At 58.6% G+C, this 84237-nt stretch carries 73 protein-coding genes and 1 pseudogene (1 of these 74 cut by a window edge); 26 read left to right on the top strand and 48 right to left on the bottom strand.

What is annotated here, in order from left to right; translation table 11 throughout:
• Positions 1-380: 380 nt before the first annotated feature.
• The gene (locus AB1724_13650) at positions 381-1619 is read left to right on the top strand and encodes an integron integrase (protein ID MEW6078855.1); all 1239 of its coding nucleotides are present in this window, start codon (positions 381-383) and stop codon (positions 1617-1619) included.
• 6 nt (positions 1620-1625) lie between these two features.
• Here AB1724_13650 and radC read toward each other — a convergent pair whose 3' ends face one another.
• The 7 genes from radC to hisS form a co-directional block, all read right to left on the bottom strand.
• Positions 1626-2363, bottom strand: a complete 738-nt coding sequence (radC, locus tag AB1724_13645) for a DNA repair protein RadC (GenBank protein MEW6078854.1) — start codon at positions 2361-2363, stop codon at positions 1626-1628.
• Between the two features lie 125 nt (positions 2364-2488).
• A complete protein-coding gene (locus AB1724_13640; protein ID MEW6078853.1) occupies positions 2489-3547 on the bottom strand; it encodes an NAD(P)H-dependent glycerol-3-phosphate dehydrogenase in 1059 nt (352 codons plus the stop codon).
• Positions 3540-6053 carry a DNA gyrase subunit A gene (gyrA, locus tag AB1724_13635; protein ID MEW6078852.1) on the bottom strand — a complete coding sequence of 838 codons (2514 nt, stop codon included), beginning with the start codon at positions 6051-6053 and terminating at the stop codon, positions 3540-3542. The genes AB1724_13640 and gyrA overlap by 8 nt, the downstream gene beginning before the upstream one ends.
• A gap of 108 nt (positions 6054-6161) precedes the next feature.
• The gene (locus tag AB1724_13630) at positions 6162-6317 is read right to left on the bottom strand and encodes a hypothetical protein (GenBank protein MEW6078851.1); all 156 of its coding nucleotides are present in this window, start codon (positions 6315-6317) and stop codon (positions 6162-6164) included.
• Between the two features lie 59 nt (positions 6318-6376).
• Positions 6377-7660 (bottom strand): acetyl-CoA C-acetyltransferase, encoded by a 1284-nt coding sequence (locus AB1724_13625; GenBank protein MEW6078850.1) that lies wholly within the window; start codon positions 7658-7660, stop codon positions 6377-6379.
• 10 nt (positions 7661-7670) lie between these two features.
• Positions 7671-9461, bottom strand: coding sequence for an aspartate--tRNA ligase (gene aspS / locus AB1724_13620; GenBank protein MEW6078849.1), 1791 nt, complete (start codon positions 9459-9461; stop codon positions 7671-7673).
• Positions 9458-10744 carry a histidine--tRNA ligase gene (gene hisS, locus AB1724_13615; GenBank protein ID MEW6078848.1) on the bottom strand — a complete coding sequence of 429 codons (1287 nt, stop codon included), beginning with the start codon at positions 10742-10744 and terminating at the stop codon, positions 9458-9460. Before hisS ends, aspS begins: the two co-directional genes overlap by 4 nt.
• Positions 10745-10920: 176 nt before the next feature.
• On the opposite strand from hisS, the gene AB1724_13610 reads away from it, so the two are divergent.
• Entirely contained in the window at positions 10921-11601 is a 681-nt protein-coding gene (locus AB1724_13610) for a response regulator (protein MEW6078847.1), read from the top strand.
• An 81-nt stretch (positions 11602-11682) separates the two neighbouring features.
• On the opposite strand, the gene AB1724_13605 is transcribed toward AB1724_13610, so the two are convergent.
• Both AB1724_13605 and mtnA read right to left on the bottom strand, forming a co-directional pair.
• Entirely contained in the window at positions 11683-11940 is a 258-nt protein-coding gene (locus AB1724_13605; GenBank protein ID MEW6078846.1) for a hypothetical protein, read from the bottom strand.
• 82 nt (positions 11941-12022) lie between these two features.
• Complete coding sequence (mtnA, locus tag AB1724_13600) at positions 12023-13138, bottom strand: S-methyl-5-thioribose-1-phosphate isomerase (protein MEW6078845.1); 1116 nt, start codon at positions 13136-13138, stop codon at positions 12023-12025.
• Positions 13139-13355: 217 nt separating this feature from the next.
• Between mtnA and AB1724_13595 the strand changes: the two genes are divergently transcribed.
• Together AB1724_13595 and AB1724_13590 are read left to right on the top strand one after the other, a co-directional pair.
• Positions 13356-13637: a hypothetical protein gene (locus tag AB1724_13595; GenBank protein ID MEW6078844.1), complete on the top strand. Its 282-nt coding sequence runs from the start codon at positions 13356-13358 to the stop codon at positions 13635-13637.
• Positions 13638-13640: 3 nt separating this feature from the next.
• Positions 13641-15848, top strand: a complete 2208-nt coding sequence (locus AB1724_13590) for an ATP-dependent RecD-like DNA helicase (GenBank protein MEW6078843.1) — start codon at positions 13641-13643, stop codon at positions 15846-15848.
• A gap of 10 nt (positions 15849-15858) precedes the next feature.
• Here the strand turns inward: AB1724_13590 and AB1724_13585 are convergent, their stop codons facing one another.
• Genes AB1724_13585 through panP form a run of 4 tightly spaced genes read right to left on the bottom strand, consistent with a single transcriptional unit; the run spans position 15859 to position 19189 of the window.
• Positions 15859-16800 carry a hypothetical protein gene (locus AB1724_13585; protein MEW6078842.1) on the bottom strand — a complete coding sequence of 314 codons (942 nt, stop codon included), beginning with the start codon at positions 16798-16800 and terminating at the stop codon, positions 15859-15861.
• A gap of 26 nt (positions 16801-16826) precedes the next feature.
• Entirely contained in the window at positions 16827-17297 is a 471-nt protein-coding gene (locus tag AB1724_13580; GenBank protein MEW6078841.1) for a hypothetical protein, read from the bottom strand.
• A 2-nt stretch (positions 17298-17299) separates the two neighbouring features.
• Entirely contained in the window at positions 17300-17488 is a 189-nt protein-coding gene (locus AB1724_13575; protein MEW6078840.1) for a hypothetical protein, read from the bottom strand.
• Between the two features lie 36 nt (positions 17489-17524).
• The gene (gene panP, locus AB1724_13570) at positions 17525-19189 is read right to left on the bottom strand and encodes a pyridoxal-dependent aspartate 1-decarboxylase PanP (protein MEW6078839.1); all 1665 of its coding nucleotides are present in this window, start codon (positions 19187-19189) and stop codon (positions 17525-17527) included.
• Between the two features lie 305 nt (positions 19190-19494).
• On the opposite strand from panP, the gene fdhF reads away from it, so the two are divergent.
• The 4 genes from fdhF (at position 19495) to tkt (ending at position 25554) form a co-directional block, all read left to right on the top strand.
• Positions 19495-22260 carry a formate dehydrogenase subunit alpha gene (gene fdhF / locus AB1724_13565; GenBank protein MEW6078838.1) on the top strand — a complete coding sequence of 922 codons (2766 nt, stop codon included), beginning with the start codon at positions 19495-19497 and terminating at the stop codon, positions 22258-22260.
• A 148-nt stretch (positions 22261-22408) separates the two neighbouring features.
• Positions 22409-22600, top strand: coding sequence for a carbon storage regulator CsrA (gene csrA, locus AB1724_13560; protein MEW6078837.1), 192 nt, complete (start codon positions 22409-22411; stop codon positions 22598-22600).
• 32 nt (positions 22601-22632) lie between these two features.
• Positions 22633-23502 (top strand): radical SAM protein, encoded by an 870-nt coding sequence (locus AB1724_13555; GenBank protein ID MEW6078836.1) that lies wholly within the window; start codon positions 22633-22635, stop codon positions 23500-23502.
• Positions 23503-23532: 30 nt separating this feature from the next.
• A complete protein-coding gene (gene tkt / locus AB1724_13550) occupies positions 23533-25554 on the top strand; it encodes a transketolase (protein MEW6078835.1) in 2022 nt (673 codons plus the stop codon).
• Positions 25555-25558: 4 nt separating this feature from the next.
• Here tkt and AB1724_13545 read toward each other — a convergent pair whose 3' ends face one another.
• The 8 genes from AB1724_13545 to AB1724_13510 form a co-directional block, all read right to left on the bottom strand.
• Positions 25559-25906: a hypothetical protein gene (locus AB1724_13545; protein ID MEW6078834.1), complete on the bottom strand. Its 348-nt coding sequence runs from the start codon at positions 25904-25906 to the stop codon at positions 25559-25561.
• Between the two features lie 96 nt (positions 25907-26002).
• Positions 26003-27256, bottom strand: coding sequence for an ABC transporter permease (locus tag AB1724_13540; protein ID MEW6078833.1), 1254 nt, complete (start codon positions 27254-27256; stop codon positions 26003-26005).
• The gene (locus AB1724_13535; protein MEW6078832.1) at positions 27249-27935 is read right to left on the bottom strand and encodes an ABC transporter ATP-binding protein; all 687 of its coding nucleotides are present in this window, start codon (positions 27933-27935) and stop codon (positions 27249-27251) included. The genes AB1724_13540 and AB1724_13535 overlap by 8 nt, the downstream gene beginning before the upstream one ends.
• A gap of 65 nt (positions 27936-28000) precedes the next feature.
• On the bottom strand, positions 28001-29464 hold the full coding sequence (locus tag AB1724_13530; GenBank protein MEW6078831.1) for an efflux RND transporter periplasmic adaptor subunit: 1464 nt from the start codon (positions 29462-29464) through the stop codon (positions 28001-28003).
• Positions 29465-29490: 26 nt separating this feature from the next.
• Positions 29491-30924, bottom strand: a complete 1434-nt coding sequence (locus tag AB1724_13525; GenBank protein ID MEW6078830.1) for a TolC family protein — start codon at positions 30922-30924, stop codon at positions 29491-29493.
• Positions 30925-31078: 154 nt separating this feature from the next.
• The gene (locus tag AB1724_13520) at positions 31079-32437 is read right to left on the bottom strand and encodes a radical SAM protein (protein MEW6078829.1); all 1359 of its coding nucleotides are present in this window, start codon (positions 32435-32437) and stop codon (positions 31079-31081) included.
• Positions 32434-32913 carry an Lrp/AsnC family transcriptional regulator gene (locus AB1724_13515; GenBank protein ID MEW6078828.1) on the bottom strand — a complete coding sequence of 160 codons (480 nt, stop codon included), beginning with the start codon at positions 32911-32913 and terminating at the stop codon, positions 32434-32436. Before AB1724_13515 ends, AB1724_13520 begins: the two co-directional genes overlap by 4 nt.
• A gap of 45 nt (positions 32914-32958) precedes the next feature.
• On the bottom strand, positions 32959-33528 hold the full coding sequence (locus tag AB1724_13510; GenBank protein ID MEW6078827.1) for a 3D domain-containing protein: 570 nt from the start codon (positions 33526-33528) through the stop codon (positions 32959-32961).
• Between the two features lie 166 nt (positions 33529-33694).
• On the opposite strand from AB1724_13510, the gene AB1724_13505 reads away from it, so the two are divergent.
• The 4 genes from AB1724_13505 to AB1724_13490 all read left to right on the top strand — a co-directional run bounded on the left by AB1724_13505 (position 33695) and on the right by AB1724_13490 (position 36932).
• Complete coding sequence (locus AB1724_13505; GenBank protein MEW6078826.1) at positions 33695-34039, top strand: hypothetical protein; 345 nt, start codon at positions 33695-33697, stop codon at positions 34037-34039.
• 8 nt (positions 34040-34047) lie between these two features.
• Positions 34048-34950, top strand: coding sequence for a DUF1848 domain-containing protein (locus AB1724_13500; protein MEW6078825.1), 903 nt, complete (start codon positions 34048-34050; stop codon positions 34948-34950).
• Entirely contained in the window at positions 34947-35942 is a 996-nt protein-coding gene (gene dusB / locus AB1724_13495) for a tRNA dihydrouridine synthase DusB (GenBank protein ID MEW6078824.1), read from the top strand. Before AB1724_13500 ends, dusB begins: the two co-directional genes overlap by 4 nt.
• Before the next feature lie 462 nt (positions 35943-36404).
• Positions 36405-36932 carry a hypothetical protein gene (locus AB1724_13490; GenBank protein ID MEW6078823.1) on the top strand — a complete coding sequence of 176 codons (528 nt, stop codon included), beginning with the start codon at positions 36405-36407 and terminating at the stop codon, positions 36930-36932.
• A gap of 328 nt (positions 36933-37260) precedes the next feature.
• Here AB1724_13490 and AB1724_13485 read toward each other — a convergent pair whose 3' ends face one another.
• The 3 genes from AB1724_13485 to nadE are packed head-to-tail and all read right to left on the bottom strand — an operon-like array spanning position 37261 to position 39673.
• On the bottom strand, positions 37261-38064 hold the full coding sequence (locus tag AB1724_13485; GenBank protein MEW6078822.1) for a sulfotransferase domain-containing protein: 804 nt from the start codon (positions 38062-38064) through the stop codon (positions 37261-37263).
• 6 nt (positions 38065-38070) lie between these two features.
• Positions 38071-38877: an enoyl-CoA hydratase-related protein gene (locus AB1724_13480; GenBank protein MEW6078821.1), complete on the bottom strand. Its 807-nt coding sequence runs from the start codon at positions 38875-38877 to the stop codon at positions 38071-38073.
• A gap of 13 nt (positions 38878-38890) precedes the next feature.
• Complete coding sequence (nadE, locus tag AB1724_13475) at positions 38891-39673, bottom strand: NAD(+) synthase (protein MEW6078820.1); 783 nt, start codon at positions 39671-39673, stop codon at positions 38891-38893.
• Between the two features lie 120 nt (positions 39674-39793).
• Between nadE and AB1724_13470 the strand changes: the two genes are divergently transcribed.
• Complete coding sequence (locus AB1724_13470; GenBank protein ID MEW6078819.1) at positions 39794-40414, top strand: HAD family phosphatase; 621 nt, start codon at positions 39794-39796, stop codon at positions 40412-40414.
• An 11-nt stretch (positions 40415-40425) separates the two neighbouring features.
• On the opposite strand, the pseudogene AB1724_13465 reads toward AB1724_13470, so the two are convergent.
• Positions 40426-40731: pseudogene (locus tag AB1724_13465) on the bottom strand (ArsC/Spx/MgsR family protein).
• A gap of 233 nt (positions 40732-40964) precedes the next feature.
• On the opposite strand from AB1724_13465, the gene AB1724_13460 reads away from it, so the two are divergent.
• The gene (locus tag AB1724_13460) at positions 40965-41582 is read left to right on the top strand and encodes a lysophospholipid acyltransferase family protein (protein MEW6078818.1); all 618 of its coding nucleotides are present in this window, start codon (positions 40965-40967) and stop codon (positions 41580-41582) included.
• A 134-nt stretch (positions 41583-41716) separates the two neighbouring features.
• Here AB1724_13460 and AB1724_13455 read toward each other — a convergent pair whose 3' ends face one another.
• The 7 genes from AB1724_13455 to AB1724_13425 all read right to left on the bottom strand — a co-directional run bounded on the left by AB1724_13455 (position 41717) and on the right by AB1724_13425 (position 51972).
• Complete coding sequence (locus AB1724_13455) at positions 41717-43210, bottom strand: hypothetical protein (protein MEW6078817.1); 1494 nt, start codon at positions 43208-43210, stop codon at positions 41717-41719.
• Between the two features lie 402 nt (positions 43211-43612).
• Entirely contained in the window at positions 43613-46144 is a 2532-nt protein-coding gene (locus AB1724_13450) for a penicillin acylase family protein (protein MEW6078816.1), read from the bottom strand.
• A 29-nt stretch (positions 46145-46173) separates the two neighbouring features.
• Entirely contained in the window at positions 46174-46833 is a 660-nt protein-coding gene (locus AB1724_13445; GenBank protein MEW6078815.1) for a TetR/AcrR family transcriptional regulator, read from the bottom strand.
• A gap of 364 nt (positions 46834-47197) precedes the next feature.
• A complete protein-coding gene (locus tag AB1724_13440; GenBank protein ID MEW6078814.1) occupies positions 47198-48907 on the bottom strand; it encodes an NAD(P)/FAD-dependent oxidoreductase in 1710 nt (569 codons plus the stop codon).
• 65 nt (positions 48908-48972) lie between these two features.
• Positions 48973-49944, bottom strand: a complete 972-nt coding sequence (locus AB1724_13435) for a hypothetical protein (protein ID MEW6078813.1) — start codon at positions 49942-49944, stop codon at positions 48973-48975.
• 38 nt (positions 49945-49982) lie between these two features.
• Entirely contained in the window at positions 49983-51587 is a 1605-nt protein-coding gene (locus tag AB1724_13430) for an NAD(P)/FAD-dependent oxidoreductase (GenBank protein ID MEW6078812.1), read from the bottom strand.
• Between the two features lie 19 nt (positions 51588-51606).
• The gene (locus AB1724_13425; GenBank protein ID MEW6078811.1) at positions 51607-51972 is read right to left on the bottom strand and encodes a hypothetical protein; all 366 of its coding nucleotides are present in this window, start codon (positions 51970-51972) and stop codon (positions 51607-51609) included.
• A gap of 441 nt (positions 51973-52413) precedes the next feature.
• Here AB1724_13425 and recC point away from each other — a divergent pair, with 441 nt between their 5' ends.
• Positions 52414-55683, top strand: coding sequence for an exodeoxyribonuclease V subunit gamma (gene recC / locus AB1724_13420; protein MEW6078810.1), 3270 nt, complete (start codon positions 52414-52416; stop codon positions 55681-55683).
• Positions 55684-55704: 21 nt separating this feature from the next.
• On the opposite strand, the gene AB1724_13415 is transcribed toward recC, so the two are convergent.
• From AB1724_13415 to AB1724_13385, 7 genes are all read right to left on the bottom strand, one after another.
• The gene (locus tag AB1724_13415) at positions 55705-56460 is read right to left on the bottom strand and encodes a cyclase family protein (protein ID MEW6078809.1); all 756 of its coding nucleotides are present in this window, start codon (positions 56458-56460) and stop codon (positions 55705-55707) included.
• 63 nt (positions 56461-56523) lie between these two features.
• Positions 56524-56721 (bottom strand): hypothetical protein, encoded by a 198-nt coding sequence (locus AB1724_13410; protein MEW6078808.1) that lies wholly within the window; start codon positions 56719-56721, stop codon positions 56524-56526.
• A 16-nt stretch (positions 56722-56737) separates the two neighbouring features.
• The gene (locus tag AB1724_13405; protein MEW6078807.1) at positions 56738-57928 is read right to left on the bottom strand and encodes an acyl-CoA dehydrogenase family protein; all 1191 of its coding nucleotides are present in this window, start codon (positions 57926-57928) and stop codon (positions 56738-56740) included.
• Positions 57929-57961: 33 nt separating this feature from the next.
• A complete protein-coding gene (locus AB1724_13400) occupies positions 57962-59053 on the bottom strand; it encodes an acyl-CoA dehydrogenase family protein (protein MEW6078806.1) in 1092 nt (363 codons plus the stop codon).
• 233 nt (positions 59054-59286) lie between these two features.
• Positions 59287-60357, bottom strand: a complete 1071-nt coding sequence (locus AB1724_13395; protein ID MEW6078805.1) for a calcium/sodium antiporter — start codon at positions 60355-60357, stop codon at positions 59287-59289.
• 151 nt (positions 60358-60508) lie between these two features.
• Entirely contained in the window at positions 60509-61243 is a 735-nt protein-coding gene (locus AB1724_13390; protein MEW6078804.1) for a hypothetical protein, read from the bottom strand.
• The gene (locus AB1724_13385; protein ID MEW6078803.1) at positions 61240-61743 is read right to left on the bottom strand and encodes a hypothetical protein; all 504 of its coding nucleotides are present in this window, start codon (positions 61741-61743) and stop codon (positions 61240-61242) included. The genes AB1724_13390 and AB1724_13385 overlap by 4 nt, the downstream gene beginning before the upstream one ends.
• A gap of 144 nt (positions 61744-61887) precedes the next feature.
• Between AB1724_13385 and AB1724_13380 the strand changes: the two genes are divergently transcribed.
• The 8 genes from AB1724_13380 to AB1724_13345 all read left to right on the top strand — a co-directional run bounded on the left by AB1724_13380 (position 61888) and on the right by AB1724_13345 (position 71066).
• Positions 61888-62040 carry a hypothetical protein gene (locus AB1724_13380; GenBank protein MEW6078802.1) on the top strand — a complete coding sequence of 51 codons (153 nt, stop codon included), beginning with the start codon at positions 61888-61890 and terminating at the stop codon, positions 62038-62040.
• A gap of 131 nt (positions 62041-62171) precedes the next feature.
• Positions 62172-62738, top strand: coding sequence for a LemA family protein (locus AB1724_13375; protein ID MEW6078801.1), 567 nt, complete (start codon positions 62172-62174; stop codon positions 62736-62738).
• Positions 62739-62784: 46 nt separating this feature from the next.
• Positions 62785-64251, top strand: coding sequence for a hypothetical protein (locus AB1724_13370; GenBank protein ID MEW6078800.1), 1467 nt, complete (start codon positions 62785-62787; stop codon positions 64249-64251).
• A 40-nt stretch (positions 64252-64291) separates the two neighbouring features.
• On the top strand, positions 64292-64846 hold the full coding sequence (locus tag AB1724_13365; GenBank protein MEW6078799.1) for a LemA family protein: 555 nt from the start codon (positions 64292-64294) through the stop codon (positions 64844-64846).
• A 159-nt stretch (positions 64847-65005) separates the two neighbouring features.
• The gene (locus AB1724_13360) at positions 65006-66154 is read left to right on the top strand and encodes an efflux RND transporter periplasmic adaptor subunit (GenBank protein ID MEW6078798.1); all 1149 of its coding nucleotides are present in this window, start codon (positions 65006-65008) and stop codon (positions 66152-66154) included.
• A gap of 40 nt (positions 66155-66194) precedes the next feature.
• Positions 66195-69404, top strand: coding sequence for a multidrug efflux RND transporter permease subunit (locus AB1724_13355; GenBank protein MEW6078797.1), 3210 nt, complete (start codon positions 66195-66197; stop codon positions 69402-69404).
• A 1-nt stretch (position 69405) separates the two neighbouring features.
• Positions 69406-70830, top strand: coding sequence for an efflux transporter outer membrane subunit (locus AB1724_13350; protein MEW6078796.1), 1425 nt, complete (start codon positions 69406-69408; stop codon positions 70828-70830).
• Positions 70831-70958: 128 nt separating this feature from the next.
• On the top strand, positions 70959-71066 hold the full coding sequence (locus tag AB1724_13345; protein MEW6078795.1) for a dual CXXC motif small (seleno)protein: 108 nt from the start codon (positions 70959-70961) through the stop codon (positions 71064-71066).
• Between the two features lie 7 nt (positions 71067-71073).
• Here AB1724_13345 and AB1724_13340 read toward each other — a convergent pair whose 3' ends face one another.
• Positions 71074-71862: an exodeoxyribonuclease III gene (locus tag AB1724_13340; protein MEW6078794.1), complete on the bottom strand. Its 789-nt coding sequence runs from the start codon at positions 71860-71862 to the stop codon at positions 71074-71076.
• Between the two features lie 223 nt (positions 71863-72085).
• Between AB1724_13340 and cysC the strand changes: the two genes are divergently transcribed.
• The 3 genes from cysC to AB1724_13325 all read left to right on the top strand — a co-directional run bounded on the left by cysC (position 72086) and on the right by AB1724_13325 (position 75689).
• The gene (cysC, locus tag AB1724_13335; GenBank protein MEW6078793.1) at positions 72086-72679 is read left to right on the top strand and encodes an adenylyl-sulfate kinase; all 594 of its coding nucleotides are present in this window, start codon (positions 72086-72088) and stop codon (positions 72677-72679) included.
• 34 nt (positions 72680-72713) lie between these two features.
• Positions 72714-73271: a dual specificity protein phosphatase family protein gene (locus AB1724_13330; protein ID MEW6078792.1), complete on the top strand. Its 558-nt coding sequence runs from the start codon at positions 72714-72716 to the stop codon at positions 73269-73271.
• A gap of 297 nt (positions 73272-73568) precedes the next feature.
• Positions 73569-75689 carry an EAL domain-containing protein gene (locus tag AB1724_13325; protein ID MEW6078791.1) on the top strand — a complete coding sequence of 707 codons (2121 nt, stop codon included), beginning with the start codon at positions 73569-73571 and terminating at the stop codon, positions 75687-75689.
• A gap of 33 nt (positions 75690-75722) precedes the next feature.
• Here the strand turns inward: AB1724_13325 and AB1724_13320 are convergent, their stop codons facing one another.
• The 8 genes from AB1724_13320 to AB1724_13285 form a co-directional block, all read right to left on the bottom strand.
• A complete protein-coding gene (locus AB1724_13320; GenBank protein MEW6078790.1) occupies positions 75723-77147 on the bottom strand; it encodes an amidase in 1425 nt (474 codons plus the stop codon).
• Between the two features lie 23 nt (positions 77148-77170).
• Entirely contained in the window at positions 77171-77884 is a 714-nt protein-coding gene (locus tag AB1724_13315) for an ABC transporter ATP-binding protein (protein MEW6078789.1), read from the bottom strand.
• Complete coding sequence (locus AB1724_13310) at positions 77884-79074, bottom strand: FtsX-like permease family protein (GenBank protein MEW6078788.1); 1191 nt, start codon at positions 79072-79074, stop codon at positions 77884-77886. The genes AB1724_13315 and AB1724_13310 overlap by 1 nt, the downstream gene beginning before the upstream one ends.
• Positions 79075-79114: 40 nt before the next feature.
• On the bottom strand, positions 79115-79759 hold the full coding sequence (locus AB1724_13305) for a hypothetical protein (protein ID MEW6078787.1): 645 nt from the start codon (positions 79757-79759) through the stop codon (positions 79115-79117).
• A gap of 115 nt (positions 79760-79874) precedes the next feature.
• Positions 79875-80900 (bottom strand): hypothetical protein, encoded by a 1026-nt coding sequence (locus AB1724_13300; GenBank protein ID MEW6078786.1) that lies wholly within the window; start codon positions 80898-80900, stop codon positions 79875-79877.
• Complete coding sequence (locus AB1724_13295; GenBank protein ID MEW6078785.1) at positions 80890-81327, bottom strand: hypothetical protein; 438 nt, start codon at positions 81325-81327, stop codon at positions 80890-80892. Before AB1724_13295 ends, AB1724_13300 begins: the two co-directional genes overlap by 11 nt.
• A 30-nt stretch (positions 81328-81357) precedes the next feature.
• Positions 81358-81990 carry a class I SAM-dependent methyltransferase gene (locus tag AB1724_13290; GenBank protein ID MEW6078784.1) on the bottom strand — a complete coding sequence of 211 codons (633 nt, stop codon included), beginning with the start codon at positions 81988-81990 and terminating at the stop codon, positions 81358-81360.
• Between the two features lie 64 nt (positions 81991-82054).
• Positions 82055-84237 carry the 3' portion of a molybdopterin-dependent oxidoreductase gene (locus tag AB1724_13285; GenBank protein MEW6078783.1) on the bottom strand. It continues 325 nt past the right edge of the window, so the window shows 2183 of its 2508 coding nt (coding positions 326-2508); its start codon lies off the right edge, out of view; it ends in the stop codon at positions 82055-82057.

The raw sequence follows: 84237 nt of genomic DNA, 5'->3' as shown, positions 1-84237 counted from the left end.
ATGTACCAGTTGGTCCGTGCTTCTGAAGTTGGAAACGTAAAGCCCTTTTTACGACTGTGCTTGCCCCCAAAATCTATCTTGTTGCCACTTATTATCGCATCCAATCCTGCGGCCGCTTACTTGAACAATGTTATTATGTGGAATTTCTCGATTAAATCCTCCCCTAATATATTTAGCAATAACATTGGTTAATTACAAACGATTTTAATAAACTGCCAATAAAAATAAAAATTCATATAAATTCAGTTTGTTAAAAATATATTGCCAAAATTCGTTGTTTTTGAGATTCTCCTTTTCGTGCCGTATTGGCATATTATGCGGAATTTCTCGATAATTTTCATTTTTATTATTAATTCATTTCTCAGGTTCAGGGAGGAACCATGGAAAAGTTCACCACCTATCTAATTTCAAAATCAATCATTCCGGAAGCACAGGTTCGGTACTATGTCGGATGGGTGAAGGCCTTTTTTCGGTCCCTTGGAAGGGACCCAGCCCAGAAAGTGACTTCCGAAGAAATTGACCGGTACCTGAGAGGCCTGGCTAAAATTCATGAGGAGTGGCAGGTCAAACAGGCGGAACAGGCCATTCGGATATATCGTTTTTTCCAGAATAGAATACAAAGTCCCTCTGTTCCAGATGGTAATTCAAATCAGCAGTGGAAGATCGCCACGGAAGAAATGAGAAACATGATCCGGTTAAAACAACTGTCCTTAAATACAGAAAAAACATACTTTTCCTGGTTAAGACAGTTTTACCGGTTCCTCAATGGCGCTTCCCCTTATGCGCTTGATGACACGCATATTACGAATTTTCTGACGCATCTGGCCGTGGACAGGAATATCGCCGCCTCCACCCAGAATCAGGCCTTTAACGCACTGTTGTTTTTCTATCGGCATGTTCTGGAAAAAGAGGTGAGCCGGTTGGGTGACGTGGTGCGTTCTAAAAAGAGACGATGGCTGCCGGTTGTTTTGACCCGGCCTGAAGTAGGGCGCGTTTTTGATCAAATGAGTGGCGGTAACCGTTTGATGGCGCAATTGATTTACGGCGGCGGCTTGCGCTTGAGGGAGTGCGTCAAGTTAAGAGTCAAGGACGTGGATTTTGAACGGGGCGTTCTGGTGATCAAGTTCGGAAAGGGAGGCAAAGACAGGGAAACGCTTCTTCCGGAATTCATAAAAGAGGAACTGAAGCGCCATCTTGAGAATATCCGGCCGCTTTACGATCTGGATAGAAAGAATAACACGCCGGGCGTGGAAATGCCGTCCGCCCTGGACCGCAAATACCCGAACGCCGGACAGGAGTGGATCTGGCAGTGGGTGTTCCCTTCACAAGCGCTGTCAACTGATCCGCGTTCAAAGATTATCAGGCGACATCATGTGCACCCAACAAATTTACAGAAACACATCAAAACCGCCGCCCTCAAGGCCGGCATCACCAAGCGGATAACCACCCACACCTTGCGGCACAGTTTTGCCACGCATTTGCTGGAAGACGGTTACGATATCCGGACCATTCAGGAGTTGCTGGGCCATTCCAGCATCAAGACGACCATGATCTATACCCATGTAGCGCAAAAGAACCGGCTGGGCGTCAGAAGCCCGCTGGATTCGTTTACCCCTTGAATGTCGTTAAAACAATCGCTGGTCGGCCGACTCGATCTCCCGGCCGATCTGCTCGATGTAGCCGTTATCGGCGAAGCTGTAATTGCCCCTGTCGCCGATGATGACATGGTCCAGCACGGAAACGCCCACCACCCGGCAGGCGGCCGCCAGCCGGCGGGTGATGCGGATGTCCTCGGGCGACGGCTCCGGCTCGCCGGAAGGGTGATTGTGGCAGAAAATCATGGCCGCCGCGTGCAGTTCCAGGGCCCGTTTGACCACTTCCCGGGGATAGACGGCGCTCTGGGACAGGGTGCCTTCAAACAGGGTTTCCGTGGCCAGGACCCGGTTCTTGGCGTTTAAAAAGATGCCGACGAACACCTCGCGGGTCTTGTCCCGAATGGAATGGTTGAGGTAATCAAACAACTGCCGGGGGTTGCCGATCAGGGGCTGGCAGGTCAGTTTCTCCTTGAGACAGCGGTCGGAAACCGCTCTGACCAGCTTGAGACCGAAGATGTTACTGGGTCCCAAGCCATGAATGCGGGCAAGTTCGTCGGCCGAGGCTTCCAGCACGGCCGCCAGGGATTTGAATTCGGCCAGGGCCGCCTTGGCCATGTCCTTGCAGTCCTTGACCGGCGTACCCAGGGTGAGCAGCAGCTCGATGATTTCGTAATCGTGAAAACCGTCCAGCCCGGCGGTCAGAAAGCGCTCGCGCAGGCGTTTTCTGTGCCCGGCGCCTTTGTGGTGTTTTGGTCTGATTGCCGTCATCCCTGACCTCGAATCAGCGTATGGTTTTTTAATAAGAAGTAAGCGTTTTATTCTGGATTGCCCGGTCAAGCCGCGCATTTCCCGCGCCACCCCGGCTGTTCACTTGAACCCTGAACCTTTTTTGTTTATCCCCCGTTGCCGCCGTTGTATCCTTTTACTTCATCATCGATCTCATGCTTCAGCGAGCGGCCCATAAGCCGGAACACGGCTTCGCCCGGGGCCAGGTCTTCGTAAAGAATGCTGTACATGACCTCGCAGATGGGCATCTCTACCTTGATTTTCCGGGCGAGGTTGTAGATCGACTTGGCGGTCTTGACCCCTTCGGCCACCATGCGCATGTCGGCCAGGATGTCGGCGATCTTCATGCCCTGGCCGAGTTTGGTACCGACGGTGTAGTTCCGGCTCAGGGCGCCGGTGCAGGTGAGGATCAGGTCGCCCACGCCGGTCAGGCCGGCGAAGGTGTGGGGATCGGCGCCCATGGCAATGCCCAGGCGTCGCATTTCCGTCAGGCCCCGGGTGACGATGGCCGCCCGGGAGTTGAGGCCAAGACCCAGGCCGTCGCTGACCCCGGAAGCCACGGCGATGACGTTCTTGACCGCGCCGCCCAGTTCCACGCCGATGACGTCGTTGTTGGTGTAGACGCGGAAGAGGGGGGCGGAGAAGGCCTGCTGCAGGAACAGGGCCGTCTCCTGATTTTCGGCGGCCACGGCCACCACCGCCGGATACCCGGCCGCTACTTCGCGGGCGAAGGTCGGCCCGGACAGCACTGCCAGCCGGTCCCGGGGAGTTCTTTTCAGGGTTTCGCCCAGGACGCCGGTCATGGTCAGGAGCGACTCGTTTTCGATCCCCTTGGAAGCGGTCACCACGAACGTCCTGTCGCTGATAATGTCGGCTATTTTGGACGAAACGGAGCGCATCAGGTGAGACGGCACCACCATCAGGACGATGTCCTTATCGGCGACCACTTCAGCCAGATCGTTGGAAACCGATATGCCGCCGGCCAGTTTGATGCCCGGCAGAAAGAGTTTGTTCTCGTGCTCTTTTTCGATCTGGTCCTTCAGTTCCGGCTCATAGGCCCAGAGCATGGGTGCCATTCCCTTGGCCGCCAGCAGGTTGGTCAGGGCCGTTCCCCAGCTGCCGGCGCCCACCACGCCGATGCGGATGTCGGTTGACGTGCTATTCATCGCTGTCACTCCGGGAATCGTCGTTTTCAGGCTCATCGGTACCGGCGTCATCGGCTCCGGCGGTGTCACCGCTTTCCTTTTCCGCCAGCCGGGCCGCGCCGGTGACGCTGTCGCCTTCATCCAGGCCGATCAGTTTAACGCCCTGGGTGTTGCGGCTGATGGTGGAAACACCGCTGACCGGAATCCGGATGAGCTTGCCCGAATCGGTCATGATCATGACGTCGTCCTCGTCCTCCACCAGGATGATGGCCACCACCCGTCCGTTCCGGGCGCTGGTTTTGATGGTGATGACGCCTTTGCCGCCCCGCTTGTTGATGGGGTATTCATCAATGGAGGTGCGTTTGCCGTAGCCGTTTTCAGTGATGGTGAACAGTGTTTTGCCATGACTCAACACTTCCATGCTGACCAGGCGGTCGTCGTCCTCCAGGTTCATGCCGCGCACCCCCCGGGATACGCGGCCCATGGGCCGGGCATCGGACTCCAGGAAGCGGACGGATTTCCCCTGGGCGGAACCCAGGAAAACGTTCCAGGAACCGTCGGTGATCCGGGCGGAAATAAGCTCGTCGCCGGGTACCAGGTCGATTCCCTTGATGCCGCCGGCCCGGGGACGGCTGTATTCCATCAGGTCGGTTTTTTTAACCATGCCGTTGCGGGTGGCCATGAGCACATAGTACCCGGCCTCGAATTCCGGCACGTTCAGAACCGTGGCCAGCGACTCTCCCTCCGCGAAGTTGAGCAGGTTGACGATGGCCGTGCCCCGGCTGGCCCGGCCGGCCTGGGGAACTTCGAAAACCTTTCGCCAGTAAACACTGCCTCTGTTGGTGAAGAAGAGCAGGGTATGATGGGTGGAGGCGATGAACAGCCGGTCCACGAAATCGTCTTCCTTGATCCCCATGGCGGTCTTGCCCTTGCCGCCGCGCTGCTGCTTGCGGTAAAGGCTGATGGGGTTGCGCTTGATGTATCCGGACCGGGACACCGTCACCACCATGTCCTCTTCGGCGATCATGTCCTCGATCTTGATTTCCCGGGTGGCGTCTTTGAGAACCACCGTCCGCCGCTCATCACCGAACTCCTGTTTGATCTCGGCCAGCTCTTCCTTGATCAGGGTCAGGACGATTTTTTCGCTGCCCAGGATCTCCTTGAACCAGGCGATCTGCTTTAAGGTTTCTTCGTATTCGGCGATGATCTTTTCCCGTTCCAGGCCGGTCAGGCGCTGCAGGCGCATTTCCAGGATAGCCTGGGCCTGGATGGCGGTCAGGGCGAAGGTTTCCATCAGGCCGGTTTTGGCTTCCGGCGGAGAGGGCGACCGCCGGATCAGGGCCACCACCTCGTCCAGGTGATCCAGGGCGATTTTCAAGCCTTCCAAGATATGGGCCCGCTCCTCGGCTTTGGTCAGGTCATAGCGGGTCCGCCGGATGATGATCTCCTTGCGGTGCAGGATAAAATAAGAGAGGATTTCCTTTAAGCAGAGCAGGGCCGGCCGGTTGTTGACCACCGCCAGCAGGTTGATGCCGAAGGTGGTCTCCAGCCGGGTGTGCTTGTAAAGCTGGTTGATGACCACTTCGGCAAAATGGTTCTTCTTCAGGCCGATGGCGATGCGCATGCCGTCCTTGTCGGATTCGTCCCGGACATAGCGGATGCCGTCGATGACTTTTTCCTTGACCAGATCGGCGATTTTTTCGATCAGCACCGCCTTGTTGACCTGGTAGGGCAGTTCATCGATGACGATGGTCTCGTCGTTGCCCTTGTTGTCTTTCTCCACCGACACCCGGCCGCGGATCTTGATGCTGCCCCGGCCGGTGGCGTATGCCTCGCGGATACCCACGTCGCCGTGAATGATGCCGTAGGTGGGGAAATCCGGTCCTGGGATGTGACGCATCAGCCCTTCGACGGTAATGTCCGGATGGTCGATCAGGGCCGTGATGGCGTCGCATACCTCGGCCAGGTTGTGGGGCGGGATGTTGGTGGCCATGCCCACGGCGATGCCGGACGAACCGTTGATCAGCAGCGCCGGGATCTTGGACGGCATGACGGTAGGCTCGGACAGGCTTTCATCGTAGTTGGGCGTGAAATTGACGGTTTCCTTGTCGATGTCCTGGAGCATCTGGTGCGACAGTTTGGCCATGCGCACTTCGGTATACCGCATGGCCGCCGGAGAGTCGCCGTCGATGGAGCCGAAGTTGCCCTGGCCGTCTACCAGCGGATAGCGCATGGAAAAGTCCTGGGCCATGCGCACGATGGCGTCGTAGACGGCCGCGTCGCCATGGGGATGGTATTTACCGATGACATCGCCGACGACACGGGCCGATTTCTTGTAGGGCTTGTTCCAGTCATTTTTCAACTCGTGCATGGCGAAGAGAATGCGCCGGTGGACGGGTTTCAGCCCGTCGCGCACGTCCGGCAAGGCCCTGCCGATGATGACGCTCATGGCGTAATCCAGATATGACCGCTGCATCTCTTTTTTGATGCTGATCTCTTCTTCGAGGCGTACTTCGTTTTCTTCCATTGGTATCAACCTGTCGTATTAAACAAAATCTTTATCTCTGCCGCCGGCCGGAAAGGGCGCTGCGGAAGTCGGTCCGTTGCCATTACCGCTTCATAAAGGCCCGGGCCATCAGCGGCTCACAAAACCGCCGGCCGTAATCAGCAGCATGAATTCATAAGTAAAGACCGCGGTGTAATTTTGCATGAAGTGGAATACGATTCCGCCGCCGATTATGGCCGGAACGCCGAAGAAGATCAGGATGCCGATAATTCTCGGAATGGTCATTTTTCTCTCCTCACTGTAATACGGTTGATGCGCTGGCCATTGCCACGGTCGTGCTCCGGTTATCGTTCAATAGCCATGGCCATGCCCATGCCGCCGCCGATGCACATGCTGATCAGCCCGGTATGATGGCCTTTCCGTTTCATTTCATGAATGGCCGTGACCATCTGTCGGGCGCCGGTACAGCCGATGGGATGACCCAGGGAAATCCCGCTGCCCAGGGGGTTGGGCTTGTCGTTGGGAAGGCCCAGTTCGCGCAGGCAGCCGATGGCCTGGGAGGCAAAGGCTTCGTTGAGTTCGATCAGGTCAAAGTCGGTGACGGCCATGTTGAGGGAACGGAGCAGCTTGCGAACGGCGGGAACAGGGCCCAGGCCCATATAAGCCGGGTCCAGGCCGCCGGAAGCGAACCCCTTGATGGCGGCCATGGGCTCAAGGCCCATTTCTTTTGCCTTGTCCGCGCTCATCAGCAGAACGGCCGCGGCGGCGTCGTTGATGCCGGAGGCGTTGCCGGCGGTAACCGTGCCGTTCTTGTCGAAAGCCGGTTTCAGCCTGCCCATTTTTTCCAGGCTGGTTTCCATGGGCCGCTCGTCGGTGTCGAAAACAATATCGGTTTTGCCTTTGATGACCACCGGCGTGATTTCTTCCTTAAACAGCCCGTTGCGGATGGCCGCCAGCGCCCGGGTGTGGCTCAACACCCCCAGTTCATCCTGTTCCTGCCGGCTGATGTTGTACTTTTTGGCGATGTTCTCGGCGGTCACGCCCATTTGATAGCCGTAAAAAATTTCATACAGGCCGTCAAAGACCATGAGGTCGTAAATGTCGCCGGTGCCGGTCAGCTCCATGCGGTGGCCCCATCTGGCCTTGGGCAGGGCCATGGGCGCCAGGCTCATGCTTTCCTGGCCGCCGGCGACGATGACATCGGCCTGGCCGGCCATGATGGCGGCGGCCCCCACGGCGATGGCCTTGAGGCCCGAGCCGCAGATCTTGTTGACGGTCATGGCCGGGGTCTCCTTGGGCAGGCCGGCCCGGATCATGGCCTGGCGGGTGGTGTTCTGGCCCTGGCCGGCCTGGAGAACGTTGCCCATGATGACCTCGTCGACGGCCACCGGGACGGCGGAAGCGTCCCAGTCACCGGCCGCTTTTTCGAGCTCGATCGGCCCCTGGTCCTTCAGGCTGTCCGGCGCGACCTCTCTCATCAGGTCGTTTGTGGCCGGCCTCAGGCCGGCTTTTTTAAACAGGGCCTTCATGACGATGGCACCCAGATCAACCACGGGAACACTTTTCAGCGAACCGCCGAAGGCGCCGATGGCGGTCCTGACACCATTGACAATAACGACTTCTTTCATCTTCATCTCCTTATCCGTCTTTTTCCACGGTTATTTTCAAGAAGAGCTCATCCAGCTGGGCCCGTCCGATTTCCGACGGCGCGTCCGTCAGCAGGCAGGCCGCTTTCTGGGTCTTGGGAAAGGCGATGACATTCCGGATGGAATCCTCGCCGCACAGCATCATGATCAGCCGGTCAAACCCCATGGCCATGCCGCCGTGGGGCGGGGCCCCGGAAGCCAGGGCTTTTAGTAAAAATCCGAATTTTGCTTCATACTCTTCCGGTTTCAGGCCCAGGGCGGAAAACAGGCGTTCCTGGATCTGCCGGTTGTGAATCCGAATGCTGCCGCCGCCGATTTCGGTACCGTTGAGTACCAGGTCATAGGCCCGGGAACGGACCGCTTCCGGATCTGTTTCCAGTTTGTCCATATCCTCGGGGTTGGGGGCGGTGAAGGGGTGGTGCTTGGCCTGGTAGCGTTTTTCCGTTTCGTCGTATTCAAAAAAGGGAAAATCCGTAACCCAGATGAAGCGCATCTCGTCCTTGCTGATCAGGCCCATCTTTTCGGCCACGTGATTTCTCAGGTTGCCCAGGGCGTCGTTGACGATGGTCGCCCGGTCGGCGCCGAACAGGACCAGGTCGCCCACCTCCATGGAGAGACGCTCCGTGAGGGCGGCCTTTTCGCTGTCGGAAAAGAATTTGACGATGGGCGACTGCCAGCCGTCTTCCCGGACCTTGATCCAGGCCAGGCCCTTGGCCCTGAAAATGGCGGCATAGGCGGTAAAATCATCCAGCTCCTTGCGGGTGAACTTTTCTCCGCCCTTGACGTTCATGGCCTTGACGATGCCGCCTTTTTTCACGGCGTCGGCGAAGACCTTGAACTGGCTGCCGGCCATGATGTCGGTGATGTCGTGCAGTTCCAGGCCGAACCGCAGGTCCGGCTTGTCCAGCCCGTAGGCGGCCATGGCGTCGTCGTAGGTCATGCGGTCAAAGGGCAGGGAAACCTCGCGGCCGGTGATCGCCCTGATGATGGCCGCCACCAGCCCTTCGCCGATGGCCATGATGTCCTCCTCGCCGATGAAGGACATCTCCATGTCGATCTGGGTGAATTCCGGCTGACGGTCGGCCCGCAGGTCCTCGTCCCGGAAACACTTGACGATCTGGTAATAACGGTCGAAGCCGGCGACCATCAGCAGCTGCTTGAAGAGCTGGGGCGACTGGGGCAGGGCGTAGAAGTTGCCGGGATTGACGCGGCTGGGCACCAGGTAGTCCCGGGCGCCTTCGGGCGTGTTGCGGGTCAGAAAGGGGGTTTCGATGTCCAGAAAACCTTGTCCGTCCAGGTATTGGCGGGCCGCCATGGCCGCCCGGTACCGGGAGATGAGGTTGCGCTGCATGCCCGGCCGGCGCAGGTCGATGTGCCGGTTCTGGAGGCGGACGTTTTCCGAGACGTCCACCCGGTCCTCGATCATGAAGGGCGGGTTGTCGGCGGTGTTGAGAATCAGCAGCTCGTCGGCCAGCACTTCGATTTCGCCCGTGGCCAGGTTGGGATTGATCATGTCCTGGGGCCGCGCGGCCACGGTCCCCCGGACGCCGATCACGAATTCGTTCCGGATGACATGGGCCTTTTCATGAACAACTTTATTCCTTTCGGGGTTGAACACCACCTGGGTGAGGCCGAACCGGTCTCGCAAGTCGATAAAAATGACGCCGCCATGGTCCCGGCGGCGCTGGACCCAGCCGGTCAACACCACCTGGCTGTTCACCATACCGGCGTTCAGCGCGTTGCAGTGGTGGGTTCTTCGCAGTTTTCCTAATTCATCTGTCACGTGGAAATTCCTTTTCTTGTTGTTGGGTCTGTCAGCAACGTCTTCAATTGTTCCACCAATCCGGCGAGGGGCAGTTCACGCTGCTGCTGGGTTCGCATGTTTCGCAGGACCGCCCGGCCGGCCGACAGTTCCGATTCCCCGATAATCAGGGTTTCGGCGGCACCGAGCCGGTCGGCCTGTTTCATCTGGCTTTTCAGACCGCGTTCGTCGAAACACATTTCAACTGAAAATCCGAATAGTTGCAGTTCGCTCATCCACCGGAAGGCCTTTTCCCGGATTTCGCTGCCCAGGGCGGCGATGAACAGGTCGACGCCCGTTTCGATGGTCAGGCGGTTGCTTTGCCGGACCAGTTCGATCAGCCGTTCGCATCCGACGGCAAACCCCACCGCCGGCTGATCCGGTCCCCCCAGCATTTTGACCAGCTCGTCGTAACGGCCGCCGCCGGCGATGGCGTTCTGGGCGCCGAGGCTGCCGGTTTGCACCTCAAAGGTCGTGCGGGTGTAATAATCAAGCCCCCTGACCAGCCGGTCGTCGAGTTGAAAATCCACATGAAGGTCGGTCAGCAGGGTCTTGACCGCCGCAAAGTGGGCTTCGCATTCGGGGCAGAGGCAGGCGGCGATGGCCGGGGCCCCGGCGGCGGCCCGGCGGCACTCTTCCACCTTGCAGTCCAGCACCCGCAGAGGATTGCGGTCGAGCCGCTGGCGGCAGTCGGCGCAGAGGATTTCCCGGTGCTTTTCCAGAAAAGCGTGCAGCGCTTGTTTGTATGCCGGCCGGCATTGCCGGCATCCCAGAGAGTTGAGATGGACGGTCACGTCATCGATTCCCAGGCGCCTGAACAGAGTCGTGACCAGCAGGATCATCTGGGCGTCCAGGTAAGGTTCTTTGACGCCAAAGGCCTCGGCGTTGATCTGGTGAAACTGTCGATACCTGCCCTTCTGGGGCCGTTCCCGGCGGAACATGGGCCCGATGGTATAGAGTTTCCGACAGGGGTTGGCGGCGTACAGCTGATGCTGGATATAGGCCCGGACAACGGAAGCGGTCGCCTCGGGTCGGAGGGTCACCAGGTCACCTTTTCTGTCGGCAAAGGTGTACATCTCTTTTTCAACAATATCAGTATCTTGACCGATACTTTTTTCAAACAGGCCGGTTCTTTCAAGGATCGGCGGCCGCAGCTCAACAAAGCCGAAACAGGCGAAAATTTCGGCCGCCAGGTTTTCCACCTGACGCCAGTAACCGGACTCGTCCGGCAGGATGTCTTTAAAGCCTTTAATTAACTGAATCATTGCAATACGTTGTGTTTCATCCGGTTTATTCTGGGATATCGTTCTTAAACTTATTAAATTTATATGGCAGGGCCTGTTTAGTCAATACTTTAATCCGGTCCGCCGGCTTTTTCCCGTGGTGTTTATTTGACATGAAATCCGATCAATGCGACATATAATCAAATAAGGTGAATGGCATGAAAGTCCTGGTTGTGGAAGATAACGCCGCCACGCGAAAGCTGCTGGAGACGCTGCTGACCAAGTGGGGGTATTGGGTGGAGGCGGCCGGAGACGGGAAAAGGGCATTGGAGATTGTCAACGCCCCTGATCCGCCCCGGCTGATTCTGCTGGACTGGGTCATGCCCGGCATGGATGGCATCGAACTGTGCCGGAGGATTCGCTCCTCGACTTCCGGGGCGGAAACCGGTCATATTATCATTCTGACGGCCAGGGGAGAGAAAAAGGACATTGTGGAGGGCCTCCAGGCGGGCGCCGACGATTATGTTGTTAAGCCTTTTGACTCCGGTGAGTTGCGGGTTCGTATCAATGCCGGCAAACGGATTATCGAACTGCATGACGCCCTTGACCGGCGCGGCAAAATTCAGGGCGTGCTGGAAATGGCGGGAGCGGTCTGCCATGAAATGAATCAACCGCTTCAGACCATTACCGGCTATCTGGATCTTATCATGATGGAAATGGCGGATCCGCATCATCCCTTGATAGAGAAACTGCAGATCATTAAAGAGCAGATCAATCGCATGGGGGGGATTACCCGGAAACTCATGAGAATTACCACTTATGAAACCCGGGAGTACATGGAAGGCACCAAAATTATTGATATAGACAAGTCCGCTTCCAAAGATAAAGGGCATCTCTAAAAATCGCTTTTTAGAAATGCCCTAAAATATCCTGATAAATGGCGGTATTCTCAAGTATTAAGTGCGGATAGCAGTCGGTGATCAGGTTTTAAAGAACATTCCGATGATGATAAAAACGAGCCCGACGGCCAGGATCAGCAGGGGAATCTGGGTTGTGCCGATGAATTCGGCTGCGGGATAGAGTTTGGGCCAGGGGATTTTTTCAATCCAGTCCAGCCCAATCAGTTCTTCGATGGTGAAAATTTCAAGCGTCTTGCCCGTAACACTGGCAATCTTCCCAAAAAACCAGTAAATCGCGGCGCCGATCCAGAGCACAAGACCGATGATGGAATATTTCATCCTTATTTTCCTTAAATGAGTTGCGTGGCGATTTTACGCCACCTTATTCCAGTTAAAAGAATACTCAATAAACGGTTTAAAGTCAAATTTTTTTCTGCGGGCGCATTTCCGGGAAAAGGCGCCGGATGTCTTGCCGGTCGGCCTTGCAGATGCCCCGTTCCGTAATAAAACCGGTCACCAGCCGGGCCGGGGTGACGTCAAAGGCATAGTTGGCGGCCGGGCTGCTTTCCGGCACCAGCAGCACCTGCCGCAGTTTGCCTTCCGCCAGGCCTTGTATATATCGCACCTCGTCCGGGTCACGTTCTTCAATGGGGATTTCCTTCAGACCGTCCTCCATCTCCCAGTCAAATGTACTCGACGGCAGGGCCACGTAAAAGGGGATGTTGTTGTCTTTGGCGGCCAGGGCTTTTAAATAGGTACCGATCTTGTTGGCCACGTCGCCGGTGTGCGTGGTCCGGTCGGTGCCGACAATCACCAGGTCGACCAGGCCGTGCTGCATCAGATGGCCGCCGGCGTTGTCGGTGATGACCGTGTGGGGAATACCGTGGCGGCCGAGTTCCCAGGCGGTCAACCGGGCGCCCTGGTTCAAAGGCCGCGTCTCGTCCACCCAGACATGGACGCTGATATGGTGGTCAAAGGCCGTGTAGATCGGCGCCGTGGCGGTGCCGTATTCCAGGCAGGCCAGCCAGCCGGCGTTGCAGTGGGTGAGGATATTGACCGGCGCGCCGTTCTTTTTTTTGCTGATCCCGGCGATCAGGGGCAGGCCGTGTTCCCCGATGAGGCGGCAGTTTTCCGCCTCTTCATCGGCAATGGCCAGGGCCTCGGTCCGGGCCGCGCGGCAGCGCTCGGCAAAGGTCTCGGCGGCCAGGGTTTTTTCCACTACCCGGTCCACGCCCCAGGCCAGGTTGACGGCCGTCGGCCGGGCGTTTTTCAGGCGTTCACACTCCCGGGTGAAATGGTTGACAAAGTCGGCTTCACCGGCATTGCGCGCGGCCAGAAACGCGCCAAAGCCGCCGGTGGCGCCGATGAGCGGGGCGCCCCGGACCATCATGTCCTTGAGGGCGATGATGACCTCGTCGACAGTGGCCAGGTCGACCACGACAAACTCATGCGGCAGCAGCCGCTGATCGATAATCTGTATCGTTTTTTCATTTCCGGCCAGCCATATGGGCCGCTGGTTCTTCTTCCCCGTTTCCATTCCGGACATACCTTTCTTGCGGCAGGCCATGACCAGGAACGCCTGCCGCGTTTTTTATTTGCCGAGCCGTTGAATCACAGAACCGGTTGTAATCAATACCGGCCTTGCAGTCAAGACGATTCCCGGGGGCATACCTGATTGACACCCTGGATGCCTTCCCATATATTACAATTCCAAGGGCTGTTGATAACAAAACCAAAAAAAGGGAGGCAGGACGTTGATTAAAAACAAGTTGTTCTGGCGGGGGCAGATGGGGTTCGCGGTGGCGGGCTGGATCTTTATCTTCTGGGGGTTGCTGGCGCCGGTCTCAAACCCCGTGCTTACTTTTGTCTGGTGGGTGGTGCTGCTGCTGTGGGCGGTGGGCCATCCCCTGGAACTGGCCATGTCCCTGCCGGTCGGTAAAAAAGCCGGCCTGTCCCTTGAACGGACACTGGCCATGACCCTGGTCTTCGGGATCACCTGGTGGATTCCCCTGAAGCTGGGCGTCTTTGACCGCTGACACATGGCCGGTGAAGACAAAACACCCCTTGTCCCGTTAAAGGGGCAGATCGATCGCATTACCTACACCGATCCGGAAAGCGGTTTTACCGTGGCCCGCATGAAGGCCCAGGGTCACCGGGAGCTGGTCACGGTGGTGGGGAACTTCGCCGCCGTTTCCCCGGGAGAGGTCCTGTCCATGAAGGGACAATGGGACCATCATTCCAAATTCGGCGAACAGTTCCGGGTATCCGAATACACCACCGAGGCGCCGGCCACGGTGGAGGGGATCCGCAAGTACCTGGGCTCGGGCCTGATCGATGGGATCGGTCCGGTCATGGCCGAGCGGATCACGGACATGTTCGGCCCGGAGACGCTCAACATCATGGCCGCGGACATCACGCAGTTGCGGCGCGTGAGCGGTATCGGCGACAAGCGGATCGAAATGATCAGGGCCGCCTGGGATGAGCAGAAGGGCGTCCGGGACGTGATGTTGTTTCTTCAGAGCAACGGCGTCAGCACCGGTTACGCCATCAAGATCGTCCGTGCTTACGGCGGTGACGCCATCAAGGTGGTCACCTCCGATCCCTACCGGCTGGCCTCCGACATATCCGGAATCGGCTTTACCATTGCCGACCGGATCGCCCGGAAACTGGGTTTCGCCAAAGACTGCGGCCCCCGGATACGGGCCGGTGTCCTGTATGTACTCAACCATCTGGCCGACGAGGGGCATGTCTATTTCCCTTACCGGCGGCTGGTGGAAAAGAGCATGGAGATGCTGGAGGTCGATCACCCGGCGGTGGCCGCGGCCTTGGAGGAACTGAAGGAGAGCCGGGACATCATCATGGACACCCTGGATCCGCCCGACGAAGAGGCGGGGGAAAAGGACCGGGCCGTCTATCTTTCTATTTATTACCGGTGCGAAACCGGGATCGCCGCCTTTCTGACGAACTTGATGAAGGGCCGGAAGATCGTCCGGGAGATCGACGCCGACAAAGCCCTGACCTGGGTTCAGCGGGAACTGGCCATGGAATTTGCCGAAAAGCAGATCGAGGCGGTGAAAACCGCCTGCCGGGAAAAGATCATGATCATCACCGGCGGGCCGGGAACGGGCAAGACCACTATTATCCGGGCGATCGTGAAAATTTTTCTGGCTTTAAAAGCCCGGCCCCTGCTGGCCGCGCCCACCGGCCGGGCCGCCAAAAAAATGAAAGAGGCGACCGACCATGAAGCCCGGACCATTCATCGTCTCCTGGAATACAGCCTGGCCAAGGGCGGGTTCCAGCGGAACACCGACCGGCCCCTGGACTGCGACCTGCTGATCATCGACGAATCGTCCATGGTGGACACGGTGCTGATGTATCACCTGCTCAAGGCGGTGCCTCCTTCGGCCGTCCTCATCCTGGTGGGGGACGTCAATCAGCTGCCGTCCGTGGGCGCGGGCAATGTTCTCCGGGACGTGATCGGCTCGGGAGCGGTGCCGGTGGTGGCTTTAAATGAAATTTTCCGCCAGGCCCGGCAAAGCCGGATTATCGTCAACGCCCATAAGATCATTAACGGCATCATTCCGGAAACACGCCGTGACAGCGACGACAGCGATTTCTTTTTTATCGAAGAGCCCGATCCGGAAAAAGTGCTGGAGATAATCACCGCCCTGGTCAAGGAACGGATTCCCCGCCGGTTCAACCTTGACCCGGTGGATGATATCCAGGTGTTAAGCCCCATGCACAAGGGGGTGATCGGGACGGCCAGTCTCAACCAGCGGCTGCAGGCGGCCCTCAATCCGCCGGAGGGCAACGCCGTCAGGGGCGGGGAGGGCTTCGCGCTCCACGACAAGGTCATGCAGATCCGGAACAATTACGACAAGGAGGTTTTCAACGGCGACATCGGCCGCATTGTACACATTGATCATGACGCGCGGCAGGTCACGGTGGATTTTGACGAACGGAAAGTCGCCTATGGCTTTTCCGAACTGGACGAGCTGGTTCTGGCCTACGCTATTTCCGTTCACAAGTCCCAGGGATCGGAATATCCGGCGGTGGTCATTCCCCTGCTGACCCAGCACTATCTGTTGCTGGCCCGGAACCTGGTCTACACCGCGGTCACGCGGGGCCGCAGCCTGGTGGTGATCGTCGGCACGGTCAAGGCCCTGGCCATCGGGGTCAACAACAACAAGACCAGCCTGCGGTACACGGGCCTGCGCCGACGGCTGGAGGACAGCCGGGCGGTATAATCCTTCCCGGTTACGGCGTCTTTCCCGGCGGATAGGCCTGCTGATATTTCGCTTTCAGCGCCCGCAGGGTATCGAGGTACTTTTCCTGAAAGACAAGCTTGCTCTGGCTGCCGATGTCGTCCATGGAAATGTCGATATGCGGGCGGATGTCGATGCCGTAAGTATTCTTCTTTTCGTCGCTGGCCCGGTCAAGAATCAGAACGCTGTAATAGGTAACCAGGGCGCGGACGACCGACTCCCGGCGCATCAGGTAGCTCTTGCCGGAAAGGGTGTTGAGAAAAAAACCGGCGTACTCGTACAATGTCTCCCGGGAGGGGCAGCCCCCGGGTTCCTGGCGGCAGCAGTCGTCGTTCATGTATAATTCATGGAAATTGGCCAGGGCGGATTCCAGGATGTCGCCTTCATGGGAAAGAACGCTTTTGACCAGCAGGACCCGTTCCTTTCCCAGCACCTTGAAGAAGTGGGCGCTGTTGCGGACCAGGGTGACGATGTCCCGGGTTTCGCCCGTCACGATGGGCAGGTGCGCGGACAGGTCCTGGAACACGCGGATATAAAACTGATAGGCCGTTTCTTCCCTGGTGAAGGCGCGGACATAGTCTTTGCCGTCTAGGTAAACGAAAAAGGCGCGGATCTGATTTTTCAGTGTCTCACATCGATCGGCCGCGGATTCTTCCGGTGAGCGGCCGAACACTTCAGCTGCCCGGTCTTCAGGTATGGCCGGTGACTCTTGCCCGGGAAGCGCCTGCGGTGATTCGCTTATTTTCTGTTCCATCAGGGCCAACCGCTCTTGCAGCTGTTCCCGGTCCCGTTCAAGGTCGCTGACCTCACGGTTGTGCCGGCCGGTCATCTCCCGGTATCCATAGTAAAGGCCGGCGGCGAGAAGAAGGACGGCGATCACGGCAAGAACTGTTTTCAGAACGCCGGGATCGTGCTGATCGCGGTGTTTTTTCATGGGATGTGCTCCTTGTTTTTTGAGTTTTATCCGGAGCCGCTATCTGCTTGTTTCTTTTCCTTTGCCCTCATAAGGACATTGACGTCTTCCTGATGCCGGGGGGAATCGATTCGTCTCTTTGCTGCGATCAGACTGTCAATGTCTATCCAGTTGGCGTCAACATCGCCGTATTTGCTGATGATTCTTTTTCCCCAGACCTCGCCAAAGGAAAGCCCTGAAAGCGACAGCAGAATGTCAATTCGGTCCGGGGGCACGCCGAGTTGAAGGATTTCATTCGCTTTAACAGGAAGGGACAGAAAAAAGGGGGATCCGAATTCAGCCAGGGTGCGGTTGGCTTTTTCTACGTTGTCCGCCTGCGGATCCACCCATATATCCATATCTTTGGTATATCGCGGTTTGGCGTGAAATATGACCGCCAAACCACCGACAATCAGATACCGGACATCATGTTTTTCCAGAAGCTGGAGAATGTCCTCAAAATCCCGGATGGTATCCATGACTATTCTTTCAGGCGATCGGAGTTCACTTTTTTTATGTCATTCCGGATGGCCACCAGAGCGGACAGCCGGTCCTGGGGGGTCTGCTTCAGCCAGAACTCGAGATCCCAGTCGTCAGCTTCAGCATAACTATGCGACACCTGTCCGGTTATCTTTTTCCGGCGGATTTCCGAACGTTCGTTAATGGTCATGACCCTAACTGTCCTTCTTTGTAGCTGAATACCCGGTTACTGGAAATAGGTGCGGTAAATCTCTTCCTGTTCGTCCAGGATTTCTTTTAAGATGGCGATGTTGGTCATCGGATTCATGATGACGCAGCGCAGCACCACTATGCCTTCTTCGTACTTTCTTTTCATCAGAGTAGTCCGGGAGACAAAGCTTCGGCCGGCTTCCCGCTGAATCCGCTGCACCGCCTGGTTGATTTCATTTAGTCGGGCAACGGCGTCGGTCCGCTCCGCATCCCCACCGTGGGCAAGGATATGTTTAATGTCGGGCGGACAGACGCGGTAGGTCAGGATGTTCAACTGCGGCCGGGTCACCAGATCGAACAGCTCTCTTTTTTCTATTTCAGCCGCGAATTCCCGGGCGGTAATGATGCCGTGATCGATCAGCAGGGCATACCCGTTTTTCCCCATGATTTTCAGGGCGCTGTCCAGCACCAGGGAGTTGGCCTCCCGCGATCCGCTCAGGGATTTGATGCCCAGGTCGACCGAGCCCGGCCGGTTGACATAGTTGGCGTGATAGGCCACGACATTCATGATATACGGGTCTTTAAAATACACCATGCCGCAGCTCATGGGCATGTAGAACTGCTTGTGGCCGTCGATGGTGACCGAATCGGCCAGTTCGATGCCGTCTAAAAGATGCTTGTGCCTTTCCGACATGAGGGCCGGCCCGCCCCAGGCGGCATCCACGTGAAAGAAAATATTCCCCCGGGCGCAGATTTCCCCGATCTGTCGCAGGGGGTCGACGGCGCCTGTTTCCGTGGCGCCGGCTATACCCACCACCGCTATGATTTTGACACCCTGTTCTTTCCTGATATCGGCGATGGTATTGACCAGGCAGTTGATATCCATGCGGTGATCGCCGTCCACATCGATGGGAACAATATTCCGATTGCCGATGCCGAGGATGCCGCCGGCCTTTTTCAGAGAGTAATGTCCCCGCCGGGAAACGAGGATGACGCCCTTCTGCACGCCATAGTGCCGGTAGGCGGCCGTCAGTCCTTCTCCTTCAATGCCGCTGAAATCGCGGTCCCGGGGGAAAGCCCTGTTCCGGGCGACCCAGAGCGCCGTCAGGTTGGCGGTGGTGCCGCCCTCGACAAAACTCCCCAGGGTGCTGTGAATATTCTGGACGTGTTCGCGGTAAAATGCTTCCGGCCGGTTGAAAATCAGCCGGTGGATTTTGGCCAGGACCTGTTTTTCCAGCACGGAAAATACTTTGGAAGTTTCCAGCTTGACGACATTCTGGTTCAGCGCCGCGGAGATGGTTTTCAAATGAACCATGAAAAACGGGATGGCGGAGGTCATATGGCCCACGAAATAGGGCGAGGCGACGTTGACGCCGTGAGGCGAGATGTCGCTGATCAGTTCACGGATGACGTCGGAGAGCTTCTTTTCCGGGTTATCGTTGATGAGGGTTTCCGTGAAGCAATCGGCCAGATCCTTGAGGCTGATGGCTTCGGTGATACCGACATGACTTCTGAGGAAGTCATTCAGCCCGAAAAGGATCTGTTCCATGTATTTGAGCAGCGTCGCCCGGCAGGCTTCATCTTCCGGACGGATGAACACCCGCATCAGCGCGTCCCAGTCGGCGACCAGTTTGGGCGGTTCTTCGGTAATAGCGCTTTCGGGAAGGATTTCCTCGACCTGGGGCCTGTTATATCGTGCCATCTGCTTTCACCTGCGCTTTTTTAAGAAAAGGCGATTTCCCTGATTTTTAGCTGATCAGCTTAACATTTGTAGGCACCGAATTCAAAATAAAATTGACGCCATGGCCGGGTTCGGATATTTTTCCTGCGTCACAGGGCATTGGCCGGCGCGGTCACGGAAACAATCGCGTATATCCGCGGCAATGGTTGACAGGGAAGACAGTATCTTATAGAAGAGAGAACAGGAAGCTGACCTGTCATCCACCGGCCGTTCGTGGCGCCGGTGTTGACCATGAACGGTGTGAAAAGGCAGAGGCAAGACGCGTCATGAGCGGTGAAATCAGTATCAATGGGACAACTTTCCCCTTTACCGGGGGGGAAACGATTCTGGATGTGGCCCGAAGAAACGGAATCGATATCCCGACGCTTTGTCATCTCAAAGGCACCGCGCCTACAGGGACATGCCGGGTCTGCGTGGTGGAAGTGGAGGGAAGTAATACGCTGGCAACTGCCTGCAACACCCCTGCGGGGGAAAACATGGTCGTTAAAACCGAATCTCCTCTGGTAATCGCTTCCCGCCGGACAACCATCGCGCAAATGTTATCGGCGGGCAATCATAATTGCGCTGTCAGCGGTTCTTCCGGAAAAGACTGGACACAGTTTCAGCTCGGTGTGCAGCAGGCCGACGGCGCCGCTGATTTGTGCCCGGCCTGGGGGGACTGCCGTCTTCAGGACCTGGCCTATCGCTATCAGGTGACCGGTGGGTTGCCCGGCCATGACAGCGTCCGGTATCCCATGGAAACGGTTAATCCGTTCATTGTACGGGATTTTTCCCGCTGCATCGGCTGCGGACGTTGCGTCAAGGCCTGCCGGGAAGTTCAGGTCAACCATGCCATCGAGGCCCGGGTGGGCGACGACGGCTCCATTGATAAGATCATTACGCCGGGGGATAAACCCCTGGCCGATTCGGATTGCGTCTTCTGCGGCGAATGCGTCCAGGCCTGTCCGGTGGGCGCCCTGGTTTACAAGAATTCACGTTTCGATGCCCGGCCCTGGGAGACCCGGCGGGTCAGAACCACCTGCAGCTACTGCGGCGTGGGCTGCCAGATGGTTCTCCATGTCCGGGGCAATACCGTCCGGCGGGTGACGGGCGTTGAGGATGCCGCCCCCAACTACGGCAGTCTCTGTGTCAAGGGCCGTTTCGGATACGACTTTATCTCTTCCGGGGAGCGGCTGACCACGCCGCTGATCAGGGAAAACGGGACCTTCCGGCCGGCCGGGTGGGAGGAAGCCATGCAGGTCGTGGCCCGGCGGTTGTCCGGGATCAGGCAGCAGTCCGGCCCGGACAGCATCGGCGTACTGACTTCCGCCAGAATTACCAATGAGGAAAACTACCTGGCCCACAAATTCGCCCGGGCGGTTTTGAAAACCAACAATATCGATCATTGCGCCCGTCTCTGACATTCCTCGACTGTGGCCGGTCTGGCCGCGGCATTCGGCAGTGGCGCCATGACCAATCCCATTGCCGACATCGAGCGGGCGGAAGTGATTCTGGCGACAGGCACCAACACCACCGAGAACCATCCGGTCATTGCCGCATACGTAAAGCGGGCCGTCGAGAAAAAAAAAGCGCGGCTGCTGGTGATCGATCCTCGCCGCATCCGGCTGGCGGATTTTGCCGAGAAATGGCTGCGGCCCCACACCGGAACCGATGTGGCCTGGATTAACGGCTTGATGCACGTCATTATCAGAGAAGACCTGTACGATAAAACGTTTGTGGAGGCGCGGACGACCGGATTCCAGGAAATGAAAAGCATGGTGGAAAAGTTCACCCCGGAATTCGTGGAAAGCATCACCGGCATTGCCGCGGAGGATATTGTCGAAGTCGCCCGGATTTACGCCGGGGCCAAACCGGCCAGTATTCTATACTGCATGGGCATTACTCAGCACACCACCGGTACCGATAACGTCAAATCGCTGGCCAACCTGGCCATGCTTTGCGGCCAGCTGGGGGTGATCGGCGGCGGCGTCAACCCCCTGCGGGGACAGAACAACGTCCAGGGGGCCTGCGATATGGGCGGGCTGCCCAATGTCTTCACCGGCTACCAGAAGGTCACCGACGAGGCGGCCAGGAAAAAACTGGAAGAAGCCTGGGGGGTGACGGGTATCCCCTCCCAGCCCGGCCTCACCGTGACCCAGATGATTCCCGCGGCCCATGAAGGAAAGATCAAGGCCCTTTACATCATCGGCGAAAATCCGATGCTGTCGGATCCGGATCTGAATCATGCCCGGGACTGCCTGTCCAAATTGGATTTTATGGTGGTTCAGGACATTTTCATGACGGAAACGGCACGGATGGCGGATGTGGTGCTGCCCTCCACCTGCTTTGCCGAAAAGGAAGGAACGTTTTCCAATACCGAGCGCCGGGTGCAGCGGGTCCGCAAGGCGGTTGAACCGCCGGGCCAGGCCCGATCGGACTGGGAGATCATTGCCGGCATCGCGACGGCCATGGGAGTTTCCATGGCCTATCAAAGCGCCCGGCAGATCATGGAGGAAATCGCCCGGGTTACCCCTTCCTACGGCGGCATTGATTACGACCGGATCGAACAGGAGGGATTACACTGGCCCTGCCCCACGGCCGACCATCCTGGAACGCCGGTGCTGCATACCGGTCAGTTTCCCATCGGACGGGGTGTTTTCCACGCCATCGATTACCTGCCGCCGGCTGAACAGGTCGACGACGAATATCCGGTTTACCTGACGACGGGCCGGATAATTTATCATTATCATACCGGCACCATGACGCGGAAAAGCGAAGGCCTGAACGAGCGGGCGCCGGAGAATTTTGTGGAACTGGCCGCCGAAGACGCCCGGCGTTTTGGCATCGAAGAAGGAGCCCCGGTCCGCATCGTTTCCCGCCGGGGGCGCATTATCGCCAAAGCGAATGTTTCCGGGAAGGGGGTGGCCGGGACGGTTTTTATTCCCTTCCATTTCGCCGAGTCGGCCGTCAACGAATTGACCAACGCGGCCCTGGATCCGGTTGCCAGAATTCCCGAATACAAGGTCTGCGCGGTTAAGATCGAGAAGGTCTGATCCGTTTTGATAAAACGCACGAACCGGGACGGGCGGTCGATTGCCGGCAGGCTGCCTGGGGCCGGGCATTATTTTTTTTGTCCGTCTGTGACGGACGGTTTTTCCAGAAGAGTTTGGTTGTAAACAGGAGTTCCGAGGAGGTAACCGTATGCTTGTATTGACACGTAAGCTGAACGAAAAAATACGGGTCGGCGATGACATCGTCGTCACCATCATTCAGATCGATAAGGGCAGCGTCAAGATCGGGTTTGAGGCGCCCGAGAATGTCGCGATTTACAGGGATGAAGTTTATGAGAAGATTAAGAATGAAGGCCGTGAAGCCCCGGGCGACACGACCTAACCTTTTTTCTGACATCCGGCAGGGAGGCCGCCATGCATTATGAAGGAAACATGATTCGCCCGCCCAGTGAGGCTTACAGCATTCTGCTGCAGGCCACGGTGGGCTGTTCCCACAACAAGTGCACCTTCTGCGGCGCTTATAAGGGCGTGCGTTTCAAGATCAAGCCCGACGACGTGATCATGGAGGATATCGCCTTTGCCGCCCGGTACTGCCGCCATCAGAACCGGCTGTTCATCTGCGACGGTGACGCCCTGATCATCCCTCAGGAACGCCTGTTGGCGATATTGAAGGAAATCGAACGCCGCTTGCCCTGGGTGGAACGGGTAGGCGTATACGCCAACACCAAGGGGCTGAAAATGAAGTCCGACGAAGAGTTGCGCGAACTGCGCCGGCACGGACTGAAAATCGCTTACATGGGGCTGGAAAGCGGAGATGACGAAACGCTGCTGAAGGTGAACAAGGGGGCCACGGCCGACACCATGATCGCCATGGGGAAAAAAGCCCGGCGGGCCGGCATCGCCCTGTCTATCACGGTTCTCCTGGGGCTGGCCGGCCGGGAACGGTCGGAGATCCATGCCGAGAAGACGGGTCGGGTGCTGACCGCCATTGATCCCGAATATGTCGGCGCCTTGAGCCTGATGCTGATCCCGGGCACGCCCCTTTATGACGAATATGAGGCCGGCCGGTTTCCGATTCTGACGCCGGAGGAAACCCTGCGGGAATTGAGAACCATGATCGCCCACACCGATTTGAGCGGCGGCCTGTTCCACGCCAATCATGCTTCGAACTATCTGCCCATAAAGGCCCGGCTGCCGGAGGACAAAACGGCCACCTTGCGGCTGATCAACCGGGCCCTGGCCGGGCAGATCCGGCTCAAACCGGAACATTTGAGAGCCCTGTAACCACACTTATTGATAGAGGAGAAAGAAGAAATGGGTACCGCTGTCCCTGAAAGCCGTTCGGCACTGGAAGATCGCTGCATCAACACCATTCGCTGTCTGTCCATTGACGCCATTCAGAAAGCCAACTCCGGTCATCCCGGCGCTCCCATGGGTCTGGCTCCGGCCGGTTATGTCCTGTGGACGAAGGTGCTCAAGCATCATCCCGGCAGCCCGGACTGGGCCGACCGGGACCGGTTCGTGCTTTCCGGCGGACACGCTTCCATGCTTCTTTACAGCCTGCTGCATCTGACCGGTTACCCGCTCTCCCTGGACGACATCAAACAGTTCCGCCAGCTGGAGAGCAAAACCCCCGGTCACCCGGAATACGGCGTCACCCCCGGCGTGGAAACCACCACCGGCCCCCTGGGCCAGGGATTCGCCAACGCCGTCGGCATGGCCATTGCCGAGCAGCACCTGGCCCGGCGGTTCAATCGCGACGGCTTCGACATCATCAACCATTTTACCTATGCTTTCTGCGGCGACGGCGACCTGATGGAAGGGTTGAGCCATGAGGCCGCTTCTCTGGCCGGTCACCTGGGGCTGGGCAAGCTGATCTGTCTGTACGACGACAACGAGATCTCCATTGAAGGCAGTACCGACATCACCTTTACCGAAGACGTGGCCGCCCGTTTCCGCGCCTGTGACTGGCAGGTCCTGCCGGTGGACGACGGCAGCAACACCGAAGAGATTTACCGGGCCCTGCGGACGGCGCAGAATGAAACCCGGAAGCCCTCGCTGATCATTTTAAAGACCCATATCGCCCACGGCAGCCCCAACAAGCAGGACAAGGCCGATGCCCACGGCGCGCCCCTGGGAGTAGACGAGGTGGCCCTGACGAAAAAGAATCTCGGTTTCTCGCCGGACCGGCATTTTTTTATTCCGGAAGATGTCCTGCCGGTTTTCCGCAAATGCCTGGAAAAAGGGGCGGAGGATGAACAGGCCTGGTTGCAGAAATATCGGGCCTATGCCGATGCTTATCCGGAACTGGCCGATCAGTGGGTCAGCGCCGTTACCCATTATCTGTCCGCCGAATGGGACAATGACCTGCCGTCGTTCTCCCCGGCCGACGGCCCCGTCGCCACCCGGTCCGCCTCCGGCAAGGTACTCAATAAGGCGGCCCAGATCCTGCCGACCCTGATCGGCGGTTCCGCCGACCTGGCGCCGTCCAACAATACCTTCATGAAGTGCTGCGGCGAATTTCAGAAGGACTGCTGCGGCGAGCGCAATATCCGTTTCGGTGTCCGGGAACATGCCATGGCCGCCATTATGTCGGGTATGTATCTCCACGGGGGACTGCGGCCTTACGGCGGGACCTTCCTGGTCTTTTCCGACTACATGCGCCCGGCCATTCGCGTGGCCAGCCTGATGAAACTTTCCCTGATTTATGTTTTTACTCATGACAGCGTGGCCGTGGGCGAAGACGGCCCGACCCATCAGCCCATCGAGCACCTGGCGGCCCTGCGCTGCATGCCGGGGCTGACGGTCATCCGCCCGGCCGACGCCAATGAAACGGCGGATGCCTGGCGGCAGGCCATCCGGTCCACCTCCGGCCCGGTGGCGCTGATTTTAAGCCGTCAGAACCTGCCCGTCCTCGATCCGGCCCGGACCCGAGGCAAACTTTTTAACGGGGCTTATGTGCTGGATGACTGCGACGGCCGTCCGGATATCATCCTCATCGGCACCGGGGCCGAAGTCCATGTCGCCCTGGAAGCGAAGAACGTTCTGGCAGCCAAAGGCATTGCCGTCCGGGTGGTCAGCATGCCGAGCTGGGAGTTGTTTGAGGCGGCCGGCGACGACTACAAGGAAACGGTCCTGGTTCCCGGCGTGCCCCGCCTGTCGGTGGAGGCCGGTTCGCCCTTCGGCTGGGAACGTTACACCGGCAGCAGCAAGGCCATTGTCGGCATCAATCGCTTCGGCACCTCGGCGCCGGGTTCAACGGTGCTGAAACTGCTGGGATTCACGGCCGACAACGTGGCCGCCAAGGCGATGGCGGTGCTGGGCAGGGAGGTATAACCACTCACGGGGCGATGGCCCTGATAAAACAGGAGTGATCGTCCCAGTAGTCGTCGTGATCGTGATCGTGATCGCAGTCGCAGTCGCAATCATCATCGCAATCATCATCATCACAGCAGCCGTCATCGCAGTGATAACAATCGTAACCGCAGGGATAAAACCCGAAGTCCGCGTCGTATTCCCAGCAGTTGCCGTCATCATCATAATAATAGCAGATGTCGTTGTCGCACTCGGTTTCGCATGCCCCCGGCACGTCGCAGTCCGAATCGTAGCAATTTTCATAACAGTCGGAAAAGGCAACAATCGGAACCAGAACGAGAGCCACGGCGATGGCGATTATCTGTCGGCGCATGGTTTTTTACCTCCATTGGTTTGGGAAAAAGGTGTCAGGTCGGTTTTTCTTATATTATTATCGTCCGGGGCAGAAAGACCTCTTGTGATGTCCTGATCAGACATGCCGCAGGGCCGCCACCGGCTCCATCCTGGCGGCCTTGACGGCCGGGTAGATGCCGGAAACGATGCCCACCGCGGCGGACATGAACAGGGCCGACAGCACCGGCCAGAGGGTAATGGCCGCCCGCCACTGAATAAAGAAATTGACCCCCAGGGCGGCGAACGATCCGAGCAGGATGCCGAAGACCCCGCCGATGACCGTCAGCAGGATCGATTCTCCCAGAAAATGGATGACGATGTGCCGCCGGCTGGCGCCGATGGCCCGGCGGATGCCGATTTCCCGGGTTCTTTCGGAAACATTGGCCAGCATGATGTTCATGATGCCGATGCCGCCGACCAGAAGCGAAATGCCGGCGATGCTGCCGAGCACGATGTTGAACAGGCGCTGGGTCCGTCGGGCCTGGGCGAGCAGTTCCCTGGGGACAATCAACTCGAAATTTTCGATTCCGTCCCGGCTCCATAAAAGGGCATGGCGGACGGCCCGGGACACGGGAGCGATGAACCGGGCAGCGGATATCTTCAGGATGATTTCGGAATAAGCGGCGCTTTCTCCGGCCGGTCCGGCGGTTTCCGTTGTTTCTGCCAGGGGGATAAACGCGGCATTGTCGAAATCCACCAGGGCCAGCGGCAGGGTCTGGTTATCCGCCCGGCCCCGCGGCCGGAGGATGCCCACCACCCGGAACGGATCACCATCCAGGTGAACCGTGTCGCCCGGGGCGGCTGCTGGTGTTATCCGCCCGGCCAGTTCCGCTCCCAGCACGCAGACCTGCTGGCTGGTTTTTACATCCGAATCCGATATGAACCGTCCTCTGGCCAGTTGCAGCCCCCGGGCCGCCAGGTAATCCTGGCTGACCGCCAGGGTCCTGGTCACGTCCGCTTCTCCGCGTTCGGCCAGAACGGCGTTGATCTCCCTTACCACGGTGACGCGGACCACTTCCGGAATCCGCCGCAGTATCCGGATATCCTTGTCTCCCAGCCCGTCCGGCGCGGGGGCGAAGCGGCTGCTCTCCTCTTCGATTTTTGCCTCGGCGTTGCGGATAATGATACTGTCGACACCCAGTCGTCCGATCTGCTCCAGCGCTTCCCGCTTGGCGCCTTCGGCGATGGCCATCATGGTCACGACGGCGGCCACCGCGAATACGATACCCAGGACGCTTAGCAGGCTCCTGAGCCGGTGCAGGGCCAAAGCCTTCCAGGCCTGCTGCAAAACATCCCGGATTTTTCCGGCCGTGACATGGATATTATTCATGGAAACGACCATCCTTGATGTGCAGGACGAGATCCGCCTCCCGGGCAACGTCGGCATCATGGGTGACCACCATCAGGGCGGTCCCCTTTTCATTCATCCTGCGGAAAAGTTTTAATATTCCCCGGGCGTTTTCCGTGTCCAGGTTCCCGGTAGGTTCATCGGCCAGCACCACCAGCGGATTGATCACCAGCGCTCTGGCAATAGCTGCCCGCTGCATTTCTCCGCCGGAAAGCTGGTTCGGCCGGTGCGTTTTCCTGCCCGACAGCCCCACCTCTTCCAGGGCGTTTAAGGCCAGATCACGGGCATCGGCCGGCGGGTTCGGGGAATAGAGGAAAGGCATGATGACGTTTTCCACCAGGGTACACTGGGCAATCAGGTTGTAAGCCTGAAAGACAAAGCCGATCCCGGAGGCCCGCAGGCGGGACAGTTCCCTGTCATCCAGGCAGGAAACGTCGTTGCCCTGGAGATAGTATGACCCGGCGTCCGGCCTTTCCAGAAGCCCGAGGATATGCAGCAGGGTCGACTTGCCCGATCCGGACGGGCCCATGATGGCGATAAACTGGCCCGGATACAGCGTGATATCCACTCCCCGCAGGGGATGGACCCGGTCATCGCCGGAAGGGTAGCTTTTGCATAATTCCCGGCCCACGATGATCGGCGGGACACTGGTATTGATCATAAGGTTACCCGCAGTTTTCCCGGACATATTGTTGCCGGCAGGTGTCTGGTCGGTCCCGGAACGGATCAGGGGTTGCGAACCTGAAAGGCTTCCGGCCGGCTCAACGCCACCCGTTCCCCCTTTTTCAAGCCGGCGGTGATTTCAACCAGGTCTTCATTCTGGGCGCCTGTGGTTACAGCCCGTTTTTCAAAAACTGATCCCCGGGCGACATACACGAATGTCTCTCCTCCCTCCCGGAACACGGTAAAGACGGGTATCGCCAGCGCGTCGGATACCTGGTCGCAGAGGATGTTGACCCGGGCCGTCATTCCCGGCCGGAGGCGGGGGTTGGATTCGGTAAGGCGGATGGTCACGCGGAAGTGCCGTCCCCGCTTCTGGTCTTCACGGCCCCGGTCCGCCAGGATGCCGATGGACTCCACCCGGCCCTTGAGCAAAAGTCCGGGGTAGGCATCCACTCTGGCCGTTACCGGCTTGCCGATATCAATTTTATGCAGGTCGACCTCGCGGACCCGGGTTTCGATGATCATTCTGGAAATGTCCGGGAGGTAGACAATGGGCTGGCTCTGCCATACCTGATCGCCGACCCGGGGCTTGCGAAAGGTGTTGCCCCGGTTCTGTTCGGCCAGGACGACCATGCCGGGTCCCGGCGCCCGGATGACGGTGGCGTTGAGCTCTTCTCCGGCTCTGGCCAGGTTCTGCTGGGCCGAGACCAGTTCCTGCTCGGCCTTGGTTAAAGCGGCCGCCGCCTGTCCGACTTTGTATCCGCCCCCTTTTCTGGTCTGCTCCAGGGCGACTTCCGCCGCCGTGATGGCGGCTTTGGCTTTTTCGACCTGAACCGGCAGCAGATGGTCCCGGTAACTGGTCAACTGCATGTTGACCATCTCATAAGCTTGTTTCGTTTCCTCAACCTGACTTTTGATCTGGGCCTCTTCGGTAGCGCTGGAATATCCCTTCCGTACCAGTTCCTCCAGTGACGTCAGATAGCCCTGTTTCTTGTCGAGTTCTTCCCTGGCTTTGCGGGCTTCGATCTCAAGTCGCGCCAGTTCTTTCGGCCCTTCGCCCTGTTCCAGCCGGCGCAGCTCCAGACGGGCGACATGCAGATCGCTTTCGGCCCGGTTGACTTCCCGCTCGGCCTGGTTTTTTTCCCATTCCAGCATCTGCCGCTGGGCTTCGACCAGGGATTTTAATTCGGTTGTTTTGGACTCGAGCTTCAGAACCTCCTCCTGAAAAGCGGTGGGATCCAGGCGGACCAGCGCTTCGCCGGCCTCCACCTGTTTGCCGTCCTCCACCAGCTCGATGATTTTGCCGCGGTCGCCGCGGACCGATGAACTCAGGACGACCGATTCGGCCGCGTCCAGTTCGCCCACGCAGAGGACTTCCACCGTCAGGCCGGTTTTGATGACTCTGGCGGTGAGGATATCGCCCGTATATTCGCTTCCGGAGAAAAAGATCTGCCGTACAAGCAGCAGAAAGAGCACCGCCGCGGTGATCAGAATGAGGGTGCCCAAGCCGGTTTTTTTCATGGTCATGGTTGGTTTTCCGGTTTTTGTTATATTTACCGCTGTATCAGCGTACCGATGGCCTGGCGCAAACGGTACTGGCCGACAATATAATCGATCACCGCCGATACCAGCCGGGTTTCGGAACGCCGCAGCGATATTTCGGCGTCAATGAGATCAAAGTTGTCGGTCATGCCGTGCTGGAACTTGATCCGGGCCAGTTCCAGCTGCCCCCGGGCCTGGTTGATCTGGTCCTCCTGGTTGGTGATGGCCTTGTCCTGACGTTCCAGGTTCCGCAGTTCGCGCTTGACCTCGGCGACAACATTATCCCTGACGATGATCTGTCTCCGGGAGGACTGCTGGACATCGATCAGGCTTCCTTCATATATGGCTTTTTCGGAGGTTCTCATCAGGTCCGTGGTCGACCCCAGACTGAGGCCCCAGGTGGTCTGGTCCGGCGACGACCCCGGAAAACGGGCCGAAGGGTCGCCGTCGAAATTGACCGAAAGGCCGATATCCAGATCGGGCAGGATGTCTTTTTTCGATCTGTCCGACAAGCGCCTGGCCTCGGCCAGTTCGTCATGAACCTGATCCAGTTCCACCCGGTTGGCCAGGGCGGTCTGGATCATCTCCTGTTCTTTCGGATAGATCCGGTCGAAGGTCAGCGGCAGGGAAACATCCACCTCCTCGTTCAGGGGCATGGCCAGAAATATTTTTATGGAATCCAGGGCATCCACATAACTCTCCTGGCTCGAGATCAACTCTTCCTCGGCCTGGTTGAGCTGAATTCTTACGCGGTACAGATCCATGGGGGTCACCAGGCCCATGCGCTCCTTGATGGCCGTGGCCTCCTCCATCTTTTTAAGTCGCTGAAACGACTCCTCCCGCAGGCGCAGGGTCTCCCGCTGGCGGATGACATTGTACCCGTTGGTCACGGCGCCGATGACGGTCAGAACTTCCCGCTGATATCGGCTGCGGATGGCCGCCCGTTCACTGAACCGGGCGCTGTAAACCCCGGACATGGTGTAATCGCTGCCGACACCGCGCAGGAGGGGCTGAACAATGCGGATGTTGGTCCGGTTCCGGTAGTCGCCTTCTTCTCTGATAACGGAAGGCTCAACACCGATGGTGGTGCCGAAGGACATCTTTTTTTCCAGGCTGACGGCCATTCCGAGATTCGTGTCCGTGGATGTCCCGTCCCCTCCGGAAAGCCCGAAGCTGGCGCCGGGATATATTTTAAGCTCGAAGGCGGCCTCCGCGGACTGCAGGTTGAGCCCGGCTTTCTGAACGTTTTCCTGGGCACTGATCATGTCCCAGTTGGCTTCCAGAGCCCGGTTGATGAGTTTTTCCAGGTCCCAGGGCGCGGCGCTCCGGCCAACGGCCGGCCACAACAGGAGGCATGACAGAAACAAAAGGGGCAGCAGCGGCACTCCCCACGGACCATGGAATCGTGACGGGAGACATATTCTTTTTCTGGGTTTCCGGACCATGCGTTCACGCCATTAACAAGACAGCTCCCCGGCAAAAAACCTGGGAGCTGTTAAGATCAACATCGCCGACAATCCTGACTTTCAGAGGCGGCTTTTAGCGCTGCCTGGAATAATGATAAAAACCTGTTTTTTATGGTGTTTGTGTATAACAGGATCATCCCCGGGTGTCAACGTTTTTCCGGCCGGCGGACCGCAGGCGGGTAATCACATCCCAGGAAAAACCGCCGGGGAGGCAGGGCATGACGGCGTTGTTGGTCAGCAGGGGCTCGGCCTCCAGGTCGAACGGAGAATCGGCCGCCGCCGCCGTCCACAGGGCCGTGTGCGGAATGGGGGTGTAATAAGTCGGAATGGGGGTGATGCCGGCGGCGGTCACGATCGCTATCGAGTTCAGCATGGATTCTAAAGATTGACCGGGCAGGCCGACCAGCAGGTAGGCGCCGATCTGCCGTTCGGAGAAACCGGCTTCCTTCAGGCAGACCACGGCCCGCGCAAATTCCTCCCCGGTCACTTTGGCGTCGAACGTTTTCCGGTTTTCAAAGTCGGCGGTTTCAAGCCCCAGGCGGATGGTTTCAAATCCGGCCCGGCGCATGAGCGAGGCTGTCCTGGTGTTTATTTCCCTCACATGCAGGGCGTTGGGGGTGTGAAACCGCAGGGGCAGCCCTCTGCCGATCAGTTCTTCCAGCATGGGGACGGCATGGGCCTCGGCATTGACCAGGAAGGCGTCATCATAAAACACAAAATCGCGCATGCCGGATGTCCGGTATCGGAGCTCAATTTCCCGGACGACGGCGGACGGGCTCCGGCGGCTCATGGTCGGATGGAGAAAACGCGAGGCACAGTAGGGACAGCTAAAAGGGCAGCCGACGGTCGTTTGCAGCGGAACGAAAGGGACGGCGCTTTGGAGCTCAAGGGCGGGGAAAGGACGGTCATCCGGATCGGCCGGGTCAAAACGCGGGGGCAGGGCGGTGCCGGTGTGCTCTTCGACCAGCTTAAGGACACCGAGATCGGAAACATCAGGGGCGACGGCGTCGGCCGGACTGGTGGCGCGGGCATGCGCCTCGCACAGTTGGGCGTAAAGGCCGCCCAGGACGACCGGGACCCCGGGGAAGACCTGTTTGATCAGGCCGATGGTTTCGTGCGCACCCGTGTACCAGTAGGTCATGATGGATGTCACCAGGACCAGGTCGGGCCGGGGCAGGCCGCGCAGATCATCCAGAAACCACTCCGGGTCGATGCCGTAACGCGAGAAGTGGCGGGGAATATGGCGCAGGGCGGACGGTTTTTGGATCCGGGTTTTGCGATAAGGCCCCCGTCCGAAGCGTTCCGGCGGATCCGCCGGCGGGTCGGCCCGGGGGTGGAAACGGTCGGTGCAGTCGATGTAAAACACCCGGCATCCGTGGGCCTTCAGGATGGCGGCCAGGGACAGCAGGCCCAGGGGCCGGGCCCAGAAATCATAGGCCGCAAAATCATGAATCCAGGGGTTGACGCAGAGAATGGTGGGCGGTTGTTTCAATCGTTTTCATCGTCAAAATACTGCATGGACGTCTTCTTGAGCTCTTTTTGACTGAACAGTACCTTGTAGGTCTCGATGCCCGCGAGAGCGGCCATCTGACGGGTGATGCCCAGGCATTCCTGTTCGTTGCGGGCGTGAACCATGGTATACAGATTGTATGGCCAGCCGGGGGCGGGATTGCGCCGGTAACAGTGGGAAACAGCGGCAAACCCGGCCAGCGTTTCGCCGGCACGATCGACGACGGCTTCGTCCACCTGCCAGGCCACCATGGCGTTGGCGGTGAGGCCGGATTTCTGGTGACGGAGGGTGGCGCCGAAACGGCGGATAATGCCACGGCGGCAGAGATCCCGGAGCGCTGCTATCAGTTTGTCTTCGGGAACACCGATGAGGCCGGCGATGTCACGGTAGGGACGTGCCGTGACCGGGATGTCTCCCTGGATGGCGGCGATGACTTTTTTTTCAAATTCGGAAAGCATACCCGATATAAATTCGCGCCATATTCATTGTCAAGGGTTTTCAGGCTACCTGTATATACGCACGTCCGTCCGCTGCCTTCCCCAGTCCAGCGCCTTGGAATGGGAATTGAAAAACAGATCAAGGCGGTCGGGCCCGTTGATGGCGCTGCCGCGATCTTCCACCACCCCGTATCCGTACTGGTTTATGTACATGCGGGTGCCAAAAGGATAATAGCGGGTGTCCGCGGCCAGGGTACCGTCGCGGGAGAACCACAGCCAGGGGAAAACCAGCCGGAAGGGGAGCATCCAGGGATGGGTGATGGTGTTGACCGTGAAAAGGCCGTGCCGGGGCTGGTGGGGTTTGGTCCCGCTGGCGGTCCGTCCGCTGTAGGGCTCCCCCTTGTACTTGCCGGTGCTGATGTATCTGTTCCAGAAATTGAGCTTGAGAAACTTCCAGCTTCCCCGTTCCCACCCGCAGCACTGGCCGCAGCCGCAGTAACCGGTTGTCTCCATGCGGCGCACGACCACCGAGGGGCCGCACCCCTGGAGGATGGCGCTGGTGATGAAGCAGAACAGGCACAGCCATCCGAATCGTGACGGCGCGGCTAAAAATCTGGAAACGGAATCGCGGGTCATGGCTTTGTCCTCTTCGGCGCTTTATTCATATGTAAACAGGGCGTGCCTGGGCTGTCAATGGTTTAAAAAAGAGCCCTGGGCCCGCGTGTTGACACCCGGCTCCGGTCGTCATATAACGGTCGCCAGCAATGATCCGATAAAACAGACCATTAAGGGGTTAATGCCGATGACAGTGGAAAATGACGTTGTCCTGATTTACTTTGAAAACAAACCCATGGTGTTTGCCCGGGTCGAGTCCATTACCCCTGATCACAAGAAAGGCTGGTACCTGGTCAAATTGCTGATCCTGGGGATCCCTCTGCATACGGTGTACTGGCTGCTAAAAGAAGCCTATATCGACGGCGCGGAGTTCACCATGGACGGAAAAACCATGCGGCTGGAGAAAGTGGTCTGCCCGCCGGACGCCGACGCGGATGACAGGGCCGGAGCCGATTCCCGCTCCGGTGCCTCCGGAAAAGAGACCGGCGGAGAGGCCCGCGTCATCCCCTTTCCGGGTTTGCCCGAGAGCTGATTCCCGTCATGACGCCATCGGAAAAGATCGTTATTTCCGCCTCCCGACGAACAGACATCCCCGCTTTTTACATGGACTGGTTCATGGCCCGCCTGGCCGCCGGACATTTTGAGGTCGTCAACCCCTATAACGGAAATATGCGGCGGGTGCCGGCCGGGGTCGATCGGGTCCACACCATTGTCTTCTGGTCCAAAAATTTCCAGCCGTTTCTCGACAACGGGTACGGCGAACAACTGACCGCCGCGGGATATCATCTGTTTTTCAATTTCACGGTCAATTCCGAAGACCGGTTGCTGGAGCCGGGGCTGCCGCCCCTTGACCGCCGGACAGCTCAGCTGTCGGCTTTGGCCAAGCGGTTCGGGCCAAGGCGGATTGTCTGGCGGTTTGATCCGGTCTGTTTTTATTCGCTCGGCGGATCGAAAGCGAGAGACAACCTGGGCGATCTGGAAAGAATCGCCGATGCCGCAGCCGGCGCCGGCGTTACCGCCTGCATAACCAGTTTCATGGATTTTTACCGGAAGATCGAACGGCGCGCCGCCGCCGTTCCCGGGTTTGCCTTTATCGATCCCGGCCTGGCAAAGCGGCTGGAGGTGATCTGCCGGATGGAATCCATCCTCGCATCCAGACGAATCGCGCTGTCCACCTGCTGTGAGAAGGAGCTCATGGCTGCCCTGCCGCCGGAGTCGACCGTGAGGCCGAGTTCCTGCGTTCCGGGCAATCTGTTCATGGAACTTGACGGCGGGGCGGTGCCCCTGGGCAGGGACCCGGGCCAGCGGCGGGCGGCCGGATGCGGCTGTACCCTGTCCATGGATATCGGGGGCTACCGGGAGCAACCCTGTTTTCACAACTGCCTTTTCTGTTACGCCAACCCCGCGGCGGCGGGGCGTCAGGGCGGGCCGGGGGAGGGATGATGCGGATCGGTCCCATTGTGCTTGCCAATCCCCTGATTCTGGCGCCCCTGGCCGGCATCACCGACCTGCCGTTCCGGCTGCTGGCCAGGGAGCAAGGCTGTGCCCTGGTTTATTCGGAAATGATCAGCGCCAATGGCCTGGTCTACAACTCCGGAAAGACCCGGCGCATGCTGCTAAGCGACCCGGCGGAAAAGCCGCTGGCGATTCAGATCTTCGGGGCCGATCCAACTATCATGGCCCGTGCGGCCCAAGAAGTGGCGGCATCCGGCGCCGGCATTATCGACATCAATTTCGGGTGTTCCGTTAAAAAAATTTTAAAAAGCGGCGCCGGATCGGCCCTGATGAAATCCCCGCCACAGGCCGAAGCCATCATCCGGGCGGTCCGGGAGGCGGTAGCTATCCCCCTGACCATTAAAATCCGGAGCGGCTGGGATGCGTCCGGCAAGGACGCTTTCACGCTGCTCGATATCGCGCAACGATGCGGCGTCGACGCCATCGCCCTGCATCCGCGCACGGCCCGCCAGGGGTTTACCGGGAAAGCCGACTGGCGGCTGATTGCCGAACTCAAGAAGCAGTCTTCGATTCCGGTCATCGGCAACGGCGACATCAAAAGTGCCGCCGACGCCCGGGCCATGATGGATGAAACCGGCTGCGACGCCGTCATGATCGGCCGGGCCGCCGTCGGCAATCCCTGGATCTTTTCGGAGATTCTGGCCGGCCTGGCGGGACAGGCCGCTCCCCCGGTTTCCATTGCCGACCGGTTCGCGGTCATGGGGCGCTACCTGTCGGCGGCCGTGTCCCATTACGGCGAGCCCACGGCCTGCCGCATGATGCGCAGCCACCTGGGCTGGTTCGTCAAAGGGCTGCCGGGCAGTTCCCGTTTCCGCGAATCCATCAAACAGCTTTCCACTCAGGAGGAAGGGAAACGACTGCTGCACGACTACCAGGTGTTTCTGCTGAGCCGGGAGGAGGACGTCACGCCGAGGGCGTGAGGTTTTTTTGGGGATTTAGGGGCGACCCGCCGGTCGCGGGTGGCCCCGGCAACTTGTTGCCCGTGTCCCCCGTGTGGTGTCAGAGAAAAGGTAAAGGTCTCGTAAAAAGCATTTTGTTCGCTCCCCGACCACTTTGGGCGGGGTCAAAGCCCTTCGCTGAATTTCTCGAACTCGGGCTGTCCAATATTCCATGAGATGCTCGGACTTTGCCCTCAAACAGCGAGAAATTCTTTACGCTCAGGCCTTTGACCCCTTGCCGCCCAAAATGCCCGCAGGTCGCTCACAAAAACACTTTTTACGAGGCCATTATTAAAGGAAACTATTATTCGGTTATATATTTGTATTATATTAAATCGTATGACCAATTCGATTCTTAAAATAAAGCTTCTTCTTGCATTTGTGCTTCCGATTTTTCTCTTTCTCCCAATCGGGAGCTGCGAACGAAAGATAACAAAGATAACCTTGAGAAGTGATGATTGTGTTGCGCTGAAGAAATCCGAAAATAATTCCATCACACCTGCCACCCCCTCTCTATCATCATCAGATGCACTCCCAGACCAATTCAACCAGGAAATAGGTTCTGAACAAAAAGAGTTTCTTGTGTCGCCGGATAAACCACTTGACAAACTATCACGTGGATCAGATGCATCGAAGAAACAAAAAACACCAACGACAGTTTATTTGGTTCTTGCCAAGAATGTTTCGTTAGATGACATAGGCGGTTTGATATCTCTCGGTGTACTGCTGTGGCCTTTGCTATTTTTCCCGATAGCCAGGCGAGTGGCGAAATCTCGATGGAAGAGGAAAATAATGAATTTTCTCGAAGTTTTTCTTATTGGGTTTTCGTTTTATTGTTTCTATGGCGTGTTTCAACTCTATAAGCCAACTCTTTGGGGATATTTGCTGACAGCCTTATTTGTGCTTTATTCGTTTGTATCTTTTGCGGAGTTGTTAATTTCAAGTTTGAAAAAGAAGGCCGTAAAAATATAATATGCCTTTTCATTTTACAGGTCGCTCGTTCCGATCGATTTGTTTGACGCGGACTTCGCTTCCCCGCCCGATGCAGCGCCGCCGAGCGTGGAGGGTTTTTTCGGAAAAAGCGGGCAGACTGTTTGAGCGCCGTGTCCCGGTGAAAAACAGTAAAGTGAGGGAGTAGTTAAATATAGCAGCTCAGCTTCAAAGGAAATTCCCAAGCGAGTTTCTGCCCGCGCCGAAAAGACCCTCCAAGCGAGGGCAGTCACGCCCGAGGCGTGACCGGCGCTGCCGGGCCATGTTTCTTTTGGTACTTTTCTTTGCGTCAAAGAAAAGTACATCACCCCTACCAGGGGAAACTCCTGCCGAGCAGGCTGTAAAGCTCCCGGTTGTGGGGGGCGAAGTAGTCATTCAGGTATTCGTATACTTCCGGCTCCACGCGGGTCCGGTTCCAGCCGATGTTTTTGTGTTCGATACCGTCCACCGGAAAGGCCTCGTCCACTTCCAGAAATTGGAAAACCGGCTTGATCGATCCCGCGGGATCGGCGAAGAATTCATCGCTGTCTAACACCAGCAGCTGCTCCCGGGGAAAATATCGCAGAAAGCGCCTGATCTGCTCATGATAGACGCCCCGCTTCTTATAAGACGCGTGGATATAAAGGGGATTGGCAAAATCATCCTTTCGCAGCACGCCCGCCAGCCGTTCTTCTTCGGCCCGGAAGGCCTTCATCATGGGCAGGTCTTCCCTTCCCTTGCGCACCTCGTGGAAATACTGGGAAATCGTTCTTTCCGTGGGATTTCTCAGCATGGCAATCAGCTTCACTTCAGGCAGGGTTTGATGAATCCGCTCGGGAACCAGTTCGTGATAGATGTACTGCGGGGTGGCTTCGCCGGTTTTCCCTCCGCCGGCCAGGCGCCGGGCAAAGGGGAAATTGGACCGGTACCAGTAGAGCCCCCGGTGGTAATGGCTGTTGAAAAAATGGGTCTCCTTGGTGTGACTGCGGATGATTTTCGGGTGCTGTGTGAGGGCGGAAAACAGGCTGGTGGTGCCGGCTTTCATGGCACCGATGATGATAAAGTCCGGCAGAGCGCGAAAACCCGCCGTAGCGTACCGGAACGCCTTTTTAAATTTTGTACCTGTTTTCCACATAGGAATTTATATCTTTGGCATATCCCGGGTGATTTTAAGTCTCCACACCGGATCCCGCTTTTGCAGAAAAGAGGTGAACCCCTCGATGGCGTCGGGTTGTTCGGCGGCGTGGAAAAACAGGGGGATCTCCCGGCGGAGCATGTCCTCCACGGGCGTGGTGATCCCCTCCCAGAGCAGTCGCTTGGACATGGCCACGGATACCGGCGCGGCCTTGAGGCATTCCCGGGCCCGGCTGATGGTCTCCTCCAGCACCCGGTCGGCGGGCAGGGCCGCGCTGGCCAGCCCCATGGCGGCCAGTTCCCGGCCGCTGATCATGCGGCCGGTCAGCATCAGGTCGGCGGCATTGGAAAACCCGGCGATCCGGGGCACGATCACGTGGGAGGCCAGCTCCGGCAGGATCCCCCGGCGGACGAAGGCGAACTGGACCTTGGCGTCCTCGGCCACGAACCGGATATCGCAGGTCATGGGAAAAGTGATGCCGACGCCGATGGCATGGCCGTTGATGGCCGCCAGCACGGGCTTGCGCACGTGCCACGGCATGACTTTGGGCCAGCTGGGCGGCAGCTCGCTCTGATCCTCACCTTTTTCAAACTCGGCCTTGTCGCCGGAGAAGAAGTCCGCGCCGGCGCAGAAGGCGCGGCCGCTGCCGGTGATGACCACCGCCCGGACATCGTCATCCCCGTCGCAGGCGGCCAGCGCGTCGCTGATGTCCATGGCCATCCGGTCGTTCCAGGCGTTCAGCCGGTCCGGCCGGTTGAGAGTGATAACGGCGACGCCGCTCCTGATTTCATATAGAAGGGTGGAAAAGTCCATGCTAATGTCTTTCTCAGCGAAGGTTGTCGGGAATCCGGCAGACCGGAATAGGCTCCATCTTATGGCGGTTGGCGCGGTTAAACCGCCGGAATATGGACAGCACTTCCCGCTGACGGTCGGATAGGGCCGCCTCTTTTTCCGGTGTGGTGATGTCCGCGGTCATGGCCCATTCCAGTTCCGGATAGCTGGCGCCGATCTGGCTTTCATCGGTGCGGCTGTCCGTCCACAGGCCGTCCGTGGGCGGGACGTCGATAATCTTCTGCAGTATCCCCATGTGCCTGGCCAACTCATATACTTCCGTTTTCATCAGGTCGGCAATGGGGGAGATGTCCACGCCGCCATCCCCGTACTTGGTGAAGAACCCGACGCCGAAATCTTCGACTTTATTGCCGGTTCCGGCCACCAGGAGCTTGAAATGGGTGGCCATGGCGTAGAGAGCCGTCATGCGCAGCCGGGAGCGGGTATTGGCCATGGTCAGTTCGTCGCCGGTATCATCCGGGATGGCCCGGGCAAAGACCTGGAACACGCCGCTTAAATCGATGGTTTCCGAGGCGACATTGGAAAAACGTTCCGTCAGCCAGCGGATATGACTCTGGGCCAGGGAAACCTGGCCGGGGTCCTGGAGAATGGGCAGGTTCAACACCATGACCTTTTTGCCCGTTCTGGCGCAGAGGGTTGATGTCACGGCGGAGTCAATGCCCCCGGAAACACCGATAACGTATCCCCCGACCCCCGCTTTTTCACAGTAGTCCAGCAGCCAGCCGACGATGTGGTTGATGACCTTGTCCGTTTTCATGATTGTTATTTCCCGAAACTTTTCATTGTGAAACCCGTCAGTTTGATTATAAAATCGGTTAATTTTATAGCATTAACGAGGCGGGTTGTAAAAGCAACAAAAAGAAGAGACAATAAATATATGAAAGATCAGCGTGTGTCCGATGTGTCCACCATCCTGTTTGACCTGGGCGGGGTGCTGTTCCAGTTGTCCGGGGCCGCGATTGTCTGCCAGTGGACGCGGGACAGGCTGACACCGCCGGAACTGATGAACAAATGGCTGGTTTCCCCAGCCGTCCGGGCTTTTGAGAGCGGCCGTATCGGGTTTGCCGAATTCCGGGCTCAATTGAAAGAGGAACTGAAGCTGGCGGTGACTGACGACGAATTCACGACGGTGTTCAACGGCTGGATCACCGGCGTCTTTCCCGGAGCTGAAGATCTGCTGGAACGTCTCTCCTCACGCTACGGTCTGGCCTGTTTTTCCAACACCAACGCGGTCCACTGGGAAATTCTGACCGGTGACTATGCGGTCCTGGACTTTTTCGATCATACTTTTGCCTCTTTTCAGATGGGCCTGGTCAAGCCGGATGCCGAGGCTTTTGCCTACGTGGTTGAGAAACTGGGCGTACCGGCCGGATCCATCGTCTTCCTGGACGACAGCCAGCCAAACGTGGAGGCTGCCCTGGACTGCGGCCTGCGGGCCTTCCGGGTGGCCGGCGTCGCCGGCGTCGCCTCCGCCCTTACCGACGCCGGCCTGCTGTAAGCCCGACTTTCTTATTCTTTACCCGTCAATTCCGCCAGCATTTTACTGTCCGCGCCGAAATAAGTATTCCCGCCCATCTTTACAACGGGCCGGCGTATCAGCCGCGGCTCCTTGAGCATCAGCTTGATCAGATCGTCACTATTGAGCCTTGCCGCATCCAATCCTAAAGCCTTGTAGCTGGGTGAGCGGAAATTGAATATTTCAGCCGCCGGTTGCCCATTCAACAGCGCTTTGATCTCTTCGGCCGTGAAGGGGGCCTTGAAAAAATCTCTGCTGTTGATTTCCATCTTTTTTTGCGAAAGAAACTCCTTCGCTTTCCGGCAGGTGGTTCACCTGCTCCAGCAATAAAAATCCACTTTTACCATCTTGCCTCTCCTGTTTTACATGGCGGTCGATTCACTTAATTTATACGGAACCGGGGGGGGGCCGCAACGGACATTGTAAAAGAATTGTCATCCCTCCCTCGTGGTCATTTTAATGAGATCAAAAGCTTTTAGGATGATGTATAAGCCAAGGTTCATAACAACGAGGCTGAAAGGAATTATACACCATGCCGTATACCGTTCATGACACGCCCGTCGTCAGACCGCTGATGCGGTTGATGGCCATCTGCATTTTCAAGATCGCCGGATGGAAATCCGAAGGCTGCAGACCCGACATCCCCCGTTATGTCATCATCGCCGCACCCCATACGTCGAACTGGGATTTCCTGTATACGGTCTGCCTGGCGTTCATTTTCCGCATCAAACCACTCATTATGATGAAAGCGGAGTGGTTCCGGTGGCCCATGGGGCCTTTTTTCAAATGGCTGGGCGCCATTCCAGTCGACCGTTCAAAATCAAATAACGTTGTGGCCCAATCCATCAGTCAGTTCCAGGAAGCCAATGAACTGATCATGATCATTCCCCCTTCCGGGACCCGCCGCAAGGTCATGTACTGGAAAAGCGGCTTTTATCACATCGCCAACGGTGCCGGGGTTCCCATCGTGCTGGGTTACCTGGACTATGGCCGGAAGGCCGGAGGGATCGGGCCGGCGGTCATGCCGACGGGAGATATCGAGGCGGATATGGTGACCATTCGCGATTTCTACAGCGACATCAAAGGAAGACATCCCTTAAATTCCAGCACCTGGGTCAAGGCGGACAACGGCGATGCCGCTCCTTCCTGATGCGACGAAAAGGCGCGGGTCGGACCAGTCCCCCTGAACAGGATTTTCATAAAAAAAACGGGGTAAAGCCGCAAGTCCGATGAGGACTTGCCGGTTTTACCCCGTATGTTTTTGAAAAACGTTAAAGGAAAGGTTCAATTCAGCGCCGGCAGGCCGTCAAGCAATTTGCTGTCCGAAGAACCGTTCAGCTGGAAGCCCACCACATTTTTATCTGAAGTGAAGGTGATGTAAGTGGCGCTGGTGATGCTCTGGGGCGAGAAGATGCTCTCCGCCATCTTGACCACTTTGGCATAGGCATTGACGCTGATCGTCTTGATGGCGATGACGGTGCCGCTGTCATTATGGGCCTTCAGGGTAACGGTTGCTTTGGCGCCTTCCGTGTTGACAAAGGCGATGCCGGTCCAGCCGCTTTTCTCCAGCTTGGCGAAAGCCCCCTGCTTGGCGCCGGTTCCACTGTCGTCGGCGTAGGCCGCCAGCTGTTTACCATCCAGGGTGCCGAAAAGCTCAAAGCCGACCACGGGCTGCGAGGCGTCCAGCCGGAACCACGCCGCCTCCGCGGGAAGGTTAAGGTTCTTAACCACGCCGACATATTTCCCCAGCCCGTCTATGGTAAGGGCGGAGGGGGTGAGCGCGGTTCCTTCCGCGCTGTAGGGCGTAATGGTGATGTTGGCCCTGGCAGCGGAGGTGTTGTAAGCCACAACGCCGGTCCACCACTTGGTTACATCGGCCAGATGAGGATAGTATATGGTCGAGACCGTCTGGTCCGTGAGGAGAAGACCATCCAGATAAGTGACGGTACCGAACAACTCCAGGCCAATGATACCGGCGGCGTTGCTGATCACCGCCGATTTGATGTCCGGCTGCTCCTGGCCGCCAAACAGGCTGGCGATGGTAAAGTCCTTATGTCCGTAAGCACTGATCGTAACCACGGCGCTTCGCCCGTCGTTAAAGGTAAAGGTTACATTTTTCGCGGTGGAATTTGTATTCACCAGGGCGATCAATGTCCAGAAACTGCTGTTGGAAGCGATGTGCGAGACATAGATGTCCGAAGTGTTGATATCCGCAACCGCGGGAATGGCCGCCCGGTAAATCCCCGACTTGAATAGCTTTGTGTAACCCTGCACGCTATCTGCGCTGGCGATAAAGACGATGTAGCCGATGCTGGTGTGATTGATAAATTCACTGGCAACGGTGATCTGTCGCCGGCCTTTGGGGGCGAGGGTGACATCATCAATGATATCGACCAGTTGCCCCGCGTCGCTGTAGGCTTTCAGCATGCCGGTAACAGTCAGGCTGCCGGTGTTGATGACGGCGATCTCCGTCTGCCAGGGGGAGGTGGTGTCCACATGCGGGAAGTAGAGGTAGGTCGAGCCGGCCGGTTTGATGAAAACCGCCGTCACTATTTTACCGCCGTTTCCGGCTTCAACCGTTATGGCGCTGTCGGTAAGAATGGTCGTGTCCGTTCCATCCAGGATGGACCAGTGGTCAAACACATATCCGGCGGACGTATTGGCCGTCGCCGTCAGTCCATAGGCAAGACTGCAGGTATAGGTTGTGGGATACCCGGTGGGTGGTGAGGAAAAGTCATACGACGAAATGGTGCCGCTTCCATCAGGGCTGACATCCACGGTCAGCGGAGGTTTTCCTCAGCCGGCGGTGGCCGTGCCGGGAATCATCCAGACGGCACAGGCCAGCATCAGCACGTAAAACAAAACTCCAAATCTGATTTGAAGTGATTTTTTCTGAAACATGGCGTTATCCCTTCGGTTTTTATTGTTTCTCGGTTGGGTGCCAAAGCCTTTCGGAAGACAATAACAGTTTGAATTGACAGTATACGCTTTTTCTGTCGATCTGCTAATCGTTCTATCCGGAACGGCTTAAAAGCGGTTAAATATGATTCACTATCGAAGGCACTTACACTACGGGGCACGGTAAGGTTAGCCGTCAAAACTCATATGCGCATGGTAGGAAATAATATAGGGCATATTGGACAGCCAGTCAAGAGCAAAGGCGTAAAAGCCGCTGATGGCTTATTCCGGCACCAACTCCAGTTTTTTCGGGCAGGCCTTCTCCACGGCCGATTTGTCAAACGGCAGGTGCATGTATTCGCCCTGGCGCCAGGCGGCAATGCCGTCGTCGTAGTGGGGGCTGGCCGGATTGTCGGACTGGCCGGAGCTGTTGACGGCGTATAGCGGCTCCTCCTGGCCGAAGTCGACGATGACGCGCATGGCCGGGATGAGCCAGACATCGAAATCATTGCCGGGGTGATAGCCGGCCACGTTGAGGGTGTTGTGATCCCCGGGGGCCGGATAGGGGCCGCGGTCAAAATAGGGCGCCAGCAGTTTTAACGCCGTCCGGTCCAGCCATTTCATGTGGTCGGCCATTTTGGTCCCCTCGGTTTTCCAGTTGTAGGTGTGCAGGTCGCCCCAGCGCCATTCGGCCGGGTCCGTGCCGCAGTTGGTTTCCAGCAGGTCGACGGTGTCATAAAGGGTTTCAGCCAGAATCGCGGCCCGGGTCTCTTTTTCCGGGGTGTTGACGTTATCCCAGAAGGGGCTCCGGCGGGCGCGCGGGAAGAAGTGATCCTGCAGGGCCGAATAATCCACCAGAAAGGTGTCCAGCAGCGACCGCCAGGCCACGGTGTCGGTACCGCCCAGTTCGTCGGCGAACAGGTTTTTCGCCAGGCAGTGCAGAAAGGCGCCGCACACGGCCGCGCCCGGGGAATCAACGGTCAGTTCCCCGTCGAATTTTTCCAGGACCTGCTGGGCCTTGCCGGCCCGGTCCCGTTTCTCCTGGCTCCAGCCGCTGAGGGCGCTCTGGATGGTCTGGTCCATCAGCAGGATTTCCCGGATAAAAGAAGTGAACGGCGACTGCACGTCCCGGTGCATTTTTTTGGCCGTATCAAATGTGTATTTCCCGGCCTCTTCAATCATCTGGTGGATGCGGGCGGCCCGGTCCGGATAATACCAGGACGAAGACAGCACCTGCGGAGAGTCGGCCGGTATGATCCGGTGATTGGCGGTCCCGACAAAGCCGCTGCCCGGGTTAAAGACGCTGGGATGATCGGCCGGGTCGATATACCCCTGCCAGTCGTATGTTCCGGTCCAGCCCGGCGAGGGGCAGAGACCGCGGCCTTCCTTTCTGACCGGATAGCGGCCGGTCACCTGCCAGGCGATGTTGTTTTCGTCGGCGATGACCATGTTTAACGGAATCGCCCGGATCTGCCTGGCGTAGTCCATGGCTTCCTCGGCGGTTGTCGCTTTCATCATGCTGAAAAAGGCGTCCATGCTCCGGTCCGCCTCGAAAGCGGCCCAGGCAACGGCGATGCCGAAGGGCAGATCCGTGACCGGCTGGGTGACCAGATCGTTCCGGGGGCGGTCGGTCAGGATACCGTTCACCAGTGCGCCGTGCCGTGTTTCGTGAATGGTTCGGGTCACCGGGTCGGCGCCGTTGATGTTGAAGGTCTCCGTCCGGGTAGTGGTTTTCTGCCATTGATCCTTGTAGAGATAGTACAGCCCGTCATTCTCCTTCTTCAGTTTTTCGATGAAAATATCCTGGTTGTCGGCCATGACCATGGTCATACCCCAGGCCACATGACCGTTATAGCCGGCGACGATGCCCGGGGTCCCGGCCAGGCATACGCCGGCGCCCTGCATCTGCGGGCAGCTCAACTGCATGATGTACCAGATCGACGGCATGGACAGGGGCAGGTGAGTATCGTTGGCCAAAAGGGATTTCCCCGATTCCGTCCGCTGCCCGGAAACGACCCAGTTGTTGGAAGCCGCCAGGGGAGAAAGCCCCGCCTTTTTTAACCGGTCGGAAACGGCGAACAGTTTTTGAAGTTCGGCCGCTGATGCGGAAAAGTCCACCGACTCGAGTTTTTTAAACTCCGCCAGGGGGATGGGTTCGTCCGGGTAGATGGGGGTCAGCCAGGCGGTTTTTTCCGGCCCGACGATCCGGGCCATGTTGAGAATGTCGATTTCCTCGTGAAGGTTCTGGGCCAGCCCCAGGGTGATCAGCACAAAAACCGAGGCACAGTCCACGGGCTGCCATTTTTCCGGCCGGTACCCGCCCATGGTCAGGGCTCTGGGCAGGCGGTCATGGTACAGGTCCAGGTAAGCGTTGACGCCGTCGCTGTAAACCTGGAGAAGGTGGCGCAGGTCATCGGAGGCGGCGTCGTAAATGATCCGGGCGGCCCGGTTAATGTCCAGGGAGCGGAGGAACAGATCGGTCTCGAACATGGCCTCTCCGGCCATTTCAGAGAGCCGGCCCTGGGCCGCCAGCCGGAAGCCGGCCATCTGGGTCAACCGGTCGCCGGCGCTGACAAAACCCTGGGCAAAGACCAGGTCGTCCATATTGTCGGCGGTGATCACCGGGATGCCCAGGTCGTTCCGTCTGACGGTGACTTTTCCCGAAAGCCCTTTCACCTTCAGCGTCCCCTCCTCCGGGAGCAGGGAGTCGTCGAACAGGACGTCCAGGACGGAGGTGCAGCCGGCCAGAAGCCCGGCCAGCAGGATGGCCAGGTACAGGATGACGATTGTTTTTTTGGGCGGGCAGGGTTTCATGGGAGCCTCCTCAATTGATGGTAAAGTTCCTATGGGCAGAGATCAGCGCCGTCTCCTGGCCGCACGCGAATGCCCCTGAGGATAATTTTTACGGATTTGGCGCTGATGTTGTCCAGTTTGTCCGCGGCGAAAAGGGTCTGGCCGGCGCCGTTGGCCAGCATGATGTTACCGGTGGCGGCGCCCAGAAAAACGCCGGCTGCCTCCCAGGGGTCGATGGGGATGACGATACCGGCCTCGATGGCCCGCCGGGCGACCTTGACGGCTTCCTCCATGCAGGCCCGGGACAGGTCCGCCAGTTTCCGCTGCAGGGCCGGCGGCGAATTGGCGACAACTTCCGGCGTCGCTTCGGAAAACGCCATTTTGAAATATTCCGAATACTGGGACGAGAAGTCGTAGTAGACCTTGAAAAAGGCCACGATGGCATCTTCGACCTCCAGCCGTTCATGGGGGATCTGAAGAAGCTTGTCCAGCAGGATGGCGGTGCCTTCGGCCACCAGGTTGAGAAACAGGTCGTCTTTGTTGCGGTAATCCAGATAAATCGACTTTTTACTGTACCCGGCCTTGCGGGCGATCATGTCCATGGAGGTCCCCCGGTACCCGTACTTGAAAAACAGGTCCCGGGCGGCGTTGTAGATCCTGTCCTTGCGCGGCAGCAGACTTTTGGTCGGTTCCGTGGCTTTCGTCATCATTCAGGCAAACCCTCCGCCTTCCTTATATATTATTTCCCGTCCCGGAATCAACCCGGCGGCAAATGCGTCAAAGGATATATGGGCATGATTATTATGGGATGCGGCTGGACGACAAAGCCTTCATTGACTTCATTGGTCCGGCCGGACAAATACCGATCATCTCGGCCCGTTGCAGCGCCGCCGAGCTCGGGCGCTTTTTTCGGAAAAAGCGGGCAGACTGTCTGAGTTCGCCGCAGGCGAACGAGTTACTGACCGCGCCGAAAAAAGCGTTCGCGCGAGGGAAGTCACGCCCGTAGCGTGACCGGCGCTGCCGGGCAATGTTTCTTTTGGTTACTTTTCTTTGCGCCAAAGAAAAGTAACCTTCTTACTTTACCCCCAGGTTCTTGGGTATATCGCTCATATTGTCGAACAGCCAGCGGCAGGCCTTGCTCTTCCACCAGCCCTGCTCCCGGGCGCCCAGGTCCTCGGCCACCTCGCAGGCGGCGATATATCCCGAGGCCAGCCAGGTGGCGCCGAAGGGGTGAATGGAGTTGGACAGGTAGAGGTTGTTGACGAAGGTCCGGGACCCGCCCCCCCTGAGCACGCCCGGCACCGGCCGGTTGGTGTAGAACTGGCCGGGAATGACGCTGCCGCCGACCCAGTTGCCCAGCAGGGCGGAAGGGTTGTTGTGCTGCATATCCAGGGGGGTGTAGATGATGCGGTCCTTGATCAGTTTCTTGAAGCCCGGCGCGTACCGCTCGTAAACGTCGGTGATGTCGTCGGCCAGCTCGTCTTTGATGTCATTCCAGGATTCGATGCCGTTCAAGGGGCCCTTTCGCCATTTTTTCGGCCGCGGCGGCGCGTCCAGCCAGACAAAGGAGGTGTGGCAGCCGTCGGGGGCCTGGGTGGGGTCGGTCAGGGTGGGGACAAACCAGTTGGCGCAGATTTTCTCGTGGATGACGCCGTCGACCAGGTCCTGGTTGAACCGCCGGAGTTCTTCCGAGGTCTTGCCGCCGAAATACCCCATGAAGCAGCGCTGAATGCCGTCGTCGAAATTGGCCGACTCGAACTGGGGCGCGCCGTTTAAGGCGTAGTATACCCCGAACAGGTTCTGTTCGTTGTAGTCGAAGCGGTCGATGGTGGCGGCCATGCCGCCCAGGTGGTCCTCACCGACGAGGTATTTGAAGGTGGGGACGCAGGTCAGGTTGCTGACGATTTTTTTGGCGGTGATGGTCTGGTTGGACCAGATGGCTTCGTCGGCCAGGACCACGCCGCAGGCGGCGCCGTTTTCCACCAGGATTTTCTTGACCGGGCAGCAGGTCAGGACCTTGGCGCCGTAGGCCGTGGCCGCCTTGATCAGGGAGTGGGTCAGGGAGTGGGAGCCGCCCTTGGCCTGGTGAACGGGAAAGATCGGGCCGAGCAGGAGCCCTTCCACCGAGACGCCGATGGATCCCACGGTCGGGTGGATCGGCGGCAGGGCCCCGATCCAGGCCAGGGATTCCAGCATGGTCTTGACCTGGTCGGATTCAAACAGGGCGGCGGTCGTTTCAAAGCCGTTCATGTTCCAGACCTGGTCGAAGGTCAGGTCCTTGCCCAGTTCCCGGAACATCATGTCGTACAGCTCACCGATGTTCTTCTTCATCTCTTCGGAGGGGGCCCGGTAGAGAAAGTTGTGGATGGAGTCCATGAACAGGGGGAATTTTTTCATGGCCAGCATACCCAGCTTCATGATGATGTCCCCGTCCTTCTGGGAATGTTTGGACCAGCTCTTCTTGGTGTCCATGGGGTTGATGCCGATCAGGACGTTCTTGCCGTCCTGGAAGGTCTTGGCGTAGACGTAGTCGGTGGTGCGGTGTTCCAGCCCGAACTTCGACAATTCCAGGTCGCCCATGGCCGGGCTCATGGCCGAGATCAGCCAGGTGGCGTGCAGGTTGTGGTAAAATCCGGGAACGCCGGGTTCGGTGGTGTCGCAGTGGGCGCCGCATTCCCCCCGGGCTTCCAGCACCAGGGTTTTCAGGCCGGCCCGGGCCAGGTAACCCGCGCAGGTCAGCCCGTTGATACCGCCGCCGATGATGATGACATCATAGTCTGCCATGATTGATTTCCTCCCCAAAATATAAATTTAAAATCCTGTCACTATAAACCGGTAAAGAGTCTTTCTCAGTCGGCCTTCATCCATTCCCGCAGGGGTCCCTTCATGTCCTCCAGGCCCAGACGCAGGTTGAAGATCAGGTCGGGGTCGACGTGGCTGCCGATCTCTTCGACCTTGCGCAGCAGGACATTTTCCGAGGACGGGATGTCCATGGCCGGATCCAGCAGCTGCCGCGCGCCTCTTATCACCTTGCGATTGATTTGAGCCCAGGCATTGATCAGCGCCCCCAGGGATTCACCGTCAATCCGGTCCAGCAACTGGAGAAAGATGTCGGTGATTTCCTGTATTTTCAGCTTGCTGAATCTTTGCAGATATTCGGCGGCCACCCGGGTCAGCAGGTTGACGGCCGCCGGAAGGACCGTCAGGGCTTCCGCCAGCCGGTCGGGCGACTGCCACAGGGCCTGGTTGATGATCCGGCTGACGGCCGCCAGGTCCGTGCCGGCGGCGGCCAGGAAGGCCGTGGCGGTATTGAAGTCCAGGCCCTCCACCCCGGCGGTCAGGCGCTCCCGCAGAAGGTCGGTCAGGAAGGTGGGGCGCTTTTCGCGGATCCGGGTCAGCGCCCGCGCAAGCGGGCCCGCCAGGGCCGCCATTTTCTCGAAGCGGACGCCGGAGACAACGACTTCGGCCAGGGCCTCCGCCTTGTCCGGGTCCAGCCCGTCCAGAATTTTTGCCAACTGCTCGACCCGGTCCAGCAGGTCGTTGACCAGGGCGATCAGCGGGGCGGTCAGGTCCGCTGCTTCGGTGGCGGGCGCGGTTTCTTCGGCCGCCGGCTGAGCTTCCGGCCCGAGCAGGGACTTTTGCATCCGCTTCTCGAGGGACGGCGCCATCCATTTCTTCAGGCCGCTTTCCCCGGCCCAGTTGGTCAGCATCTCATGGACAAAGGACCGGGTGACCCGTTTGAAGTCGTCGGTCTTCATCAACTCGGCGACCAGTATTTCTGTGTATTGTTCCGCCGTCATGTCGGGACGGGGTTGGTTCATGATGGCCTCCTTGGTTGCAGCCTTGGCGTTTTTTGGATTTAATCCGGGATGAACCCGTTCTGTCTGGCCAGCTTGAGGGACGCCGGCTCCTCCCAGTCTTTCTTGACGTCAAAATCGTCGGCGATCACATTGGCGCCGATATACCCGGGCCCGCCGATGACCAGGCCGCCGGGATAGGTGCTGGCGCCGCAGACATAAAAGCCTTCGATGGGCGTGAAGATCTGGGAGCAGAGGTCGTTGGGCCGGGAAATGCCCATCTGGAGCACGTTGTAGGAGCCCTGTTTGATGGACCCTTTGACCATGTTCTTGAATTTTTTCTCGATGTAGGTCGGCGGGTAGGGCCGGACGTGGATGGGCGCCAGGTTTGGGGCGTAGGATTTCCACGTCTCCAGGCAGACCTTGGCGTAATCGCCGGCGATGTTGTCCCAGTCGCAGTCAAAGGGCACCAGGGATTCCCAGCGGCCGGTGTGAAATCCTTTCGGCGCCATGATGGGGTCGTACTGAGAGGAGATGGTGGCGTGGCCGAAGGGCGTTGGCGGCAGCTTGCCCTTCTCGATCTCCTGGATATGGCCCAGGACCGCTGCCGTGTCCTCGATGCCCATGAAGGTGGTCAGGGCGCGGCTGGCGTCGGGGCACTGGTCCGTGCCGGCGTATACCGGCAGGTCCTTCAGGGAGATATGGGTGCCGAAGAAGACCGCTTTTTCCCACTGCCAGGACTTGGCGCTCTTGACGATGGCCTCGGGCAGCTCGCTTTCCTTGAAGAACTTGAGGAAATTCTGGTGGGGGTCCACGGTCGAGGCCACGGCCGTGGCTTTGATGACGTCCCCCTCTTTCAGGGTCACGCCGGTCACCCGGCCGTTCTGAAGATTCACCTTGGCGACTTCCGCCGCGTCCATGATCTCGCCGCCGTTCTGGATGATGACCTTGTGCAGGGCCGAGGAGAGGCGGTGGGAGCCGCCGGAAACGAGGGCGGCGTTGGTCATGCGGTAGGCGTATAGCGGGAAGAGAAAGCCGATGCCGTCGTAGTTGGACAGGCCCCACATGGTGAAGAGGTTGAGCAGCATGGCCTTGAGGGGGTCCGTGAAGCCGTAGCGTTCCAGGATTTCCACCGGCGTGAACTCGGCGATCTCGTTGAAGCGCCGGCCGGCGTCGTCGCGGCCGTTCTGCAGGGCCGTGTACTGGTCCAGGAGGCCCTTGGGCGGCACATAGGTGTAGGGCAGGAGGATCTTGTCGAAGAATTCCCGGGCATCGTTCATGAAGGCGGCGTAAGCCCGGCCGTCCTTTTCCGAAAAGACGCCGGCGATGTGCGCCGCTGTTTTCTCGATGTCCCGGTACAGGATCAGGGGCTTCCGGCCTTTGTTGATATAGGCCACCTGGGCGTCGGGAAAGATGTACTTGACGCCGCGCTCCTTGAGGCCGAAATCCTGATAGACCGGCATGACGTCGGCCATCATGTGGTAAATCGCGTGCAGGTTGTACTTGTGCCCGGCGAACTCCAGGGTGTCCAGCCCGCCGCCGGTTTCGTGCCGGGCTTCCAGCAGGATTACCTTCAGCCCGGCCCGGGTCAGGTAGGCGCTGCAGATCAGGCCATTGGGACCGCCGCCGATTACCGCCACATCATACTCTTTCCTGTTGCCGACCATAAAGCCGTCTCCTTTCTTTCTATGCCACCCGGGTCATCTTGGGCCGTTGATGGATGGTGGGATTCATGATCTGGTCATAGGTCTGGTCCACCTTTTCGATCAGGTTCTTTTCGGGAGCCCCCATTTTCTTCCCCAGTCCCAGCAACGCCAGTACGGTCTGTACCAGGTACCTGAAGAAGTGCCGGATGACCGTGTACCGGACGATCATCCGGATAAAACCGGGGAAGTCTTCGGGAAGGATGGTGATTTTGAACTCCCAGTCGACCGGGTCGGCGACATTGCCGTAGACGATGAGATTGTCGCTGCCCGGGTCCTTCATGATGCGGCATCTTTCCGGGTTCATGGAAAGCTCGGTCCGTCCCAACCCTTTTGACCACATTTTCATAGCCGATCTCCTTGATTGATCATTATATATCTGGTGCTGCCGGTGATTCAGTCGCCAGTCACCGGCGGTGACCTGAAGGACCGAATCGTTGCCATCAAATTGTTTTTATTGTTTTTCCATTTACTAATTAATGATTGACTGCCGGAGTTGCGACCCTCCGGGCTGCTTGGTGCCGACGATCGGGTCACCGACGGTGACCTTCAGGCCAAAAAAAAATAAAAATCTTTAATCAGGACACCAAGTATGCCACAAAGTGGTATAAGGTTATGACGATACGGCCCCCTTGTCAAGAAAAAAATGAACCGGCTGCCGGGGCGATAACGATTGAATAGCCGCCGTTCCTCGTGGTATGGTTTTTTTCCAAAACCAGAGAAAGACGGCTGTCGCATCAGCCGCGGGGACCTTATTCAGACCTGTAGCACAACCGGAGCGGCAACTGCCATGGCGGGATTTCATTTATTTACCGGCAACCGGCTGGAAAATCTTACGGAACGGCTGGCCGGACGGATGCGTGAGCAGCCTCCGCCGCCCCTGCAGCCGGAGGTCATCGTCGTCCAGAGCGAAGGCATGCAGAAATGGCTGAGCCTGCAACTGGCCGATGCCCATGGGGTTTGCGCCAATATCGCTTACCTGTTCCCCAAGTCGCTGGCGCAGGACCTTTATCAGCGGGTGCTGGCCGCCGGGGATCCATCCATCTTCTCGCCGGAAACCTTGACCTGGTCGGTCATGAAGACGCTACCCGGCCTCCTGGATGACCGGGAATTTGCCGATCTGAAACATTACCTCCGGGAAGACACCACCGGCCTGAACCGCTTTTATCTGGCCCGGCAGATCGCCGAAATGCTGGGGCGATACTGCCTCCTGCGGCCGGATGTCATTCTCGCCTGGAGTCGGGGGAAAAACCCCCTGGCCGTTCAACCGGCTTCCCGGTGGCAGTCGATCCTGTGGCGGAAAATCCTGGACGATTTGCCGCCGCAGGCCCGCGGGATGGACCCGGCCTCGCTTCATTACCGGCTGTTGAGCGCGCCGGCGCCTCTGGCGGGGCTTCCGGAAAGGATTTCCGTTTTCGGTATCTCCACCCTGGCCCCGTATTACGTGGATTTTTTTCTCAAGCTTGCCGAACAGATCGATGTGGACGTCTATTACATGAACCCCTGCCGCCAGTACTGGGAATATGTGTTCAGCGAGAAGGAAATGGCGCGGTTTGCCGCTGAAGGGGTACCGGAAGAGGCAGCCTGTGTGGATGAGGGCAACCGGCTGTTGTCTTCCCTGGGAACCGCCGGCCGGGAGTTTTTCAGCTTTCTGCTGAACCGGCTGGGAGATGCCGGGGAGGATCTGTTCTCCGATCCGGGCGGCGGCGATATGTTGACAGCGGTGCAGTCGGATGTCCTCAATCTGGTGGACGGCGACGGGCAGAACCGCCGGACGGTCGCAGCGGACGACGCCAGCATCCAGGTTCACGTCTGCCACAGCCCCATTCGCGAAGTGGAGGTACTCCATGACCGGCTGATGGCCATCCTGGAAAGCGATGCCGGCGTACAGCCCAGGGATATCGTGGTCATGATGCCCGATGTGGCCGCGTACGCACCGCTGATCCAGGCCGTTTTTGACGCCCCGGAACATCCCGCCGCGATGATTCCCTATTCCATCGCCGATGCCACCGTTAGACAGGCCAATACCGTGACCGGCGCCCTGCTGGCCATTCTCACCATGGACAGAAACCGCTATCGCGCGCCGGACGTTCTCGACCTGCTGGGGCACTCCGCGGTCCGGAATCGTTTCGGTTTGAGCGGGCATGATCTGAACCGGGTCAGGGGATGGGTGGAAGCGGCGGGAATTCGCTGGGGGATCGACGGCGCCTACCGGGCCGGCCTGGGACTGCCCGATTTTTACGAGAATACCTGGGCTTTCGGGCTGGACCGGATGCTGCTGGGTCACGCCCTGCCGCCGTCGTCCCCGGAAAAGATGTTCGCCGGTATTCTGCCCTGGGGGGAGTTTGAGGAAGAAAGCTCCCGGACGCTGGGTAAAGCCGTCAGTTTTGTCCGGACGCTTGTTAACCGGTGTCGCTCCCTGAAGACATCCAAAACCCTTCCGGAGTGGACCGATACGTTAAACGGCATTCTGACGGATTTTTTTCTGGCGGATGATGAGGCCACGGAAAACGACATCATGGAAATCCGGCGCATGATCCTGGACGGCGGGCTGACCGCTGTTTCCGAGCTTACCGGATTCCGGGACCCCGTGTCCCTTGATGTTATTCGCGACTATCTGGAGAGCCGGTTGGCCGGCGCTTCCCGCTCATCCGGGTTTATCAGCAACGGTGTTACTTTCTGTACGCTGCTGCCCATGCGGAGCATTCCCTTTAAAGTGGTCTGCCTGCTGGGCATGAGTGACGGCGATTTTCCCCGGACAAGCCACCGTCCCGGATTTGACCTGCTGGAAAAACAACGGCGGCTCTGCGATTTTTCCAAGACGTTTGAAGACCGCTACCTTTTTCTGGAAAGCCTGCTTTCGGCCAGGAAATTTCTGATCGTCAGTTATGTCGGACAGGATATCCGGGATAACAGTCTGATGCCTCCCTCCTCACTGGTCCGCGAACTTTTGGAATATCTCGAGCGGGGTTTTACGACCGGTGACGGAACCCGTCTTCTCGAACAGGTGGTGACCCGGCACCCGCTGCAGCCGTTTTCACCGAAGTATTTTCAGGACAGCGTCGGGCTGTTTTCCTACTCGGAGGAAAATTATGCTGCCGCCCTGCGTAACCGGGAAGGCAAATCACCGCCCCGGAGGCTGTTCGACCGCCTCCTGCCGGAACCGCCCGGTGAAACGTGGCAGCCTCTCGGCCTGGATCAGTTGGTCTCTTTTTTCAGGAACCCGGCGGCTTTTCTCCTGAAAACCCGGCTGAACCTGGATTTCGCGGTCGCCGACAAGGAGCGCGCCGAAGACCGGGAGCCCTTTTCACTGGATTTTCTGCAGCAGTACCTGATCCGGCAGGACCTGGTGGATGCCTTTGTCCGCTACGGCCGGGACAGAGAGACCGCCCTTGCCGTCATCAAGGCTTCCGGAAGGCTGCCCCACGGCAGTTTCGGCGAGATCGCCTGGGAAACCCATGAAACGGAAGCGAGGCGGTTTGCGGAGGTCGTTTTCCCGTATCTGGAAGGAGGCCCGATTGAGCCGGAAAGCATCGAATGCCGCTTGAATGATTCACGACAGACGATTTTGCAGGGAGTGGCGGACGGTCTCTATCCCCGGGGGCAGCTTTTTTACCGCTGCGCCGGCATCAAGGCGGCGGACATCCTTCGGGCCTGGGTGTACCATCTGGCCGTAAACGCCGTCGTGAAAAACGGACCGGCACGGTCAACGCATCTCATTGGTACCGATGATCCGAAGACGTTTACGGAGATGGCCGGAGAGGAGGCGGCCGCGTACCTGGTCGAACTGGTCGGGTTGTTTTATCAGGGCCTGACCGCGCCGCTGCCCTTTTTTCCGGCAACATCCCTGGCCCTGGCGGAGACAATCATTGAGGGCAAATCAGTTGAGGCGGCCCGGACCGCTGCCGTCGGCCGATGGCGGTCAAACGACCGGCGACCCGGTGAGGGTGAGGATGTCCATGTCAGCCGCTGTTTTGACGAGACCGTGCTGGACGATGAGCGCTTTCGGCGCATTGCCCTGGCTGTATACGGGCCGGTTTTTCGACATTTGAGAGCCTGATGGCTTAGAGATGGCCTTTAGTCATAAAATGGCCACCACCCGGGCCGGTCCGGCGCTGGCACCCTTGATCTTCAGCGGGAAGCAGGCGACTTTGAACCCGTGGGCGGGCAGGGCCGACAGGTTGACCAGGCGCTCAATGTGGGAGTAGGAGCGGCCCACCTGGTGGGCCGCCCAGAACACGCCTTTTTCCTGTTTTTCCGCGGCCCGGGCGGCTTCCAGGTCCAGGGGCTCATCCCATCCCCAGGCATCAATGCCCATGACCCGGATGCCCTGGTCGATCAGCCATATCGTCGCTTCGGCGGTCACCCCGGGACCGTGGAAGATATAGTCGGACGCTCCGTAATATTTGTCACACCCGGTATGAATCAGCACGATATCCAGGGGTTTCAGAGCGTATCCGATGGCGTCAAGGGCCGATCGGATATCGTCCCCGGTCACCGGGTTCCCCCTGGACTTGTGGGTCATGTCCAGAACCACGCCGTTGCCGAAAAACCATTCCAGGGGCAGCCGGTCGATGGTCTCGGCGGGCCAGCCGTCGATGGAGCTGTTGTAGTGCCAGGGCGCGTCAACGTGGGTGGAACTGTGGGTGCCCATCCGGGTAATTTCCTCGGTGGCCCAACCCTCATCGTTGCGGAAGGCCGTGACCGGGACATTGAGCAGGGCCGAAGCCTGGGCCGCTCCTTCCGCGTGGCTGGAATAAGAGATGTGAATGGCGTCAAAGACCGCGCTGTCCGGGGGCGCGGAGCAGATGGTGGCGGAAAGGTCGATGATTTTCATGGGCGATAGTCTACTGTTCCGAATAGGCCGGGTGTCATTCCGGCCCCGTTTTTTTTCAGCGGGTCAGGGCTCCCGGTAGACGATGGTGATACTCAGGTTCCGTTCCACCTGTTCGTTCCTCGTGGCCATGGACTCGGACTGGAGCATATTGACGATTTCAATGTCCGGGTGGTCGGCCAGCCAGCGATTCATCTGAACCTCATTGGGCGGATTGATGTTCAGGGAAAAATAGGTAAAGATTTTTACCTTCAGCGGATTCATGCCTCCTCCCTGCCTGCTACTTGAGTTCTTTGCTCGACAGCTTCAATATATTCCGGGCCACGATCAGGTGTTGGATCTGGCCGGTCCCCTCAAAGATGTCCATTATTTTTACGTCCCGCATCCATTTTTCGGCCAGTTCCCGGGTGGTCCAGCCCAGGGGACCCAGCAGGTCGCAACACTTCTGGGCAATCAGGGCGGCGCATCGTCCGGATTTGGCCTTGGCCATGGAGGCCTCCAGGTTGTTGGGCTGGTCGTTGTCCGCCATCCAGGCCGCCTTGTAGGTCAGCAGCCTCATGGCTTCCAGATTGGCCTCCATCAGGTAGTATTCTTTCTCCGCGGCGCTGACCCGGTTGGGGGCTTTATCGTAATCGAAAACCGTCCCGTTTTTCTCCATGGTTTCCCGGATCAGATCGAGAGAGGCGGCGGCCAGGCCGTTGGCCATGGAGGCCACCATGGGCCGGGTCATGTCAAAGGTTTTCATGACACCTTTGAACCCTTCGGTGGTCCGGTCGATTTCGGCGCTGCCGAGGATGTTTTCTCTGGGGATGCGGCAGTCGGAAAAAACGAAGGTGCCCGTGTCCGAGGCCCGCAGCCCGCACTTGCTCTCCAGGTGCTCCAGCTTCATGCCCGGCGTGCCTTTTTCTACCAGAAACGGTTTGATACCGGACTTGCCGGCGCTTTTATCCAGTGTAGCCCAGACCACCACCGCGTCGCACCGCTCGGCACAGGTGACGAAAATTTTTTCTCCGTTGATGACCCACTCGTCGCCGTCTGCTTCCGCCGTGGTGGTGATGGCGCCGGCATCGGATCCCACCTCGGGCTCGGTGTTGGCAAAAGCGATCCACTTGCCGCCGAATTTCCGGATCTGTTCTTCCGTGCCGACCGCCACCAGGGCGGCGTTGCCCACCCCGGCGTTGGGAATGGACATGAGCAGCCCGGCGTCTCCCCAGCACATGGCTTCCACGCTGAGGATCTGGCCCAGGTTGGGCCCGGTTTTGCCTTCCCTGGCGGCGGGTTTCTTCTCTCCTTCTTTTTTCTTCCCGGACCGGGAAAAAAGCGGCGCCCCCCGGAACACATCCAGTTCCTTCGGGTACTCGTGCTCCAGCTGATCGTATTTGCGGGCGATGGGACGCAGCATGTTCTGCGCCACCATTTTGACGCCGTTAACCATTTTGGTCATGCTTTCCGAAAATTCCAGGTTGATCATGGTTCCCTCCGCTGAGGACCTTGTTATCGTTGATTAGACCGTGGCCATGCCTTCCAGGATCGACACCCCCCGGGCGTCCCGGTAAAACCGTTCCAAGGGGTATTCCCGGATGTAGCCGTGGCCGCCGTAAATCTGCACGCCGTAGTCCGCGATCAGCATGGCCTTCTCACCGGCGTAGAGCCTGGCCAGGTAAGCTTCCCGGCGGGCGTCCCGGCCGGCCTCCAGGCGCGAGGCCGCCTTCCAGGTCAGAAAGCGCATGGCCTCCACCTCGTAGGCCATCTCCGCCACCATGAAGGCGATGGATTGGCGAAAGGCGATGGGTTCGCCGAACTGGTGCCGGTCCACGGCATACTGCCGGGCATGGTCAAAGGCGGCCCGGGCCACGCCCGTGGCCATGGCCGACATGGCCACCCGGCATTTCTGCAGAACGCGGGCGTAATCGCAGCCGTTATCTCCGCCCAGGCGGTCTTCAGCCGGAACTTCGCAGCTGTTCAGGCTGACCGGATACGTTTCCAGGGAATAGTTACCCAGGTTGGTCTCCCTGTCGCCGATCGCCATGCCCGGATTGTCGGCGCTGACGATAAAGAGGTTGCTCTTTCCGTCCAGGACGGCGGCCACCAGCAGGTGACCCGCTTTTTTCGCCAGGGGCACAAAACATTTTTCCCCGTTTAAAACATAGGCGCCGTTCTTCATAACCGCCTCGGTCTTCAGATCCACCGGATCAAACCCGTAATGGGGCTCATTGATCGCCATGACGCAGGCGGCAAAGGTGTCCCGGCAGTAGAGGGGAAGATATTTTTTCTTCTGTTCCAACGTGCCCATTTCGGCCAGAGGATGAAGAAAGAGGGACGGGGCCGTTGCGGCCATGGCAAAGGCCATTTCGCCGTAGGCCAGTTCCTCCAGAATAATGGTGCTCTCCACCGGCGAATCCGGGGCGCCGTATCCGCCATACTCCTCGGGCACCATGGAGACTGAAGCACCTAACTCCCAGGCTTTCTGCAGGGCGTCATCCGGGATGGCGCCGGTCCGGTCGTTTTCCCGGGCCCGGGGAAGGACAATTTCCCTGACCAGTCGGGCGACTTCGTCCTTGACCATTTTCTGCTGGGGAGACATTGAAAAATCCATGGCGTTCCTCGTTGTGGATTGCAGGTTGAGTGGCTTTCGTTGCCAAGGCAGTTGGGTTAGGGGTGTTTACCCCCGCGACGGCTTTCATGCGAAAAGAAGCTGTTGACAGACGGGGCCGGTCTACCGGAAGGAAACCCCCGGCCATTATTTACGCAGGACCGGCTTTTCCTGTCAATGGTTTTCTGGACGGGTGCCGGAGCTCACAGGCGCTTTTTGCGACGGAACACCGCAAGTCAGGGGCGTTTTAGCTCCCGCCAGGCCAGAACAGTCAGGGTGACGGCCGTCAGCGGAAAAATATAATAGATCATGGCCTGATCAAAAGTGTTCAATGCGGAACGGTTCGCTTCGGCCAGAAAAAGATATAATGTATAGGCCCCATAATAGAGCACAAACAGCAGCCCTTCCCAGCGGGCAATAATATAACCCGTGAAGAAAATAGGCAGGCAGGCCACGGCCACGGCGATCATGAACGGGATGTCGAACCGCATGGCCGTGGTCGAAATCGTGACGCCGGTCGGGGAAATCAGGCTGGAAAGCCCCAGAACGGCCAGAATGTTAAAGATATTGCTGCCGACCACATTGCCCACGGCGATGTCCCGCTGTCCGCGGATTCCGGCCACGACGGAAGTCGCCAGTTCCGGCAGTGATGTCCCGGCGGCGACAAGCGTAAGCCCGATGACCAGCTCGCTGACGCCCAGATGCCGGGCAATGACGATGGAACTGTTGATCAGTAAACGGGAGCCGGCAACCAGAAGCCCAAGCCCGCCGAGGACCAACAGAATGTTTATTATCCATCGGGCAGCAGCGGTGTCCGCCTTTGTCTTTTCCTGGTCACCGGGGTCATCCGAATCCAGGTTGCCTTCCTTCCGGCCCATGCGGATCAGAATCAACGTGTAGGCAACCGCTCCGGTAAAGAGAATCCCGCCGTCCAGACGCCCGAGTTTTCCGTCCATACCCATGACAAACGTAAGAATGGATACGGCTATCATGACAGGCACGTCAAAACGGACCAGTTGACTGGAAACGACCAGCGGCACGATCATGGAGGACAACCCCAGGATGAGCAGCACGTTGAAAATGTTACTGCCCACGACATTGCCAAGCGCGATGTCCGGCTGGCCGCTCAAGCCTGAAAAAACGCTTACGGCCAGCTCGGGTGTGCTGGTTCCGTAGGCCACCACCGTAAGACCGATAATCAGGTGCGGGACCTTCATGGCAAAGGCAATGCCGGACGCCCCCCGGACAAGCGCTTCCGCGCCCGCAACCAGCAGAACAAGTCCGATGATCAGCAGTAGAATCGTCATGGCCAGTGACCCTTCTGAATATGGTTTAAGGAGATCTCTAAAAATCGTTTTCGCATTTTTCGTTCCGGAGATATCATGACGGGCTTGAAAGAAGCAAGAAACATAATGCGGAGTCAGGCTAACCTGTAAATATATTCCCGAGGATGATCGTTCACCGGAAGAAGTTCGTACGGGGCTTCCACGGTTTGAGCCGGGGGATCAGAATCGGCACATGATTCCTGTATTCCGCGTAAGCCGGCCCCAGATGCCGGGCCGTGTCCCGGTCTTCCAGGAACATGCCGGCGATGACATAGAGCGTCGCCAGCAGGGAGAACTCCAGCTTGGTCCAGTTCATGGTCGGTCCCAGCCACAGGAAGAAAAGCGTAAACAGGTAAACGGGGTGCCGGCAGTAGGCATAAGGGCCGCGTAAGGACAACGGCATAGGCCGGTAAGGCTGGCGGCGCATGCGGCGGATGACGGACCGGATTCCTAATGCTTCCATGTAATCCAGAAGCAGGGATGAGACAAACACGGCCGTCATGCTGGCTAGAAATAGAAATGTCAGAATCCAGTAAAGCAACCCTTGGGCCTGCCAGTGCCATCCAGGCAGGGGCCGCCACAGGAACAGGAGCAGGCACTGGGTGATCCCGGCCACGGACACATAAACCAGCTTGACAAAGTCCGGCCCTACCACCCGGGCAATGCGGTTTTTTATCGGGTCCCGGGCCAGAAGGCTGTGGATCGTCCCCCACAGCAACAGGACCAGGGCGTTGAACAGGGCGTCCTTCAGCCCGCCATCTCCGGTTCGCGGGGAGAACAGAAAGACCATGAGCCACAACTGCGGCCCGTGAAAGGCCAGTACACCCCACAGGCACAGGGCAGTATATCCAAGCCGTCTCACCGTCATTGTTCCCGCTTCCCGGGGGCCGGAGGTGATTCAGCCGGGGGATACAGCCGTTGAATCCGGACCGAGTAAATGTCGGGATCCGGGTCGGCCGGCCGGTGGCGATGGTCGCATCTCCAGGTGACCAGGTATCGCCGGCCGTCTGTTTCAAAATAATCCCTGCCCTGGTAATCAATGCGCTTGCTGTAATAGATGTTCTCCGGCCGCGCGAACCCGCTGCCCAGGACCGTGCTGAAGCGTCCGATGGTCAGGACGCGGGGATAAAGTGGTTTATGCTTGGGGACTTCTTTTTTGTTGATCTGCAGGTTGATGGGCCTTCCTTCATCCAGGGGCACCGTTTCCACGAGCATGCCTTCGCCGACGTTGATTTCGGCCAGAACCTCGCCGGGCGTACCGAGACGCGACACGTCGCCGTGCCATCCGCCCGTGGACGGCGCTGTGGCGCACCCCGAAGCCAAGGCGATGGCTGTCATTATCAGCATCAACAACAGCTGGATTCGCATCTTTTCCCCCGACATAAAGATGACAGGATCAGGGACTGATTCGTAAAGAAAAGATAATGGCGTCAGGTATTGTTATTTATCAGGACCGGAGCCGGGCGTCAACCTGAACAACGGCAGGGCCTTTGCATCCTCAACAGGCTCGACATGCCCAAGTTGTGCTTGTTACGGGTAGAAATTCTGGACATAAACTATTGCTTTACGCTGACATACCTGACCGGCCGCTGGAAATTTCAGATCGCCATTGGGGCGTTCGCCATTATCGGTGGGCTGGGGTTGATCCTCAACGTTCTGGGATAAAAACGGGGTGATGGCGAATCCTGCCGGCTGCCCGGTCATGGAACATATTCGGTTTGCATAACTGGTCAGAATAATATATGATTTTATAAATTGAGCGAACCGCTTCATATCCGGGATAGTGAGGGCTTGCCATGAGTTTCATCATTCTTCTGGTTGTCGCCGGCATTCTGCTGCTGGGTCTGACGGGGGTCGTCATCGGCCTTTACAACGGCCTGATCACGGTCCGCAACAACGTGCAGAAGGCCTGGAACAACATCGACGTGGTGCTGCAGCAGCGCCACGATGAAATTCCAAAGCTTATCGATACCTGCAAGGCCTACATGAAACACGAAAGAGATTTGCTCAGCAAACTGACCGAACTGCGGACCGGATACGCCATGGCCAGGGAAATCGAGGATAAAATCAAGGCCGAAAACGAGATGGGCAAGCTGCTCGGGAAGCTGTCCACGGTCTGGGAGCAGTACCCGGATCTCAAGGCCAGCCATAACTTCATCCAGATCCAGGAGCGCGTCTCGGGCATCGAATCGAAAATCGCGGACTTTCGTGAAGCCTACAACGACGCCGTCAATATCTACAACATCCAGATCGAGCGTTTCCCCGACCTGATCATGGCGAAAATCATGACCCTGAAACGCCACTCGTTCCTCGATGTGCCGGAAGAGAAACGGCAGGATGCCAGAATGGATTTTGGAAAATAGCCCCGGGCACGGGTTGACGCCCGGTCACCGCCATGTCTGAACCCTGATGAAAATAAGAATCCACTGGACCGCTCTTCTGCATACCGCCATTACCATCGTTGCGGTTCTGGCGGCCATTGTCGGCGGAGGCGTTCTGACGTTCAAATCCCTGGAATGGATTCACGGACGGATGGGTTGGCCGGAGCCGGCGCCATGGGTCGTCCCCCTTGCCTGCGTGGCCGTCGTCACCGGCCTGATCCTGCTGGCGAGTCGTCTGTGTTTCATGATTCCGGTCCCCTGTCCCCGGTGCGGCGGCAGAGGCCGGCTTGTCGGCAGAAACGGAGTGGCTTATGAATGCCCGGCCTGCGGGCGGAGTTTCGGCTATATTACCGCCTGGCAGGTAGACATTCCCGTTTCGCTGAAGATTATCGGCCGGTTTCTCGTGCTCGGCCCTCTCCTTCTGATCGTCGCCGTGCTTACGATCCAGTTGTTCGGAGCCGGCGGGCCGGTGGTCTTCCTGATGTTCTGCGGCGTCTATTTTGTCCTCGGCCCCCTGCTGCAGGTCCTTGTCCGGATTTTTCCCCAGCCGGACGCGGCAAACCAGCCCACCCCATGGGGTCAGTACTTTGCCTACGCCTTCACCTATGTAATCGGAACGGGCGCGGTGATCGCGGTTTTTCGCCTGCTTTTCCGGGGCCTGATGTTCGGGATGGGATACGGTCCGGATAGGGGCTTTGTTTTTCTGCCGCACTGGGACTGTTTTTTCGGGGCCTGCGGCCTGATCTACGCGCTGGCCGCTTTTTCCCAGGAAGGCCTCTGGCGCTGGCGGCAGTTCCTGGCGGTGAACGATCTGGCCACGACTTCAGTGGCCGGGACGGCCGTGGGCCTGACGGAACTTTCCGGCCAGGTCCGCGGCCGGGAGAACCCGGACGGGCCGCCGGATCCGAGCCGGACGATTCTTTCCTTCTTCTGGCATCTGCAGGGCACGGAAACCGATTATGAAGGAACGCGCATGCTCGGCTCCTACCAGAGGAATTTGCAGGCGTTCTATCTGGACGACGGCAGCGGCCGGATTCTGGTGGATCCGGTGCATGAGGCCGTGGCCCTGCGCCGACCCTTACTCTCGGTTCTGACGGCCTTTTTCGGCCGGCGGACCTTTGAAATCGTACTGACCGGTCATACGGAGAAACCCTCCTGGTACGAACGCGCCTATTTTCTTCGGGAAGGAGACCGGGCATATGTGATCGGGCATGCCGAGATGCGGGAAGACGCGCCGCCCGGCGCGACCGGACCGGAACGCCTGGTGATCCGACCCCGCCTGCAGGCCCGGCATGGCGGGGAGTCGCTGCTGCAGTTTCTGATTCCCTTCGGACGGAAGGCGGGCCGGACGCCCCACGATGTTTTCGTGATTACCGACACCAGCGAGCAGGAAGCCAGGGCGCTGTTCCGGAAAAACTTTCATTTGAGTGTCGCAATGCCGCTGGCCCTGGCGCTGATTTCGACGGTTCTGATCATAACGGCCGGGCACTGGTAACGGATCGGATTTCCTTTTCAAGACGGGGGGCGGAAAACAGATGCTGTCAGGACTCATGATCATCCTGTTGGTTGTGCTTCTGTTCGCGGCCCTGGGCGGCGTCGGCTATGTGGTCAGCCTCTTCAACAGCCTGGTCCAGGTGAAGAACAACATCGGCAAGGCCTGGCATAATATCGACGTACTCCTGCTCCAGCGCAACGAGGAAATCCCCCAACTGATCGATCTGGCCCGGGCTTACGGCAAATATGAGGCCGGCCTGCTGGAAGAGATCACGCGCCTCCGCCTGAGTTACGCCAAGGTAAAGCATACCGGCGAAAAGACCACGATCGAGAACGAACTGTCGGCGCAGTTGCGACAGTTGCGGCAAACGGCCGAGCAATACCCGGACATCAAGGCGGACATTCTTTACCGGAGTGTTCAGGAACGCGTCTCCGCCCTGGAGGAGATGATCGCCGACCGCCGGATTTTCTTCAACGACACGGTCACGATCTACAATATCCAGCGGGAACAGTTTCCCCAGCGGATTTTCGCCCGGCTGCTGGGGTTTGAACGCCATCCGCTCCTGGACATGCCCGGGGATAAGAGAACAGGATAAGGAGTATTTAATCTTGACACTTGCTCCTTTAAATGTAATTTTGCGGAAAAATCGGCGTATGGTCAGAATAATGAATAATATCATAGTGTAATAATTTGCATCTGGCATCATTCTGAATAAACGCGGTATGAAACCAGCAGAAAAGGCTTGCGGAATCAAATGAAAAAAAACCTGCATAAAATCAAAGCATCAGGCTTCGGGCTGATGTTAATCCTTTTTCTCGGCGCAATCGTTTTCCTGGCCGGATGCAAAAAAGACCAAACGCCTTCGGCCCAGCCCCCGCCGGAAGTCGTGGTAATGAAAGTGGAGCCCCGGGATGTGCCGGTGGCCGGCGAGTACGTGGCCCAGACCCAGAGTTCCCACATGGTCAATATCCAGGCCCGGGTCAGCGGATTTCTTGACAAGCGCCTCTATACCGAGGGCGCGGTGGTCAGGGAGGGCCAGGTGCTTTTTAAGATGGACGACAGGCCCTTCAAGGCCCAGGTGGCCCAGGCCAGGGCCGCCCTGTCCAAGCAGGAGGCGGCCCTGGAAACGGCCCGTCTCAATCTCAACCGCATCAAGCCCCTGGTCGAACAGAAGGCGTTGTCCCAGAAGGATCTGGACGACGCCACCGGACAGTATCAGTCGGCGGCCGCGGCCGTGGAGCAGGCCCGGGCCCAGGTGGACGCCGAGGAGTTGAACCTGTCCTACACCACCATCACCTCGCCGGTGACCGGCGCCAGCAGCTCGGCCAAACAGGCGGACGGCACCTATATCAACCAGCAGAACAGCCTGCTGACCACGGTGGAGGTGCTCTCGCCCATGTGGGTGAATTTCAGCATTTCGGAAAACCAGATGCAGAAGCTGCGCGACCAGATCGCCGCCGGCCTGCTGGTCCCCCCGCCGGACAAGAGCTATGAGATCGAGGTCGTCCTGGTGGACGGATCGGTTTTTCCGCACAAGGGCCGGATCACCTTCGCCGAGCCCTCGTACAACCCCCAGACCGGCACGTTCCTGGTCCGGGCCAGCGTGGACAATCCCGACGGCGTGCTGCGGCCGAACCAGTATGTCCGCGCCCGCATCAAAGGGGCCATCCGGCCCAAGGCCATCCTGGTGCCCCAGCGCGCGGTGCAGCAGGATGCCAGGGGCCAGTTCGTGTGGACCATCGGCGCGGACAACAAGGCCGAAAAACGGCCGGTGGCGGTCGGCGAGTGGCATGAAGACCAGTGGTTTGTCATCGAAGGCCTTAACCCGGACGATCAGGTGGTGGTGGACGGCGGTCTGGTGCTTCAGCCCGGCATGCAAGTGACCGTTAAATCCCAGGGGTGAACCATCTTTCCCCCTGTTCAGAAAGAGGAGGCCCGGGCCCATGTTTTCCCGGTTTTTCATTGAACGGCCGATTTTCGCCACCGTCATATCGCTGATCATCTGCCTGGCGGGACTGGTGGCTCTCAAGTCCCTGCCGGTGGAGCAGTATCCGCCCATTACGCCGGTCCAGGTGACGGTTTCCGCCACTTATCCCGGGGCCGACTCCCGGACCCTGGCCGAGTCCGTGGCCGCGCCCATAGAAGCCCAGATCAACGGGGTCGACAACATGATTTACATGTCGTCGTCCTCATCGTCCAGCGGCCAGCTGACCCTGACCGTGTACTTTTCCCTGGACACCAACCCCGACATCGCCCAGGTCCAGGTCCAGAACCGGGTCAACCTGGCCCTGCCGCAGCTGCCCGCGGCCGTGACCCAGCTGGGCGTCTCCGTCCAGAAGAAGGCCTCGTCCATCATGATGATGATCGCCGTCATCGCCGAGGGCGGCCGTTACAGCAGCGAATATATCGCCAACTTCGCCAACGTCTATGTCCTGGACGCCCTCAAGCGGGTGCCGGGCGCCGGCCAGGCCCAGATCATGGGCGTTCCCGACCAGGCCATGCGCATCTGGATGGATCCCGACCGGATGGCCTCCCTGGGGATCACCACCAGCGACATCCAGCAGGCCGTGGCCAGGCAGAACGCGCTTTACGGGGCCGGCCAGATCGGCCAGCAGCCCAATGCCGGACCGGTGCAGCTGACCTTCCCGGTGGTCACCCAGGGGCCTTTCACTTCCCCGGCGGAATACGAGAACATTATCCTGCGGGCCAGCCAGGACGGCAGCGCCATCGTGCGGTTGAAGGACGTGGCCCGGGCCGAGGTGGGGCTGCGGCAGTATATCATCGAGGGCAGACTGAACGGGACCCCCGCCACCTTCATCGCCATTTACCAGCAGGCCGGCGCCAACGGGCTGGAGGTGTCGGCGGCGGTAAGAAAGACGCTGGCGGACATGAAGGCCCGCTTCCCGGCCGGCATCGATTACGTCATTTCCCTGGACACCAATGATTTCGTGCGCCTGTCCATCGCCGAAGTCAAGGATACGCTGGTGGAGGCCATCGTGCTGGTGGTGCTGGTGGTCTTCCTCTTTCTCCAGAGCTTCCGCACCACCATTATCTGCATCACCGCCATCCTCGTCTCCCTGGTCAGCACCTTCACCGGCATGCTCGCCCTGGGGTTCTCCATCAACCTGCTGACCCTCTTCGGCCTGGTGCTGGCCATCGGCATGGTGGTGGACGACGCCATCGTGGTGGTGGAAAACGTCGAGCGCAACATGACGCTGCACCATCTCTCACCGAAGGATGCCACCATCCGGGCCATGAGCGAGATATCCAGTTCCCTGGTGGCGGTGGTGCTGGTCATGGCCTCGGTCTTTCTGCCGGCGGCGTTCCTGCCCGGCACCACCGGCCAGCTCTACAAACAGTTCGCCATCACCATCGTCATTTCCGTGGCGGTGTCCGGGTTCGTGGCCCTGACCCTGACGCCGGCCATGTGCGGCGTCCTGCTGAAACACACGGCGCCGCCCACCCGGGGCTTCTTCGCCTGGTTCAACCGCCAGGTGGATGCCGTCACCCGGGGGTTCGGCCATGCCGTCATGTTCGTCATCAAGCGGGTGGGCGTGTCCTTCGGGGTCCTGGCCGTGCTGATCTGGCTGATCATCCACCTGTTTTCGGTCCTGCCGACCAGCTTCGTGCCCAACGAGGACCAGGGCTACGTCATGTCGGCCGTGATCATGCCGGACGCGGCCAGCATGGAGCGGACCAGGGACGTCACCGGGCGCGTCGACAAGATCCTGGCGGAGATCCCCGGGGTCGACAACCGCACCCAGCTGGCCGGCTACAGCGTTCTGGACAGCGGCTTTAAAACCAATGCCGGCGCCTTCTTTGTCACCCTCAAGCCTTTCGAGGAACGGTACGCCTCCGTCAAGCAGGCCAAGGCCGAAAATGCCAAGGCCGTTCTCCTGGGCCTGAAAAGCCGGGCTGCCGATATCAGGGAAGCCCGGGTCATTCCCATCCCGCCGCCATCCATTCCCGGCATCGGCACCACCGGCGGGTTCGAGTTCTGGATCCAGGACACGGCCGCCGGCGATCCGGCCCGGCTGGAATCCCTGACCCGGGAGTTCATCGCCAGGGCGTCCGGGCGGCCGGAACTGACGGGACTGAGCAGCACCTTTCGCGCCTCCGCCCGCCAGCTCTTCGTGGACGTGGATCGGGACAAGGCCAACCTGCTGGGGGTGCCCGTCCAGGATGTGTACAACGCCATTCAGGCCCAGTTCGGATCGCTTACGGTCAGCCAGTACAACGAGTTTTCGCGGGTCTGGTGGGTGGTGCTCCAATCCGATCCCCGCTTCCGTCAGAACCCGGACGACTTGACCCGCCTGTATACCCGGTCCAGCCAGGGGAACATGGTCCCTCTGTCGGCGGTGGTTACCACCCGCTGGGTTTCCGGTCCGGACATGCTGACCCATTTCAATGGGTTTCCGGCCGCCAAGGTCAACGGCAACGCCGCGGCCGGGTACAGCTCGGGCCAGGCCATCACCGCCATGGAATCCGTGGCCGCCGAACTCCTTCCCGCCGGGTACACCTTCGCCTGGTCGGGACTGGCCTTTGAGGAAAAGAAGGCCGGCGGCACCTCGGCCGTGGCGTTTATCTTCGGCCTCATCATCGTCTTCCTGGTCCTGTCGGCCCAGTATGAATCCTGGACCCTGCCCGGGACGGTCATGATGGCGGTGCCCTTCGGCGTTCTCGGGGCCCTGACGGCCAACTGGCTGCGCGGGCTCGAAAACGACGTCTATTTCCAGATCGGTTTGCTGGTGCTCATCGGTCTGGGCGCCAAGAACGCCATCCTGCGGGTCTCCTTTGCCGTGGAACTCCGCAAGCAGGGCCGGTCCATCATCGAGGCCACCATCGAGGCGGGCGAGCAGCGGCTCCGCCCCATTATCATGACGTCCCTGGCCTTCGCCTTCGGCGTGCTGCCCCTGGCCATCGCCATGGGCGCCGGTGCCAACGCCCGGCACTCCATCGGCACCGGCATCATCGGCGGCATGATCGGCGAAACCACCCTGGCCATGCTCTACGTGCCGCTGCTGTTCTATCTCTTTGACCGCATGCGCGAATATTTCGAGGCCAGGAAAAACAAGGCGGCCGCCGGCGGGACAGGCCACACCGGCCATGATGCCCATGGGGGCGACGCGGCCGGGAACCAGGAGGCAGTCTGACATGCGCCGATATCTTTTATATGGACTCTTGCTTTTTACCGTCCTGATGCCCGGGTGCATGATGGGGCCGGATTACCGCAAACCGCCCGTCGACGCGCCGGGCGCTTTCATCTATGGGGGAGAAGGGATCGGGCAGACCGCCGACGTGCGGTGGTGGAAACAGTTCAATGACCCGGTCCTGGAATCTTTCATCGCCGAAGCCCTGGTCAACAACAAATCCGTCCGGATGGCGGCGGCCAGTGTCGAACAGGCGGCGGCCGTCCTCATGCAGGTCCGCTCGCCCCTGTTTCCCCAGATCGGGTACGGCGGCGCCGCCACCCGTCAGCGGGCCACCGATTCCCAGGCCGTTCTGCTGCCGGACAATCCGTATAATACCTATCAGTCCCTGGGCAGCGCCAGCTGGGAACTGGACCTGTGGGGCCGTTCGCGGCGGCTGACCGAGTCGGCCAGGGCGGACCTGCTGGCCACCGAAGAAGGACGGCGGGGCGTCCTGCTCTCCCTGGTGGCCGCCACGGCCAACACCTATATCCAGCTGCTCGGCCTCGACGACCAGCTGGCCATTTCCAGAAGATCACTGGCCGCTTACGGCGAGTCGGTGGCGCTTTTTGAAAAGCAGTTTGAATACGGCCAGGTCTCCCAGATGACGGTGGAACAGGCCCGCACCCAATACGAAACCGCGGCCGCCACCATCCCCCAGATCGAGCTGCAGATCGTCCAGACCGAACACGCCCTCTGTCTCCTGCTGGGACGCAATCCCGGCCCGGTTCCCCGGGGCAAGACCATGGACGAGATCAGTCTGCCGGCCGTTCCCGCCGGGCTTCCCTCGGACCTGCTGGCCAACCGGCCGGACATCCGCCAGGCCGAGCAGAACCTGATTTCGTTAAATGCCCGCATCGGCGCCGCCAGGGCCCTGTATTTCCCGTCCATCTCGCTGACCGGCAATTACGGTTATGCCAGCTCGGACCTGTCGGACCTGTTTGAAGGCCCCGGCCGGCTCTGGAGCTATTCCGGGTCGCTGACCGGGCCGCTCTTTGCCGGCGGCGCCATTTACGGGCAGGTCAGGCAGGCTGAAGCCGCCCGCCAGGCCGCCTTGTACAACTACGAGCAGTCCGTTCAAAACGCTTTTGCCGACGTGGAAAACGCCCTGGCGGCCCACCGCAAGACCTCCGAGCAGATCCTTGCCCAGGAACGCCTGGTCAGGGCCTGCCGGGAATACGCCCGCCTGGCCCAGCTCCAGTATGACGGCGGCTACGCGCCGTATTCCACCGTTCTCCAGGCCCAGCAGCAGCAGTTCCCCGCCGAGCTCAAATACGCCCAGTCCCGGGCTTCGCTGCTGTCTTCCCTGGTGAACATTTACAAGTCCATGGGCGGCGGATGGGTCACCGAGGCGGACCGCATGACCGCACCTGCCCCGGTTTCCCCTTGACAGGTGTTTCGGTCCCGATCAGTATGGGCCTGTTTTTTTGCAAAGGAGTGGTTTCAGCGATGGAGAAAATGCGATGTATCCGGTGCCAGGGGCCGGTGGAGATGCGCCGGACCTGAAAAGCCGTTTATCTGCGCTGCAGGTCCTGCAACGCCGAATTCACCCTGGAACAGTACCATCAGCAGATGGACGAAGAGTTTGAACGGCAGGTGGGCAATATCCGCTGCGACCGTCTGTAGCCGGAAACTATACCTCTAAGACCAATCCCACCGGGCAATGGTCCGATCCCGTGACCGTGTTGTCGATATAGGCGTCCTTGAGCCACCCTTTGGAAACCACGTCTTCGGTTACGAAGAAATAATCGATGCGCCACCCCACGTTCCGTTCCCGGGCCTTGAACCGGTAGGTCCACCACGAATACCTGACCGTGTCCGGGTAGAGGTGACGGAAGGTGTCCACGTACCCGTCGGCCACTATCCGGTCCAGCCAGTCCCGTTCCACGCGCAGAAACCCGGAGGTATTCTCGTTGGCCTTGGGATTCTTGAGGTCGATTTCGTTGTGGGCGGTGTTGTAATCTCCGGTGATGACCAGGCTGCGGCCCTGGCGCCGGTACTCGTCGGCATAGGCGAAAAAATCACGGTAAAAATTCAGCTTGTAGGCCAGTCGGTCTTCGCCCATCTGGCCGTTGGGAAAATAGATGTTGAAGAAGATGAAATCCTCAAAGTCCATTTCGATGATGCGGCCTTCGGCGTCATACTCCGGCCGGCCGATGCCCGTCTTGACGTTCCTGGGAGTGATCCGGGAATAAACAGCCGTGCCGCTGTATCCTTTTTTTACCGTGGCGTGGGCCCAGTACGAGGTATAGCCGTCAATGTCGGCCATGTCCGGCGTCACCTGTGCCGCCTGCAGCTTTGTCTCCTGGATTCCGATTACATCAGCCCCCAGTTTTTTCAATGTCTCCGGGAAGCCTTTGCCCATCACCGCCCGCAGACCATTGACATTCCATGATACCAGTTTGATGATTCGTCCGGCCATATTTTTCCTCACCATATCCGTCGTCTGTTACGGTCTGCCAGTTCCTCTCAATCCGTCAGATCCTGTCCGGAAATTACCATGGCGAACCGCCGGCGTTCAATCATTATTCCGTTTCTGATCGGCTGAATCCCGTATTGACAATAAAGGGAGCACATTATAAAAGATCGGTTTAACAGGAAAACCCGATCCTGATTATCCGTTGACCGATAAGGAATTATGAACGATGAAGGAATCCAATGTCGTCTGGCATGAGCATATCGTATCCCGGTCCGATCTGGAGCAGTTGCACGGCCACAGGGGCGTCACCATCTGGTTCACCGGCCTGTCCGCCTCGGGCAAGTCCACCCTGGCCAATGCCGTGGCCGCTGAACTGCACCAGCGGAACGTATCCACCTATGTTCTGGACGGGGATAACATCCGTCACGGTTTGAACCGGGACCTGGGCTTTTCTCCCCGGGACCGCGAGGAAAATATCCGGCGCATCGGCGAGGTGGCCAAGCTTTTCACCATGGCCGGGGTGGTCAACCTGACCGCCTTCATCAGCCCTTACATCGCGGACAGGAAAACGGCCCGCGACCTTCAGCCGGAACATTTCGTGGAGGTATTCTGCGACGCCGACATTTCCGTCTGCGAGCAGCGCGATCCCAAGGGCATGTATAAAAAAGCCCGCGCCGGCCTGATCAGGGACTTCACCGGCATTGACGCGCCTTATGAACCGCCTCCAAAACCGGAGATTCACCTGCGCACGGACCGTCATCCCATCGAGGAGTGCGTCGAAATCGTTATCGGCGTACTGGAGCGGCGCGGAGTCATTTAACGTCAGCTCTGAACGCTGAAGAAAGGTATCCGCCATGAAATACGCAGCCATATTCCTGACCGCCCTGGTGCTGTTCGGTTTTCAGGCTCAGGGTCCGAAGGTCCGGCCGGAGAACTGGGCCCGGCCGGTCATCAACAACGAACTGGAGAACTGGTATCAGGTCGATCAGAAGGTCTATCGCTCCTCCCAGCCGGGGGCTGTCGACATGAAAACCGTGGAGGCCTTCGGTATAAAGGAGGTGTTGAATCTGCGGGACAGGCATTCGGATAAAGATGATGCCAGAGACACCTCTCTTCTCCTGCACAGAGTTGAAACAGAGGCCGATGACCTGAGCGAGGACCAGATCCTGGAGGCGCTGAAAATTATCAAAAACGCCAAGGGCCCTATCCTGGTCCACTGCCGCTACGGTGCCGACCGGACCGGCGCGGTGATTGCCGCCTACCGTGTGATCATGCAGGGCTGGTCGAAAGATGATGCCATCGATGAAATGGTCAACGGCGGATTCGGGTTTCACAAGCGGTACGATAATTTGATTGAACGGATTCAAAATCTGGACGTGGACAGGATTAAGCGCGAGCTGCAAGGGCTTTAATCACGACGGGTGAATCGGTATCTCCATGGTTTTACTTATGGGCACCTCCAAAAATTGCCTTTTGGCCCGATGTCGGCGTTGTGCTTAAATTTTAATCCTCGAAATACTTCTATGTATTCCTGCGGTTAAAATTTTCGCACGCCTTGACCTCAAGCCAAAATTCTAATTTTTAGAGATACCCTTATGATTGACTTGCAACCCCGGCTCTGCTAAAGATAAGGGCATCTTTTAAAAGACGATTCTTTGGGGTGCCCATAAATCCACCGGGGCAAAATTTTATTTCCAGATTGAATGACAATGGCAGACAACCCGCAATCAGACGGCAAACCTGGAAGGGGGGGCACTCCACCTCCGGACGACCTGTCCCATCTGGCCCAGGACATCATATCCAATGTCGGCGTCGGTATATATATCATTCAGCGCGGTAACTTCGTCTACGTCAGCCAGTTATACCAGAAACTCATCGGCTACACGGAAGAGGAGATTATCGGCACGCATTCTCTCGCCCATATTTATCCTGAAGACCGGGAAATGGTCAGGCAGCAGGCCATAAAGCGTTTGAAAAGGGAATTATTCGACCCCTATGAATACCGGTACGTCAGGAAGAACAATGAGATTATCTGGGTTCTGGAGACGATCACGCCCATCCAGTATAAAGGTGAAAGAGCCACCCTGGGCAGTTTCATGGATATCACCATATACAAAATAATGGAAAAAGCATTGCGCCGGAGCGAGGAAAAATACCGCACCATTCTCGAAAGCATCCATGAGGGGTATTTCGAGGTGGATCTGGACGGCAACCTGACCTTTATCAACGACTCCATGTGCCGGATCGCCGGCTGCTCCAAAGAAGAACTGACAGGTTCAAATCACCAGCGGTTTACGGATAAGGTTACCGCGAAAAAAGTTTTCCGGGCGTTTAACAAAGTATACCGGACCGGCAACCCGATCGACAGTTTCGACTGGCAGATTATCGGGAAGACCGGCGAGGAAAGACAGGTCGAGGCGTCCATATCGTTACGAAATGATTCATCCGGCAAGCCGGTCGGTTTTAAAGGCATTCTGCGCGACATCACCGAACGCAAACGGATGGAGCAGAAGCTCAACCATATGGCCACGCATGACGCCCTGACCGGCCTGCCCAACCGGCTGATGTTCAGCGAAATTTTAAACCACGCCATTATCCGGGCAAAGCATCATCACCTGCAGTTGGCCGTTTTTTTCATCGATCTTGACCGTTTCAAGTCCATCAACGACTCTCTGGGGCACGACGCGGGAGACCAGTTGCTGAAAAAGATGGCCATCAGGTTTAAGCAAACGCTGCGGACAAGCGATATTATCGCCCGTCTGGGGGGAGATGAATTCATTATATTGATCGAGGACATAGAGGGCCTGAATCAGGTCGAAGCCCTTGCCCAGAAGATTCACAGCACGGTCATGCAGCCGGTTCTTCTGATGGATGAAGAATGCCGCGTGACGACCAGCATCGGCATCAGCCTGTACCCCCGCGACGGAGAGGACGAACAGACCCTGATGAAAAACGCCGACATGGCCATGTACCTGGCCAAGGAGGAAGGCCGGAATAACTACCAGTTCTATGCCGAGAATATTCAGATCCAGGCCTATGAGCGCTTTTCCATCGAGACCAACCTGCGTCGCGCCCTGGAGCGCAATGAGCTGTATTTGACCTATCAGGCCAAGCTTGATTTCAAGACCGACCAGGTCACGGGCGTGGAGGCGCTGCTGCGCTGGGAGAATCCATACCTTGGGGCGGTCTCCCCGGCGCAATTCATTCCGGTAGCCGAAGAAATCGGGCTGATCGTGCCCATCGGCCGCTGGGTGCTGAAAACCGCCTGCGCCCAGAATGTCGCCTGGCAGCGCCAGGGCCTGCCGCCGGTCAGGATGGGGGTCAATTTGTCGCTTCGTCAACTCATGGACGACAACCTGATAAACGATATCAGCGCCGCGCTGGAGGAGTCCGGCATGGCGCCGAACCTGCTGGAACTGGAAATCACCGAAAGCATGGCCCTGCATAATCCCGCGCGCCAGCTGGCCTTGATGACCAAGTTGAAGGAAATGGGCCTGCGCATTGCCATTGATGATTTTGGCACCGGCTACTCCGCCCTGGCCCAGCTCAAACATTTCCCCATCGACACGCTCAAGGTGGACCGGTCGTTTATCCGTAACCTTCCGCACGATCCCGAGAACAAGGCCATTACCGAGGCGATCATCGCCATGGGCAAAACCCTGTCGCTGACCGTTGTCGCCGAAGGCGTGGAAACGCTGGAGCAGGATGATTTCCTGCGAGAGAAGGTTTGCGATGAGATGCAGGGTTTTTATTTCAGCAAGCCGGTCTCGCCGGAAAAACTTGCCGAACTGCTGCGAAAGCACATCCCCGTAATAAGAGACAAGTCGTGACCAAACGGTAAAGGCAGCGCAAGGCAGGTCACACTAGCGGGAATCCATAACCGGAAAGCGCGGCCATGGCCGGGCCTGCTCCAGTTCAAAGGCCAGTTCCAGCAAAACCTTATCATGACCCATGGGGGCGGCAAATTGAACCCCGATGGGCAGACCGTCCCGGCTCCTTCCCAGGGGCAGGGAGATGGCCGGTTCCCCGGTGATATTCTGCAGCGCGGTAAAGGGGGCATAGTCGCGGATGCCTTTAAACACCGTTTCAAAGGGCAGGTCGGGATTAAGCAGCGCCCCGTTTTTTACGGTTCCGGCGGCCAGTACCGGACAAAGAACCGCATCATATTTATCATAAAAAGACTCCGTCACCTTTCTGGCTCTTCTTAACCGCCGGGTGGCAAAAGGAAATGAGCGCATGTGTTTTGAAAAATGCCGGCTCATTCCCAGGGTCAGGCTTTCCACCTTTGCCGGATCAAAATCAGGAGACAGCAGCTTTTTCCCGAACCGGTGCAGCATGAAAAAAAGAAAGGCGTAATACAGGGTAAAATCGTCACCGATCTGTTCGGTAAAAGGGATCGGAAGTTCTTCGATATAATGCCCGAGCTGCTCGCACAATCCGGCCGTGGAGCGAACGACATCAAGCACCTCATCTTCGACAACGATGTCGCCGATGGCCTCGGTAATCAGCGCGATTCGCAGCCGTTTTTTCCCGGGCCCGGTAACCAGCCCCAGTGACGGCAGCCGGGGATTGGCATAATACTTTTCCGCCTCGGCCATGAATAAGGCCGTATCCCTGACCGTCCGGGTGATAACCCCTTCGAACACGACATTGATGGGCAGCATTTTGAGCTCAATCGGGCTGACCAGGCGATAGCGGGTGGGTTTCAATCCCACCAGGCCGCAGCACGCCGCCGGAATACGGATCGATCCCCCGCCGTCATTGCCGTGGGCCAGGGGCACGACGCCCGCGGCCACCAGGGCGGCCGAACCGCCCGACGAACCGCCGGACGAATAATGGATATTCCAGGGGTTGGCGGTGGCGCCGTGGAGCAGGGATTCCGTGGTCGGCGGAATGCCGAACTCCGGCAAAGCGGTCTTGCCCAGGCTGATCATCCCCAGGGATTTAAACTGTTTGATAAAGGCGTGATCTTTTTTCGAAGGCGTTCGGGGCAGGGCGCGGGTGCCGAACAGGGTGGGAACACCCTGCACTTCCACGTTGTCCTTGATAAAGGTGGGGATCCCGCCCAGTCTTCCTTTCCTCGGCCCTTTGGCCTGCTCACGGGCCGTATCAAATGTCTTGGTGACAATGGCATTCAGTTTGGGGTTGGCCTGCTCCGCCCGTTTGATCGCGGCCTCGACCAGTTCCATCGACGTTACTTTCCCGCTTTCCAGGCGTTCGGCAAGCGCGGTGGCGTCCAAATCTTCCAGGACATCATTACAAACCGTGTTAACCTTGAGTTCATTCATGAAACGCTCCCTTATTCCGTCATTTACAGGGGACAGGCCTCGCCCGATTCTTCCGGCACCAGACGGCCGTCGCAGAGACGGACGATGCGGTGGGCGGTCCCGGCCAGCTGAAGATTGTGGGTCACCAGGATGACCGTCAGTCCTTCGTTGCGGTTCAGTTCGTTGAGCACCCGGCCGATTTCATTGCTCCGGGCCGTGTCCAGGTTGCCGGTGGGCTCGTCGGCCAGCAGGATACGGGGCTTGTTCACCAGGGCTCGGGCGATGGCCACCCGCTGCATCTCGCCGCCGGAAAGTTCTCCCGGCAGGTGACCCTTGCGCCGGTCCAGATCGAGCATGGACAGCAGCCGGTCCACGTTCTCCCCCGCCCCCGGTTTGCTGAAGAACGTCAGCGGCAGCATGACGTTTTCCCGGACCGTCAGGGTGGGGATAAGGTGGAACTTCTGGAAGATATAGCCGAAGGACTCCCGCCGGATGCGGGTCAGGGCCTTTTCCGAAAGCGGCTTTCCGCCGAAAATCTCCCGGCCCTCCACGGCCAGCCTTCCGGAGGTGGGGTTGTCCAGGCATCCCAGGATGTTGATCAGGGTGGTTTTTCCCGAGCCCGAGGGACCGACAAAGGCCACGTATTCGCCGGCGCCGATCGACAGCGACACGTTGTTGACGGCATAGATCTGCTCGCTGCCGCGGACATAGATTTTGTTTATGCTTCCGGCGGCAATGGCCATTTGATTCGTGCTCATCAGTTCACCTCGCTGCGGATGGATTCGATGGGCCGGATGCGGGCCGCCCTCCAGGCCGGATACACGCCGCTGACAAAGCCGATCAGCACCACCGCCACCAGGGTGGTGGCCGCCAGTTTCGCGTCGATCAGTATCAGCGAGCCGGTCGGGGCGTAGGGCAGCAGGTTGCGTACCAGAACTTCCGTCATTTTGGACAGGCCCAGGGCCATGGCGGTGCCAACGATTCCCCCCAGCAGGCAGAGGATCAGGGTCTCGATCCAGACCAGCTTGAAAATATCTCCGGGCATGGCGCCCATGCTCTTGAGGATGCCGATTTCCTGGAAACGTTCGAAGACCGACATGAGGATGGTGTTGATGACGCCCACCATGGCGATGAGCACGGCGATGGCGGCAATGGAAAAGACCATGATCTTGGCGGTGGTGACCAGGCTCATGATGGTGTTCTTGACCTGGGCCATGGAGACCACCTGGACATCCGGCAGCTTATAAAGCTTTTCCTCGAACCCGATGATGTCGGCGTCTTTTTTCGTCTGAATGCCCAAAGCGGTCAGTTCGTCGGGCCGGCTAAAAATTTTCTGAACTGTTCGAAAGGGCAGGAAAATGGTGCCGTCATCCTGGGTGCCGCTGCGCTTCAGGATTCCCACCACCCGGATCTCCACCTCCTTTTCCGGGATCAAGAGCAGGTCGCCCACCTCACGCTGTTCCAGTTCGGCGGCTTCAAAACCCATGACCGCCTCCATGGCTTCCGGATCGGTGAACCATCCGCCCTGCGCAAATTCCAGATAGGTTTTCATCGGCGGATAGGTGACCGGGTCGACGCCCAGGTAGGCGCTGATACCGCCGCTTTCGCCCTTATTGGGATCGAAGACGGCCTGCATGAGCATGGGGGTGATGCGGGACACTTCCGGTTCGTTGCGCACCTGGTCGATGACCGACTGGCTCATGTAACGCAGGCCGGTGCCGCCCTTGAGCATCAGGGTGGCGGCTTCGTAGGGGCAGCCCTTGGCCGTCAGAATTACCTGGAATCCCATATTATCGATGTCCCGGTTCAGGGAGGCCTCGTACCCCTGGTTGAATCCCAGCAGGCTGGCCAGCACCCACGACGACAGGGCGATGCCCACGATTGTCAGGAGGGTGCGCGTGCGCTTGCGCAGGAGATTCTTGAAGGCGATTTTGTACAGGCTTAACATGAGGCACCTCCATCCGGCAGGGGCATGGCGCGCCGTGCCCCTAAATGTTGTTCAGGAAACGGTTTCCGTAAACAAACTCATCCATCAGGATCAGGTTCTTCTTGGCCGCCCGGAGGACCGCCCGGAAATCGTCCGCCGCTTCGGGCGCGGGGTTGTTGATCCGGTTCACCCGGCCGGTGGCGGTTGTTTTGCCGGTGACGACGTCATAGGCGTCAAAATCCGCCAGGCTCAGGCCTTCAAACTGTTTACCGAATTCGGCCGACCGGAATTGCGTCGCGGCCCTGGAAGTCAGTTTCTGGAGATAGAAGCTTTTGATGATGCCATCCAGATCGAGGACCAGAAACACCTGGATGCCGCCGTAATGGCCCTTCTGGTTGACACCGTGGATGTACCCGATTTTTTCCGCGCCGTTTAAAATTTCGTAAATGGTGTAAGGCACATCAACGGTTTCATAAAGGCCCTGAAAGGAATCGCCGAGACGCTGCTCAATCCGTCTGAGCTGGGGGTCTCCGCCCTGCTTGTCGATGGACATGTAGTGGGTTTTATAGCCGGTGGAGCCGGGAAAGAGCCGTTTCACGTCCCGGTCCGGATCGTTGAGGTCGCAGCCCACCGCCGCCAGGGCGGGGTGAGTCGCCGGATCCGCCAAGAACAAACAAAATAGAAGAAAAATTATCCCTTGTTTCATGGCCTTTTCTCCTGATTTTCGTCGGCCGGTTTTATATTCGTCATCTCCCGGCTGCGTCCTTCGCCATCAACCGACTTGATCGGGTGATCCGGCGTAAAAATGCCTTTATCCCTATTTACATTTTTTTGTAGCCATACGCCTGCACCACAAAACGGTTCTCGCCGGTCTGGCCGTCATACAGGTGCATGAACCGCAGGGCCAGATCACCGTTAACCTGAAAAGAAGCGCCGCTGGCGAGGGAATATTGATCTCTCCCGGCCGTCTGCCAGGATACCGGCTGGATTTCCAGCTTCAGTCGCCCTTCGTCCATGAGATTGACCCCTTCCCGCAGAAAAATGGCCGTGGCCCGTTCGCCCCGGTTCCGACCGGACACAACCTCCACCCGGGTTTCAAAAAAATCCCGCAGGAACGTCAGGTCCACTCCGCCCAGAAAGGTTCGCCGGGGTTCCCTGTCTATGACTTCATAGCCCATGACTCCCAGAATTTGTCCGGAAGTCAGGGACGCGCCCAGGCTGTAGTTGTCCTTGCCGAGCACGCCTTTGGCGACCCGCGCCGTGGCCAGATAGTTGCCGTCAAAGCGGACGGGCATGCCGCTGCCGGTGGTCAGCGACAGGCTGACGTTTCCCCAGTCCAGATCCCGGGACGCGCCCGCTCCCCAGTCCCGGTCAAAGCCGAAGCCGTACATGGGCAGGGTCGGCAGGAGCAGCCCGTGGGTGTCGAAAATCGAGGACAGGCCCATGGCCGGCCGGTTGTGGCCCAGCCACAGGTCCGACCAGCCGGCCTTGTATTTGAACCAGGCATTGTAAAGCTGGGATTGAAACCGGTCCTCCGGGTCATCCCAGGCCAGCCGGTACTGGAGCGCAAAGGCCCCGAAATCACCGGCCTCGCTCGAAAGCCGCTTGAGAAAATCCACCCCGAGAGAGGGCTTCTGCATCACCTCGTCGGCCATCCAGGAATAATAGCTGGCCTCGTCCGTGCGGCTGGAATAACCCGCCACGCCCTGGGCCTCCAGGTAGAGCAGATAGTCGGAAGCGGTGGCGGGGCAGGCGCATAAAATCACCCACAACGCCCATCCGGCAAAAAGTTTCCGCCATGGCGACCGCCTGATTTCTTCCGGCCGTGAATTGCGGCTACACGTCAAACTCGATCACGCCGCGGTAAATTACTTTACCGTCCTTGATGAATTTGATCCGGACATCCCACTCACCGGGCATGACGATGTTCACCGGCATGAGGTAATCCCCGTTTTTGTTCAGTTTAAATTCCACGTCTCCGGACTCGTGGTGGCCCCGCATGCTCGGCATGCCCGATTCCCCGGTTATCTTAAGGCTGGTATCCCGCGCTTCCTTGTTATTATAAATAACGATTTTTAAAACCACGGTTCCCATCTTGGGCTTCTCGCTGAACTCCCACATGCCGGAATAGCCGGGTCCGATGATGAAAGCTTTCCCGGCCTGGGGAAGGGGGGTGAAAGCTTCCTCGGCCGGCCCGACCGCCGGGACAATCAGCATGACCAACATAACGGCTACCCATAATGCCCGCGTTTTGAAAGATACGGTCTTGTTCATGACGCTGCCTCCTTTTGAAGTTTAGCTTGGTTATTGACGATCGGTCCGGGCCGAGACCACCTGCCGGATGCCGAGCCTGTCCAGTCGCTGTCCGTCAGGCGCCAGGCCGCAGCGTTCCAGCGCGCCGATGATGCCCCCGGAAGTGACGTATTCATTATACAGCGGGAAAATGACCCGTCCGCCGATGAAGCGTTCCATCTGATGGATGACAAAACCCGGGATGGTGGCGGGCTGGGGCGCGGTGTGGTCGGAAACCACCAGCCGATCGGCCACGGCCGCCATGGCGCAAACGGTGGCGTGACGCTCTTCCGGTCCCATTTCGTGAAGGGCCAGGGAGATGACGGCCACGTCATAGCGGCGGTCGAGGTACTCGCCCAGCCGGGTGGAATCGCCGAACATGTATTCCAGGTTTTTGACGCCCCGCTTTTGTTTCTGGCGCTCGCAGTAGGCCAGCATGCGCCGGGACAGGTCCACCCCGGTCACGTGGCTGCATTTTCCAGCCAGTTCCAGGGCCAGCCGGCCGGTGCCGCAGCACACGTCCAGAACCGTGCTGCCCGCAGGGATAAAATCCATGACCATGCGGCGGTTGGCCGTTTCCACGGGATCGAAGAACCAGCCGTAGAGATATCCGTCATACCATTGGTTTTTGCCTGAGTTTTTCATGGATTTTCGCAAAACCTTTCTCGCGTCCGTTCCCTGCGGCGCGGGAAATTGCCGGTGCCGATGTTCAGGCCGCCTCCACCCGGCAGGGCACATAGCGGTGCAGGGGGGTTCCGGCGACCGGGTCACGGTTTGCGGCGCTGGTCAGGCGGTTGACATTGGCCCCGTATGCTTTGCCGTCATAGCAGAGGCCGAAGCCGTGGGGCATGACCACCTGGCCCGGGCGGGCGTCGCCGGAGACCTCGAGTTCCAGGCTTTCCCGGCCGGCGGCCGTGATGACGGTCACCATCTGGCCGTCGGAAAAGGCCATCCGTTCGGCGTCTTCCGGGTTCATGAGCAGGGTGCAGGCCCGTAAATCTTTGTTCCACTCGGGATTGCGCATGAGGGTGTTGGCGTTGGTTTTCATATGACGGCCGGCCACCAGGATCAGCGGAAAATCCGGATGGGGCGTCAGGGCTTCTTCCTCGGCTTCGGGGGTTAATTGTTTGACGGCGGCGGACAGTTCCGGAATATGCAGTTCCATCTTCCGCCCCGGCAGGGTGATTTCCCGGAAGTTGTCCTCATGGCATCGGCCGATGAACAGGCCCTGGGGGTTGTTGATGAGTGCTTCGAAAATTTCTTCCGTCAGAACCGCCATGGGCGAGAGCTGCATGAGGGGCATGTAGCTGAACCGGCGGCAGGCGGTCTTGACAACCTGCCAGACCCGCTCGGGCGCCAGGGCCCTCAACAGCGCCCGGCTGATGGAAAAGCCGCCCCGGTGGGCGTCCAGCAGAAACGGCGCCGGGCGCAGGCGCAGGAGGGCGGACGCGGTGAGCCAGTGTTTGGTCAGGGGCTTGAAGATGCCTTTTTTCAGGAACCCGGGCAGTTCAGGGGCCAGGCCATGGCCGTCGGTGACCCGGAGGAACACTTCTTCCGGGGGCAGGCTGTCGCCGCCGGGTCCCTTGTATTGAATCATCATCAACTGCAGCAGCCCCCACATCTGGGAAAGGTGGGCCGAACCCATTTCCCGGCCGATGGTTCTGGCCATGACAAACAGCAGCCGGCTCAACAGGGCGGGGTTCCGCTGGCCGCACACGGCCAGTTCCATGGCATAGGCAAAGCGGCCTTTTTTCGCGGCCTCATGGAGCGAATCGGGGATAGGGGGGATGAGCCCCAGGCCGTCGGCCAGGCGGGTGAAAATCTCCCCGCACTCCAGGCGTTCACCCTCAGCCTCGACCACGGGCCGGCGCAGCTGGAAATAGACCTCGGGGTAGCTCCAGGGGAAGAAGGTGCCGTCCCAGGATTCATAACCGGACCGGGCCGGCAGCACGTAGTGGGAGAGGCGGGCGGTTTCGGTCAGGGAGAGTTCGATGGTGACCAGCAGATCCAGGGCGGCAAAGGCCTTTTCATAGGCGGTGGTGTCGGCGTAGGACCGTAGCGGATTGCTGCTGCTGATGATGACCGCCCGCACCCGGCCCGGGTGGTCGGAGAGGACCTCCTCGGGCAGAACATTGGGCGGATGAAATCCGGTGATGGCCGGAAAATCCGTGGTCACGGTCCGCCAGGTGCGGGGATCCCGGTCGTCGGTATGAAATCCCAGGGGGGCAAGGATGCCGGAGATGACGTTGCCGCCGGGAACGCAGTACCGGCCGCATATGGCCACCAGGAGCGACAGCAGGTAGGAGGTGACCGTGCTGTGCCGGTTCATGAGGATGCCCAGATCGGCGTGGAGGCACCATTTGCGGGTAGAGAGCAGGCGGCAGAATTTTTCGATCTGGGGCCGTTCCAGCCCGCAGGTCGACAAGGCCTTGTCGACGTCGAACCCTTTGAACAGGGGTTTGATGTCTTCCCAGCCGGTCACGCGGTTTTCGATGTAATCCCTGTTCTCCCATCCTTTTTCCAGGATGATGGCGATCATGGCCCGGACCAGCAGGGCGTCGGTTCCCGGTCTAACCGGGATGTGGATATTGGCCTCGCGGGCGGTTTCCGATTTGCGCGGATCGACGGCTACCAGGAGCCGCTCGGGGTCTCTGGCGAACTCCCTGAGCACGATGGGCGCCCGGGGCATCTGGTGGCTGGCCATGCCGTTCCATCCCCAGGCCACCATCATGTCGGCGTTGGTCTCGTCGGGGATGGGAATCCGGTGCTGCCGTCCCAGCATGCGGCCGTTGACCCAGAAGAAACCGGTCAGTTCCTGGGACATGGGGTTGTAATGGTACCGGGACCCCAGGGAGCGCATCAGGTGAATGCCGAAAAAAGCGTCAAAGTGAC

The organism is Thermodesulfobacteriota bacterium, from assembly GCA_040753795.1.
Lineage (GTDB): Bacteria > Desulfobacterota > Desulfobacteria > Desulfobacterales > Desulfosudaceae > JBFMDX01.
The sequence above is the reverse complement of the archived record's forward strand: the minus strand, read 5'-3'. Positions and strand labels throughout refer to the sequence as shown.

Bases quoted from the DNA above. Each gene is read 5' to 3' on its own strand.
- AB1724_13650 (MEW6078855.1), top strand. From the start codon at position 381: ATGGAAAAGTTCACCACCTATCTAATTTCAAAATCAATCATTCCGGAA.
- radC (MEW6078854.1), bottom strand. From the start codon at position 2,363: ATGACGGCAATCAGACCAAAACACCACAAAGGCGCCGGGCACAGAAAA.
- AB1724_13640 (MEW6078853.1), bottom strand. From the start codon at position 3,547: ATGAATAGCACGTCAACCGACATCCGCATCGGCGTGGTGGGCGCCGGC.
- gyrA (MEW6078852.1), bottom strand. From the start codon at position 6,053: ATGGAAGAAAACGAAGTACGCCTCGAAGAAGAGATCAGCATCAAAAAA.
- AB1724_13630 (MEW6078851.1), bottom strand. From the start codon at position 6,317: ATGACCATTCCGAGAATTATCGGCATCCTGATCTTCTTCGGCGTTCCG.
- AB1724_13625 (MEW6078850.1), bottom strand. From the start codon at position 7,660: ATGAAAGAAGTCGTTATTGTCAATGGTGTCAGGACCGCCATCGGCGCC.
- hisS (MEW6078848.1), bottom strand. From the start codon at position 10,744: ATGATTCAGTTAATTAAAGGCTTTAAAGACATCCTGCCGGACGAGTCC.
- AB1724_13610 (MEW6078847.1), top strand. From the start codon at position 10,921: ATGAAAGTCCTGGTTGTGGAAGATAACGCCGCCACGCGAAAGCTGCTG.
- AB1724_13605 (MEW6078846.1), bottom strand. From the start codon at position 11,940: ATGAAATATTCCATCATCGGTCTTGTGCTCTGGATCGGCGCCGCGATT.
- mtnA (MEW6078845.1), bottom strand. From the start codon at position 13,138: ATGGAAACGGGGAAGAAGAACCAGCGGCCCATATGGCTGGCCGGAAAT.
- AB1724_13590 (MEW6078843.1), top strand. From the start codon at position 13,641: ATGGCCGGTGAAGACAAAACACCCCTTGTCCCGTTAAAGGGGCAGATC.
- AB1724_13585 (MEW6078842.1), bottom strand. From the start codon at position 16,800: ATGAAAAAACACCGCGATCAGCACGATCCCGGCGTTCTGAAAACAGTT.
- AB1724_13580 (MEW6078841.1), bottom strand. From the start codon at position 17,297: ATGGATACCATCCGGGATTTTGAGGACATTCTCCAGCTTCTGGAAAAA.
- AB1724_13575 (MEW6078840.1), bottom strand. From the start codon at position 17,488: ATGACCATTAACGAACGTTCGGAAATCCGCCGGAAAAAGATAACCGGA.
- panP (MEW6078839.1), bottom strand. From the start codon at position 19,189: ATGGCACGATATAACAGGCCCCAGGTCGAGGAAATCCTTCCCGAAAGC.
- csrA (MEW6078837.1), top strand. From the start codon at position 22,409: ATGCTTGTATTGACACGTAAGCTGAACGAAAAAATACGGGTCGGCGAT.
- AB1724_13555 (MEW6078836.1), top strand. From the start codon at position 22,633: ATGCATTATGAAGGAAACATGATTCGCCCGCCCAGTGAGGCTTACAGC.
- tkt (MEW6078835.1), top strand. From the start codon at position 23,533: ATGGGTACCGCTGTCCCTGAAAGCCGTTCGGCACTGGAAGATCGCTGC.
- AB1724_13545 (MEW6078834.1), bottom strand. From the start codon at position 25,906: ATGCGCCGACAGATAATCGCCATCGCCGTGGCTCTCGTTCTGGTTCCG.
- AB1724_13540 (MEW6078833.1), bottom strand. From the start codon at position 27,256: ATGAATAATATCCATGTCACGGCCGGAAAAATCCGGGATGTTTTGCAG.
- AB1724_13535 (MEW6078832.1), bottom strand. From the start codon at position 27,935: ATGATCAATACCAGTGTCCCGCCGATCATCGTGGGCCGGGAATTATGC.
- AB1724_13530 (MEW6078831.1), bottom strand. From the start codon at position 29,464: ATGACCATGAAAAAAACCGGCTTGGGCACCCTCATTCTGATCACCGCG.
- AB1724_13525 (MEW6078830.1), bottom strand. From the start codon at position 30,924: ATGGTCCGGAAACCCAGAAAAAGAATATGTCTCCCGTCACGATTCCAT.
- AB1724_13515 (MEW6078828.1), bottom strand. From the start codon at position 32,913: ATGCTTTCCGAATTTGAAAAAAAAGTCATCGCCGCCATCCAGGGAGAC.
- AB1724_13510 (MEW6078827.1), bottom strand. From the start codon at position 33,528: ATGACCCGCGATTCCGTTTCCAGATTTTTAGCCGCGCCGTCACGATTC.
- AB1724_13505 (MEW6078826.1), top strand. From the start codon at position 33,695: ATGACAGTGGAAAATGACGTTGTCCTGATTTACTTTGAAAACAAACCC.
- AB1724_13500 (MEW6078825.1), top strand. From the start codon at position 34,048: ATGACGCCATCGGAAAAGATCGTTATTTCCGCCTCCCGACGAACAGAC.
- dusB (MEW6078824.1), top strand. From the start codon at position 34,947: ATGATGCGGATCGGTCCCATTGTGCTTGCCAATCCCCTGATTCTGGCG.
- AB1724_13485 (MEW6078822.1), bottom strand. From the start codon at position 38,064: ATGTGGAAAACAGGTACAAAATTTAAAAAGGCGTTCCGGTACGCTACG.
- AB1724_13480 (MEW6078821.1), bottom strand. From the start codon at position 38,877: ATGGACTTTTCCACCCTTCTATATGAAATCAGGAGCGGCGTCGCCGTT.
- nadE (MEW6078820.1), bottom strand. From the start codon at position 39,673: ATGAAAACGGACAAGGTCATCAACCACATCGTCGGCTGGCTGCTGGAC.
- AB1724_13470 (MEW6078819.1), top strand. From the start codon at position 39,794: ATGAAAGATCAGCGTGTGTCCGATGTGTCCACCATCCTGTTTGACCTG.
- AB1724_13460 (MEW6078818.1), top strand. From the start codon at position 40,965: ATGCCGTATACCGTTCATGACACGCCCGTCGTCAGACCGCTGATGCGG.
- AB1724_13450 (MEW6078816.1), bottom strand. From the start codon at position 46,144: ATGAAACCCTGCCCGCCCAAAAAAACAATCGTCATCCTGTACCTGGCC.
- AB1724_13445 (MEW6078815.1), bottom strand. From the start codon at position 46,833: ATGATGACGAAAGCCACGGAACCGACCAAAAGTCTGCTGCCGCGCAAG.
- AB1724_13440 (MEW6078814.1), bottom strand. From the start codon at position 48,907: ATGGCAGACTATGATGTCATCATCATCGGCGGCGGTATCAACGGGCTG.
- AB1724_13435 (MEW6078813.1), bottom strand. From the start codon at position 49,944: ATGAACCAACCCCGTCCCGACATGACGGCGGAACAATACACAGAAATA.
- AB1724_13430 (MEW6078812.1), bottom strand. From the start codon at position 51,587: ATGGTCGGCAACAGGAAAGAGTATGATGTGGCGGTAATCGGCGGCGGT.
- AB1724_13425 (MEW6078811.1), bottom strand. From the start codon at position 51,972: ATGAAAATGTGGTCAAAAGGGTTGGGACGGACCGAGCTTTCCATGAAC.
- recC (MEW6078810.1), top strand. From the start codon at position 52,414: ATGGCGGGATTTCATTTATTTACCGGCAACCGGCTGGAAAATCTTACG.
- AB1724_13415 (MEW6078809.1), bottom strand. From the start codon at position 56,460: ATGAAAATCATCGACCTTTCCGCCACCATCTGCTCCGCGCCCCCGGAC.
- AB1724_13410 (MEW6078808.1), bottom strand. From the start codon at position 56,721: ATGAATCCGCTGAAGGTAAAAATCTTTACCTATTTTTCCCTGAACATC.
- AB1724_13405 (MEW6078807.1), bottom strand. From the start codon at position 57,928: ATGATCAACCTGGAATTTTCGGAAAGCATGACCAAAATGGTTAACGGC.
- AB1724_13400 (MEW6078806.1), bottom strand. From the start codon at position 59,053: ATGGATTTTTCAATGTCTCCCCAGCAGAAAATGGTCAAGGACGAAGTC.
- AB1724_13395 (MEW6078805.1), bottom strand. From the start codon at position 60,357: ATGACGATTCTACTGCTGATCATCGGACTTGTTCTGCTGGTTGCGGGC.
- AB1724_13390 (MEW6078804.1), bottom strand. From the start codon at position 61,243: ATGACGGTGAGACGGCTTGGATATACTGCCCTGTGCCTGTGGGGTGTA.
- AB1724_13385 (MEW6078803.1), bottom strand. From the start codon at position 61,743: ATGCGAATCCAGCTGTTGTTGATGCTGATAATGACAGCCATCGCCTTG.
- AB1724_13380 (MEW6078802.1), top strand. From the start codon at position 61,888: ATGCCCAAGTTGTGCTTGTTACGGGTAGAAATTCTGGACATAAACTAT.
- AB1724_13375 (MEW6078801.1), top strand. From the start codon at position 62,172: ATGAGTTTCATCATTCTTCTGGTTGTCGCCGGCATTCTGCTGCTGGGT.
- AB1724_13370 (MEW6078800.1), top strand. From the start codon at position 62,785: ATGAAAATAAGAATCCACTGGACCGCTCTTCTGCATACCGCCATTACC.
- AB1724_13365 (MEW6078799.1), top strand. From the start codon at position 64,292: ATGCTGTCAGGACTCATGATCATCCTGTTGGTTGTGCTTCTGTTCGCG.
- AB1724_13360 (MEW6078798.1), top strand. From the start codon at position 65,006: ATGAAAAAAAACCTGCATAAAATCAAAGCATCAGGCTTCGGGCTGATG.
- AB1724_13355 (MEW6078797.1), top strand. From the start codon at position 66,195: ATGTTTTCCCGGTTTTTCATTGAACGGCCGATTTTCGCCACCGTCATA.
- AB1724_13350 (MEW6078796.1), top strand. From the start codon at position 69,406: ATGCGCCGATATCTTTTATATGGACTCTTGCTTTTTACCGTCCTGATG.
- AB1724_13340 (MEW6078794.1), bottom strand. From the start codon at position 71,862: ATGGCCGGACGAATCATCAAACTGGTATCATGGAATGTCAATGGTCTG.
- cysC (MEW6078793.1), top strand. From the start codon at position 72,086: ATGAAGGAATCCAATGTCGTCTGGCATGAGCATATCGTATCCCGGTCC.
- AB1724_13330 (MEW6078792.1), top strand. From the start codon at position 72,714: ATGAAATACGCAGCCATATTCCTGACCGCCCTGGTGCTGTTCGGTTTT.
- AB1724_13325 (MEW6078791.1), top strand. From the start codon at position 73,569: ATGGCAGACAACCCGCAATCAGACGGCAAACCTGGAAGGGGGGGCACT.
- AB1724_13320 (MEW6078790.1), bottom strand. From the start codon at position 77,147: ATGAATGAACTCAAGGTTAACACGGTTTGTAATGATGTCCTGGAAGAT.
- AB1724_13315 (MEW6078789.1), bottom strand. From the start codon at position 77,884: ATGAGCACGAATCAAATGGCCATTGCCGCCGGAAGCATAAACAAAATC.
- AB1724_13310 (MEW6078788.1), bottom strand. From the start codon at position 79,074: ATGTTAAGCCTGTACAAAATCGCCTTCAAGAATCTCCTGCGCAAGCGC.
- AB1724_13305 (MEW6078787.1), bottom strand. From the start codon at position 79,759: ATGAAACAAGGGATAATTTTTCTTCTATTTTGTTTGTTCTTGGCGGAT.
- AB1724_13295 (MEW6078785.1), bottom strand. From the start codon at position 81,327: ATGAACAAGACCGTATCTTTCAAAACGCGGGCATTATGGGTAGCCGTT.
- AB1724_13290 (MEW6078784.1), bottom strand. From the start codon at position 81,990: ATGAAAAACTCAGGCAAAAACCAATGGTATGACGGATATCTCTACGGC.